The organism is Ignavibacteriales bacterium (assembly GCA_026390795.1).
Classification (GTDB): Bacteria; Bacteroidota; Ignavibacteria; order Ignavibacteriales; family Melioribacteraceae; genus Fen-1258.
Genome location: JAPLFG010000001.1, coordinates 230,685 through 346,027, shown reverse-complemented (window position 1 = coordinate 346,027; position 115,343 = coordinate 230,685). Strand labels below are relative to the sequence as shown.

Genomic DNA, 115,343 nt, shown 5'->3' with positions numbered 1-115,343 from the left:
GATGCCAGAGAGTTGAAATCAAAAGAAACTTTTATTTCGGTAAGCGGTGCCGCTAGTGCCAATGTATATGCGACAAAATACTTAGATGCATCGGTATCGGGAGTTGGGTCGATAGATTATTACGGTAACCCGGAAAAAACAAAAACTAATGTATCCGGAGTTGGATCGATTACAAGAAAGTAATTAAAAATAATCTCATTAAAGAGCGGAATCTAGAGTTTCTAGTTCCGCTCTTTTTATTTAAACATATTTTGCAAATTCATTGGCAGCAATTATCTTTGAATATCGAAATCAGTTAATTCAAGAGAAAAATATGAAAAATATTCAAGTCGCAATTTTAATGGGGAGTGATTCTGATTATAATGTTATTCAGAAAGCAGAAGAAACACTTAATGAATTTGGAGTGGCTTTTGAAACAAGAATTCTTTCCGCACATAGAACTCCGAAACAAACCGTTGAATTTATTACCTCTGCTCAGAAGAATGGAGCAAAAGTATTTATAGCAGGTGCGGGCGGAGCTGCACACCTTCCAGGTGTTATCGCAGCTCATACAATTTTACCTGTAATAGGTATACCGATTCTTGGAAAATCGACCAATGGATTAGACTCGTTACTTTCAATTGTTCAAATGCCTTCTGGAGTTCCGGTAGCAACTGTAGCAATCGACGGTGCTAAAAATGCAGCATTGCTGGCAGTGCAAATTCTTGCGGTATCTAATAAACCCCTTGCAAAAAAAATGACTTTATATAAAATGCAGATGGAAAAAGAGGTTCTTAGAAAAGATAAGCTGTTACATCAAAAAAAATAGAAAGAATTATATTTGAATTTTAGTGCGATACTTTTCATTAGAAGTTGATCACGATTTATTTTTTCGACATAAATCATTGCAGTTCCACCATTAAATATATAGTCCCTTCACTCAACCGCGAACTTTCACTATTTACCCCTAGAACTATGATGTTTTAGGAAATTATAGAATATTATTCTCACACTTAGGAAATTCAGTCAATTCTAGCCGAATTTTATTTTGTTTAACGGTGAAATAAGAGGTTCATAAACCACATCTATTGGCATCTTATATGCAAATTAAAACAAAAATCTTCGAACAAATTGAGATCGTGATGAAAAAAGGAATCCTAGAAAAGTATTCACCCAATGATAGAAGCAACTTAATAGCACTTCTTCAAGAAGTTCAGGAAGCATACGGGTATCTTCCTGAAGACGATTTACGTGCAATTGCAGAATATATTAATCTTCCTTTTAGCTCAGTTTACGGCGTTGCAACTTTCTATAATCAATTCAGATTAAAACCATTAGGTAAGAATGTTATACGTGTTTGTAGAGGAACTGCGTGTCATGTTAAAAATTCGGCAAATCTTTTAACAGCATTAGAGAACGAACTTGGAATAAAAGCCGGACAGACAACCCGTAATAAAAACTTTACGCTTGAAACAGTTGCATGTATTGGCGCTTGCAGCATAGCTCCCGTAATAAATATAAACAAAGATTATTATGGTCGGGCAACAATAAAAGAGATTTCAAAAATTTTGGCAAAATATAAGAAAGAAGAAACACCTAAAAATAAGATTGAACAATTGGCAAATGCGGAATGAAAAATTTTCTTGAAAAATGTTGTGATCAATGCTGGCATTCGCCAGAAAATCCATGTGATATATTTATTGCGTGCTGTCTTGAAGGACCGTTATGCCATCAAGATAATGGCTGTAAAAAGAAATATGAAGATTTAAATAAATCTCTTAGATATATCAATCACGATATTCCCCTAATATTTATTGGTATGGGAACTTGCGGCTTGGCTTCCGGTGCCGATAAAGTAAAGATTGCAATTGAGGCTGAACTTGCTTCACTAAAATTAGAAGCTGTAGTCATACCAACAGGATGTATTGGATATTGTGCTAAAGAACCGATTGTTGATATCAAACTTCCCGGCAAAAACAGAATTTCTTATTGCGAAATTACACCTAAAGATGTTTCGCAACTTATTAATACTACGATTGTTAATGGATCAATATTTGAGAAAAAACTTTTAGGTTCTTTCGGTAAGAATGATGAAAATATTTGTTCAATTTCTGAAGTGCCATTTTTCAAACATCAGCAAAAAGTTGTACTGGAAAATTGCGGGGTAATTAATCCAAATTCGATAGACGAATATATATCGGCTAGCGGATTCAAAGCTGTGGATAAAGTTTTACGGTTAATGAGTCCTGAAGAAGTTATTCATGAAGTTAAAGAAAGTGGATTACGGGGAAGAGGTGGCGGCGGATTTTCTACCGGAACAAAATGGGAATTAGCCGGCAAAAAAAATGCTGAGCAAAAATATATTATTTGTAATGCTGACGAAGGTGATCCTGGTGCTTTTATGGATCGGTCCGTTCTAGAAAGTGATCCGTTTAGAGTTATTGAAGGAATGATTGTAGGTGCCTACGCAATTGGTGCTTCAAAGGGATTTATTTACTGCCGTGCCGAATATCCTTTAGCAATTCAGAGACTTAATGATGCAATTATAAAATGCAGAGAGTATGGATTACTAGGTGAAAACATTTTAAATAGCGACTTTGACTTCGACTTAAAAGTAAAAAAAGGAGCAGGCGCTTTTGTTTGCGGAGAAGAAACTGCTCTAATCGCCTCGATAGAAGGAAAACGCGGTATGCCTTCACCACGCCCACCTTATCCATCCGACGAAGGATTATGGAAAAACCCAACTATCATCAATAATGTAGAAACTTTTGCAAATGTACCAACAGTAATTAACCGGGGATCCTCCTGGTTCTCATCTATTGGTACCGCAACCAGTAAAGGGACTAAAGTTTTTGCTCTGAGCGGAAATATTACTTATAGCGGACTAGTTGAAGTTCCGATGGGAATAAGTTTACGCAAAGTAGTCTTTGATATTGGCGGCGGAATTGCAAATGGAAAAAAATTTAAAGCTGTACAAATAGGAGGACCTTCGGGCGGATGCTTGCCAGATTCCGTCCTTGACACTAAAGTTGATTATGAATCTTTGAAAAGTGTTGGAGCAATGATGGGATCGGGAGGATTCGTTGTTATGGATGAAGATTCATGTATGGTTGATATTGCTAAATTCTTTTTAAATTTTATTCAAGAAGAGTCATGTGGTAAATGTGTTCCATGCCGTGAAGGAACAAAAAGGATGCTGGAAATAATAGAGCGAATCCCTGTAAGTTATGCTCATAACGGTAGTAAGACAGATCAGCTGCAAAGATTTAAGGGTATAATACATCTTCAAAGATTGGCAGATGTAATTAAAGATACTTCTCTTTGTGGCCTTGGTCAAAGCGCACCCAATCCGGTTTTATCGGGCTTAAGATACTTCAGAGAAGAATATGAAGAACATCTTTTCGAGAGGAGATGCAAAGCTAAAGTTTGTAAAGATCTATTAACATATGAGATTGACCCCGAACTTTGCAGCGGTTGCGGTTTATGTATTAAAAAATGTGCGGCAGAAGCTATTATAGGAGAGAAAAAACAGCCGCATCAAATTATTGAAGTGAAATGTATTAAGTGCGGAATTTGCTTTGAGACTTGCCGGTTTGATGCAATAAGTATTAAATAAATTTTGGTAGGAGAATGAAGTGGTTGATTTGACCATAAATAATATAAAAATTAAAGCCGAAGAAGGTATGACAATTCTTGATGCGGCAAAGTCTGTTGGTATTCACATCCCAACACTTTGTCATATGAAAGGGTATTTCCCCACCGGGGCTTGTAGACTTTGTGTTGTTGAAGTTGATGGTATGAGAGGCTTAACACCATCATGTGCTTACCCGGTTATGCAAGGAATGAAAGTCGAGACAAATTCTTCACGAGTTAGAATTGCTAGAAAAACAATTATTGAACTTCTGATAGAAAATCATCCTCAAGATTGTTTGGTTTGTGTTAGAAATAAAAATTGCGAGCTGCAAGATTTAGCAGAACAGTACAGCATTAGGGAACACCGCTATGTTGGCGAAACGAAAGATCATGCTATTGATATCTCAAGTCCTTCTATGGAACGTGACCCGGCTAAATGTATCTTATGCGGAAGATGTGTTCGTGTATGCGGACAGCTTCAAAAAATAAGCGCCATAGATTTTACACATCGCGGTTTCACAAGCAATGTAACGACACCATTTAATAAAGGACTTAATGTTAGCGATTGTATTCTATGCGGTCAATGTATTCTTGTCTGTCCTACTGCTGCTCTTAGAGAAAAGAGTCATTCAAAAGAAGTTATGAGCGCAATAAATAATAAGAAGAAATTTACCGTTGCTCAAATTGCACCCGCTGTTAGAGCATCTCTTGGAGAAGAATATAATTTACCTCTCGGTACAAATGTAACGGGTCAAATTATAACCGGTTTAAAACGGCTTGGATTCAAAAAAGTCTTTGATACTAATTTTGCTGCCGATCTAACAATCATAGAAGAAGCATCGGAATTAATTAATAGAATTCAATCTGGAAAGACCTTGCCGATGTTCACAAGTTGTTGCCCGGGCTGGGTAAAATATATTGAACAAAACCGCCCCCAATTATTAGATCATGTTTCTTCGTGTAAATCTCCACACGAGATGGAAGGAGCCCTCCTCAAGACTTATTATGCTAAAAAAATGGGCATTGACCCGAAAGATATTTTTATAGTTTCTATTATGCCTTGCACAGTTAAGAAATATGAATCAACAAGAGCAGAATTAACAGAAGAACATATACCGGATGTTGATGCAGTATTAACGACTCGTGAATTAGTTAGACTATTCAAAATGTCCGGGATTGATTTTAATGATCTGGCAGAAGAAGAATTTGATAGCCCTCTCGGAGAATCGACCGGAGCTGCGGCAATATTTGGTACAAGCGGTGGAGTGATGGAAGCCGCTCTAAGGACGGCATACTTCAAATTATCTGGTGAAGAACTTGACAATATTGAGCTGATTGATGTACGAGGCAATTCAGGAATTAAAGAGAGTACAGTTTTAGTTGATGGTCTAGAATTAAATGTTGCAGTTGTCAACGGAATCGGGAATGTTGGAAAAGTTTTAGACGACATCGAAAATGGAAATTCAAAATATCATTTTATAGAAGTGATGGCATGCCCCGGTGGTTGTATCAATGGCGGCGGACAGCCAATACATCAAAAAAATAAAAAAGTAGAGAAACGCATTCAAGCTTTATACGAAATCGATTCTAAAATGAAACATAGACGATCTCACGAAAATGAATCGGTTAAAAAATTGTACAAGGAATTTCTTGGAGAACCCAATGGTCATATCTCACATGAAATTCTTCATACTGAATATGTTGATCGGAAAAAGATTTTACTCGGTAAATAAATGTCACATGGAATAGTTAGTACCATAGGTCAGCGGTGTAAAAGATGTTACTCTTGCATTAGAGAATGTCCAGCACGAGCTATCCGTGTTGTAGATGGTCAAGCCGTAGTGATCGAAGAAAGATGCATTGTTTGCGGTCATTGTGTGAAAGTTTGTTCACAAAACGCAAAAAAAATCTTAAATGATATTGACAAAGTGTTGACTGAGATAATTCCTAACGGTAAAGCCGTTGCTATACTGGCTCCATCGTTTCCGTCATCTTTTCCTCTAAATTATTCCAAAGTTGCATCCGGGCTGAAAAGGATTGGATTCCATTCAGTGATGGAAGCTGCTTTTGGTGCAGATTTGGTAAGCGACTTATACACAAAATATTTTGATCACACCGACGATAGAACAATTATTAGTTCGCCATGTCCTGCAGTTTATAATTTGATCGAAAAATATTATCCGGAAATTGTTCCTAATCTGGCAAAAGTTGTTTCACCAATGATCGCAATGGGACGGTACATCAAGAAAAATTTTGGCAATGAAACAAAAATCGTCTTCATAGGTCCTTGTGTTGCAAAGAAAAGTGAATATATAGATGATGAAGTGATTGGGGTGATTGACGCAGTTCTCACATTCAAAGAATTAAAAGAAATTTTTGAAACGCTTCATATCGACATATCTGAATTGATGGAAACAGAACTTGACGCTCCGCATGCTTACATGGGTAAATCATTCCCGTTGACGGGCGGATTGTTGAAAACGGCAAATATCTCCAGTGATATACTTCATAAAGAAATTATAGTAGTTGAAGGAAAAAACAGAGTAGTTGAGATTATGGATGAAATTCAAAATGGGAATTTAAAATCGAAATTCATCGATATTCTTTTTTGTGAAGGCTGCATCAACGGTCCCGCAATTGATTCTGATCTAAATTACTATTCTCGCAGAGAAAAAGTAATTGGTTTTATAAACGATAATATAAATGCGTTTGATAAAAATGTTTGGAAAAGTAATTTATACAATAGCCGCGAGATTGATTTAACTCGTGAGTTCCACTCAAAGAGCCAACGGCGCCCAATGCCAAGCGAAGAAGATATAAAGGCAATTCTCACGAGTACAAATAAATTCTCTAAAACAGACGAACTTAATTGCGGTTCGTGTGGATATCCAACATGCCGCGAGTATGCAATAGCAATTGCAAAAGACCTAGCGGAAGAAGATATGTGTTTACCCTTTTTAATAGATAAGTTGGAACTTGCATATCAAGAGTTGAAGGAAACACAAGTTCAACTTCATAGCGCTGAGAAACTTGCATCAATTGGACAGTTGGCAGCTGGCGTTGCACATGAAATTAACAATCCGCTCGGTTCAATAATGTTATACGCTTCAATGTTGAGGAGAAAAATTGATAAAAATGCCGGTGATCAACAGAGCAGCGATGATTTAAGACTTATTATGGATGAAGCAACAAGATGTAAAAATATTGTCTCAAATCTCCTCAATTTTGCCCGTCAAGGAAAGATAAAAATATCGACAGTGGATCTTGCAGAAATGATCTCGACAATTATCAAGACTTTAAAAGCAAATCCAGATTACTTTAAGATTTCTTTCTCATTAAATGAACTATCGGATGAATTGAAAATTGAAGGTGATGCTGATCAGTTAAAGCAAGTCTTTCTGAACCTCATTGTAAATGCGTGTGAAGCAATTGAATCTAGTCCGATTAAACTAGTGACCGTAAATGTTCTTAATAGTAATGAAAATGTAATTGTTGACATCATTGATACAGGATGTGGAATTCCGGAAGAAAATTTAAATAAAATATTTACTCCATTTTTTACTACAAAAAAAATAGGAAAAGGCACAGGTCTTGGATTAGCAATAACATACGGAATTATTAAAATGCATAATGGTGATATAAAAGTTAAAAGTGTTGATGGAAAGGGAACAACTTTCACTATAAGACTTCCCAAGAAATTGCAGTCACAAACTGCAAATATGAATTAGCGAGGACATTATGATAGCAGGAAAATATAAGAAAATACTTTTGGTTGATGATGATATTGATCTTTTGGAACAAAATAAACTCCTTCTTGAAGCAAAAGGATTTGAAGTAGTAACTGCCGAAAGCGGTGAAGATGGATATAAAATATTTCAGAGAGAGAAACCGGATGCAGCAATAGTTGATCTTATTATGGAACAGATGGATTCGGGATTTATTCTCTGTTACAAAATAAAAAAAACAGAAGTTGGCAAAAAAATCCCGGTATTTATTTTAACATCGGCAACTTATGAAACGGGATTCAAATTCAGTTCGTCATCGCCTGAAGAAAAAGAATGGATTAAGAGCGATGGGATCTTGAATAAACCTGTTGTTATTGAAGAACTGATTGCAAAGCTAGAAAATTATAACGCAGTCGAAAACATTTAAATTCTTGTTGATAAATTGAATACGAAAAAAGAAAATATTTTGATTATTGATGACGAAAAAGGATTACGCCTTGGTGCCCAGCGTTTACTTGAAGATGAAGGTTATATTGTTGAAACAGCTGAAAATGGAAAATCTGGAATTCATCTCGGAATCTCAAATAATTATGACGTTGCCGTGATTGATTTAAAGATGCCTGATATAGACGGACTTGAAGTTTTGAAACAAATAAAATTAACCAGACCGAACACTGTCTGTTTTATTGCAACCGCGTTCGCTAGTTATGATACGGCAATCCAATCCACACGTTTGGGTGCTTTCGGGTATATTCCCAAACCTTTTACTCCTGAAGAGTTAATATATCAAGTTGAACTTGGAGTTAAACAAAGAAAATTAATTATTGAATCCGAAAGACTTAAAAAAGAGAGTGAGGAAAATCTTTTAGTAATTGCTTATGAAAAATCACGTCTCAATGCAATTATTAAATCCATAAGCGATGGAGTACTTGTAATTAACAGAGTTGGAGAAGTAGTTTATTTCAATTACGCTGCCCTAAAATTCCTAAATATTTCTGAACTTAAAATCGGCGATACGGCAATTCAAAAACTTCCGGAAAAAATAATTGAAATAATAAAAAATATTCTTTCCGCAGATAAAGTCCTTCTCAAAACTTATTCTATCCAGATTGAACTGCTGCCGAATAATGAATTAGTGATAGAAGCGGCATGCACACCGGTTCCTCATCCGGACGGCAGCATTGCTGGTGTAGTAATTGTTTTAAGCAATATTACACAATTCAAGAAAATAGAGCAGATCAAATCGCAGTTCGTATCAATGGTAGCGCATGAATTAAAAACTCCTCTTTCTGCTGTTCAAGGATTTTTAAATATTCTGTTGGATGATACGATAGTAATTGATAAAGAAAAAGAAAAAGATTATTTGAAGCGTTCTGTTGTTCGCTTAAATAATCTTAAAGAATTAGTTAATGATCTACTCGATATCTCTCGTATGGAATTAAAGACTAAACAACGTGAAATAGAAGAGATTCATCTTCATGAAATTCTTCATAATACGGTTCAACTTTTAGAACTAGAACTTAAAAAGAAGAACATTTCATTAGTCTCTACAATCGAAAAAGATTTACCGTTAATAAAAGCTGATCAAAACGAAATTACGAGGATATTGACCAACCTTTTAAGTAATGCAATTAAGTATAACAAGATCGGCGGTAAAATATTAATAGACATCTTCACGAAGAAAAATTACATTTCTATAAGAATTAAAGATACCGGAATTGGAATGAGAGAGGAAGAACAGAAAAAACTATTCAATGAATTTTACCGCATAAAAAATGATTTAACACGCGGCATAAGCGGCACGGGGCTTGGTCTTACAATTGTAAAAAGAATTGTAGATTCATATCATGGTAAAATTGAAGTAGAATCGACTTATGGTGAAGGAACATCAATCACAGTTATTTTACCCATAAATATTAATTAACAAATGGAGAGCATAATGGCACTTATAGCAATTATCGACGACGACCCGGATATTCTTGACGCGAGCAGTTTGGTATTGAAATCGAAAGGATACAATGTAATAACCGCCACTAACCCGAGTGACGGTTATAAAATTGTAAAAGAGAAAAATCCAAATTTAATTATTCTTGATGTTATGATGGATGAGCCGGATGATGGATTTTTTCTTGCACAAAGATTCCGTAAAGAAAAAATTATGACACCGATTCTAATGTACACATCGGTATCAAAAGCAATCGGATTTGAATTCGGAAAGAACGAAATGGTTCCTGTAGATGATTTTGTAGAAAAACCAATTTCACCGGATGAACTTGTAAAAAAAGTAGAAAGTTTGTTACAAAAAGTTGAGGAGAAACGATAATGCTAGTACTAGAAAAAAATGCTATGACCGAAGAGATCGAGATTCTTGTCGATAGATACGGCAAAGATCGTTCATCGCTTTTGCCGATTCTTCAAGATATCCAAAGAAGTCATAAATACATTCCGGATTTTGCTCAACAGGAAATTGCCCGCTTACTCGGTATTCATCCGGTTGAAGTTTACAGCGTTGTTTCATTTTATTCATTCCTCAACACACAACCGAAAGGAAGAAATATTGTGCGACTATGCCAAACTATCACTTGCGATATGGCTGGTAAAACTGCAATTGCTAAAGCTCTCGAAAGAGAACTTGGAATAAAATTCGGCGAAACAACGAAAGACAATAAATTCACTCTTGAATATGTGAATTGTTTAGGAATGTGCGATCAAGGACCCGCTCTATTAGTAAATGAAAGAGTCTATTCAAAAATTTCTCCCGAATCTGCTGTTTCAATTCTTAGCGAGGTGAAATAATTATGGAAAAGAATAAACGAAAAGGAGCTGTTTTATTCTCTGACTACAAACGCGGAGATGGAATTAAAAAAGCAATTGCAAAGTCACGAGAAGATATACTATTTGAAATTCGCGAATCGAAATTAAAAGGGAGAGGCGGAGCTGGTTTTCCAACTGCTACAAAATGGATGATGGTAGCCGCCGCAAATTCTGATGAAAAATATATTATTTGCAATGCAGATGAGGGTGAACCGGGAACATTCAAAGACCGTGTTCTGCTTCTCGAATACCCCGAATTAGTTTTTGATGGAATGGTAATTGCCGGATATGTTATTGGAGCCAAGAAAGGAATTATATACCTGCGCGGTGAGTACGAATACATGAAAAAATCTTTGGAAGATTATCTTGAAGCAATGAAAAAAGATAAACTGCTTGGCAGTGATATTCTCGGAAAGAAAGGATTCGACTTTGAAATCGGTATCAGAATGGGAAGCGGCGCTTATGTTTGCGGAGAAGAGACAGCTTTAATTGAGTCGCTTGAAGGAAACCGAGGTGAAGCAAGAAACCGACCTCCATTTCCAGTAACCACCGGCTACCTGGGAAAACCAACAACAGTTAATAATGTTGAAACATTAGCTTCTATTCCGCACATCGTAAACAAAGGCGGAGAGTGGTTTAGAAAACACGGGACTGATAAATCCTCTGGTTCTAAATTGTTTTCTGTTTCCGGCGATTGTGAAAAACCAGGTGTCTATGAATTACCTTGGGGTACAAAAATATCCGAACTTTTAGAATTAGTCGGCGCAAAAAATACAAAAGCTGTCCAAGTTGGCGGAGCTTCCGGCAATTGTCTTCCTAAATCTCAATTTGAACGGACGCTTGCATATGAAGATGCCGCAACCGGCGGTTCAATAATGATATTCAATGAAAGTAGAAATATGCTCCATGTTTTGAAAAATTTTATGGAGTTCTTTGTTGAAGAATCATGCGGGCAATGCACACCATGCAGAATAGGAAATGTTAAATTGCTCGAAGGTGTAAGGATGATCGAAAAAAACGAATTCACATTTGCTTATATCAATCAGTTAAAAGATCTTGGACGTACGATGCAGGTTGCATCTAAATGTGGATTAGGGCAATCGAGCCCCAACTCATTCATCTCAATATTAGAAAATTTTAAAGAAGAAATATTCAACGGTAACGGAGGACACAATGGAAAGTAAAGATAATTTGAGAGCGCCGGTTAGTCAAAAACCGTTGACGATTGAAAAACCTACTGATTTAACTACAATCGGCGGAACCATTACGGTTGAAATAAACGAAAAGAAAATTACTGTCCCGCTTGGAACCACAATTCTTGAAGCGTGCAAGATGAGCGGCATAAGTATTCCAACTTTGTGTAACCATGAGGATTTGTGTGTAGCCGGAGTTTGCAGAATATGTGTTGTAGAAGTTGAAGGGATGAGAACACTTCAAGCATCTTGTGCATACCCAATCACTGCACCAATGAAAATAAAGACCTCAACGCCAATGGTTCGAAAGGCACGAAGAAATATTATAGATTTAATGTTGAGTGAACATTACGGCGAATGTTATTCATGTTTTAGAAATGGTAAATGTGAATTGCAAGCTCTTGCTAAAGAGTATGGTGTTGATAGTTACACTTACGGTCATGTTACAGAACCAAAGTATGAAATTGATAAATCTTCATATTCCGTTATTAGAGATATGAGTAAATGCATTCTCTGTAAACGTTGTGTTAGAACTTGTATTGATCTTCAGGAAGTAGGTGTTCTTGAAGCTGTAGACAGAGGAGACAAAACTCATATCAGTACATTTTTAGATAAACCATTGAGCGATGTAATTTGCATCAATTGCGGGCAATGTATTAACCGGTGCCCAACTGCTGCTTTACGAGCTAACGATCCATCTGATGAAATTTGGGCGGCTATTGACGATCCTAAAAAACATGTTATTATTCAGACGGCTCCGTCACCAAGAGCTGCAATTGGAGAAGAATTTGGATTAGGTGCAGGTCATTCAATGACAAGAGAATTAAATACAGCGCTTAAGAGAATTGGTTTCGATAAAGTATTTGATACCAATTTTACAGCCGATTTAACAATCATCGAAGAGGGGACAGAATTAATTCTTCGTTTATATAAAGCACTCGTTCAAAAAGAAGAAGTCGCACTTCCGCAATTCACATCGTGTTCACCTGGCTGGGTCAAATTCCTTGAACATTATTATCCGGAATATATTGACAATTTAAGTTCAGCCAAATCTCCTCAACAGATGTTCGGCGCACTCATTAAAACCTTTTATGCACAGAAGGTTGGTATTGATCCTGCTGATGTTGTATCCGTTGCATTGATGCCGTGTTCTGCTAAAAAATTCGAATGCAACAGACCGGAAATGAATGATAGCGGTTTTAGAGATGTTGATTACGGCTTAACAACACGCGAAATGGCTAAAATGATTAGAGAAGCAGGAATCAATTTGCCGGAAATGCCTAAGAGTGATTTCGATAATCCATTCGGTGAAGCATCCGGCGCTGGATTAATATTCGGTGCTACTGGGGGTGTTATGGAAGCAGCGATCCGGTCGGTTGTCGAATTCGTTTTAGGTAAAAAAGCTGAGGACATTTTTGCAAACGCAAATATTATTCCATTACGCGGATTTGATGGTGTTAAGTATATGGAAATTCCAATTGGTGATAAAGTCGGTCCGGTTCCGGAGATACTAAAACATTTAGTACCTAATTGGGATTGGCTTAAAGGAGCAACTTTGAAAATAGCAGTGGCTCATGGTACTGCAAATGCTAAAAAAATTATGGATGATATAAAAGCAGGCGGTAAATTTTCAGAATGTCATTTCATAGAATTTATGGCCTGTCCCGGTGGCTGTATAGGTGGCGGTGGACAACCAATTCCAACAACTCCTGAAATTCGGAAGTTAAGAGCCAAGGCAATTTATGCTGAAGATGAATCTCTTGAGCTTCGTAAGTCGCACGAAAATCCACACGTAGTTCAGATTTATGAAGAGTTCTTGACCGATGGTCCGTGCGGACATAAATCTCATGAATTACTTCATACTCATTATACACCTCGCGGTAGATACATAGTTTAATTGGTAAGGAAGGGCTCAAAATATTGAGCCCTTCCTTATTTTGGAAAAGAAGATGAATGATGATTCAGACGATAGATCAAATTGGAAATTTGGAATATTTTATTTCGATTCTGAGAACCAGAAAGTTTTTGTCCCTAAACGAGTTGGTATTGGGTGGACATTGAATTTTGCCAGATGGCAGACTTCAATAATTATTGGAGCCCTACTAATTATTTTAGGAATCTCTTTTTTCACTACACTGATATGAGATTCGTTTACTTTAAATTACAATCTGCCTATATTAATTGTGATTCTCAACGCAAGATTATTAATTCTTTAGAATATATATGCTAAATCTTGTACCAGAGTGGACTTATCATTATGGCGAATTTTGGAAGGCAATAAAGACTCGTAATCTCTGGTTTATACGGCTAAGATACCTCGCCTCTGTTGTACTATTCGGTTTTTTTATTACTGGACAATTTCTTTTTCACTTAGAATTTTCAATTGACCAAATAATTGCCATTAACGGCATTAATATTTCAATTCTCCTCTACAATGTACTTGTTCATTCAATTCGGAAATATGTTTCTACCGATCCCGGTAAATTTAATGGACTTCATCTTTCACTTATCCAGATGATTTTGGATTTAACCGCTTTAATGCTTTTGGTTTATTACACAGGTCTAATTGAATCTCCGCTTTACATGTTTTTTATCTTTCATATGATAATTGGCAGTTTAATTTTACCCGGTTATATAATATATCTCACTGCAGGATTAATTAGTTGTGTGTTCGCTACTCTGACTTTATTTCAAAAACTAAATTGGATACAGCACCATTTTATTCCCGGACTCTATGTTGGCTCCCAGCCGCATACCTTAACTTATGATATTCTCTTTGTAATAATTTTCGCAATAATGTTATTTATTTCAGTGTACATTGCTAATAAAATTGCGCACCAACTATACCAGCGGGAACAACAGCTGCGTTCATCATTAGAAAAGCTTAATGAGGCTGAGATTGCAAAGCAAAAATATACTATCGGAATCGTTCATGAAATTAAAACACCCATTGCGGCTGTTCATTCTATTTTAGAATTAATAAAGAATGGTTATGTAGGAACCGTGAGTGAGTTAGTTGAACAAAAAATTCAGCGTGCTGAACTTAGAACTGAGGAAGCACTGCAACTTATCAAAAACATTCTTAACATTTCTAAACTTAGATTACTGGAAATTAATCTTACCGATGAGATTAATTTAAGTGTCTTCATTAAGAATCTACTTGATACTTTCAGTGAATTGGCAAAAGATAAATCAATCAATATGATTTTTATCGATAATACAAACGAACAGCTAATCATAAAATCCGATAAAATACTTTTAGAGCTGGTTGTTTCAAATGTGATCTCGAATGCGCTAAAATATATTGAAGATGAGGGAACGATAGAAGTTAGATTAGACTCTAATGCTGATAGATTTACTTTAGAAGTTTGTGATAACGGGATTGGAATTCCACAAAAAGACATTGATAAAATATTTGAACAATTTTACAGAGCTTCCAATATCAATAAAACCATACACGAGGGAAGCGGAATGGGATTAGCTATTGTCAAAGAGATTGTGGAAAAACTAGGCGGGGTAATAAAAGTTACAAGTCCCTCACGTTTGACTCAAGAAAATAGACCCGGAACAAATTTTGAAATTATTATTCCTATTAGCTATAAACAAAACGAGTATGATATTTTTGAAGTCACGAAAGAGGATTACTTAGAAAACTAAAATATTCTTTAGACATTTTAGCTTTTGCCTTCTCTGCTAATTTAAGGTTCGGAAATATCCCATATACTGTTGAACCGGAGCCAGAAAGAAGAGCAAAAAATGCCCCGTATTCATACAACTTATTTTTAATTTCTTCAATCACTGGAAATTTCTCAAACACATACTTTTCGAAATCGTTTTTGATCACTTCTTTGATAATGTTATAATTTATTTTCCCTTCTTTCACAATTGAATTAAAATCGAACTGAAAATTGATGGGAGAGATATTCTGGAATGCTTCTTTTGTTGAAATATTAATTCCGGGATTTATAATTAATATTGGTTCGGTTATTTCAAAGTCTACGTAATTAAGAATTTCACCCCGAGAGGTACCAATTGCCGGTTTTGATTTTATGAAAAACGGAACATCAGAACCAAGCTCCAAAGCCAGAGCAATTAATTTTTCATGATTAAGTTTCAGCCTAAACATTTCATTAAGCGAAATTAAAGTAGCAGCCGCATCTGAACTTCCTCCGCCAAGACCCGCTTGCGACGGAATAAATTTTTTAAGTTCAATTTTTACCCTTATTATTTTTCCAGAAACTTCTTCCAGAAGATTTTTTGCCTTCACTACAATATTAGAGTGGTCTTTTGGAATCAAATCTGAATTGCAGTAGAATTCAAAATGATTTGCCTGCTCGAAAATCAAAATATCAAAAAGATCCGAGATAGGGTAGAAGAGTGTTGAAAGATTATGAAAACTATCTTCTCTTTTAGAGAGAATTGATAATCCAATATTTATTTTCGCCGGAGCTTTAATTTCGATATAATTCATCAAACATAACCTTGATTGCACGGGTGTGATCTGGATTTGAGCCGCAGCAAGATCCTGCATACATCGGATTCAACTCTAATAATTGTTTAATTTCAATCGAATAACTTAGTGGATCGAGTACACATTTTATAATTGCATCAGAATGTTCACTTCCACCGCAATTAAAATAAAATCCCCATTTTTTAGGAGGAATATTTTTTTCAAAATATTTATTTAACAATTGCGGAGTAACGCAATTGAATCCAATACAAGTTGGTGAAAATTCAGAAATAAATTCGACTGCTTCATTCAACGGTTCGCCGCTCAAAAGTTTTAGCTCATCATTGAAGTATAGATTTACGGTAAATGGATAGGAGTTTTCAGAACAGAAATCGCAAATGATCTTAATCTCATCCCAATGACTTTGCGTTTCATTCCAGATTAGATCACAACCGCTTTCCCAGAGTTGCTCAATATGTAACTTATGATTGTAATCTAATTTATTTTGGGTAATTGATCTTTCTATTTGATAACAATCTTCAGCGGGTGCGTTCGAACCAGCAACTAAAATTTGTTTCTCTTCAATAGCGTCAAATGCCAATTGCACTCCGCAGCGGATAAACTCTTCATTTGTGATATGAAGATTGGATTGATTGAAAGCATTTGGATTTGAACGGAATGTATTCGTCGTTATAATTTCTGCTCCCGCATCAATGTAATCCTTGTGAATTTGTACAACTGCATCAGGATGAGTTATGTTAGCTATAGAAGACCAAAGATATTTATGAAGAGGTATATTCTTCTGTTGTAAAAGACTCCCCATCGCGCCATCTAGTAATAACGGTCGTTTTAATGATTCATACTCTGCGATGAGGTCAATTCTACTTCGATTCATTTTTTTGCTTATCAAAAAATGTCAAGGATTCATTTACTATCCTTTCGAGGTCAATCATCTGAATGCACTCCAGATTATAAGGACAAACTTTTTTCCAGCAAGGCGCGCAGAAAAGATTTTCTGGAAACAACTTAACGCCTCTATCATATAAGTCAATTTCAGTCCAGCAACTTAACCCGAACCATGCGATCACATATTTTTTTAATGCTATTGCCAGATGCATTCCGAATGAATCGCCTGTAATAATTAATTGTGGAATACTCTCATAACAAGCTCCTTTTCGGACACCGTCATGTGTTGGAGTATTTATTATCCGTCCTTTAAAATTCTCGGCGATTACTTTATTTCTCTCTTCGTCTTCCGGACCGCCAAGGAGCATAATCTTAAAACGATTATAACTTAAGAACTTTTCTATCAATACAACGTGCTGCTCTATTGTCATTTTTTTGTTTGGGAATAGAAGAGAACAGCCGGTATTAAAACCAACTATTTCATCATTCTCCCTTACACCAATTTCATTTTTGTATTTCTCTATGAAATCATTCTCGGCAGTTGTAAAATTAAAAACATAGTCGTCCCGGTTATAATCGAGCTCAAATGTCTCAGCAAGATAGTCCTGCCCGTATCTTTTGTTTACTTTGAATTTCAGGTGGTCATCCATACCAAGACGGTAATTGTATTCAGCGCCATTGTTCAGCGGTATTATCTGTCCATTAGAGTTTATTCCAAAACCAAGACGTTCTTTTGCCTTTACTTGCATTGCCAAAGCACCGGAGCGAATTGATTTATCAACATTCATGACGATATCAAAATCTAAAGACTGAAGAATCAATAATGATTCAAAGTCAAAAACTAGTACTCTATCGATGTAGGTGTTGTTCTCAAGTAATCCTGATGCAACCTTTAGCGTAATCCAATAGATTGTAGATACAGGATATTTCCGTTTGATTGATTGAAGCTGGGCAGTCGTCATTAAGACATCTCCCATCGCATCAAGGTTTATAATTAAAATTTTTGTTCCAATCGGGTTCATTTCTTTACATCCGTCTTCCCAACAATTATGATCCGGAAAACAAGGCTTATATCCATTAAAGTTTTTACAGTTTGGAGCTTGTTTATTCATTTCTTTCCTTCTCTATATAGATTTTCTCAAAAAATGGAATGAATTTATTTTTTACTTCCTCAAAAGTAATGTTTTGTAATGTTGGTTCTTCGGTTATTATGGCTTCATATTCAGATTTATAAGGCGACCAGATCTTATCAGTTGTGTTATATTTAACATAAAGCCCGAACAATGGTTTTTGAAATACAGAAGCAACATGAACAATAGAAGTATCCGGAGTAAACAAAAAGTCGATTAACGGAATCATTGCACAGAATTCATCAAATGTTGGGCGGTAAAATATTGGAATATTATTATTCGAAATCTGTGAAGCATTATTCAAATCTTTTGGGGAACAGAGCAAAAGCACATTAACATCATAAGTTGACAATTCTGCAATGAGAAGTCTATAATTTGCCACTCCCCAAAACCTTGCCTCGTTGCCGGCTGAAATGTTTATACCAACTAAGAAATTCTTTGCAGAGTAATTATTTTTTACAAATTCTTCTGCAGATTTAGAAGAAGTTAACTTCGGCTCAAAGAATATATTTATTTTATCCGGGTTTATTTTTAATCCAAAAAGTTTTCCAAATTCCAACATTCTATTTACAACATGGTATTTCGACGGGTCCAATTTGAGAACGGTATGAGTATAAAGCTTAGCATTCTTTTTTTTGAGACCAAATTTGTATTTGCTTTTAGCAAATGCAATTAAATAGCTTACTGTTGATGATACATCGTCATGCAAATCAACGATAGCATCAAATTCGAACCTATTTACCATTTTAATTAAAGTTCGAATACCATGAATACTTTTACGGTAGATTATTAGCTCGTCTGCTAAGTTTGGATTTTCAAAGATAAAGTAGTTCTGACTACCTGCCAATACATAAACTTTGCAGCCAATCTGTTCCTTGATCTCTTTTAGCAGTGGGGTTGTAACAAGTGCGTCACCAATTCTATTCAATCTAATGAATAGAACTTTGCTTTCTCTAGAAATTATGGGTAACTCATTTTGATTTGCATTCTTCCTTATCAAAAGAAGTAATGAAAGCATAAATCTTCTAAATAGTATCTCGATTTTTTTCAACTCTTAATCAGTATGTTGTTTTTTGAAATTAGATAATCAACTTTATCTAATACCTTTTCAAGAGGAAGATCGCGGAAACATTCATGCTGTTTAGGACAGACAAGCAGGTTGCATTCTATACAATCCAGTTCATCCAACCTTACCCACTCATGCATTTCACCGAATGGACCCTGCATATGCGGACTTGTGGGACCAAACAATCCTAGTACCGGTGTACCAACTGATGTAGCAATATGCATTGGTCCGCTATCGTTAGCAATTAAAATTTTACATCGTGCTATCAATGCTGCTAGTTCTTGAATTGTAGTTTCCGGAGCAATGATTGATTTATCACCGATTAGAGATTGAATTTTGAATGCATCTTCCTGATCAGATTTTCCCCAAAGAATAAATATCTTTGCGTTATATTTTTTGATCACAGCTTTAGCAATCTCTGCAAACTTACTGGGATCGCATTTCTTTGATTCCCATCCGCCGGTGGGGCATATACCGACGACAAAATTATTTTCTATAAAACTGTCTCTAAGATATTTCTCCGCAACCCGTAATGCTGCTGGACTTATATAATAATACAACTGTTTATAAGAAGAATTCAACCCAATCATTTTTAATGTTTCGAGATGAAGTAATGCAGAATGATATTTTCCTCGTTCAGCGGGACCATATAAATTATAAGCGTATCTTCTTCCTCGATAGGGAAATCCAACACGATATTTTGCTCCGCTGAAAAAAGTTACCAAAGCGGTTGAGGGATTCGAAAACAAATCAAGGATTAAATCGTATTTATTCTTTCTGATTTGTAGTACCATCGAAACTTTATTCCAAAAGTTGTTACGATCGAAAATCAGAACTTGTTTAATTTCTTTTAGACCGGATAATCCGGGTTGTGAAGGTGATTCAACTAAGTAATCAATCTGAGCTTTCGGAAAATCTTTTCTAAGATTATCGATAACGATCGTTGAGAGAACAACATCACCGATACCACGAAGCTTGATAATAAGTATTTTTTTTACTTTTTCTTTTCTGATTGGTTTCACTCAATAACCGAATTTATTTTAATAACCCATCCTTATTGGAAGAAATCTCTTCTCAATTCATAATTCAATTTACGAAGAATCTCTTACTCCATCAATGAGGTAGTTGTTAAGAATCTTTATTCAATCACCACTTCACAATCCTTTGGAATTTCGGGTTTTACCAGTAAAACATTTTCTTTTGTAACAGTTACTTGACCCGGTTCATGTCTCTGGTTTTTGTTCACATATTTTTTCAAAGTATAAGTAACTGGAACAACTTTAGAAGTCTTAGCTTTGCTGTAAAATGCTGCAACTGATGCGGCTTTCTGCAATATATTCTTTGGTACTACTTCTTTTGTGTTTTCAACTCTCAAAACAACATGCGAACCAGATACTGAGCGTGCGTGGAACCAAAAATCATTCTGTTTGGCAAATTTAGTGGTTAGAATATCGTTATTCTTACTATCCTTACCAACGTAAATATGGTACTTACTTTCTAATAAAAAATGACGGAACGAATATTTATCCTTTTTCTCATCATCTTGCATCACTTGAGATTTCATTTTTAATTCTTTTTTTATTTTTAAGAGTTGATCTTGTTCTTCGGTTAATTCAAACCTTGTTCTAATTTTTACTATCCGCTCGAATTCCTTTTGATTATAACTCAGCAATTCTTTTGATTTCTGATATTCTATTTTTTCGGATCTGGATTTATCGTAGTAACGGTCTACATTCTGATGCGGTGAAAGTTTTTCGTCAAGGATTATTTTCAGTTCTTCACCGGAGATATAATCACTCACTATTATTTCTTTTAGTCCCTTATGCAATAATTTAATATTTGCAAGTAATAAATCACCGTAATGATGATAAATAGTTTCTTTCGAACCCGAATCTACTCGAATTTTCAGATTGTTCAACTTGTGAGAAAGAGATTCAATTTGCTTTGTTAGGAAATTTTCGATTTCTCTTCTCACATCTTTTACTCTAGATTGAGAATAGGAGAGGGCGAAATATTTATTTAATGCATCAAAGTAATTGACAAATTCAGAATGATCTTCCAGGATATTTGCGCTTTTAAATCTCTTCGGATGAAACTTTGGCTTATTTGCATTCTCATCGAAATAAACAACAATTATCTCATGGTTGATATCGTCAAGAACATCAAAAAGATTTTTTTTGAAACTGCCGGGTCGTGATTCAGTTTCTGTTATAATATCTTTCCCGATAAAGGGCATTTTTTTTATGCCACTGTCATCGGTCATATTTCCTATGGCTTCATAAAGTGTTACAAGAGAACTAGTAAAATTTAATTTCGCGATTTCATCTTCATGTTTCTTCTTTTCTTGAGGGGAATTCTTTTTGAAGGAGTGCGTAATATTTTTATTCTCAGCATAGAATATGTTGCTTTGCCCACCTTTGAAAACAATAGTTATTATTCCGTTATTCAGACAAATCTGAACCACACGGTCTCCAATTGCAATATGAAGATATTCAATAGTGGAAGGAAATAATTCACTGAAAAAATTTATAGTATTCTTTTTTGCTTTATGATGTTCATCTTTAGTGGAAATATACGGCTGCTGAAGATTTGTTGAGACTACCACATGAAAATCTGGTTTACCATCAAGAGGGATGTGAAAGAATAGTTTGTCTCTTTCCTGCGTATAAGCCTCAACAATTTGTTTACCGCAGATTATCGGTTCCAATTGCTGCATGCATCTGAAAAGATAGAAGTAATTTTTATACATATCTGGCTGGATTGGATGATCAATTATTGACGGAAATTATGACTTCAACTTTAACAATCTTTCTTCAGTTGTTAGGTCAAATACTTTTCTTAAAAGGTCTTCACCATTAAGTGTTAGATTTAATTTTCTTCTCTGCAAAACAATCTTTGCAGTTTCCACGGTTTTATTCAGATCGTTTGTTTTTAGAAAATCGGATCCGCCCCAGCTAAAAGATGGGATGTAACGCGGAGGAAAACCCGAACCAAAAATATTGCAAGCTACACCAACTATTGTCCCGGTGTTGAACATTGTATTAATTGCGGTTTTAGAATGGTCGCCCATCATCAATCCAATAAATTTAGATCCGGTATCGACAGGTTTACCGTTCAGTAAAACAGAAATATTATCATAATTATTTTTAAGATCACTGTTGTTTGTACTTGCCCCAATATTTATCCAGCTTCCTAGATATGAATGACCGAGAAATCCTTCGTGCTGTTTATTGGAATATGATTGAATGATTGACGATTCTACTTCGCCACCGACTCTGCAAACTTCTCCAATACTTGTGTTGTGATATATTGACGCACCGCTTTTTATAATTGAATTATCGCCAATGTATACCGGTCCTTGAATATACGTATGCGACATAATATGAACATGTTTGCCGATATATACCTGACCATCTGATGCATCGATAAATACAAAGGGATCAATAGCAGAATCCTTATTGATAAATATTTTTTTCTTGTTCTTAAATTCAACGGATGGAAACTTTCTTGCCTCAATTTTTTGAATTTTCTTCACCAGCAGATCATAGTCATTATTTATCTCTACACCGTTTATATTAACCAGTTCCCAAGTGTATTTGATCAAATCCAAGTCAGTTTCGATTTTATTAATATTCTCGAGAATGTGAAAAGGGAGGAATTCCTTTTTATTCTCAATTAGTTTTTTCAGATAATTGCCCGAAAGTTTTGCAGTAATAACTGACCCGTCTTTTGCTAACAGAATTGAATTATCCTTCATTTTCTTAATTTGAGTTACTGAAGTTATTCCAGCCAGTAGGCGACCATTGACAAACAAAATATTTGGAGCAGTAAATTCATTAACTGCTATTTTTTGATTCTGTTCTTTAACTATATTTTTCAAATAATCTCGTGTGTGAAGAACTAATTCATACATCGAAAAACGAGCAGCTATTTTTTCGCGAATAGTTAATATTCCGCATCGCAAATCATAAACCGGGCGTGTATAAGTAAGTGGAAGAAAATTCCGGAACCCTTCATCTTCAAAAATGCACAATGCTGTTTTCATTCTTTCTCTATCAGATATTAATATTGATTTTGATTACTGCAATAAATTAATCAAAAATATTGGCTAGAAGCAAAAATCATTAATTAAAGAGAAGCATCCGGAAATATTTTGTGATAAGGTTTCTGTTTGATATATTTCAGATATGAAAATGCCAAACAAAAAATTCTGGTATAAGCTACTCATCATATTCGCTATATTTTTCGCCGCTTTCATTCTTATTGATGACGTATTTTTACCTTATTACGTAAGCGGAACGGAAAGTAAAGTTCCGAATGTTATCGGCAAAAATAAAGATGAAGCTATTAAAATCCTTCAAGATGCAAATTTTAATCCAATCGTTCAGACATCCCGTTTCGATGAAAAATTTCAGAAGAATGAAGTAATATTTCAAAAACCGGAAGCCGGTGTAATTGTTAAAGAAAACCGCAGAATATACTTGACTGTTAGCGGTGGCGATCCGATGATTAGAGTGCCGTCTTTAATTAGCAAAACATTACGGGATGCAACTCTATCTTTGGAAAGATTGGGTTTGATTGTCGGTAAAATTGATTCCGTCGAATCAGAATTTCCTTCGGATATAATTGTTGAACAGCAATATATGGAAGGAAGAGAAATTGCAAAAGGATCAACAATTAATATTAAAATTAGTGTCGGACCCAAAATCGGAATGGTCCGTGTTCCAAATCTTTTATCCAAATCTTTATCAGAAGCTGAAAATATTTTAAAGTCTAATTCTCTTAGGTTGGGAAATAGAATTTACATTTATTCATCTTCATTTTTACCAAACACAATTGCAGATCAAGAGCCAAGTGAAGATACGCTTGTCAAAATCGGCGATAGTGTCAATGTAGTTTTGTATCGAAGTAAATAAGCGAGATTAAATGAGCAATCAAAAAATTATAGCGCCTTCAATTCTAACAGCCGATTTTTCAAACCTTTCTCAACAGATTAGAGCAGTTGAAATCGGAGGGGCAAATTGGATTCACTGCGATATTATGGATGGGAAATTTGTACCGAGTTTAACTTTCGGTCCGGTAATTATACAAGCGGTTCGCAAATCAACTAGACTCCCGATTGATGTACATTTGATGGTCAAGGATCCGGATTCTTTGATAGAAAAATTTATAGAATCGGGTGCCAACTTGGTAACCGTTCATCAGGAAGAAGTAGTTCATCTGAATAGAACAATAACCATGATACATGAGCTTGGAGCTAAAGCTGGTGTTGCTATTAACCCATCCACACCAATTGCAACCTTAACAGAAATAATAAGTATTGTTGACATGATTTTGGTTATGTCGGTTAATCCCGGTTTCGGCGGACAAAAATTCATAGATAACTCTTTTAAAAAAATTAAAGAACTGGTCTCACTTCGTAATAGCACCCATGCTGATTTTTTGATTGAAGTTGACGGCGGTATTGGCACTGAAAATATTAAGGCTTTGTCAAGTGCTGGATGCGATGTATTCGTGATCGGTAATTCAATTTACGGCAAAGATAACATTACTGCAGCTACTGTAGAATTGAAGAACCTTATCGCTTAATCGTAGCGATTTCTAATACTTTTCTTTAATCCATTCAAATTATTTTTTTATCTTAAGAAAGTGATTCTGCTTATTCATGTAATCAAGCTTTGTATTGTAATATTTATTAATTGAGGGTACGATTGACTATTCAACTTGTAGACATATTCTATCCGAACGTATTTAAACGGTATAGCATTAAGTATAATATCTTCCGTGAACTTTACGAAAAAGATCTCGTTGGAATTGAAATACGCGGGATTGATTTTAAACTTGCGCAGAACATTAAAAAAATAATTTTGACTAACAAAGAAATCTGTTACAATACCGGTAAAAAGGGTGATACTTCATGCGACTTACTCGTACTTGGCTACTACGGTATATTTGAAGAATTGTCAAAAGAAATTATTGCCATCGGAAATGAAGAACTCGGTTTAAAAGTTGCAAGAACTGTCAGAAATATTACTGAATATGAAAATCATATTTTGAATATTGCGCATAAAAGTTTTTTGATGGACCATTCGTATGTAATGGGGATATTAAATGTTACACCGGATTCTTTTTCTGATGGCGGAAAATATTTAGACAAGAAAGCTGCCGTAGATCACGCCATAACATTACTGGAAGAAGGGGCTGATATTTTGGATATCGGCGGTGAATCGAGCAGACCCGGATCGGACTCCATAAGTGAAGAAGAAGAATTAAATCGGGTAATACCTGTAATTCAAGAAATCTTGAAAGAGAAAAAAGATGCAATCCTATCGATCGATACTATCAAATCAAAAGTGGCTTACGAAGCATTGAAATGCGGTGTAAAAATAGTTAATGATATAAGTTCATTCACTGCCGATGATCAAATGCTAAATGTTGTAAAGCAGTTTAACGCTATAATGGTTCTGATGCACATGAAAGGGAACCCAAAATCAATGCAGCAAGATCCTTCTTACGAAGATGTTGTTTCTGAGATTTATGATTATCTTGATTTAAAAGTTGATCAAGCAAAAAAAGCCGGGATTAAAAATATAATTATAGATCCCGGAATTGGTTTTGGAAAAAGGATTTCAGACAACTTCGAAATTATCAAACGATTGAATGAATTTAAGGGAATCGGTCATCCAATTCTTATTGGTGTCTCAAGAAAATCATTTTTAGGAAAGTCGATGAACTTGAAAATTGATGAAAGGGGAAATTCAACTGTTGTCGCCGAAACAATCGCGATAAAAAATGGAGCCCGTTTCATTCGAACGCACGATGTTAAATATACACTACAAGCATCAAGAATTAACAGCTTAATTGATAATCCGGAATTGGTTTAAGATGATTGAGCTTTTCAAAATAGGATTTCTCTCGGTTACCCTACTTGATTTGATAGATATATTATTTGTAACACTGGTTTTTTACAAAGTCTATAACGTTATTCGCGGTACTATTGCTTCTCAAATATTTTACGGATTGATACTTGTATTAATTCTTTCTTTCTTAACTCAAGCGGCAAACTTTAAGGCACTCGGCTGGTTATTAAAATTACTTTCCGATATTTGGGTAATCGCATTTGTTATTTTATTTCAACCCGAAATCAGAAGGCTTTTAGTACATCTAGGCAGAAATCCTTTTGTGAGAATATTTATTAACAAGGATGAAGCAAATATTGCCGATATAATTTCGGAAGCAGCTTTCGAACTTGCACAGCATCAACACGGCGCATTAATGGTTGTTGTGAGATCAGTCGGAATACGGGGTGTAGTTGAATCCGGAGAAATCATAAATGCAAAATTGTCCAAAAATTTATTGTTATCAATTTTCTTTCCACGTTCTGCATTGCATGACGGAGCCGTAATTATTAATAACGACATTGTGGAAGCAGTCCGGTGTACATTGCCTCTTACAATAGAGACTACTAAGGATGGATTACCGCTGGGAATGCGTCACCGAGCAGGAATCGGAATTTCAGAACAAGCCGATGTCATTAGTGTAATTGTTTCTGAAGAAACCGGGGGAATCTCCGTTGCAGAAAATGGAAAATTAAAATCCGGCTTATCAAAAGAAGGTTTAAGATATTATCTTTCTAATGCCATGCACACTTCTAAACGAAATTCTTTTAGTACAATTGCACGGGGAATCAAAAACATCTTTAAACAAAAAAAAACTAAATCTAATTTTGAATCTTGATCTTGTGTAATAATAAAATCCATTATGCATAAATAACAGATGGGAAATTGTAATAGTTAAATAGGGAAAAAAAGGTTACAAGATTTATTAAAATGGAAATGACTAAATTTATCTTCAATAATGCATTAAATATTTTTTTATACTTAATCAGGAGTGAAAAATGAAATTAAAATATTTTTCTCACTCTGCATTCCAGATAACGACAAATTCCGGAAAGAGTATATTAATTGATCCGTTTCTCGACGGCAATCCGACATCAGTGATTAAATCGAAAGATGTTAATGCAGATTATATCATTTTGACTCATGCTCACGGAGACCATATTGGTGATGCATTTTCTATCGCACAAAGGTGTAATTCACTTTTTATCTGTGTTAATGAACTTGCAAACTACTGTGCAGGTAAAGGATTTAAAGCTCATAATATGCATATTGGCGGCGGCCACAATTTCGATTTCGGTCGTGTAAAATTTACGATCGCCCACCACGGTTCTATGACTCCAGATAACCAATATGCTGGTGAACCATCCGGAGTTGTCCTTTCGATTGACGGAAAAAATATTTATCACACCGGAGATACCGGTTTATTTTATGATATGAAACTTATAGGCGAAATGAATTCACTTGATTATATGCTTTTACCGATTGGAGATAATTTTACAATGGGAATTACAGATGCTGTAAAAGCTGTTGAACTAGCAAACCCAAAAATTGCTATACCAATGCACTACAATACTTTTGATGTTATTAAAGCAGATCCGAATGAATTTAAAACAAAAGTTGAATCAATTGGTAAAAAATGTATTGTCATGAATTTTGGGCAGGAAATTGATTTATAATTCTTTATTATCGTTTTGGAGATAAAATTCTATTTATGGCGAAAATTATTGTTATAGCAAATCAAAAAGGCGGCGTAGGTAAGACAACAACTGCGATTAATTTATCTGCATCAATTGCTGCTGCTGAATTTAAAACTTTACTTATTGATATCGACCCCCAAGCAAATTCAACATCTGGTCTTGGTGTTGAGAACTATAAATTTTCTGTTTATCAAACATTGATTGGTATAGAAAACGCATCGGATTGTATTGTGAATACATATATGCCGTATCTCGATATACTTCCATCCACCATTGATCTTGTTGGGGCGGAAGTCGAATTGGTTTCAATGGATGAACGGGAATACCTTCTTAAAAAAGCAATCAAATCAATTCAAGATCAATATGATTTTATTTTTATTGATTGTCCACCTTCGCTTGGATTACTTACACTTAACGCATTAACCGCTGCCGATTCCGTTCTAATCCCGGTTCAGTGCGAATACTTTGCTTTGGAAGGATTAGGACAATTATTAAACACAATAAATATTGTTAAGAAAAATCTTAACCAAGATCTTGCAATTGAAGGTGTATTGCTTACGATGTACGATACTCGTCTTCGCCTATCCAATCAAGTTGTGGAAGAAGTAAAAAAATATTTCGGAGCTAAAGTGTTTCAAACTATAGTTCATAGAAATGTTAGACTCTCGGAAGCTCCAAGTCATTCCAAACCGGTAATTCTATATGATGCAAGTTCGGTCGGAGCGCAAAATTATATCTCATTAGCATCGGAATTAATTCAAAGAAATAATCTCGAACAAAAGAAGAATATCAATTGAGCAATTTAAAACCAGGACTCGGTAGGGGATTGGATGCTTTAATAAATCCTCAAGCAAGAAACACACTCGATAAACCGGTTGCATTATCAAACAAAGATTTGCAGAAGGATGATGGAATTTCCAACGATGTTCTTGCAAAGATCTCTGTAAATCTTATATCGCCAAATCCATATCAGCCTAGAACTGAATTTGATCCGGTAGCACTCGATGAATTGAAAAAATCAATTCTTGAAAACGGTTTGATTCAACCGATTACAGTCCGGCGTGTATCTAAAGATCATTACGAACTTATCTCCGGTGAAAGAAGACTTCGCGCATCAAAAGAGGTCGGAATAAAAGAAATTCCCGCTTATATTATTCATGTTGAGACTAAAGAAATGATGCTTGCTTTATCTCTTATTGAAAATATTCAGAGAGAAAAATTAAACTCAATAGAAATTGCAAATGCATATAAAAGATTGATGGATGAATGTAACTTATCTCAAGAAGAAATTGCACTCAAAGTTGGAAAAGACAGAACTACAGTGACGAACACAATTCGTTTATTGAAGTTGCCGGGAAAAATTCAACAAAGTCTTATTAAAAATGAAATTACTTCAGGTCACGCAAGATCTCTGATCAATCTTCCCGATGAAATACTTCAGCTGGAAATACTTGAGAAAATTATAAAACATAATTTGTCCGTAAGAAAAGTTGAAGAGATTGTAAGAAAATATCTTAATTCAAAAAATGTTAAGAAGAAAAAAATTACTGTCCCGTATAACGATCTAAGCAGTTTATCTCAGAAAGACCTAGAAAGTAAACTTCAGGGGATACTGGGGACAAAAGTAATGTGTAAGCAGAAAAAAGATGGTGCCGGAGAACTAATTATTGAATTTTATTCATTGGACGAGCTTGAAAGATTATTTGAACTTTTCGAAATCATCGGTAAAAATTATAATTAAAAACCTCTTGGTTGTTTTATTTATAGTTTTGTTTCCAAAAAATATTAATGCACAGGTACAACCTTTCGATTCTAACGCCGTCAAAATAGACACGAGTAAGTTTGTAATGAAGAAATCGCCATGGGGTGCTGTTCTTAGAAGTGCGGTGTTACCGGGATTTGGGCAATTTTACAACGAATCTTACTGGAAAATTCCCGTTGTGTGGGGAGTTCTTGGTGCACTTGGATACCAATGGAGTGTTAATAATAACTCTTATGTTCTGAATAAAGATAAATATGCAGAAAGTTTTAATACTAAGGCTGGCGGTAATATTACATATTATAGAATGAGCCAGTTTTACAGAGATCAAAGAGATTTGGTAGCCGTATTTATTGGACTAACATATTTTCTTAATCTTGTTGATGCATATATAGACGCACATTTATTCGACTTTGATGTTTCAAAAATTAACTCGGTGGAAAATCTCCGGCTTTCATTAAAGATTAAGTTCTAATTTGGTTCTATATGAAAAATGTTTTGATTTGCGAACAATGCGGTAATGAAAATCCTTATTATCAGCTTAACTGCACTAAATGCAAATCATTTTTGCGGGCAAGAATAGTTAATATAGATTTTTGGGATACACTTTGGAAATTACTTTATTCCCCAATTAAAACTGCGGAAAATATAATCCAGGCAGAAAATAAAAATTTTGTTCTTACCTGCGCATTGCTTGCTTCACTGAAAATTTCTTTACTCTCGCTCATATTAATGAACGCGGTGCGCTCTTTTGAAAATGAAAATTATTCCTTTATTCATGGATTTATTTTTGGCGGTGTTCCGTTTCTGATTATTATCCCGGTCTTCTCAATCATTATAACTCTTATAAATAAAAAAAATAATGTACGGGGTAGAGTAAAGGATGGAATTGCTGTTTATTTTTATTCTTTCGCGCCAATGGTGTTATCACTACTAGTCTTAACTCCAATTCAGTTCGCTTTGTTTGGCAGTTACTGGTTTACTTTCAATCCATCTCCATTTTTGATGAAACCAAGAGCTGCAACTGTAATGTACATTCTTGAATTAATAATGTTTATCTGGAGCGCATTCCTCTTTATTACATCTACCTACGCTCAAACTAAAAGCCGTATATATTCAATATTCTTAGGACTGTTAGGATTTTTTGTAACGACGATTATAATAGCTTATCTGTCAATTTCTATAAGTTTATTTTTAATCAGATAATCCACAATTGCACCGTAACGCAATCCTTTAGTGCTCACTCTGAATCTGCTGAAATTTAACTTTTTCATTACCCTTAATAATATTAGAGATCCGGCGAGCAATATATCCTCACGTCCTTCAACAACTTTCCCATATTTGTTTAACACTTCTTCTTTACTCATTTTTTTCAATTCGAAGATCATTTTTTTTAATTCTGAAAAGGTGATACTCGAATTATCAACTAAACTTTCATCAAATATTTTAATTCCTTGTTTGATGCATGATAAAGTAGTTGGTGTTCCGGCAACTGCAATTGCTTCAGAATGTTGTGGTATTAATTCAGAAAGCGTCTCGAACATTTTGTCAATATATACTTCAGACGCAAGTATCCCGGCATCTGTAGAGGGAAGTGAACGTAAGAATTTTTCCGTTAATGAAACTACGCCAATATCATAACTATTCTGATAAATAATTTTTTGTTTGTCACCCAAAATAATTTCTGTACTTCCTCCTCCGATATCAAATACTATTTTGGATTCATTATCACTAAAAGGGAAAGTTGAACCGAGGAAAGTCAACCGCCCTTCTTCAATTCCGGTTATAGTTTTGATTTCCAAGGAATATTTTTCTTTTACAAGATCGATTATTTCAGATGAATTTGAAGCAATTCTAAAAGCATTTGTCGCGTTGATCAGAATATTTGAACAATTATATTTGGTGCAAATATTTTTGTAATCAGCAAGAATATCCAATAAGATATCGATTTTCTCTTTAGTTATTTCTCCATTAGCTGTTAATCCTTGACTTAAACGGGGAATCTTTTGATAATTTGCTATGGAGGTGAAGGTTTGTTGTTCAGGATTAAATTCGACCAATAGTAGCAAAACTGTATTTGAGCCGATATCGATTGAGGCAATAGTCATAGTTTTTATTTATTTTTGGTAAAACAATTTAGACCAATGGAAAAAATAAACCTAGTCTCTAAAACATTTTTATTCATTACGATCCTTTTCTTCTCACTCTTTCTTGGTGGTTATGTGGCTCGTCAAATAGTTGTTTATCAATTATTCGAACCGACCGGGACTAATTTCAAATCGATTTATAACGAACAAAATTTGTACACGGTATATTTTACTATTTTCCCCATTATTGTCCTTAATATGGTAACGTATGCTGTATTTTTATTTTCATTTTTGATCTTTATCATCACCTCGAAAATAAAAATTAAATATGAAGGATGGCTCTTCGCAATAACAATAATACTTCTTGTAACAGCACCATTCGAAATATATTTACTAACTACGGATTATAAAATAACAAAACTAATAATGGCCGAGACGATGCAGATTAATGCTATTTCAGAGTTAATCAAGGCTAGAATGACGGAGCTTAGTAGTTTCTCTTTGATAGAAATATTTTCACTCATAGCTATTATTTTCATTGGTTTATTCAAACCATTAAGAAAAATAAATGAAAATTAAAGAGAAAGAATATGAGACCATTCTCCAGGACCTCAAACAATTAGCACAAGAGATGGGTGCTAAAGTAAGATTTGAAAGAGGTGATTTCAAAGGCGGTTATTGCATTGTGAGAGAGGACAAAACGATCGTTATCAATAAACTTTCCACACTTCAAAAAAAAATTATGATTCTTACAGCGGCTTTAAAAGATTTGGGAATAAATGAACATTTTATTCAACCAAAGATCAGAGAAATAATTGATGAGATCTCAGATAAATCATGAAGATATTAATACTAAACGGACCTAACCTTAATTTATTGGAAAAACGTGACAGCGGTAATTATGGTTTTCTTTCATTAGAAAAAATCGCTGAAAAGATAATTGACGAATTTCCTAAAATTGAATTTACATTTATACACTCCAATTCTGAGAGTGAATTGATAGACCATCTCCAGAAAAGCGAGATATTTGATGGTCTAGTCCTTAATCCGGGAGGATATTGTCATTCATCAGTTGGTATAAGAGATACGTTGGAAATTTTAAAAATTCCAAAAATTGAAGTCCATCTGTCGAACCTTGCATCGAGAGAGAAATTTAGAAAGATTATGCTTACCACATCTATGGTAAATGGTTATATATCCGGATTAAAAGAGATAAGTTATTTTGCAGCAATATATTCTTTGATCAAAATGATTGAACGCGAATAAAATTATATTTTTTCATTCTTCGGATTAAATCCGAAATCCTTGCGGATTCAAATAACAAAACCTATTTTCCATTTGTAAAAAAGGGTTAATAAAGTGAAAGACTTTGGATTAAAAAAATTGTATTACTCTATCAGTGAAGTAAGTAAACTCACAAGTTTGGAACAATATATACTTCGATACTGGGAGACAGAGTTTGAACAATTAAAACCCGGTAAGAATAGAGCAGGCAATCGGATTTACACCAACAAGGATATAAAACTTATTCTGCAGATAAAACGTTTATTGCGGGAAGAGAAATATACCATTGAAGGCGCGAAGAAAATTATGGCAGATTTGCATTTAGATAATCCTTTAATGACTTCTTCAGAATTGAATACAAACACAACAAAAGTGGCAGCACCGAGGACAATAAAAAAAGATTTGGAAGAAATAAAAAGTTTTTTGCTTTATATAAATTCTACATTAGAAACGGAACGTGGCGCAGTCCGGTAGCGTACTTGAATGGGGTTCAAGGGGTCGCGGGTTCAAATCCCGCCGTTCCGACAAAAAAGAAGCTACAAAATATTTTTTGATTAATCCTCCTTTGCGTATTTGATAAGTAGCGAAGTGGATATGATAATAATTTATTTATTGTACTTACCTTGGTTCAATATCTACTTTATTTTAAAAGGAAGTAAAACTTCTTGCCGTAGTTGATCTCGATCAATTCTCACATAATATTTTCTAGTAAACCGGTAATGTCTTTGATACTAATACTCCGCATGTTACTCATATTTCACTCTTGCTATAGAAAGGAAAGTTGCTTTTGTTTTATAGAAAGTCTTCCTTATAATAGTATTGAGTCTAAAATCTATACTTATTTAGATTGAGTAAAATTAAAAAATAAAAATCTTGCATAAAACTGATCTATTTATTAATTTCTAACCGCAACAAGAAAGAGGGTTTTTGTTGTAATTTAATTCTAAGCACATACTCGTATTATTCCATAGTTAGCCAATTGATTTTTTATACTACAGCTGAGTGGTTGTAGTATTAACATATCAAACAAATTACTAATTGGAGGTATTATGAGACGCTTCAAATACTACACAATTATGCTTCCTTATGTTGCCATTTATCTTATAATCATGATTCTTGCAAGCTGCAAAGACACTCATCAACAAACGACGGTAAACGAACCGTCAGCGTCTGCTTCATTGAACAAATCTGTACCAAAAGAAAGGTTTGAAAACCCTTGTAAACAGATCGGGGAAATGCACAATGAGGCAATGGTTGCTGTATATTCCGCTATAAAAAAGAATTCATCAAAAATTAGATGTATTGATGATCTTATTAACACTGCACAGCAAGGTATGAACGAATATTGGTGGAATAAGAAAATTTCTTTTGACGATCAATCAATGAAGAAATTATTTAAAAAGCACGATTATAAACGTTACATAATATCAAAAGAGAAGTTTTTGAAAAATCTATCAGATGAAGGATTGAATAATAAACAACTTGCGTTTATTGACGGTTTTTATAGTCTGATAGACAAAAGAATGTCTCCTAACGATCTTAAAGACACTATTGCGGAGATGAATGAGAGGGCAGTTAAAGAACTTGGAGAAACTGATGCTAAACATGTTCTTGCAGTATCTTCTATAGTTGAAAGTTCTTATGAATACCATAGTAAGAATAGTAGAGAGTGGATTGAATTAGTTAAGAATTTGCCCATTGAAGGCAAAAAGGATAATAAACTTTCTAAAACTTCTTTAGCGGAAATAGATTTGATGGCTGTTATATATGCTGATGCTGCTGCTTTTGCTGGTGCAGTTATTAATTGTGCCGAATCATTACTTTTTACTACATATCCAGCATGTGTTGCCGTATACACTTCAGTTGTATCTGCCACGGTTCTTCTTGTGCAATGCATAGCGCTAATAGTTGAATTGCTTTCTTAGTATTGGAAAGAGGTTATCGTGGAAAAGAAAAATAAAAATATTGTAATAAAAATAGTACATCGAATTAATTCAAACATGGCACTCTCAATACCTGTCTATTCACTCTATTATTTTATTGTGTTTTACTTCCTTGTCAATGACTCGAAGTGGTCCTGGATATATGTAACAAGATCACTTGCGCTTGGAATAGTTTCTGGGTTGTTTTTCCGTTTTGTAATATATGAGGGAAGGTACGACCGGAAAAAGAATGTTAAAATCGCTCTATTGATTATGATCGGGGTGGTAATAATTGCTGCGGTGGTGGAGGTAATAATTAAAAGAATTACCCAAAATTAAATCATTAAGTATTGGAAACATCTTAATACCTGTAATTGTCTTTGATATTCCGAAGTGAACGGAAAAGCAGTCTGAGGTGGCATCATAATCTAAATTAGGATTTCTTCCGTACAAAATTAATGCGGAGCGGGCTATTATTTCATTACTCGCAATGGCCATCATGGAGGAGTTTTTCAGAAATCTCTATTAGAAAGTGCGCCTTAAAATTAAGGCGCATTATTTTTACCTGCTTTTGCCAGTGGAGATTATGAATGTGGGGAGTTGCAGAATAAAATCATAATGATTAATTTGACGCCAGAAAAAAATAATGACAGAAAGTCAACAAACCAAAAGGCCAAATGATGATTAGAGTGAATCAAAATCCTCAATTCCCAACATTTTGCTAGAATGGTGTTCAAGGGGTCGCGGGTTCAAATCCCACCGTTCCGACACACGCATACAGGCACAGCATTATGTGCCTTTTTTATAAATCTTGATAACTAATAAAATATGAATGATAAACCAAAATGTAATTGTGGAGTATTCGGAATATTTGGAGCTAAAGATGCCGCTTTAACTACTTACTATGGATTATTATCTTTACAACATAGAGGTCAAGAAGCAGCTGGAATTGTTTCGTTATCTTATAATTTGAAAAACAAGCCGATATTTAACGTGCATCGGAATCTTGGATTGGTTTCCGAAATATTTAATGATGATAATATATTCGAAAATGTTCTTATCGGACCTAACGCAATTGGGCATAATCGCTATTCAACTACCGGCTCGTCGGATTCTTCAAAAAACATCCAGCCATTTACTGTTAATTACCGGATGGGAAACTTAGCTATTGCACATAATGGCAATTTAACTAATGCAAAGCAGCTGCGCGAAGAACTTGTAAATGATGGAGCGATTTTTCAGACTACGAGCGATACTGAGGTTATATTACATTTAATAGCGCGTAGTAAACTTGATAATCAAGTAGACCAAATAAAGGAAGCGCTTCAAAAAGTTGAAGGCGCATACAGCATCGTAATTTTAACAAATGACAAATTGATTGGCGCAAGAGATCCACATGGTTTCCGTCCTTTATGTATCGGAAAAATTAATGGTTCTCTAATAATCACTTCTGAAACGTGCGCACTTGATATTAACTCAGCCGAATATATACGAGATGTTGAACCTGGGGAGATGGTAATTATTGACAGCGAAGCAAACAGTTCCGGAATTGCTAAGTCAATTAAAATTATTCTGCAAAATTTTCCAAAAAAACATTGTGTCTTTGAGTATATCTATTTCTCCAGACCCGATAGCAGAGTCTTTGGCGCCAATGTTGATAAGATGAGAAGAAAATTAGGAAAAGTGTTGGCAGAGAAACACCCGGCATTTGATAAGGATGGCGATAAAATTATTGTCATAAGCGTTCCGGACAGTTCGAACACAGCCGCAATTGGATATCAAAGACAATTAGCAAAACAAGGCGTTTTATCAAAACTGGAAATTGGATTAATTCGAAGCCATTACGTTGGTAGAACTTTTATATTACCCGGTCAGCGTGCTAGGGAAATAGGAGTTAAAATTAAATTCAATACTGTAAAAGGTGTACTGGAAAACAAAACCGTAGTCTTGATAGACGATTCAATTGTAAGAGGGACAACTTCTAAGCAGTTGGTAAAATTATTAAGAGAGGCAAATCCCAAATCAATTCATTTGAGAATTTCATCTCCTCCGATTATTAGTCCGTGTTATTATGGAATGGATTTTCCTTCTAAGGAAGAATTAATAGCTAATAAATTTAGTGTGGATATTGAAGCAATTCGAAAATACCTAGAGGTAGATACTTTAGAATATCTTACAATTGATGAAATGTTAGAGGCAATGGTTGATCATAAACCGGATAATTTTTGCACAGCTTGTTTTTCGGGCAATTATCCTGTTGCAATCGACAAACTAATTACAAAAGATGTTTACGAAGATTAGTTAATAATCTCATATCAAATGAATAAAACATTAAGAGAAATATACTTGCTGCCTAATCTAATCAGTTTATTCAGATTGCTCTTGTTCATTCCTTTTATACTGTTTTTTAATTTAATGAGAGATGAAGATTATTACAGATACTACATTCTCGTACTTATTTTAATTGCATTTGTATCCGACCTTCTAGATGGATATACAGCCCGCAAGACTAATCAAATATCAGAACTAGGTAAAATAATTGACCCTTTGGCAGATAAGGTTCTGGTTGCATTAATAGTTATAAATCTATTCATGCTGAATATGATCCCGGCTTTTTATTTTTGGCTGATTATTCTCCGAGATATTTTGATTTTTCTTGGAGGACTATATGTTAAGAAAAAGATTGGTAAGGTTCTTCCATCGAACATGCTGGGAAAGGCAACTGTCTTTTCAATAGGCATTTTTATTATTATCACATTATTACGATTAGATCAATTAAGTATTGTTTATCAAGGAGTTATGATTATTTCTATAACATTATGTTTTGCATCACTTATCGGTTATTTATTACGGGCGAAAGAAATTATAAATTGGAAAAAGAATGAAACTATTTCCTGATTTTAAAAAATTAAAAGAAGGATTAACAAGAACAAGGGAAAATCTTACAGCCAAGATTTCAGAAGTTATTACAAGAAAAGTAAAAATAGATGAAAGTACACTTGATGATCTGGAAGAAATTTTAATTAATAGTGATTTAGGAAGTAAGCTAACCGACCAATTAATTAACAATGCTAAATCCGCTTTATTAAAAGAACAAGATAGAACACTTGATAAAATAAAAGATATATTAAAAGCTGAGCTTGTTAAATTGATTAAACCGCAAGATCAGAAAATCTTGGTTGATTCAATTTCAGATCAAAATAAATTGAAATTAATTCTAATTATTGGAATAAATGGTTCCGGAAAGTCTACGACAATTGGCAAATTGGCGCATAAATATAAAACCGAGGGGAAAAAAGTAATTATAGGTTCTGCCGATACTTTTAGAGCTGCTGCTAATGAACAATTGAAAAGTTGGGCTACAAAAGCCGGTGTTGACTTGGTTGAAGATATTTCAAAAGATCCCTCCGCTGTTGTTTATGAAACTATTAAATCTGCTTTGACGAACAATTATGAGATTGTTTTAATTGATACTGCTGGAAGACTTCACAACAACAAAAATTTAATGTTGGAACTGAACAAAATTAACGGAGTTATATCTAATCTTATTCCGGGAGCACCACATGAATGTCTCTTGGTAGTTGATGGTAATTCAGGTCAAAATGCCATAATGCAGTTTGAAGAATTTAATAAATATTCCAATCTAACCGGTGTTATCATTACAAAACTTGACGGCACCGCCAAAGGTGGGTCGGTTCTTCAAATCGCCTCTGAAAAAAATATACCGATCCGGTACATCGGTTTGGGGGAGGGAATTGAAGATCTTCAAGAATTTGACGCGGAAGAATTTGTAGATGCCATGTTCTAAATCAGTTCAGCCTTTCATAAACAGAATTATCCTCAATTTTCAATAAGGATGCAGATAGACGCTGAATTCAAAGAAATACTTCGCACTACTCTACAAAGAGAGTAGAAGAATATTTCCCTAATTTCGAATCTAAGACCATAGAAAAGAGGTTTAGTTATACCTTCAAGCCTATGAATACTTAGTTATCACGCCAACTCTTAAAATTTTCATGTAAACTTTTTAACTCTGAATCAAATTATTAGATATACGAGTCTTTATTTTCTCCTTACGAATCTCTATTATTACACTTGCTTTTTCACAGATTTCTTAGAAATAAGATTTGTTAGCCGATAAATTCCAAAAACCGACAAAGATTATTTTTAGTCTACTTTAAAAGTCGGAATAATGCAGACTTATCTAAGAAAATTCTTGTCCGCACCTGGCAAGGTAATTGCGAAAGAAAGTTGTTTTAAATGTAAAAATTGTACTAATATAAATCTGAGGAACATATGGAAAGGAAAAAAATAACTATTGACGGAAACGAGGCGGCTGCTCATGTTGCTTATAGGGTAAGTGAAGTAATTGCCATCTATCCAATCACACCATCGTCTACAATGGGAGAATTGTCGGATGCTTGGTCTGCAAAGAAACTGAAAAACATTTGGGGGACAGTGCCGAGTGTAACAGAAATGCAGAGTGAAGGCGGGGCTGCCGGTGCAGTTCATGGCGCACTTCAGACGGGAGCTTTAACCACAACTTTTACGGCATCTCAAGGTTTGTTCTTAATGATTCCGAATATGTATAAAATTGCCGGTGAATTAACACCAGCAGTATTTCATGTAAGTGCCCGTTCAATTGCTGCAGCTGCTCTCTCAATTTTTGGAGATCACAGTGATGTAATGGCAACAAGACAAACCGGCTTCGGAATGATTGCTTCAAACTCTGTTCAAGAAGCTACAGATACCGCTGCAATTGCGCATAGAGCAACACTCGAATCAAGAATCCCATTTGTTCATTTCTTTGACGGCTTTAGAACGTCTGCCGAAGTAATGAAAATGGAAGAGCTGACTGATGACGACATCCGTGCAATGATAGATGACACAAAGGTAAAAGAGTTTAAAGATAGAGCATTGAGCCCGGAACATCCGTTCATACGCGGTACGGCACAGAATCCGGATGTCTATTTCCAAGGAAGAGAAACTGTAAATAAATTTTATGATGCTTGTCCGGATATTGTTCAGAATGCAATGGATAAATTTGCACAAATCACCGGTCGACAATATCACTTGTTTGATTATTATGGCGCTCCGGATGCAAAACGTGTTGTGATCTTAATGGGTTCCGGTGCCGAAGCCGCAGAAGAAACTGTTGAGTATCTATCTCAAAAAATGGAAGAGAAAGTTGGTATAATAAAAGTCAGATTGTACCGACCATTCTCAGCTAAACATTTACTCGCAGCTTTTCCTAAAACAGTTGAGAATATTTCTGTTCTCGATAGAACAAAGGAACCGGGTTCAATCGGAGAACCTTTGTATCTGGATATTGTAACTGCAATTTCTGAAGCTATGAGTTCAAACAATCCACCATTTGCAAAGATGCCTAAAATAGTTGGCGGACGTTATGGTTTATCATCTAAAGAATTTACACCGGCAATGGTTAAAGCAGTTTTTGATAATATGAAAAAAGCCGAACCGAAAAATCACTTTACAGTTGGAATAAATGACGACGTTACATTTACAAGTCTTGATTACGATGTAAATTTTATGACTGAAGGACCAGATGTTGTACGTTGTTTGTTCTACGGTCTCGGTGCGGATGGAACTGTTGGTGCAAATAAAAACTCTATCAAAATTATTGGTGAAGAAACTGAAAACTATGCTCAAGGTTATTTTGTTTACGATTCTAAAAAATCCGGATCTACCACTGTTTCGCATTTAAGATTTGGGAAAAAACCGATTCGTTCTACATATTTAATTCAAACAGCAAAATTTGTTGGCTGCCATACATTCGGACTTCTAGAAAAATTTGATGTTCTTGGAAATATTGAGGAGGGCGGAACATTTTTATTGAACAGTCCTTTTGGAACAAACGAAACTTGGGATAAAATGCCGATTCGTATTCAGCAGCAAATCATCGACAAGAAATTAAATTTCTACGTTATTGACGGTTATGCTGTTGCTAACAAAACCGGAATGGGAAGCAGAGTTAATACTATTATGCAAACTTGTTTCTTTGCGATATCCGGAATTTTACCAAAAGATGAAGCAATTGAACAGATTAAAAAATCAATTAAAAAAACATACGGCGCCAAGGGAGAAGAGATAGTTAAGAAAAATTTCGAAGCTGTTGATCAGACTCTTGAGAACCTTTTCAAAATTGAAGTGCCTGCCAAAGTTTCCAGTATAATTGAAATTCCGGAAATTGTTTCAAATAAAGCGCCCGAATTTGTCCGCGCAACATTGAGTAAAATGCTTGAAGGTAAAGGCGACGATGTAAAAGTAAGCGAAATGCCAATTGACGGTACTTTCCCTTCTGCAACAACAAAATGGGAAAAGAGAAATATTGCGCTCGAAGTCCCGGCTTGGGATTCCGAATGGTGTATTCAATGCGGTAAATGTGCAATGGTTTGTCCTCATGCTGCAATACGTATTAAAGTATATGATAAAAAATTCGTTGAGACAAAACCAGAAACATTTAAGTGGATGGAAGCAAAAGGAAAAGAATTTCCTGAAGGCTATGTCTACACAATTCAAACTGCTGTTGAAGACTGTACGGGCTGCGAAATGTGCGTTGAAGTTTGTCCGGCAAAAAATAAAAAAGAAACTAAGTTCAAAGCAATTAACATGGTCTCACAAATTCCAATTAGAGAACAAGAACGGACTAATTTTGAGTATTTCTTAGGACTACCTGAACTTGATAGACGTTTGATCAATACAGCCGTCATCAAGGCACAGCAGTTACAAGAGCCATTGTTTGAGTTCAGCGGTGCTTGCTCAGGCTGCGGTGAAACTCCTTACGTTAAACTAGTCTCCCAATTATTCGGCGACAGATCTGTAATTGCGAATGCTACGGGTTGTTCATCAATCTACGGTGGTAATTTACCAACTACACCATGGGCAATTAATAAAGAAGGACGCGGTCCAGCTTGGTCAAATTCATTATTTGAAGATAATGCCGAATTCGGTATGGGTATGAGACTTTCGATTGATAAACAAAATGAATTTGTAAAAGAATTACTAGCAAATCTTTCTCAAGAAATTGGTAAAGAATTAGCTGATTCAATTCTAAATGCCGATCAAAAAGATGAAGTTGGAATTTATGAACAAAGAGAACGCGTTGATGAACTCAAGAAAAAACTTGCTAATATAAAGTCGAATAATGCATTGAAGTTAATAGAAGTTGCAGATTATCTAGTCAAAAAATCTGTATGGATTATCGGCGGAGACGGCTGGGCATATGATATCGGTTATGGCGGACTTGATCACGTAATAGCATCTGGAAAGAATGTAAACATTCTGGTTCTTGATACGGAAGTATATTCTAATACCGGCGGACAGATGTCAAAGTCAACAAGTTACGGCGCAGTTGCTAAGTTTGCTGCGGCAGGAAAAACTACAGCTAAGAAAGATCTTGCGATGATGGCAATGACATACGGCAATGTTTACGTTGCAAAAGTTGCTATGGGTGCAAACGATGCTCAAACACTGCGCGCATTCTTAGAAGCAGAAGCATATAATGGTCCTTCAATAATCATTGCATACAGCCATTGCATTGCTCATGGAATCAATATGGCGAAAGGAATGGAAAGCCAGAAGCTTGCAGTAGATAGCGGTCACTGGCCGTTATTCAGATATAATCCGTTAAACGTTCTTGATGGAAAAAATCCTCTGAAGCTTGATTCTAAAGCTCCAAAAATTAAACTGGAAGAATACATCTATCATGAAACCAGATATAAAATGTTAACAAAATCTCATCCGGAAGAAGCAAAACATTTGTTGGAACTAGGTCAAGCCGAAGTTCTGAAAAAATGGAAATTCTACGAACAAATGTCAGAGATGAAATTATCAAACGATGACGAGAATAAAGAAAATTAATTTTATTCATTAGATGAGAAAAGAATCTCATTCAATTGATGGGATTCTTTATTTCACTTTGTGAGTTTAGGAATTATAAAATAGAGGAGTTATTATGGATCTTTCAACAACGTATATGGGATTAAAACTGAAGAACCCGTTAGTTCCTTCTGCATCACCGCTTTCTCAAAGTGTTGATACGGTAAAAGCGATGGAAGACGCAGGCGCTGCTGCGATTGTTGTTTATTCATTGTTTGAAGAACAGATAACACATGAATCCGGAGAACTTAATCATTATTTAACTTATCACGACAACAGTAACGCAGAAGCAGCAAGTTATTTCCCGGAACAGGATAAATTTCATCTTTCTCCCGCAAAATATCTTGATCATATTGCTAATCTTAAGAGAGCAGTAGACATTCCAATAATTGGAAGTTTGAACGGAGTTAGTTCTGGCGGTTGGATTAATTATGCAAAAAAAATAGAACAAGCCGGAGCCGATGCAATTGAATTAAATATTTATTACATACCGACGAATCCTCTTACCTCTGGATCTGAAATTGAAACGATGTATGTTGATGTTTTGAAGGAAGTAAAAAAGAATGTAAAAATTCCGGTTGCTATTAAATTGAGTCCTTTCTTTTCTTCGATGTCTAACATGGCACAAAAATTAGATAATGCTGGAGCTGACGCATTAGTACTTTTCAATCGTTTCTATCAACCGGATTTTGATTTGGATAATCTTAATGTTGTACCGAATCTTGTGTTGAGTACAAATTGGGAAATGCGTCTGCCATTACGATGGATTGCAATTCTCCATGGAAACATCAATGCTAATCTTGCGTTGACAAGCGGTGTTCATTCACATACAGATGTTATAAAATCAATGATGGCCGGAGCAGATGTTGCAATGATTTGTTCTGAACTATTAATTAATGGAGTTGGTAGAATTGCAGACATTCTTTCTAAAATGAATAACTGGATGGAAGAAAAAGAATACGCATCCGTATCATTGATGAAAGGAAGCATGAGCCAAAAATCGATAGCAGAGCCGGCGGCATTCGAACGCGCTAACTATATGAGAATGCTGCAAAGCTATAAGACATTAGTCTAAATAAATTCTTATTATTTGAAAAGCCATCGTTTTCATTAGAAACCGGTGGCTTTATTATATCATACAAACTTATTCCATTACAAAAATTTTACATAACAAATCGGTCATAAAATGGAATTTTCTGTGATATCACCTCAATTAAGTCTATATTTGCACTAGTATTTCATAAATACTACGGTAATAACCCGAAATAGGTTTTGTATTTCTCAATTTAACCCATCAAATAAGCCTCAGAGAGTCGCAAAGTCTATTGTCATAGAAAAGCTCAGTCCGTTAATATTTTCAGAAAGAAAGGTGAGAGATGGATATCATCCTACCATTTGAAGATAAAAAAGCGCTGGAAACATTTGGCAAAATAGAAGTTCTTAATCATCTTGAAACAAAGGTAAAGGAGTGGATCGAATCGCACGTTGCAAAAAGAAAATTGTGGTTCTCTAGTGATTTTCTACCTGCTGACGAAAAGATGAGTGATGATCAAGAAAAAAATTTAAGTTCACTCAAAGAACGAGTTAGAGGGGTAAAGGATTCAGTTCGCGTAGCCGTAGCAATAAATCTATTAACGGAAGAAGGACTTCCACATTTTCACCGTTTAATAGCAAAACATCTTGGTGATGAAAGTTTCTGGTCCAAATGGAATAACATGTGGACTGGAGAAGAAGATCGTCACGGATGTATTCTACGGGATTATGCGCGTGACGGCAGACTGTTTCGTTTCCGAGATGTCGAAATGATGCAGTATCACTATCTGGAAGCCGGGTTTAATCCGGATTGGGATCGAGATCCTTACAAAGTGTTTGTTTATACAACGCTTCAAGAAAGAGCAACACAAATATCACACAAAAATACGGGAACACATGTCGGAACTGATGAGCCCTTATTGGATGGAATTCTGAGTAGTATTGCTGCCGATGAAGCAAAGCATTACACGTTTTACCGAAACGTGTTCAAAGCGATTCTGGAAATTGATCCGAACCGTGCATTGATTGCAGCGGCTGATATTATGCCCGCAATCGATATGCCGGGTATTTCAATGCCGAACTTCAGAGAGATGGCAGATGTAGTTAGACGTGTTGGAATTTATGGTCCGTGGGATTATAAAAAAATTGTAGAGGAAGCTATCAAATTTTGGGATATTGAAGTTATCACGGGTTTGAATGAGCTGGCTTCCAAAGCACAAGAAAAGATTCTGGCTATTCCAAAAAGATTGGAAAAAGTGGCAGAGTATATCGAGCAGAGAACTGCTAAAAAAACTTTCTCGTTCGATTTCATTTATCAACGGATTCTTGTTTTCGAATGAGAATTTAAATTATTGTGAGAAATAAAAATTATGATTAACAACGGCTTTAAAGAATTAGGTCTATCGGAAGAATCACTTCACGCTATTCATTTGAAAGGGTTTGAAGAACCAACAGAAATTCAAAAAAAAATAATTCCTCTAATATTAGAGAATAAAATTGATCTTATAGGTCAAGCTCAAACTGGAACTGGAAAAACTGCTGCGTTCGCACTACCAATTATCGAGCAGCTTAAAACTAAAGCAGGACATTTGCAAGCACTTGTTCTTGTTCCTACCCGCGAACTTGCAATTCAGGTTGCAGAAGAGTTTAATTCATTGCGTGGTAATAAAAATATTCACGCAGCACCAATTTACGGCGGACAGTCTTATGATACTCAGCTTAGAAGATTAAAAAAGGGTGTAGATGTTGTAGTTGGAACTCCAGGACGAATGATAGATTTATTAAATAAAAAAAGTATGTCGCTTTCAGAAGTTTCTTTTGTTGTATTAGATGAAGCTGATGAAATGCTTAATATGGGATTCATTGACGATATAGAAGATATTCTTGGCAGAACAAATCCAAACAGAAGGACTCTATTATTTTCTGCGACTATGCCTGAAAGAATTGCTACTCTCGCAAAAAAATATATGGGCAAACGTGAAATTATTAGAACAAAACACTCCGGAGAAACCACTCAGCTCACAGAACAAATTTATTATGAAGTAAAAGAATCCGATAAACTTGATGCACTGTGTAGAATTATTGATACCACGGTTGGTTTCTATGGATTGGTATTTTGCAGAACCAAGCATGATGTTGATCATGTAACTTCAAAATTATCCGATAGAGGTTATGACACGGAAGGTCTTCACGGAGATATTTCGCAGAATGTACGTGAAAGAATTTTGACTAAGTTTAGAAATAAAAAAATAAATGTTCTTATTGCGACAGATGTAGCCGCAAGAGGATTAGATATTGATGAATTAACACATGTAATTAATTACGCCCTTCCGCAGGATCCTGAAGCTTATCTGCATCGAATCGGAAGAACCGGACGAGCAGGCAAAGAAGGAACCGCAATTACTTTCATTTCTCCGGAGGAACACCGCAAACTGATGTTCATTAAAAACTTCACACAAACTGAAATACGAAAAGAAAGAATTCCTCTTATAAAAGATGTAATTAATTTTAAGAAAGAGAAAATTGCATCAGAATTAAGATCAATGATGGAAGTAGGTGTTGCACATAATTACATTGAACTTGCGAAAGAGATGATCAAGAGCCATAATCCAGAAGATGTAGTTGCTGCTTTGATCAAATATACTTATCAAAATGAATTGGAAGAAGGGAATTACGCAAAGATTCACGATCTGTTTGAAGGAAGAAGATCTTTTGATAAAAGAGACGACAGACCGATGGGAAGAAAAGAATATTCCCGCGATGGAGAGAGATCAAGAGGTAAAAGAGAGTTTTCATCACGCGGTGAAAGATCCGAACGCCCGAGCAGATTTGATAAGAGCGATAGATCGGAACGAGGCGAGAGATCTGAAGCAAGAGGAAGATTTGACAGCGACAAAGGAAAAGCGCGTATGTTTTTTGCTCGCGGAAAAAAAGATGATCTGAATGCTAAAGAATTATTGACAATGCTCAAAAAGAAAGCAAATATTGATCCTTCTAAAGTTACCGGAATTCAGATCTCCGATGCATTTTCTTTCTTTAATGTACCGCCAAAAGAAGCCGATATTATTTTGGAAAAACTTAACCGAGACGGCGATAAGAGACCAATAGTTGAACGGGCAAAAGGAAAGTAGAAAAATTAATGTTTATTCAAATGCTATTAGATAAACAAAAATCCATCTTCTAAAGGAAGTTGAGTTTTTATTTTTTATGGAAGCATTGATTCACTTTTATAAAAAAACTTACTAATGACATGACACTAGTAAAGGACTAATTACAATCTTCGAACAGAAGATAAAAAACAAAATAGCCACAATGTGGGAATAATAGGATGGAAGTAATGAAAACATTTTCAGAAATATACTTACCTGCAGAAGAACAATTGATTAACCAGATTTTCAGAATGATTCATGATATTATACAACAAGATAAGAAAATTCCATATCTCAGTTCAGATAAGGATCAGAAGGAAGAATATCTCGAGTATTTTATTGTTACCGATGCATTGATTTCTTTTAACAGAAGAGGCGGTAACAAGAAAAATAATAAAGTTACCGGCGCACAATTAAGGGATGCTATTCGATATGCTCTAAGAACAAATGATGAATTGACAAGACAAGGATTCAATAAAATGTACGGTACGGCGATCGGTGTATCACTTTATTCCTTTGTTAACCTGTTAATAGACGAGATTACAAAGCGCAAAATAGTTGGACATGAAATATCTCACAATTCTTTTGGCAGAGGATTAATATCAAAAATAGAACAGCAAAAAGAATTTGTGTGGTTCAAGTATAATGATGATCATAAAATGCTCTCGATGGATCACTTCACCCTCGATTCTGCTGATCAGCAGAAATTGAAAAGTATTTTGGCTGGTGCGTAATTTTTAACAAAAATATTTATTGAATACAAACAGCAAGAATCAATTTATTAATCATGGAAGATGTGCAACATCAAGTTGTATCAAAACATGATTGTTAAAAGAATATCATTAATGATTTTTCGAATTTTATTTATGCTTTCGAAATTTGATTCCATCAATCATTTTTATAAATTTGCGCTCACAAAAATTGAACTAGAAACGCTAAGCGATTTCAAGTTGGAATAAAAAATACCAACTATTGCTTGTCGTTGATGTGTAAAATAAGCTGAAAACAAATGCCGAAGTGGCGGAATTGGTAGACGCGCTGGACTCAAAATCCAGTGAGGCTTAAACCTCGTGCCGGTTCGAGTCCGGCCTCCGGTACATAAAAGGTTGATTCTAAAACGGAATCAGCCTTTTTTTGTGTCATCACACCGAGAACATTTAGTCTGCTTTCCATTGAATTGTAATCACATCTATGTATCCAGAGTATACCAGAATTGTTAGATCAATAAAGTATACGCATTAAGATTTCTAATCCCTTTTTCATCCTTTGGATCTATATACTTATAGTCCATCCAGATTTATATTCAATACGAAGTTTTATTAAAGGAGTATATATGAATAAAAAAATAAATAGACCATTGTTATTTGAATCTAAGTGGTCAACAAAGTTCTGGTTACTTCCCGACACGTTAGAAACCGGATATTTCATATTTCAGAGATCTGAAAGTTCTTATAAAGATTTGGGCAAGTTTGCCCAGGATGTTTCAGAGCTGATAAATGAACATGTTTGCAGTATTATTAATTTCAGCAACCTTGAATTCATTGAGATAGCGAATGGATACATGTCCCTTGAAGAATTAAGACGGACGAATGAACTTTGGAATTTGATGAATAAACGTAGACTTGAAGCTGGAAATGAAAAAATCAATCAGCCAATTGAAAATAAAGGTAGTAAAAGAGAGAGAACTTTTGAACCAATGTATGCCGACTAAAGATACAGATACATCAGAAATATTCTTAAAAATAATTAGAGCATCGCGCGGGTACCGGAGCGTCAGTATGTATAAATAAGTTAGATGTATTAAAAGTCAGATCTAATAAAAACAATAAAAATACCGCCTTCAACCGGCGATGCTCAAAATATCTTCCACAATAAATCCCTCCTAATCCATCCCTTATAGCCGGGGGATGGATTTTTTTTAATGGCTGAAATGAGATACTGAATTTATACTACTGTGCGACAATATTTACCAATTGCTGGTTATTTTTTACAAACCATGCTCAATTCATTTATTTTTTCAATTAGATTTAATTATTTGAGCACTAATTTCTAATTATGTAATTTTACACTGAAATTACTTTAAAGAAAATATGGACAATTCTGATAACATGAGTGACAATAAAATTGAACCCGTAAAATCCAAAAATTTTATTTACGAGATTATTGATGAAGATTTGAAATCTAATAAGTGGGGCGGGAATGTACACACTCGTTTTCCACCGGAACCGAACGGTTATCTTCATATCGGTCATGCTAAATCGATCTGCTTGAATTACGGAATTGCACGTGATTACAACGGTAAATTCAATCTTAGATTTGATGACACAAACCCGGAAAAAGAAGAACAGGAATATGTTGACTCAATTATAGAAGATGTAAAATGGCTTGGCGGTAATTTTGAAGATAGAATTCTTTTCGCATCCGATTATTTTGAGCAGATGTATAAATGGGCAGTTGAATTAATCAAGAAAGGGAAGGCGTATGTTGATGATCTTAATGCGGATGAAATTCGCTCTTCAAGAGGAAATTTGACAGAACCTGGTAAAGAGTCTCCTTACCGGAATAGAAGCATTGAAGAGAATCTTGATCTCTTTGAAAAGATGCGTAAAGGGGAATTTCCTAACGGTTCTAAAACGTTACGTGCAAAAATTGATATGTCTTCACCAAACTTCAATATGCGCGATCCAATCATGTACCGCATTGTTCATGATGAACATCATCGCCAGGGGAACAAATGGTGTATTTATCCGACATATGATTGGGCGCATGGTCTCGAAGATTCGATCGAAGGAATAACCCACTCTATATGTACACTGGAATTTGAAAACCATAGACCGCTTTACGATTGGTTTCTGAATGAACTTGGAATTCATCATCCTCAACAGATTGAGTTCGCACGGCTCAATCTAAGCTATACAGTTATGAGTAAAAGAAAACTTTTACAGTTGGTCAAAGAAAAATATGTTGACGACTGGGACGATCCGCGAATGCCTACAGTAAGCGGTTTCAGACGAAGAGGTTATACTCCCGAATCAATCAGAAATTTTGCAGAGATAGTAGGAGTCGCCAAGCGGGATGCGCTTACAGACATTGCTCTTCTTGAATACGCGATAAGGGATGATTTGAATAAACACGCTCAACGCGCAATGGCTGTTCTACGACCACTAAAAGTGGTTATCACAAATTACGTTGGGGATGAAGATCTTGAAGGGATTAATAATCCGGAAGATCAGTCAATGGGAACGCGAAAGATTCCTTTCACTAATGAAATTTATATTGAGCAGACAGACTTTATGGAAAATCCGCCTAAAGGTTTTCATCGTTTAATACCGGGCGGTGAAGTTCGTTTACGTTACGCTTACATTATTAAATGCGAAGAGGTTATTAAGAATGATAAAGGTGAAATTGTTGAACTTCGCTGTACTTATGATGTAGAAACGAGAAGCGGAACCGGAACCAGTAAAAAGAAAGTGAAGGGAACAATTCATTGGATTTCCGCAAAGCACGCAGTTAAAGCAGAAATTCGTTTATATGATCGCCTTTTTACTGTTGAAGCCCCGGACGCTGATAAAGAAAAAGGGTTTCTAGAATTTCTTAATCCAAACTCATTGGAAATTTTGCAGGATGCGTTTATTGAACCGTTTTTAAAAGAATCAAAACCCGGAAGCAGAATTCAATTTGAACGTCATGGATATTTTTGCGTTGATACAAAATTCACTACAAATGAAAAACTGGTATTTAACAGAACAGTTACATTGAAAGATAGCTGGACTAAATCGAATTAATAAAAGATACGAACATTGTTTCGTATCATATTTTATAATAGGATTAAAATATTATGCTTAATAAATCATTAGGGAATATAACTTCTGCTAATGTCAAAGAAATTATTAATTCGGATATTGAACTGAATCCTGAAACTATTGAAGAACTTGACACAATAGCTCAACTTATATCTGACTTACAATTAACACGAGATGCTTTACGCGAAAGTGAAGAGAAATACAGATTATTATTTTCAAATGTTCCGCTTGGTATCTTACATTTTGATTCATTCGGAAAGATCACAACATGCAATGATAATTTCATTTCAATTGTTGATTTAGCTAAGGATAAGATAATTGGTGAGCAATTAATTGATGTAATTGATAGCCATCTTGTTACCGCAATTGAAAATGCTCTTGCAGGAACTGTTGGACATTATGAGGGCGATATTGTCTCAAAAATTTCCGGAAAAATAACTCCTGTACGCGTAAATTTTGCACCGATTATTTTAGAAGGCGGAGTTATAAACGGTGGAGTGGGCTTATTTGAAGATATTACGGAACGTAAGCAGATTGAAAGAATATTTTTTCACGATATTATAAACACCGCCGGTAATCTTAACAATTTTATTGAACTGATTGACCCGGAAAGCATTAAGAATCCGGAGACAAAACAATATTTAGAGATAGTAGCCAGTATTTCAAACCGGATTGTTGATGAGATACGGACTCATAAACACTTACTTACATCTGATAAAAGCCAAACCAAACTAAGAATCACTGAGATCGGATCTTTAGATTTTTTCGAATCCATCTGCAATTATTTTAACCGTGCTGATTTATTAAGTTCAAAAACAATAAGCATTTTTCCGGAAAGTGAAAATGTTTATTTTGAAAGCGATGAAACGGTTCTCGGAAGAGTTCTAAATAATATGTTAAAGAATGCTATCGAAGCCTCGAATGAAAATGATACGATTAATCTTTACTGCGGTTTGAAGAATGGTATGGTAACATTCAGTATTCATAACTCCACACATATCCCGCAAAATATTCAATTGCATCTATTTAACCGTTCAGTATCAACAAAAGGAGCCGGACGTGGGTTGGGGCTATACAGCATGAAATATTTAACCGAAACGTATTTGAAAGGTACAATCGCTTTTAACTCTTCAGAAGCAGAAGGCACTACATTTACTGCAAGTTATCCATTAAAAATTAAGAATGATTCTTAGTCTATTTTAATTCTCTCCAATGCTTTGTGAATCCTCATGATTGTTTCATCTTTTCCAAGAATAACAACAATATCAAATACACCGGGACCGGTACTCATTCCAGACACAGCCAGACGCAGAGGATGAATTAATTTTCCTTTACCAACATTTAACTCTTCAGAAACTTTCTGAAGCGCGTTTTCAAAATCTTCTTTAACTGGATTGACAAGCGTACTGAACTCATCTAATAGCCTTTTAAGTTGAGCAGGCGTTTCTTGCTTCCAGTTTTTTTGAACGGCAGTTTCTTCGAATTCTTTTGGCGGTTCAAAGAAGTAGGGCGATTTGGCAAGATATTCCTTAACAAATGAAACCCGTTCTTTCATTGCAACAATGACCGAAACCAAGAAAGAATCTGTGTAATTGAAAGTTGAGAATTGAGAATTGTTAATTTCTTGCTTTAGTAAAATAAGAAGTTCTTCATTAGATTTTTTACGAAGATGTTCAGCATTTAGCCAATTTAATTTTTCGAGATCGAAGACTGCGCCAGCTTTGTTGACTCTTTCGAGCGTAAATTTTTCTATTAAATCTGCCATATAATAAAATTCTTGGTCATCGCCGGCATTCCATCCGAGTAATGCTACAAAATTAACGAGCGCTTCATTTAGAAATCCTTTTTTACGGTAATCTTCAACTGCTACATCGCCTTGTCTCTTACTCAGTTTTGAACGGTCCGGATTTAACAATAGCGGAAGATGTGCGAATATAGGTCGTTCCCACTTAAATGCATCATAAAGCAAAACATGTTTAGGTGTGGAGGAAAGCCATTCTTCGCCTCTTATAACATGACTAATCTGCATTAAGTGATCATCAATTACATTGGCAAGATGGTATGTTGGATATCCATCGCTCTTAATTAAAACCTGGTCGTCAACATGATTGCTTTCAAATTCGACCTTCCCGCGGACTATATCATCAAAAATTATTTTATGATTCGGTTCTACATTTAGTCTAATTACAAAGGGCTCTTTATTTGCGAGTCTATCTTCAATATCCTTTTTACTTAGAGTAAGACAGTGTTTATCATATTTTGCCTGGGGCAGTTTTTGTTTCTGTTGTTCTTCTTTTAGAATCTCGAGTCTTTGGGGAGAACAAAAACAATAATAAGCATTCCCACTCGATATCAGTTCTTGAACATATGTTTGGTACATATCAAGTCTCTGCGATTGCATGTAAGGACCGTAAGACCCGCCGACAACCGGACCTTCATCATATTCAAGCCCACACCATTTAAGAGCATCAATCAAATTTTCAACTGCTCCTTCAACAAAACGGTTTCGATCTGTATCTTCGATTCTTAGAATAAACTTACCATTATTTTTACGGGCAAAAAGATAGTTGTATAAAGCTGTACGTAATCCGCCGACATGAAGATAACCTGTAGGACTTGGAGCGAAGCGAACACGAATATTTTCCAAAAATATCTCCGAATGAATTTAGAACTGTGGCAAATATAAGAAAACTTGTTTTTGGATTCTGCAACATTAAAAAGTCCCGCCGAAACGGGACTTTTTTTAATTAAATAATTAGGTATGAATGATTCAATTTATGCTAAAGTCTGGGTATAATATTTAACTTTTTCAATAAATTCTTTGGAATCAATTGGTTTAGGAATATAATCCGTAGCACCAACCTCCAGGCATTTTTCTCGGTCACCTTTCATAGCAAAAGCAGTTAACGCAATTATTGGAACATCGCGATACTCTAATAACTCTCTAATCTTTTCAGTTGCTTCAAATCCATTCATTACGGGCATCTGCATATCCATCAGAATAAGATCAAATTTTTCTTCTCTTGCCATTCTTACAGCGTCCTCGCCGTTCTCAACAACTACAATGTTTTCAAAACTATTTTTCTTTAAGAGTCTTGTAACAATTATCTGCGAGTGCTTGTAATCTTCGGCAAGTAAAATTTTAATTACATTATCTTTCGCCATTACTTCTTCTTGAGGCGGGGGAGTTTCGTAACGGTTAATCATTGCGCTGATTGTGTCTGCAAGGTCCTCAATGTTGGTTGATCTTTTATCCAAAAGTTCTTCGAACAATCCTTCTATTTTGAAAAGATCTTCCTTGTAATTCTCTTTACCCGTATATATAATTATCGGCAGGTTGGCAAACTTTTTCTCCGACTTAATCATCTTAATCAATTCAAAACCGTTAGGGTAAGGCATATCAAGGTCAACAATTGCAAGATCAATGTCTTGATCTTTTATTGAATCCATAACATTAGCAGAAATATTTTCTGCAACCGCGATGAAACCAACGGATTCAATTGCCTGCTTTACTAAATTTAGTGTCGGAAGGTCATCATCCACACATAATATTTTTGAATTTTTTCTGAGTCTGTAATTTGTGAGTACTTCAACTAGATAATTGTAATTTATCGGTTTGATAAAATATTCAACGGCTCCCATCATAAATGCTTTTTGCTGTTCCGGTTCAACAGAACAAACAATCACAGGAGTATTCTTTACATTATGATGCTCATGAATTTTCTTAAGCAGTTCGAGACCATTAAGATTCGGCAATTCAATATCTAAAATAATTGCGAGCAACTGTTCGTTATTTATCAAATTGAAAGCTTGCTCTTCCGTGCTCACGATTATGGGATCGTATCCCCATTTAGTCAAATAATTATTGAGCAACTTAGAAGTTGCGTAGTCATCCTCTATTACAAGCACACGATTTTTAGAAGTTGGTTTTGGTAATTGTGCGATACTATTTTCTAAATTCGACATCATTTCTCCACTTATAGTGAATGTAAAAGAATTACCTTTTCCAGCAGTACTCGAAGCAGAAATTTCTCCGCCTAAGTATTCAATATATTTTTTGACTAAAGTAAAACTTAGTCCGGTGATGGAAGAGTTCTTAAAATCTTCTACTTTTGATAGAACAAAAGGTTCAAAAATATTTTCAATTACTTCGCTGCTAAAAGCTTTACCAGAATCATAAATCAGAAACTGTATCTTTCCATCACTTGTAACAGAAACATTTATAACAATTTCACCGTGCAATGTTAATGTCGTCGAGACAAACAAAAGAGTACTAATAACATACCGCAGCTTTTGATCATCTAAACTAATCGGATTGCCAAGTTTATTATCGAGAGAAACGACAAATTTTATATCCCTATCACCGATCCGACTCTGGAATATATTTATTATTTCATTTATATAAGACCTTAATTCAACTTTTTTTAGATTTTTTGTAATGCTTTTCAACTCGATCTTCGAGAGTTCGCTCAAATCATTAATATTAAGCAATACATTTTGTGCATTCTTTTTAATACTTGAGATATACTCTATTTGTGAAGAAGTTAAATTTTGGTTCGCGAGGATCGAAGTAAATCCTATAATGGAATTGGAGCCGGATTTGAGTTCATTTGATGTCTCAGCTACAATTTTTGAAAGAGAATCATGATGATTCCGGGATCCATTTTGTCTTTCTTTCCAGATTATTAAGACGGAAGAAATTAAACGTAATATTTTTTCAATCGTGTCGATTTCGTTTTGCGAAGTTGCCGATTTCCATGCAATTTTTACCATCATTTTTGAATTTGCCGATAGATCAAGCAAAAGGCAGGCTTCAAAAAGCATGTTTTCAGAAATTTGAATTGTGCATTTTGTATCAAAATTCAGTGAGGGTTTGCTTTGCGGGATTATAAGACTACAAGTTTCACATTTGAAGAGGGAACCCTTAAGGTGTGCACCTTTTACATTATGAGACTTTCCAATTACCTCAAATGAACTTACTTCATTAAGATTAAAGAGAACTACCGCATTCAAATCAAATTGCTTTGTTAGGAAATTACAAATCTCATCGGGTAAAAATTCATCTCCGCGCCTAGCGTATTCATACAATTCATTTATTCTATCTAAAAGTTCAAGAGTACTTTCAATCAATCGGATTCTCTGTTTGTCAATTTTATTTTATTGGTCATGAAAATAACCATTTTAATCAAGAGTTGAAACTAGCAGAGAGTATTTTAGACTCTCTGCCGGTAAATTAGGGATACAGATCACAAATTATCTAAGAAATAGTTAGTGATCTTTGTATGAAGCTGTAAAGCATCTTTTCCGCCAACCCCGTGCGGCTGTCCTACGTAAGGGTAATAATCGAGCGGTTTATTTAATTCAGAACATTTTTTAGCGAAGGAAAGTGTATTCTGCCATACAACAGTAGGATCGCTTGTGCCATGTACTAATAATAATTTTCCTTTCAGGTTATCAACATAATTCAATAAACTTGCTTCTTTATATCCCTCCGGATTTGATTGAGGAGTATCCATGTATCGTTCACCGTACATAACTTCATAAAATTTCCAATCTATTACCGCGCCACCGCATGCACCAACTTTAAATGTATTATTTGTTCTCAACATTAATGATGTTGTCATGAATCCGCCGTAACTCCAGCCGTAAACTCCAAAGCGGTTAGGGTCAACGTAGGGGAGTGATTTTAAATAATTTGCACCAGCCATTTGGTCTTTAACTTCCACTGTTCCAAGATGACGGAATGTCGCCTGTTCAAACTCGAGTCCTCTATTTGCAGAGCCGCGATTATCTAAAGTAAATACAATGTAACCTTTTTGTGCCATCATATAGAACCAGAGGAAGTATCTTCCAGTCCCGAAACTATTTGTAATTTCTTGATCATGGGGTCCACCGTAAACGTAAACTATTACAGGATATTTTTTTGTTTGATCGAAATTCGGTGGCGTAATCGTTCTGCAGAATAATTCTATCCCTTCTTCATTTTTTATGCTGAATATTTTTGTCTCACCAAGTTTATAATCTTTGAGTGGGTTATCCGCTGTCAATAGATTCTTTATAACTATTCCTTTTTTATCAATTAGATTAATCACGCGTGGGGTAGTAGCATTTGTGTATGAATCAATAAAATATTCAGAACTTATACTTGGTAATATATTATGCATTCCGCTTTCTTTTGTGAGGCGATCCATTTTGCCGTTTTCGAGATTAACGCGGTAGTAATTGCGCTCCAGTGGAGATTCTTTTGTTGAAGAGATGAAAATATTTTTACCGGATTTATCAAAACCGTTTAATGAAAGAACTACCCACTTGCCGTCTGTTACTTGCCGGATTAAATTTCCTTCAATATCATAAAGGTAAAGATGGTTATAACCATTTCTCTGTGATTGAAACAAAAATTTATCGTTTGAGTTTGGTAAAAAAGTTAAAGGCGTTAACGGTTCAACGTATTTATCATTCTTTTCTTCGAATAAAACTTTTATTTGGTTCCCGGTTGAGACATCATATTTCACTAACCGCATATTATTCTGATCTCTATTAAGATGAGCAATGAAAAAATATTTTTCATCTGGCGACCAGGTCAACGATGTTAAATATTGATCAAGCGGCTCTCCGGTGTTCAGCCAGACTGTTTTGCCTGTCTTAATTTCGTATATCCCAACTTTAACTTGATGACTCGTTTGACCGGTCATTGGATATTTGATATTCCTTAAATGTGCCGGGGTAGTGGTAAGATCAACCAAAGGGTAATCCGTTACCATTGTCTGATCCATGTGGTAGAATGCAATAAAATTACTATTTGGCGACCAGAATATTCCTCCATTGATGCCGAACTCATCACGATGAACAGATTGTCCATTGACAATGTTGGAATCCTTATCGAATGTAATTTGAATCTTCTTTTCTTCGTCAAGACTTAGAAATAAATTGTTTTGATAGGTATATGCTACAAATTTTTTGTTAGGGGAAACATTAAGATTTTCAGCTTCGTCTTTTATGCTATTAATTTTAGAAAGCTTTTTATATTTCGTATTAAACGAATAATAAGTTTTCCCATTCCAGAAATTAAATTCATCTGATGAGGTCCAGTTCAACGCCGGGAATGTATTGATAGATTTTTCATTCTGAGATGCAAACAATGAATTCAAATCACTCAGCTTCATTAAAGTATCAATCTTTGCATTCTTTGGGGATGTTAATAAAATTGCTGCTTTAGTACCGGATCCATCAGTCCATGTAATGTTATCTGTATTTGGAACCCAGTTCAATTGACGCAAATTAGCAGGTGCTAATTTAAAACCATTTAGTACAACATCTTCAACCGTAAAAAGTTTTTCTTGCGGAATAATTTGCGATATAAAAACAAATAATAATAACAGCATCAATCTAAATCGTTTCATTTGTCATTCTCCATAAGTGATTTGATTCGTTCCTATTTAAAATAAAAAAGGGCAGCTAACTGCCCCTTAATTTTTAAGCAACAATTTATTTTTTAGGAGTATTTTCGTTTGGTGATGCTCTATGCACTAAAATGGTATCAATGAGTTTGTATTCTTTTGCTTCTTCTGCCGAAAGATAATAATCACGGTCGCAATCGGATGCAATTTGTTCGTAAGTCTTCCCGGTATTTTCGACAAGAATGTTATAAAGAGTTGTTCTTGTTTTTACCATCTCTTTGGCATGAATCTCAATATCGGTTGTTTGTCCTTGTAAACCTCCAACCCAAGGTTGATGGATCATTATCTTAGCATTTGGAAGAGCAGATCGTTTGCCGGCTTCTCCGCCAGCAAGAAGTACTGCACCCATACTTGCTGCAAGACCAACACAAATTGTTGAAACTTTAGAACGGACGTATTTCATTGTATCATATATAGCAAGTCCGGCGGAAACACTTCCTCCCGGTGAATTCAGATAAAGATTAATATCTTTTTCTGAATCTTCTGCCTCAAGAAAAAGTAATTGTGCAATTGTTAAACTGGCAACATGGTCGTCTATTGCTGTACCAAGAAAAATGATTCTCTCTCTAAGCAATCGCGAAAAAATATCCATACCGCGTTCACCGCGACCGGTTTGTTCAATAACATAGGGAACAAGCTGATTGTAAATTTCGAACTTTTTAATCAATTGAGATTCAGTGAGAATATCATGCTTCATTTGATTTTTCCTTTTTCTCTTTTATTTTTTCTTCAGCGTCAATCTCTTTAATCTTTGCAGATTCTTTTAAGAATTTGATAACTTTTTCTTCCAATAACATTTCGGTACGGTTGGTGTCTTTGTAGTACTTAACCAGTTTAGCTACCGAAATTCCAGTTGATTCAGCTTCTGTTTTTGCAAGTTCCTCTAATTCGGAATCTTCTACTTTGATTTTTTCAATTTCAGCGAGGTTTTCAAGAATGATTTGCCATTTAGCATTCCATTCGGCTCTCGGTTTATAATATTCTGAAACTGCTTTTTCGTCAAAATTTGGATTCTTATATCGCTTTGCATTTTCTTTCTCTAGTTCTACCATACGTTTGTGAACAGAACTTACATAACCGGATGGGGGAGTGAACTCATTATTTTTCACTACTTCGCCGAGTAAATTATTTGTTAACATCTCTTCAGATTGCTTCGTGTAATAATCTTCAATATTCTTTTTCAAGAATGAATGAAGTTCTTCTGAAGTCGCAGCTTTATCTTTAGTTATCTTCTTAATAACTTCTTCGGTTAGTTCAGGCAGTACAAATTTTTCAATTTTTGAAAGTTCTGCTACATAATTGAATTCTTCTTTGTGAAGATCTTCGCCGTGATAATGTTCATCAACAAAAGTAAAATTGAAAGACTGGCCAACTTTTTTACCTTGTGCATTTTCCTTTATCTGAAGATTTACTTTTTCATCACTCAAATCAATTAAAATATTTTCACTTCTGGAACCAACCATTGGCAAACCTTCCGTATCGATCCGCTGCAGATTGGCAGTAATTCTATAATTTTTATTTTCAACTATTTCAGCCGGTTCAAACTTTATTAATGGTTTTAATAGGAAATCGATTTCTCGTTCAACTTCCTCATCTTTAACTACAAAAATTGGTTTTTCAACTTCCAATCCCTTGTAATTTTTCAGTTCGAGCTTCGGTTTAATTTCATACTTAACTTTAAAAAAGAGTTTTGTGCCGGGTACAAAATCGATGTCCATCATTTGAGGAGTACTAATCGGTTTTAATTCTTTTTGATCAACCACGTCCCAAAACTTTTTATTAGCAATTTTTTCACTTGCTTTAAATTCAATCGCTTCGCCGTAGAATTTTTTAATCATTCCCATCGGGGCTTTTCCTTTTCTAAAGCCATCAATGGTGATTGTTTTCCTCTCTTCTTTGTATGCGTCTTCAATTTCATGAAGAATTTCATCATAATTCAGATTCACTTCAACTTCTTGTTGAGAATCTGTAAGCTGATTTACTTTTATTTCCAAAAATGCCTCTATAATAATTTGTTAAATAAAGTTAGTGCGAGACGGGGGACTCGAACCCCCACATCTCTCGATACTAGATCCTAAGTCTAGCGCGTCTGCCAATTCCGCCAGTCTCGCATGTGTTTTGCAAATGGCTTGCAAAATTAGTCAAATGATTAGAGAAAACAAAAAAATAGGAAATCAAATTGAATAATTGATAAAACAATAAAAGGAAAAGGAGAATTTCTTATATTCTATTTCAAAAAACAGCATCTTATATGGAAAACCTAATAGGCAAGTCAATTGACAATTACAAAGTAGTTTCTGTGCTCGGTAAAGGTGGCATGGGAATTATTTATAAAGCGTACGATACCAAGTTAGATCGCTATGTAGCTATTAAGATGCTAAACTCACAAGTGAATGATAAAGAACGTTTCATTGAGCGTTTCAAACGAGAAGCTAAGAATCAAGCAAAATTATCGCATCCTAACATAGTTACGGTTTACGGATTTATTGAATACTCTGACCTACTTGGTATTGTTATGGAGTATGTTGAAGGAGAAAGTTTAGAAAAAGTAATTGAACGTCAGGGCAGATTTAATCTTTACGATGTAATTTATATAATAAAACAACTTCTTCTTGGAATCGGATACGCGCATTCAAAAGGTTTTGTCCATAGGGATATCAAACCATCTAATATTATCTTAAACAAAGAAGGCATTACCAAAATAATGGATTTTGGAATTTCGAAATCTTTGTTTGATAATAGTATGACGAAAACCGGATCTAAAATTGGTACTGTATATTATATGAGTCCGGAGCAAATCCGGAGTGAAGAAGTGACGAACCGCAGCGATATTTATTCAATAGGATGTACTGCGTATGAGATGATTGTAGGAGAACCTCCTTTTGATTTTCAAAGTGAGTATGAAGTTATGGATGCTCATTTGAAAAAAAACCCGCCACGTATTACAGATAAGATGGCAGGCATACCGGAAAGTGTCAATAAAATACTCTTGAAAGCATTAGAAAAAAATCCACTAAACCGGTACAATACTTGCGAAGAAATGTTTGCGGATGTTCAAGAACTTGATAATCAAGTTGCAAAATTAACGAGTTATTTTAAGCGAAATGAACCCAGATCTAAGAAGTATAAGATCTTTGCAGTTTCAGCTTTTGTAGGCTTTACTATTGTATTAATTGGATTATCTTATTTTGTATATCACCAAGTAAATAGTTTAATTACTTCAAATGAACTTGATAAGTTCAGAAAATACAGTATACAGCAATTGTTTGCCTCTGATGAATCAAAACACAAATTAAGCGAAATAACAAAAGTAGAATCCGGCATCCTCCGAAATTTAAACTCTATCTATGTTGTTGGAGATAAGTTTGCAGCTGCTGTCGGTGACTCGGGGCTAGTCCTTTCATCTGTTGATGGCGGAAACACTTGGACTAGAAATAATCTCGACAGCACAAAGACACTCAGTGATATTTACATCTTCCCAAGCGGCAAAACTTTGATTGTTGGTGATTCTTCCTCACTTTATTACAGTACCCACTTTATCGATTCACTTCGCTCGATTCCTTTAATTAAAGGTTTTACATTATTCAAAATAAAATTTATTGATGATTATACCGGGTTTATAACTGGGAATAAAGGTTTGATACTTAAAACAGTTAATGGTGGCAGTAGTTGGTTTAAAGTAAACACAAATACTGATGAAGTAATTTTCGATTTGTCATTTTTTAATTCCCGGAAGGGTATTGCGGTTGGTTGGAATGGAGTAATATTAAATACAAATAACGGCGGTGAAAGCTGGACTAAATCCACTGAACCAATTACTGATAACTATTTAAAATCTATTGATTTGATTAAAGATGGTTATGGTTTAATTGTAGGTGGCGATGGAACAGTTTTAAGAACTGTCAATTTTGGCAAAGATTGGGAAAAGAATAAATTAAATTCTGCCGGCGGATTCCAAAAAGTTAAATTTATTACTGATAACAATTCAATAATTATTGGAAGCCGCGGAACAATATTGATCTCAAAGAATAAAGGTGAAAGTTGGGATCTGGTAGATTCTCACTTCTACTCAAACATGAACGGTTTAGCTATTAGTTCGTACGGACAGGTATTTATAGTTGGTGTGAACGGTACGATTATGAAAATTCAATAAGGAATGCCTTGGATAAATTTGTAATACACGGCGGTAAAAAATTAAGCGGAAAGGTATCTGTTAGCGGTGCAAAAAATTCTGCCTTAGTCTTAATGCCTGCAACGCTTCTAAATTGTGGACTGAACGAAATTGATAATACACCGGAAGTGAATGATATTTACACTATGATTAAACTCCTAAATCAACTTGGCGTTGAGTCTTCGTTCGAAAATCATAAATTAATTCTGGATACCTCGAATATTACAAGTCAAATAGCTCCTTATGAACATGTAAAAAAAATGCGTGCTTCCGTATATGTTTTAGGACCATTGATTGCCCGGTTCGGATTTGCTAAAGTTTCTATGCCTGGTGGATGTGCATGGGGACCGAGACCCATAAATTTACATCTCGAGGCGATGAAAAAATTGGGAACTGAAATAAAATTAGAAGAAGGTTACATTATTGCGAATGCAATAAAACTCCATGGTGCTAAAATCCATTTTGATGTTTCATCTGTAGGTGCAACCGGAAATGCAATGATGGCGGCTACCTTGGCAAAAGGATCCACATTAATTACTAATGCTTCCATGGAGCCAGAAATTACACTTTTAGCAGACAGCTTAAAATTAATGGGAGCAAAGATTAACGGTATTGGTACAACAACAATTGAGATTGAAGGAGTTGATAATTTAGAACATTCGGTAATTCACAATATATCTGATCGAATTGAAGCCGGGACTTTGATAACTGCAGCCGCTATAACCAAGAGCAAAATTGAGTTGGAATATCGAGAACAATCTAATATTCAATCAGAACTATTCAAATTTGAGGAAAGTGGTGTTAAAATTAATTATAAGAATGATATACTGGAAGTAGATGCCATTAATCTTATCCCTAAGAGCAGAGATATAACAACATCTGTTTTTCCAGGTTTCCCCACAGATATGCAGGCTCAATGGATCGCATATATGTCCCTTGCGGATGGTACTTCAACCGTCACTGATTCGATCTATCATGATCGGTTTAGTCATGTTCCGGAATTGAACCGTCTCGGTGCCAATATTGAAGTCATTAATAACAGCGCAGTAGTAAAAGGGGTTACACAATTGAAGGGAGCAAAAGTAATGTCAACTGATCTTCGTGCAAGTGCATCTCTTGTATTAGGAGGATTAGCAGCTACCGGAACTACTGAAGTACTCCGCATTTATCATATTGATAGAGGCTACCAGCGCATCGAAGAGAAATTACGTTCATTAGGTGCGGATATTGAACGAACTACTACATCGGAATACTAAATTGAAGGTATTTCAAAAAGAAATTTATTTAGATATTGCCAGTGTTTATCTCCTTGTATTAATAATCATAAACATTTTACTTACAAAATTACCGCTAACAGGTACCATTGGATTTGAATTTGCTGCTATAAATGGAATATTACTTTTTTTATTCGGCGGATTAACTGCCCAATCAAAATTTAAAAAGAACAGTTATAAGAGCTTCTTAGAGTTGTTAAATAATAATAAAATTTTATTCTTGAGCTTTTTATTATTACCATTTCTAATCAGCCTGATACCAAGTTTATTTATTTCAAAATGCCCAATTATAGACGGTGTCTTATTCTTTTTTGTGATTACTATTCCATCATTTATTTTTGGATTAGTGACAGGATATTTCTCCTTTTCTGTAACGCCTAAATATGCTTTATTCTTTTTTTTAGTTCTTTTTTTTGTGATTCTCTTATCATCTCTGGTTGAATTTTTTCTTAATCCTCAAATTTATTTTTATAATCCAATATTCGGGTTTTATCCGGGTACAATCTATGACGAAGATTTATCAGTAGATAAATTGCTGATCGGTTATCGAATTTGTAATATTATCTTTTTCGTTGCAATGGTTTTAATTGCGAAGAGAATCTCTTCAAAAGTATTTTTCAAAAGAATTCTCATTTCTTCATCATTATTGATAATTGTCATCGCATTTATTTTTTTAAAACCAATTTTACATTTTGCCACGGATAAAAACCGTTTAGACAGAAATCTGAGTAAATCAATAACTACAGAACATTTCCATGTACATTTACCGGATTCTCTTAAAAACAAGGAAGCAATATTTGCTGCTCTTCTTAACGAGTATTACTTTGATCAACTGACAATCGAACTTAAATTTCATACTGACAAACAAAAAATCGATTCCTATATTTTTAGTAATAGAGATCAAAAGAGGGAACTTCTCGGGTCGGGAAATGCCGATATTGCCAAACCCTGGTTAAATCAAATTTACCTTAACTTTTCCAACTATGAAGGGAGCTTGAAGCATGAATTAGCGCATGTTATAGCTGCTAGAAGTGGAAAGAACATATTAAAAGTTGCAGAAAATTTTAATCCTTCAATGATTGAAGGATTCGCCATGGCTTTCGAGGACAACTACAATGGTAATCCAGTTCATTACATGGCAAAACTGGCAAATCAAGCCGGTTACAAAATCTCGATTGAAAAACTTTTTGAGGGACTCAACTTTTTTTCTAAGAATTCATCAATTTCGTATATCTATTGCGGATCATTTATTAAATATCTGGTAGATAAGTATGGTGTTGAAAAAATAAAAACACTTTACAGCAACACTGATTTTACCATGATCTATGGTAAAAACTTATCTGCTCTTGTTGTAGAGTATAACGATTTTCTGAAAATATATCAGATTAATGTTAACAATTCCAAAGCTCAACTTTACTTTGGCGGTACAACAATATTTAAAAAATTCTGTCCCCGCGTTGCTGGTGCGGAAGTAAAAAAAGCATGGAATTTATTCAATACAAAACGGATTAGTGACGCACTCAACCTATTTCAGAAAGTCTATAGCTACTCCAATTCCTATCAATCTTTAATTGGTATTATTGCATGTTATTCCAAAGAAAAAAAATATTCTGAAGCGGAAAAGGTTTTGAACGAACAATTAGTTAATTTTAAGAAGAGTCAGTATTTCTTTTATCTCGAACTTGCACTCGGTGATCTATTCATTGAAACAAATAGAAAATCCGACGCTGTTGCGGTTTACGACTCTTTGTTAAAGCAGAATCCCCACGTTGATTACACGAACGAAGTCTTGATTAGAAAGTCGATCCTTGAAGATGGAACCGATTCCTTGAAATCATTTTTCGATAAAAATGAAATCATGAAGTATGAAACTTTGTTGAGGCACAATGAGAAGGGAATTAAATATTATTCAATACCATCGTTATTGAGATTAGCCGAACGGTCAAATCAAGATATTATAAAATTAATCTCAGATTTGCGGAATAAATTACAGGTTACAGATTACGTCTCCAGTTATGCCGCACTTAAAATATCAATGAGTGCATTGAAGAATTTGGATTATGGACAAGCTCAATATTTTGCAGTACATTCATTCGATTTTAAGAAAGATGAGAATTCAAATCATCAGTTTGTGGAAAATTTGAGAATGGTAAACTGGTTTAAGAACAATGCCGATGGGATAAAAAAATTTAGTAATGAGTAAAATGAATTTTGAAGATCAGTTAAAAGAATATACATTTTTAAGAGAAGCATCAGTATTAGCTAGATCTCGTTCTGAAGAATTGTTTCTTATAGGTGGATTTGTTAGAGACATTGTCTTGCAACGATCTCGAAGCGAGATGGATTTTCTTGTCGTAGGAAGCGGACCTCAATTTGCTCAACAATTTGCAAACTCACTTGGTGTAAAAAACATTTCGATCTATAAAAATTTTGGTACTGCACATTTCATTTACGAAAATATATCACTTGAATTTGTAGGAGCACGTAAAGAATCATATTTAAGGGAGAGCAGAAACCCCATTGTTGAAATTGGAACTCTTGATGATGATATTAACCGGCGTGATTTTACAATAAATACTCTTGCGGTTTCATTAAATGAAGAAGACTTTGGAAAATTAATAGATAAGTTTAACGGCCTAATTGATATTGAAAATAAGTTAATCCGTACACCATTAGATCCTTTTCAAACATTTGATGACGATCCGCTTAGAATCATGCGTGCATTTAGGTTTGCTTCGCAACTAAATTTTATTATAGATAAATCGGTAATTGAAGCTGCCGGGTCAATGGCTGATCGTCTTACTATTGTATCTCAAGAAAGAATTACAGATGAGTTTATGAAAATTCTCGCCTCGCCAAAACCTTCGATCGGGTTGATAAATTTGTTCGAGAGCGGAGTGATGAAAGTAGTTTTTCCTGAAATACATAAATTGGCAGGAGTTGAACAAAGAAAAGATTTTCATCACAAGGATGTTTTTTACCATACTTGTATAGTAGTTGATAATATTGCCTCAGTGACCGAAAATATTTGGCTACGGTTTGCAGCTCTAGTTCATGATATTGCAAAACCTCAAACAAAAAGGTTTGTTGAGGGAACAGGCTGGACTTTTCACGGGCATGAAGAACTCGGTGCCCGTATGATGAAAACTATTTTCAACCGTATGAAACTTCCTTTGACAAAATTAGATTACATTGAAAAGCTAGTACGGCTTCACCTTCGTCCAATAGCATTAGTTGATGAAGTAGTTACCGATTCAGCAATACGCCGGTTAATTGTCTCTGCAGACGAAGATCTGGATGATTTGATAACGCTTTGTAGGGCAGATATAACAAGTAAAAATCCTTCAAAAGTTTCTCGCTATCTAGAGAACTACGAAATTGTAATGCAGAAGGTTAAGGATGTCAGAGAGAGAGATCAACTAAGAGCTTTTCAATCTCCGGTAAGAGGCGAGGAGATTATGAGAGTTTGCAATATACCTCCATCAAAATTAGTTGGCGAAATAAAGACCGCAATTGAAGAAGCCATTCTCGATGGTAAAATTGCAAACAACTATGAAGAATCATTTGAATATTTTTTAAGAATAAAAGATGACTTTCTTCATAAGAATCAATAAACAAGTTTGTATTTTTAATTTGTAACTTTTTTACAGTAGACTACGTCTTAATAAACAATAAACCACAATTGTTCTCAAAAGGAGAAACGGATGAAACGAATTTCAATATTGCTCATTGTCTTGATGATTGCCTTACCGACTTTCGCTCAGAAGAAATTAACACTTCAAGAAGCAATATCAATTGCGCTTCAAAAAAATACTACTCTTATTAAGTCTAAGAACAATCTTACGAACAGTGAATCACAACTTAAAAATGCCTACGGTGAATTGGCCCCAAGTCTTGGTGCTGGCGCTCAATTCAACTGGCAAAGAATAACTGATAAGGGTGGCATTCAAAGAGATTTTTTCGGCAATGCTACCGAAATTCCAGCGTCCACTACCGAGAATAGATATTATAATGTAGGTCTAAGTGGAAATGTTATGCTATTCAATGGATTAGCAAATTATGCTGCTATTTCTCAAAGTAAAGATAATTTACATGCAAGTGAATATAACATATCGAAAATAAAACAGAATATTGTGTACACAACAACAGATTATTTTTACATCGTTTTGAATGCTGAGGAATTGCTTTCGGTAAGGGAAGAAAATGTGAAATATTTTCAGAAACTTTACGAGACTGTTCAAGAAAGAAACCGTTTAGGATCTGTTACACTTGCCGATGTTTACACCGCTCAGGTTCAATTGGGTAATGCAGAACTTCTTCAAATTCAGACACAAAATATTTATGAATCGTCGAAAGCTTCTCTTCTAAACTACCTTGCTTTGAATGTCTTAGAAGAATATGTGCTGGTTGATCCGTTTGAGGGGAAAAAAGTAGTTGATTCTGATACCTATTTGAAAGATTTCGATGATATTCAAACTATGGTAAATACTGCTTTAGATAAACGTTTTGATTATAAGAGCCAGCAATTGACTCTTAGTGCTGCTGAAAGTGGTTTAACGATTGCAAGGAGTGGTCTGTATCCATCATTAAGTGGAAATTATTCTTATGGAACAAGTGCTGTTACAACTGGCGACCTTTTTAATAGAAAAAGTTTTTCAATTGGACTCTCTTTAAATATTCCAATATTCTCTAACTTTAGCACTGAATCTCAAATTCAATTTGCAAGAGTTACCGAGTTGAATGCAAGAGAAGATCTTTCTGCGTTAGAAAGACAAATCAAAATTGAGATCAAGCAAACTTATTTAGATTTAGTTGCCGCTAAAAAAAGTCTAGATGTTGCAACAAAAAATGTTGCTGCTGCCGAAGAAACCCGGAAGATCAATCAAGAAAGATATAATCTTGGTTCTGCTACTTTACTCGATGTTCTTCAAGCAAGCAGAGATTATCAAGATGCTCTAAGTAACAAGATTAATGCTGGATATGATTTCTATCGCCAGCACGATAAATTGAATAATGCTATCGGAAGATTAGATTTTTCAAAATTTGAATAAAATTACATTAAGGAGTTAAATACAATGGCTAATGGGAAAAAATCGAAAAAGAAACTTTTTATTTTCGGCGGATTAGGACTTCTTCTGCTTGTAGTTCTTCTGCTGGTGATTTTCAGCGGCAGTAAGGAAGAAGTCGTTGTAGTTCAGACAGAAAAAGTTGAGAAGAGAAATATTACTCAAGTGGTTTCTGCTACGGGAAAAATTAATCCTGTTTATCAAGTTAAAATTAGTGCAGAAGCAACCGGAGAAGTCGTTGATCTGCCGGTTCGGGAAGGAGATGTAGTTAGAAAAGGGCAACTTCTTCTTAGAATAAAACCGGATAATTATGAAGCTCAAAAAAATAGCGCAGATGCACGGTTGGCACAATCAAAATCTTCCTTATCATCAACAAAAGCTCAGCTTGATAAGGTTGAATCTGATTATAAACGAGTCCAGGAACTAGCACAGAAGAAATTAGCAAGTGACTCTGAACTTGAAACAGCAAAATCTACTTATCTTCAGACTCTTGGAAATTACGAAGCAATGAAATCCGGAGTTGTACAGGCTGAAGCTTCTTTAAAAGACGCTATTACAAATCTAAATAAAACAATTGTCTACTCGCCATTAAATGGTACTATAAGCAAACGCAATATAGATCTCAGTGAAAGAGTTTTGGGCAGCGGATTCAGTCCCGGTACCGAAATGTTAACTGTTGCGGATCTAAGCAAAATGGAAGCTACCGTAAGTGTTGATGAAAATGATGTTGTACTAATTTCCGTTGGAGATACCGCAAAAATCCATGTTGATGCGTTCACAGACAGAACTTTCACAGGTGTAGTAACTCAAATAGGTAATAGTGCAATAACACAGGGTCTGGGAACTCAAGACGAAGTGGTAAACTTTGAGGTAAAGATTTTAATTATAAATCCGGAGAATAAAATTAGACCGGGAATGTCTTGCGATGCTGATATTCAAACAGAAAAGAAAGAAAATGTATTGTCTGTTCCAATCCAAAGCGTTACAGCTCGTGTTGCTAAAGAAGCAGTGATGGATCCGTCTCAGGCTAATGATCAAGCAGCAATTGACGCTAAAGCAAAAAAAGATAGAAACAACAAACCAAAAGAAGTTGTTTTTATTAACCAAGATAATAAAGCTAAAATGCTGGAAGTAAAAACCGGAATTAGTGACGATACGTATATTGAAATTGTTAGCGGCTTAAAAGGAAATGAAAATGTTGTTAGCGGTCCGTACAGAGCTATCTCAAAAGAATTGGAAGATGGTTCAAAAATATCGATGCAGCCAAAACGTGCAGGAACAGAGAAAAAGTAAATCACAAAGAACGGAACTAAAATGAACATCATTAATATTGAACATATAGCAAAAATATATCAGGTAGGCAGTGAAGAAGTGCACGCTCTTAGAGATGTTTCTCTGAAGATAAACAAGAATGAATACGTCGCAATCATGGGCCCATCCGGTTCCGGTAAATCAACTTTGATGAATATATTAGGTTGTTTGGATACGCCAACAAAAGGTCTCTATGATTTTAAAGGTACTAATGTCAGTCAAATGAATGATAATGAGCTTGCAGCGATTAGAAATAAAGAGATTGGTTTTGTATTTCAAACTTTTAATTTACTTCCAAGATCGGATGCACTACATAATGTTGAACTGCCGATGATTTATGCAGGCGTATCATCTTCTGATAGAAAAGAAAGAGCAAGACTTGCTTTAGAACACGTTGGATTATCAGATCGTATTCATCACAAACCAAATGAACTTTCCGGCGGACAGCGGCAACGTGTAGCAATTGCCCGCGCTCTTGTAACAGCTCCTGCAATAATCCTTGCGGATGAACCTACCGGTAACCTGGATACAAAAACCGGAGAAGATATCATGGCACTATTCAATGAAATTTATGAACAGGGCAACACGATAATACTTGTAACGCACGAAGAATACATTGCCGAACATGCAGCAAGAATTATAAGGTTACGAGATGGATTGATAGAGAGAGATGAAGAAGTGACTAAAAGATATGTGCCAAAGAAAAACGGCGCATCCAAATCATAAAGGTTGCAAAATGAAAAATTATTTATTTGAATTGAAAGAGGGGTTACTGATTTCTCTAAGAGCAATCCGGGCTAATAAAGTCCGGGCGGTCTTAACAACTCTGGGGATTGTAATAGGCATTGCTTCTGTTGTTCTAATGTCTACGGCAATTAAAGGAATTGATAACGCATTTCAAAAAGGTGTAGCTTCTCTCGGTTCAGATAACCTTTACATTGACAAATGGCAATGGTTTAATAATGATATACCGTTTTGGCAAATGCGCAACCGCAGAAATATTACGTTAGCTGATTATAAAAGGTATAAAGAACTTGCCAAACTTCCTGCTGCTTCTGCACCAACTGTTTGGTCAAATCAAACAATAAAACAGAAAGAACATTCTGTTGAATTCATACTAGTTCAGGGAACAACAGATGAGTATATCAATACAACCAACTTAAATTTTAGTGAAGGAAGGTTCTTCAATGAAATAGAAAGTAATGGTGGTAGAGAAGTCTGCGTACTTGGAAGTGAAGTAGCAAAGAAATTATTTCCACTTGGCAGCGCTTTAGATAATGATGTAAAAATAAAGGGGCACAAATTTAAAGTTATCGGCGTCCTTGCAGAGCAGGGATCATGGGTAATGGGAAATTTTAATCCGGATAACCAGGCATTTATACCAATACAAAATATTTTTAAGTATTTCCAAAGTGAAAATTTTAGAAGCGTCACTTTTAATGTCCGCGCTCCAAATAGTCAGATGGTTGATGCAGTAAAAGAAGAAGCTGTTGGCATTATGAGAAGAGTACGCGGTTTAAAATACAATGAAGAAAACGACTTCTCAATTAACCAGCAGGAAGCTTTACTAAAAACAATTAATCAAACTGTAGGTGTAATTCAAATAGCGGGATTGTTTATCACAGGATTGTCCTTATTCGTTGGTGCAATTGGAATTATGAACATCATGTTTGTTTCGGTAAAAGAAAGAACCAGAGAAATCGGTATCCGCAAAGCGATTGGAGCCAAAAAAAGATCAATACTTGGACAGTTTATTTTCGAATCTGCGATAATTTGTTTGATCGGTGGAATGATTGGGTTAGTAATAGCAATAATATTGAGTCTTATCATTAATCAATTCCTCCCTACCTCTGTTCAGGCAGATGCATTCATCCTGGCAATTGTAATATCAATTTTAACCGGAGTACTTTCCGGATTTGCGCCGGCTTACACAGCGGCTAAATTAGATCCTGTTGAAGCATTGAGGTATGAGTAATGAAATTTATTGAAGTAATAAAAGTTGCACTTTCATCATTACGTACAAATAGATTGCGTTCTTTATTAACCATTCTTGGTATTATAGTCGGAATTTTTTCAATTATTACAATAAGTACAGTAATTGAAATGCTGCAGAAAAGTATCGAAGATGGTATTTCCCAACTTGGTCAGAATACTTTTCAGATCCAAAAATTTCCAGCTATTAATACAGGCGGACCGGCTGAACGGGCAAAATTCAGAAACCGCCCGGATATTACTCTAGATGAATACTACCGATTGAAAGCTAAACTTGTTGAAGCAAAATCGGTCGGTGCCGAACAATGGAATTTCGGAAAACAGATTAAGGTTGGTAATAAAGAAACAAATCCAAATGTTCAAGTCTCGGGTTGCACCTTAGAAGCATTTCCAAATAATAAATGGGTTGTTGATGATGGTCGTGGTTTCAGTGAAAGAGATGTTCAACGGTATGAAAATTATATAATACTTGGTGCCGATGTAGCAAAAAAACTTTTTCCAAATATGAGTGCGGTTGATGAAGTGGTCACTATGGATGGTCATAAATTGCGGGTGATTGGTGTCCTCGAAGCGCAAGGTGCAGTATTCGGTCAAAGCCAGGATAATTTTGCGATTCTTCCGATTACGACATATCAGAATTTTTATGGTAAAAGGAATAACAGTATCAATATTACCGTAATGACGAAGGATAAAGAATCTTACAATGATGTAATGGAAATTTCAGAAGGTTATTTCAGGACTATCAGAGGTTTGAAAGCGGGTGAAGAAAATAATTTTGATTTCAGATCAAATGAACAGATGCTAACACAAATAAATCAGATTACTTCTGGGGTACGTATTGGTTCCATTGTTATTGGAGCAATCGCTCTGCTTGCGGCCGGCGTTGGAATAATGAATATTATGCTGGTATCAGTTACAGAAAGAACCCGTGAAATAGGAATACGAAAAGCGATCGGTGCAAAAAAAATAAATATACTCTTTCAATTCCTAACCGAATCTGTTACCCTTAGCCTCCTTGGCGGTATTGCTGGAATAATACTTGGCGTTATTGTGGGAAATTTAGCAGGTTCATTCTTAAAAGCATCTGCCGTAATTCCAATAGACTGGGTAATGATTGGAGTTATGTTGTGCGTCGTTATTGGTGTAAGCTTTGGAACTTATCCTGCTTACAAAGCTTCTAGCCTTGATCCTATAGAAGCTCTGCGGTACGAATAAATTCTGTTTTTAAAACATGCTATGATTACGGCTCTGGTTTAGAGCTGAAATATAATTTCATTTTGCAATTTGAATAAGCATGGAGATGATTGTATGAGAATTTTAGAAATTATTAAAATTGCCATTGCTTCTCTCCGGACAAACAAACTAAGGTCTTCGCTAACTATATTAGGTATTATAGTCGGTATCTTTTCTATTATTGCAATCAGCACCATAATTGAAATGCTTCAGAAAAGCATTCAAGAAGGTGTCTCGATGCTGGGGCAGAATACATTTCAAATTCAGAAATTTCCAGTCTTCAATAATGGTCCGAATGATCGAGCGCGTTTTAGAAACCGTCCAGATATAACTCTTGAAGAATATTATGAATTGAAAGCAAAACTTGTGGAAGCCAAATATGTTGGAGCCGAACAATGGAATTTTGGTAAACTAATAAAAGTTGGCAACAGAGAGACAAATCCAAATATTCAAATTGCCGGAACTACACCTGAAGCATTTCCAAATAATAAATGGACTGTGGAAGACGGGCGGGCCTTCAACGATCGTGATGTTCAACGCTACGAAGATATTGTGGTTATTGGAGCGGATATCGCTAAAAAATTGTTCCCCAACTTTAGTGCGGTTGATCAAGTTGTTACCATGGATGGGCATAAGTTAAAAATAATCGGTGTTCTCGAATCTCAAGGCGGAGCTTTTGGTCAGAGTCAGGATAACTTTGCAGTGATCCCGATAACTACATTTCAAAATTATTACGGCAGACATACTAGAAGTATTAATATAACTGTAATGGGAAAAGATGATGAAACTTATAAAGAGCTTATTGATGTAGCATCAGGATACTTACGAATTATTAGAAAAGTACCGGCTGGGGAACCGGATAATTTTGAAATCTTTTCAAATGAATCTATGCTGACACAAATAAATACAATTACTTCCGGAGTTCGTATTGGCTCAATTGTAATTGCCGCTATTGCTCTTCTTGCAGCCGGAGTTGGAATAATGAATATCATGCTGGTCTCTGTTACGGAAAGAACTCGTGAAATCGGAATTAGAAAAGCTATCGGCGCAAAAAAACTAAATATATTAATACAATTTCTAACAGAAGCCGTTACTCTGAGTTTGTTGGGAGGACTAATTGGAATAATCTTAGGTGTACTTGTTGGAAATCTAGCAGGTTCATTCCTAAAAGCCACAGCCGTTCTTCCGTTAGACTGGATAATTATAGGCGTATTACTTTGCGTTATTATTGGGGTAACTTTCGGTACATATCCGGCATATAAAGCATCCAACTTAGACCCGATTGATGCATTGCGATACGAATGATTTTTTTCCATAAAATAATTTTTTTCATTTTGCGTGACCAATTATTTTATTTTAAAATTGCATTTCAATCTTCATAATGAATATTTTAGAGTATGAAAATATTCATCGTTGAATTTCGCGAAATCCTTCTAATTGCTTTTACAGCAATACGATCGAACAAACTTCGTTCCATATTAACTACACTTGGAATTATTATCGGTATAGTGGCGGTTACAACAATGTCTACAGCAATGGTCGGTCTCCGTGAAGCATTTATTTCAAGCATCTCCTCGTTTGGAAGCGATGTTCTTTATGTTGATAAATATCCTTGGTTCGCAATGGGAGATTGGGCTCAATTTCGTAATAGAAAAGATATTACTTATGAACAGTATGAAAAATTGCGAGGCATACTTAAAAACTACGAAGCCATGGCTCCAAGTAAAAGTTCTTTTGGAGCTACGATCAAACGTAAAGAAAAATCCGTTCAATCTACTTTGGTTTATGGTACGACTGAAGATTATCAAAAAACTGGAAATGTAAATCCTGAACAAGGTAGATTTTTGACTGATCTTGACGTACGAGCCGGAAGAAGAGTATGTGTTATTGGAAAAGATATTGCGAATGAGCTTTTTCCTGTAGAAAGTCCTATTAATAATGAAATAAAAGTTAATAATATTCCGATGCAGGTTATTGGTGTTCTGGAAAAACAAGGCAGCGGTATGATGGGTTCATTCAGTATGGATGGTCAAATAATAATGCCGTTAAAGACTTTTGAAACTGTGATCAGCAATAGACATCAAAGATTAAGGATAGATATCAAGATCGGTGATGTTGATAAAATTCCGGATGCAAGAGAAGAGATAATCGCTGCGATGCGTATTATCAGAAAAGTCCCATTTAATAAACCGGATGACTTTGCAATCAATCAGCAGGAAGCGCTGAAAGATATGTATGATAAAACTATTGGGGTTGTTGGAATAGCGGGTATTGTTATTACGGCACTTTCATTATTTGTAGGTGCAATTGGAATAATGAATATAATGTTCGTTTCAGTAACTGAAAGGACGAAAGAGATTGGAGTAAGAAAAGCGATTGGCGCTAAAACGTGGTCAATTCTTCTTCAATTTTTGACAGAATCCGCCTTACTGTGTCTCATGGGTGGAATTATAGGATTAATGATTTCATTTCCGCTTAGCCTTATCATCAACCAATTTTTACCAACCGCGATGCCTTTCGATGTTGTTCTAATTGCTCTACTTATTTCTGCTATGGTCGGAATTATTTCCGGTTTTTTACCTGCATGGAAAGCATCGAGGCTCAACCCGGTTGATTCATTACGGTACGAGTAAATAGTATGCAAATTTTTGAAAGTATAAAACTCGCTCTTAGTTCTATCATTGCTAATAAACTAAGATCATCTCTTACGTTGTTAGGAATAACGGTCGGACTCTTCTCGATTATTATCGTAATGACAGCCATTGGCGCAATCCAACAAAGTTTTGAAGATATTTTTAATTCGATTGGATCAAATAATTTTATTGTAAGTAAATGGCCGGCAATTCAACTTGGCCCGCATGATCGTAGCCGTAATCATAATCGTAAAAATATAACTGTTAAGGAAGCAGAGAAGTTGAAAGAGATTACAACTCTTCCTGTAGCTGTTGGGGTTTCCGTTAGCCGAGGTGGTACAACATTAAAATATAACAACATTAAAACCAATCCTAATGTCGGTATTGCAGGAGTAAATCAAGATCTTTTTATTGCGAGAGATTTAAAAATCGGTGAGGGGAGGAACTTATCTAAAGCTGATTATGATTATTCACGTCCCACTGTTGTTATAGGAACGGATATCTCAGAAAAATTCTTCAAAAGCATTTCACCTATCGGACAGCAAATTAAAATAGATAATTTCAATTTTGAAATTGCAGGTGTATTTGAAAAACGTGGATCAATATTTGGTCAGTCCCAGGACAACTTTGTTGCAATACCGCTTGGCACTTTTGAAAAAATTTTTGGCACCGAGCGAAGCGCTTCTATAATTATTATGTGCAAGAATAAAGAGCTAATAGAAAAAACTACGGATGAAGTTATAGGTGCTTTAAGAAAAATTAGAAAAGTCCCGAGCGGAGCAGAGAATGATTTTGAGATTGTTACGAATGAACAGCTAATACAGCAGTTTAACGATCTCACTAAATATTTCAAACTTGGCGCCGCAGTAATAGCATTTATCGCTCTTCTAGCCGCTGGAATTGGTATTATGAATATTATGCTTGTAAGCGTAACTGAGCGTACACGCGAAATTGGAATTCGTAAAGCCATAGGAGCCAAAAGAAAATCAATTCTAACTCAATTTGTTGTTGAAGCAGTTTCACTCAGCTGGTTCGGTGGATTGATTGGAATTTTCCTTGGTGTGATGGGCGGGAATTTAGTTGCATTACAGCTAGGTGTCGCTATTGTTCTTCCAATCGATTGGATTATCATTGGATTAATACTCACTACTTTTGTCGGAGTTGTTTTTGGAGTTTATCCGGCAATTAAGGCATCTAACCTAGACCCGATAGAAGCTTTAAGATACGAGTAAATTATTAGTGTGTTGAATTAAATGGAGTATCGGTTTAGATTATTTCTACAAAATTTACTAAAGCTAATTTTTTGAAGAAGATATTTCTAAACCACATATATATTTTATTTATTCTATTCACTCCGGCATTTCTATTTCCACAGATAAAAAATTCTGTTGTAATTCGAGATACAATTCAAATTCGTTCCGATAATTTTTACAAAATTTCTTCTTTAATTATAATTCCTCATACCGAGAATATTGTTTTAAGAGGCAAGACTTTGCTCAATAGCGAATATGAATTTAATTATTCTACCGGATCTTTCTCTCTTTCACCCCATTTAACATATTCTTTACTCGATACACTTTTCGTTAGGTACGAATCAGTCAAATTGAGTTTACAAAAAGAATACAAAAGAAGAAGTCTTGTAATAGAGTACAATGAAAAATCTTTAGATATCATTCGATCTTCCAAAAAGATAGGAGAACCACTAACATCCGAATCTATTTTTGGAAAGGATTTACATAAGAGCGGTGCGATTATTCGCGGATTCACGATTGGAACTAATCGCGATTTTACTTTGAATAGCGGTTTACGGTTACAGCTTTCCGGAAAACTTTCCGATGATATAGAACTTGTTGCAGCACTCACGGATGAAAATACGCCAATTCAACCAGAAGGAAACACAGAAACGCTTGATGAACTTGATAAAGTATTTATCGAACTTCGGCATAAAAATGCAATTGGAACATTTGGTGATTATGAGTTGAATTTAAGAGAGAATGAATTCTCCCAGGTGACCAGGAAATTGCAAGGGTTGAAAGGTGAAGTCCTTTACGAATCATCAAACGGAACAATAGCTATTGCCGGCTCTAGAGGGAAATTTACTACCAATCAATTTTCTGGAATGGACGGAAATCAAGGTCCTTACCGCTTGAACGGAATTAATAATGAACGAGAGATAATAGTTATTGCCGGAAGCGAGCGCGTCTATATTGACGGCGAACAGATGAAACGCGGAGAAAACAACGATTACATAATTGATTATTCAAATTCTGAGATAACTTTTACCGCTAAAAGATTGATTACCTCAGCAAGCCGGATTTCTATCGATTTTGAATACTCGGATCAGAAATTTAAAAGAAATTTTTTGGGAACGGACTTTTCTACAAAAATTTTAGATGAGAGAGTAAAAATTGGCGTTAGCTATTTTAGAGAAGGGGATGATGAAAACAATCCAATTGAATATACATTCAATGAAAATGATCTAAATATTCTAAAACTTGCCGGTAATGATAGAAACGCAGCTACCAGATCGGGAGTCGTTCTAGCACTTCCCGATTCAACCGGTAAAGTTCATGGTATCTATTCAAAAATTGATACTCTCATTAACTCTCAGCAATATACTTACTATAAATATTTACCCGGCGCACTCTCTGCAATTTATAATGTTTCGTTCAGTTATGTAGGAGAGAGTTTTGGCGATTATACAAAAGAGAGTTTGGGAAACTACCGTTTTGTTGGAATTAAAAATGGCTCATACTTACCATTAATTTATTTGCCTATGCCGGAATTAAAACAATTAGGAAATTTTTCTGCAGCCGCAATCCTAATGGAAGGTGTCACTCTTTCTGCAGAATTAACCGGAAGCAATTGGGACCAGAATCGGTTTTCTTCAATTGGAGATGACTCTAATTCTGGTTATGCCCGTAAAATATTTTTTGAAGTAAATCAACGGGAAATAAAAGTTGGGAATAGTTCACTTGGTAAAATCGGATTTAGTTTTAAAGATAGATTCATCCAGGGAAGATTTTCATCTTTAGATAGAATAAATGATGTTGAATTCAACCGTAATTATAATTTGCCGGTCCTGGTCGCAGAAGATCAAACACTTCGGGAAATATCTTTAATTTATTCTCCAATCCAACTCTTATCACTTATCACTAAGTACGGTTACTTGAAACAAGGAGACGATTTTAGTTCCGACCGATTATATTCTCAATTAAACTTTGGCAACAAAAAAGATTATCAACTTGACTACGATCTTGATTATGTGAATTCTACAAATAATATGATTCATTCAAACTGGTTACGCCAAAATGGAAATGTATTTTATACTTTCGGATCCTTCAAACCCGGTATGAATTTTATTTATGAAGATAAGGAAGAAAGATTAGCATCAAAGGATAGTTTGTTATCATCAAGCCTGAAGTATTCCGAAGCCTCACCTTATATTGATTTTACAATCTCATCTGTTTTGGATTCAAAATTTAGTTTTTCATTGAGGGACGAATCATTTCCTTTGAACGGACAACTTAGAAAACAGTCTACTTCAACAACAGAGCAAATGCAATTTAATTATCACGGACTCAAAGAATTTTCAACATCTCTAAATATGACATTCCGCAATAAAATATATACCGACGATTTCAAAATTCAAGGTTACGGAGATAATGAAACAGTATTATTGCTCTCACAAAGCAGATTTAATCTATGGAATGGATTTATATCGGGCGATATTTATTACCAGGCAGCAACGGAACAAATAGCGAAATTTGAAAGGGTATTTGTGAAAGTTCCGAAAGGAACCGGCAATTATATTTATCTAGGCGATCTAAACAATAACGGCATTCAAGAAGAAAATGAATTTCAAATAACAGCTTATGATGGAGAATATTCACTTATCACAATCCCCACTGAAAAATTATTCCCGGTGATGGCGTTAAAGACAAACACAAGATTAAAAATTGATTTCAACAAAGCATTTAAAAATCAAAACATCTGGTCAGATATTCTTAAATCAATTTCCACAGAAACCTCTTTCCGGATTGAGGAGAACAGCAAAGACCCGGAAACCAAAAATATTTATTTGCTTCATTTCTCAAAATTTTTGAATGATTCTACAACAATACAAGGTTCTCAGCTATTCCAACACGATTTCAATATTTTCCAAAATAGTAATGAGCTCTCTTTTAGGTTAAGATTTACTCAGAGAAAATCTCTCAATCAGTTCAACGGCGGAATTGAGAATGGATTTTTCCGCGAACGCGGATTCCGTATTAAATTCAAAATGGTTGAAGAAATTAGTAATCAAACCGAATTCATAAATCAAATTGACAATCTATTATCTCCGGCAACAACTAATAGAGCCCGTCTCGTCACCAGAAATAATTTATCGTCTGATTTTTCGTACCGTCCTCAGCATGATATTGAAGTTGGATTCAAGATTGAGAGCGGTAAAAGTGAGGACACTTATCCAATCTTTCCGTCTTCAATTGATATGAATTCCGTTTTATTACATGCAAATTTTTCTTTTGAAAATTTAGGGCGCTTACGCATTGAAGTGGAAAGAACCGAATTAATTTCTTCATCAAATTCTTTTAATCTGCCCTTTGAGATGACGAGAGGAAATGTAATTGGAAAAAATTATTTTTGGCGTGTATTTTTCGATTACCGTATCTCAAGTTTGGTCCAGTTATCATTTAGCTACGATGCGCGTAAACAAGGGGAGAGTAGAGTAATTCAGACGATGAGAGCTGAAGCAAAAGCATATTTTTAATTTGATGAAATGATTCATCCCATATAATTGAATAATCATTTTCATAATTCAGAGGCTATATGAATATTACATCATCTCTAATAGAAGCGCATATCTTTAGAAAAGTTGAAAACGAAATTGAATTTCTTCTTCTTAGACGCTCGTCAAATGAAATTTATGGTGGATTGTGGCAAATGGTTTCCGGTTCTACCAATGAAAACGAGAAAGCATTTCAAGCAGCTTTAAGAGAGATTATGGAAGAAACAGGATTGACGCCGTTAAAATTTTGGACTGTACCCAATGTTAATTCTTTTTACTCATCCACTCAAAACGAAATTTGCATGATTCCGGTATTTGCAGCTTTGGTAAGTAACGAAGCTGAAGTTAGAATTTCCGATGAGCATTCGGAATGTAGATGGGTAAATTTAGCTGAGACATTGAAATTGTTAGCATGGCCCGGGCAACGAAAGTCAGTTGAAATCATATATGAGTATTTTATAAATCAAATTAATTTTCTGAATTTTGTTGAAATTTCTCTTTAGTCAATCGTGAAATTCGCTTCTATTTCTTTATATTTCTTTAGAATATTTCATAATAATTCTTTGAGGAAACATTGGGACTTTTAATAGTTGGTTCAATCGGACTCGATGATATCGAGACGCCATTTGATAAAGTTAAAAATGCATTAGGAGGTTCAACCACATACATTGCTCTTGCTGCGAGTTATTTTACCGGACCAATTGAAATTGTTGGAATAGTAGGCGATGACTTTCCGAAAGAACATATTGAGATGTTGGAGAATCACAATATTGATTTAGAAGGATTAGAAATTGTAGCCGGTGCTACAACATTCCGTTACGGCTGTAAATATCATTACGATCTTAATGTGAGAGATTCTTTGTTCACTAACCTAAATGTTTTTGAAAAATTCAATCCTGTGATCCCGGCAAAAAGTAAAAAGAGCAGTTTTGTAGTTCTTGGAAATATTGCACCTCAGCTGCAATCAATCGTTCTCGATCAACTTGAAAACCCGAAGTTTATTGTCTGCGATACAATGAATTTTTGGATTGAAGGGGCCAAACATGATTTATTAAACGTGCTGCCAAAAGTTAATGTTCTAATTATAAATGATTCAGAAGCCAGACTGCTTGCCAACGAACCTAATTTAATAAAAGCTGCTCATATAATTTCTAAAATGGGACCGGAATATTTGATAATCAAGAAAGGTGAACACGGTGCGTTGCTTTTCGGTAATAACATGATTTTTTCCGCACCGGCTTATCCAATGGAAAATATTTTTGATCCAACCGGTGCCGGTGATGCTTTTGCAGGCGGCTTTACCGGGTATTTACAGAAGAACCGAGACTTCTCATTTGATAATCTGAAAAGAGCCGTTGTGTATGGCAGCGTTATGGCTTCATTCTGTGTCGAAAAGTTTTCAACCAGAGGATTGGAAAATTTGAGCTTTCTTGAAATTCGAAACCGGTTCATCGAATTTAGAGAGTTGTCAACTTTTAGTTAAAATGAAAAAGATCCGTGCAGTTGAATTTATCGAAGAACAACTCCACTTCATAAATCAAACGAAGCTTCCTCTAGAAGAAGAAATTCTGGTTTCAGATGATTACGAGAGGATTGCTATTGCTATTGAGAGGTTGGAAATTAGAGGAGCTCCGGCAATCGGAGTAGCCGCTGCATATGCATTGGCGCTTTCCTTAAAAAATATTCCTAAAAAAAAATGGACTAGGATTTTTGAAGATGCTTTTGATAGATTAGCATCCACACGTCCGACTGCGGTAAATCTCTTTTTTGCCTTAAATGAAATGAAAAGCGTTTATAGTCATTATCAAGTTTCAGATGATCTTTATGATAGACTTGTAAAAAAAGCAGTATCAATTCATAATGAAGATATTTTGATCTGTGAACAGATTGCATTAAACGGATTAAATATTTTTACACAGAGAGTTAGAGTTCTAACTCATTGCAATGCCGGCGCTTTAGCTACAGGTGGAGATGGAACAGCGCTCAATGTCATTCGAAAAGCATTTGAAAGTGGATTTGTAGAACATGTCTATGCTGATGAAACCCGTCCGCTTCTTCAGGGCTCCCGTTTAACAGCATGGGAACTGCATAAGTATGGAATTCCATTTTCGATTAATACAGATTCAACAGCTGCTTTTTTAATGCAGCAAAATAAAATTGATCTTGTATTAACCGGTGCTGATAGAATAGCAATAAACGGAGATACCGCCAATAAGATCGGTACTTATAATCTTGCAGTGCTTTGTCATTATCACAAAATTCCGTTCTACATAGCTGCACCGACCACAACGATAGACAAAAAATGTTTGAACGGAGATGGGATTAAGATCGAACTGCGTGATAAAAAAGAACTAACACATATTGGTTCCACTCAAATTACTCTAAATGATTTTCCGGCATACTGCCCGGCTTTTGATGTTACACCAAATGCACTTATCTCCGCTATTATTACAGAAAAAGGAATACACAAACCACCATTTGATTTTTTACATGTCTGAAATTATCAAAACAGAAGCAATTGTTTTACGCAAAATTGATTTTGGCAACACAAGCAGAATTGCACAATTTTATACAAAAGATTTTGGTAAAATTTCTGCGATAATTAAGGGTGCTCGCTCTCCGAAATCGAAAATTGGATCGCTTATAGACACGATGAATCTTCTGCAACTGGTACTTTATAAAAAAGATACACGCGAAGTTCAATTGGTTAGTCAGGTCGATCTAACAAAACATTATCTGTCAATCCGCGATGACTATGAAAAATATGTTTCTGCTTCGGCTGTAATAGAGCTCTTATCAAACATGACTCTTGAAAATGAGCATAGTAAAAAAATATTTAAAGGCACGGTAAGAATCTTTGAGCTTTTGAATTCATCCAATGTCAATCCTAAAATCCTTTTTGCCAAATATTTTTTATTTTTTTTGAAAGAAATTGGTTACGAATTTCAAACGAAACTTTGTAATGTGTGCGGTAATGAAATCGATCATAAGAGACCTGTCTCTTTTAATTATGAAGCCGGCTTGATGTGCAGTGAGTGCAGGAATGATCGTTTGACAAATTATGATTTTAACGAGGAACTTTTTAATCTGCTACTTTGTCTAAACTCCAAACAAAATAATATTCTTTGCAAAGAAGAAGATTTGAAAGGGATAATTAAAATGCTGGAATCTTTTTTATCATATCACATTCATGAATTCAAAGGTCTTAAATCTCTAAAATTAAATTAGCATGATAACAAGGGGAATTAGCCATGGGAAAATATGATTTTATTAAAATCGTTAGTCTTATCGGGTTAGTTGGAATATTTATTCTTTATTCGAATTCCGCTCTTGGACAAGACAAAGAAAAAGATGAATTGACTGCAAAGTTTTTAAAACGTATCGAGACGCTGGAAACACTTGTAAAAGAACAAGGAAAGCTAATTGAAATGATGCAAAAAGAAATAGATAAAATAAAAAAGGAAAGCCCGCTTGTTACATTACCACCTTTCCCAAATAATTTGAAAGACTTCTCGAATAAGTTACCAAATGGTGCAACACCATTTCATTTCAATGGTCAAACATATTATATGGTACCTTTAAATAAATTGACCAAAGATCAAGAAAGCTTAAATAAGGATAATTAAAAATCATAATTGTTAATAATAGTAGGAGATAAATATATGCGAAAGAAAAACTTAATAGGCACTGCCACACTAATCTTCATCGGAGTTGTATTCGGAGCCGTACTCGTTTCCGGCTTCGGGTGGGTTCGTCCAAGTTATGGAGATGTAAAAATCGGGGCAGATAAACCACCTGTAGCTCAATTGAATGCCGATGCCAGTGCATTCAACAATGCTTTTGTTGAAGTAGCCGAAAAGGTTACTCCATCAATTGTACAAATAACTGTAGTCTCGTCAGTTAAAGCCGACCAGGATAATAATCCATACCATTTCTTTTTCAAATTACCTTTCGGAAATGAGATGCCCCAAGAACAGGAAGGCGGGGGAAGCGGTATTATAATTTCTGATGATGGTTACATTCTTACAAACAATCACGTTGTCCAGGATGCAAAACAAGTTACTGTTACTCTTCATGATAAAAGAGTTTTTGATGCAAAAGTAATTGGAACAGATCCTCTTACAGATCTTGGAGTGATTAAAATTGATGCTAAGGATTTACCATTGGCTTATTTTGGAGACTCCGATAACATTAAAGTTGGACAATGGGTAATGGCAATTGGTAATCCACTTTCACTTGCATCAACAGTTACAGCCGGAATAATTAGCGCAACAAGCCGAAGCATCAACATGAATAAAGATAGATATGCCGTTGAAGATTTTATTCAAACAGATGCCGCTATTAATCCCGGAAACAGCGGCGGTGCTCTTGTAGATTTAAATGGTGCTGTAATTGGTATCAATTCTGCAATTGCAACAAACGGTATGACACAAAGTTACATCGGTTACGGTTTTGCAATTCCGGTTAATCTTGCTAAATCTGTTGCACACGATTTAATTGCAAACGGGAAAGTAAGCAGAGGTTATATTGGAGTCAGTATTACTGAAGTAGATCCCGCAACCGCAAAAGCAATGGGTCTTGGTGATCCGCGTGGTGTTCTTGTTCAGGACTTGGTAGAAGGCGGAGCGGCATCGCAAGCTGATATAAAAGAAGGTGATGTAATTCTTAAAGTTGATGATAAAGTTACAAATCAACCGAACGAATTGCAGTCATATGTAGCTTCCAAACGAGCTGGAACTGTTGTTAAGCTTACTGTATTCCGTGATGGTAAAACTATTGAACGAAATGTGACTTTGAAAGCACGTGATGAAAAAGATTCAAAAACACTTGTCTCTTTAGATAAACTTAAAAAGGGAAAAGACCTTGACTCAAAAGAAATGAATTACGATGCCTTGGGATTGACAGTCCGTAATATGACTGAAGAAGAACGAGATTCGTACAAAGTAAAGAATGGTGTTGTTGTAACCGAAGTTAAAAATTACGGAAAAGCTTTTAATCAAAGATTAGCAACTGGATTAGTAATTGTTTCTGCCGATAAAAAAGAAATTAATTCGGTCACGGATTTAACTTCCATCATTGATAAAAAGAAAGGTCAAGCTGTTTTACTCAAAGTTGTTGATGATCAAGGTAATTCTAGACTGGTCGGATTGGAAATCCCGAAATAAATAAATCTTAGTCCAAGTAAAAAAAAGCGTCCAAACATTTGGGCGCTTTTTTTATATTTACTGAAACTAAGTAAAGAATAAATTTATGATCAACTATGTCACCTCCGGCGAATCTCATGGTAAAGGATTGATTTCAGTAGTTTCCGGTTTTCCATCAAATCTTACTATATCTGAAAAGTATATTAACGACCAATTGCGAAGACGGCAAGGAGGATATGGACGGGGTCTCCGCATGAAGATTGAGACAGACACTGCCGAAATTATTTCCGGAGTGCGGTTCAATAAAACACTTGGCTCACCAATCTCAATTTTTATAAAGAATAAAGATTGGGATAATTGGGGTACAATAATGAGTGTTGATATGCCAATTGAGCCAGTTGAGAAAATTACAATTCCAAGACCGGGTCACGCAGATTTAAATGGTACATTAAAATACAATTACAACGATATAAGAAATTCAATTGAACGTTCGAGTGCTCGGGAAACTGCCGCACGGGTTGCAGCATGTTCAGTTGCTAGAATATTTTTACAAGAATTTGGAATTGAGGTCGGTAGTTTTGTCGAAAGCATAGGCGGTATTTATCCTCAAATAAATTTCTCGACAAAATTGTTTGAGTGCCTGTTACCCAAATCTTTTTCGGCTGATAAATTGAATAAACTCTCAGACAAAAGTAGTGTTAGAGTTCTGGAAGAATCTCAAGAAAAGAGGATTATAAAAAAAATTAAACTTGCCAAGAAACGCGGCGATACACTTGGCGGAACATTTTATGTTGTGGCTACCGGTGTTCCGGTTGGACTAGGAAGTTTTGTTGATTATGATTCACGCCTAGATGCCGAGTTATCGAAATCAATTATCTCTATTCAAGCGGTTAAAGGAGTAGAAATAGGATTGGGATTCGGGTCTGCCAATCTTTTCGGCTCAAATGTTCATGATGAAATTAAACTTAAGGGAAAAGAATTCTCGCGTAAAACAAATCGTGCCGGTGGAATTGAGGGCAGCATTTCTACCGGATTACCGATAATTATACGCGGTGCAATGAAACCGATTTCAACATTGATGACACCATTGGAAACCATTGATTTAGAAACAATGAGGAAAGTTGAAGCTAGAAGAGAGCGAAGTGATTTTGTTGCGGTACCGGCATGTGCAGTTATTGCTGAATCTATGATTGCTTGGACTCTTGCAAAGTTTGTTTTACAAAAATTTGGCGGCGACTCAATTGAAGAAACAAAAGAGAATTATTCTAACTACACTCATAAATTATTTACCCGAACCAAAAATAATTTTTCAAAGGAATAGATGTTACAAATCCAACGTTTCGTTTTCAGTCCTTTTTACGAAAACACATACATAATTTGGGATGAAATAACTAAAGAAGGCGCTATCATAGATCCAGGCTGCTATGATACGAAAGAAAGAAAGGTTGTAGATGATTTTATTCTTTCGAATAACATAAAGTTAACCTACCTAATTAATACACATTGCCATATCGATCATATTTTTGGAAATGCTCATATCAGATTAAAATATAACCCGGTCTACTTAGCTCCTGAAAAAGATGCTTTCATGTTGGATTTGATGATAGACACTGCTAAAAATTATGGTGTCGAGTTCACACCTTCTCCTAAGCCGGATCAATTCATCACTGAAGATATTGAATTTTCAATGGGTGACCTTAAAGGAAAATTTCTTTTTACACCCGGGCATACGCCGGGAGAATTTTGTCTTTACTTTAAGGATGAAAATGTTTGTTTTACCGGTGATGTCTTGTTTAAAGAGAATATTGGCAGAACTGATTTGTGGGGCGGAGACTATGATACATTAATTGATTCAATTAAGAATAAGTTGCTTACCTTACCAGATGAAACAGTGATTTATCCCGGGCATGATTCGGATTCTACTATACGGTATGAACGAATGTTTAATCTTTTTTTGAAATCGACTTAATTTGATTTAGCCGAAAGCAATGGATATATTGATACAAGAAATCATTTAATAAATTCTCAACTGTTATGATAAAAGAAAATAATACGATTAAAAATAATCTGATAGTCTCTGCATGGCTAATGTTTATCTACATTGTTTTGTTTGAATTTATTCTACCAATCAATAAGATTATCCCAAAACCGACTTTGCTGTTCGAATCATTCGTCCATATCTGGCGCGATTATAATCTGGTATTTGCATTTACAACCACAACGACAATTATCTATCTTGCATTGATTAGCTGCTGGGTTCATCTTTATATGGGTTATACCCGATATCTAAAATCTTATATCAAGATTAAGAATTCATTCAGCTCATTAAGTTTTTTTAGGTATTTAACGATTTTCTTTATTGCTCTGCTTTTTAATTTCTGGTTTCCAAGCAATCTTTTTGGAGAGTTCTTCTTTACTTTTATTATTGCAGCATTCTTGATTTCGAAGAAATTATTTGAAGAATCAAAAAATGTAAATGAAGAATATATTCTTGTAGCCCGTAATCTCGGTTTAACTTCATATGATATTTACGAGGATGTATATTGGAAAGCTACTCTTCCAACTCTCTCAAAATATATGCAGCGAATTCATTATTACCTTTGGGGAGTAGTATTGACCTATGAATTTATAGGCAACTCCTACGGCTTAGGCACAATTTACCGTACAGTTTCTGCCTACAATGATTTTACGGGTCTGTTCGTTTTAGGAATTATGATTTCTTTATTGATCTGGTTTGGTGACTATCTAATTGGCTTAATTACCAAAAGACTCATTCACTGGACATTATAAAATGATTGAGATAAAAAATATTTCCAAAGAATTTATAACGGATGCTGGTTTTAATACACCCGTTTTAAGTAAAATCACTTTTAATATGCCCGATAAAAAAATCACTTCTCTTATTGCACCACACGGATCTGGAAAATCTGTCCTATTAAAAATAATTTCCGGATTAGAAGAACAAACATCTGGCGATATCGTAAATCCTTCATCTCAAAAAATAATTTTAATACCAACGGCTCCTTCTTCTTTTCCATGGTTAAATGTATATGAAAACGTAAAATTTGGATTGAATAAATGCGATGAGAAACAAATTCAATCTCTCATCAATATAGTCGGATTAGAAGGATACAACTCATTTCAGTGTCACAACCGTAGTCTTGGTTTTCGGTTTAGAATTTCTTTAGCACGCTCTCTTGCCCATAATCCTAGTGCGATTCTTTTAGATGACCCTTTTAGTGAAATGGACAATAAGACTAAAAATGAATTACTTATGCTAATAAGAAAAATAAACAAAACTCTGGGCGTTACTTTTTTGCTAGCAACTTCAAATGTTACAGAAGCATTATTTTTAACGGATAAAGTTTATTTAATGAAAAACGATCCGGGTGAGATCATTTCTGAAAGTGATATTGATCTTTCCTCAGAACGCGATGAATCAACATTTACTTCAGATCCTTTCGAAATGATCCGGACAAAAATCTTGACTACTTTTAAGCAAGTAGAATCTCAAAAAATGGCCACTCTTTCTATCTAAATCGGATTTACATTCATGAAAGATAAAATAAGCAAACTGGAAAAGTTAAGAGAAGAAGCGCAACTTGGCGGCGGAATAGATAGAATAAAATCTCAGCACGATAAAGGAAAACTAACAGCTCGCGAACGAATCCAGTTGTTAGTTGATGAGGGTACATTTCAAGAATTAGATATGTTCGTAAAACATCGTTCATATGATTTTGGATTGGATAATCAAAAATATCTTGGTGACGGAGTAGTAACCGGGTTTGCTAAAATCAATGGAAGACAAGTTGCAATCTTTAGCCAGGATTTTACAGTGTTTGGCGGCTCACTTTCGGAAACCCATGCAGAAAAAATTTGCAAAGTTATGGATATGGCAGTTAAGATTGGTATTCCAGTAATTGGATTAAATGATTCCGGGGGAGCGAGAATTCAAGAGGGTGTTGTTAGTCTCGGCGGCTACGCAGATATATTTCTTCGCAATACATTAGCATCCGGAGTAATTCCGCAGATCTCTGCAATACTAGGACCTTGTGCGGGCGGCGCAGTTTATTCTCCGGCAATTACTGATTTTGTTTTCATGGTAAAACACACAAGCCATATGTTCGTTACAGGTCCAAATGTTGTTAAGACAGTTACGCATGAAGAAGTAAGTTTTGAAGATCTCGGTGGTGCAGAGACCCATGCGTCTAAGAGCGGTGTTGCACATTTTGTTTATGATAGTGAAGTAGAAGTAATTGAAAACCTCCGAAAATTGTTTGGCTTTCTACCTTTAAATTGGAAAGACATTCCTCCGATAAAAGAATTTGATTTTACAAAGGATTTAACTGACACCAGATTAGATTCAATCATTCCGGATCTTCCTAATAAACCTTATGACATGAAAGAAATAATCTCTCTTCTAATAGATGATGGTGATTTTCTTGAAATTCATGCAAATTATGCACAAAACATTATAGTTGGATTCGGCAGAATAGGGGGTATCTCAGTAGGTGTAGTCGCAAATCAACCGCAAATTTTAGCGGGTGTGCTTGATATAAATTCATCTGTAAAGGGTGCGCGTTTCATTCGCTTCTGCGATGCATTCAGTATACCTCTCTTAATTCTTGAAGATGTTCCCGGATTTTTACCAGGTACAGAGCAAGAATGGAATGGAATTATTAGACATGGTTCAAAATTACTATTTGCTTTCTGTGAAGCTACGGTTCCTAAGGTTACAGTTATCACTCGTAAAGCATATGGCGGCGCTTATGATGTAATGAATTCGAAACATATAAGAGGTGATTTTAATTTTGCATGGCCAAGTGCGGAAATTGCTGTGATGGGACCGAAGGGTGCGGTCGAAATAATTTTCAAGAAGGAAATCGCAGCATCAAAAAATCATGAGGAGAAATTGAACGAGAAACTTGCAGAATATGTAGAAAAATTTACTAATCCATACATTGCAGCGGAACGTGGTTATATTGACGAAGTTATTATTCCAAGAGAGACTAGAATTAAAATTATACAAGCATTCCAACTACTAAAAACAAAAGTTGATATAAACCCCAAAAAGAAGCATTGTAATATCCCATTGTAATATTTTTAAAACCTAACTCTTTTAATTACAAGCACTAAAGTATATTGATATCATAAAGTAACTTGACAATCCGTTTATTAGAGATTAAATTGCGTCCAAAATTAAAGCAATCGGAGTCAGCGTGAAAAAACTGCTAATCTTACCAATATTAATTTCTATTACTATTTTTACTTCTTCATGCAGCAGTTCAAAGTCATATGTTAAAAACACTACCCCGGCAATACAAGATACACTCAAGGTTGTTGAAACTCCCTCAAGAATAAATGAAATGCTAGAAAGTGCGCGTAGAGATTATGTCAACGCACTATATCAACAAAAATTAGGTTTTAAAATTGAGACTCTGAATTACTATGAATCAGCTTTATCAACAATTAATAAACTTAGCTACTATAATGCAATTGAAGAAAACTCAACTTATGTTCAACTAGAAAATTCGATTGTGGAAGATTATCAGAAGTATATTGAAAGTTTAGATGAGTTACCCGAGAACGCTTCCATTGGCGCATTAGAAGAATGGATGAATAAGAAAATACCGGACGTTATCCCGGAAAACGATAGTGTTAATGTAAAAGTTGATAAAGGACCAACCACAATTGTAGTAGTTGGAGACTTTCCTTTGGAAGTCAATCGTTATGTTGAAAAATATATCGAATATTTCACTGGTAAAGGAAGACATTACATAGAAAGCTGGCTTTCAAGATCAGGCAAATATTTTCCATTAATGGCTAAAATATTTTCTGAAGAAAAGGTTCCGCAGCAGTTAATTTATTTGAGCATGCCTGAAAGCGGGCTCAATCCAAATGCACGATCATGGGCCAAAGCAGTAGGAATGTGGCAGTTTGTTCGCGGTACTGCAAGATTGTATGATCTTAATATTAATTTTGCCATTGATGAAAGACGCGATCCTGAAAAAGCGACTTATGCTGCTGCTAGACACTTACGTGATCTTTATTATTCTTTAGGCGATTGGTATTTGGCAGTTGCTTCTTATAACAGCGGAGAGGGAAGAGTTCGTAAAGCAATGAGAAGAGCTGGCTCAAGCGATTTCTGGGAAATTCGCCCTTATCTGCCAAAGGAAACCAGGAATTATATTCCTCAATATATTGCAGTTACTTTGATAGCAAGCAGACCAGAACAGTACGGTTTTACAAATATTCAATTTGAGAAACCACATGAATATACTATTCATAAAATTAATGAAGCTATAGATCTTAACATCTTAGCAAAGTGTGCAGGTATTAGCGTTGATTTATTACGTGATATGAATCCAGAATTAACTCAAAATTGCACTCCCCAAAATTATGATGGAGGATACCCATTAAGAGTTCCTACAAAATCATACGATGCATTTGTACAAAATTTGAAAGATATACCAGATGAAGCTAAAATTCAGTTCGTTACTCATACAGTTAAACATGGCGAAAAATTATCCGATATTGCTTCTAAATATGATATAAGTATTTCAAATTTAGCAGACGCAAATAATCTTTCTGTACGAGGACGGCTTAAAGTAGGGACAGAAATCAAAATTCCGGTTTCTAATTTTAACGCCGATGATTTTGCAGTCAACACAGACGTACTTCCTGCTCTTGAAGAAGAAATTAAAACTTTAGATCTGAATCCTTCGTATCAACTGCAATTAACTAATAACACAGATAATGGTAAATTCTCAAAGATCTACCAAGAAATGTTAGGTGATTCTGTAAAATATCTTGTACCTGAAGGAATGGAAGTACTTAAGTACACAGTAAAGAGCAAAGATAATCTGATGGATATTGCGGACTTGTATAAAGTCCGTGTTACTGACATTAGAAACTGGAATAATTTACCATATACTTCAACAGTTCGTGTTGGACAGCAACTGGCAATTTTTGTATCTAAAAATAAAGTTGATTATTTCTCTTCGATTGACAAAATGAGTGAAAGTGAAAAAAGAAGTATTCTATTTGTAAATTCAGATGATTCAAGATCCGGACAAAGAGTTGCAAATACCGGCGGAAAAACTTCAAAGTATAAAATCAGAAAAGGTGAATCCTTAGGTAAGATCGCAATGAAATTTGGCGTTTCTGTTGCACAATTGAGAAAATGGAATAAACTTTCGTCAAATAAATTAATCGCCGGGAATGTTTTGCTTGTTCATGGTAGAGATGCAAGTTCTATTGGAGACAATACAACTCGTAAAGAAGCAAATGTTCTTCATTATACTGTCAAGCAAGGTGATGTGATTGGATCAATCGCGGAAATGTTTAAGGTTTCCGTAGACGATATTAAAAACTGGAACAATCTCAGAAACAACAATATCGTACTTGGTAAAACAATCGAAATATATTCTGATGTGGATCCTTCTTCAAAAACAGCAAGATCTAAAAATACCTCGAATGTAACTTTGACTAAATCTACTAAATCAAAAGAGAATACGAGCAGTTATAAAGTTAAATCTGGTGAAACTCTTTCGGCAATTGCTGATAAATTCAATGTCACCACTAAGGAAATTCTGCAATGGAATAACCTCGATAATAGTAAGATTATAAAAGGTCAATCATTGATCATAAGTAAACCGGCATCTGTTCAAAACGGAAAAGCAGTTTCGAAACAAAATCAGAAAAATTCTGGTAAGTCAATTCACGTAGTTAAAGAAGGTGAATCCCTCTGGACTATTGCGAAAAATTATAATGTGAATGTTTCTAATTTAATAGCATGGAATAATTTGAAAAACGACCGTGTCAAAACTGGTCAAAAGATAAAAATTCAAAATTAGTTTGTTCTTAAAATAATAAAAGCTGTTAGGGGTGCGTCCCGGAAAACTTACCGCGGAATTGCTGAGAGTAAACCCTTAAACCTGATCTGGATAATGCCAGCGTAGGAAAACGGTACAGATTTATCAAGTACTGCCGTTTCCCAAACGGCTTTTTTGTTTCTATCAGTAAAAGGAGAAATAAAATGAAATACTTGATAATTGTTCTTTTGATCTCTGCAATCCAGTTAAATGCACAGGTAGAGATCATCAATGGGAATGTTTTCAGCCAATCGGATAAATCACCTTTAAATTTTGCAAGCGTAGTGATTGAAGGGAAGAACACTGGTGTAACTACAGATGAAAATGGATTTTTCGAAATCAAAGAAAAATTAAACACAGAAGATTTTATAATATTTAGCCACATCGGTTTTGAATCACAGAAAATTAAAGTAAAAGAATTCCTTCGCTCAAATCGACAAATCTTCCTTCAAAGTAAAATAATTACCAGCCAGACAATTCTTGTGAAGGGAAGTATTGGTGAAACCGGATTTACACCAATAACTTTTTCAAAAATTGATCGAAAGTCTATCAAACAAACCTACGTTAATCAAGATATTCCGGAACTATTAAGTTATCAGCCATCAATTACCTTTTATTCTGAAAACGGAAACGGAATTGGTTACAACTATCTTAGCATACGTGGCTTTGATCAAAGAAGAATTTCCGTTTCAATTAATGGAATTCCACAAAATGATCCTGAAGATCATAACGTGTACTGGCTGGACTTTCCGGATCTTCTTGAGAGCACTGAGTTGATACAAATTCAACGAGGTGCCGGTTCAGGAATTGTTGGTTATCCTGCAGTCGGCGGTTCAATAAATATTATTACTTCTGCATTTTCGGATAAACCAAGAATTGATTTCTCAACTTCCATTGGCGACTATAATACTAGAAAATATTCGGCTCAATTTTCAAGCGGACTTATTTCAAACAAATATTCTATATACGCTAAACTTTCTCAAACATTAAGCAGCGGATACCGTAATGCCAGCTGGATCGACTTCAAATCCTATCATTTAAGCGCAGTTCGCTATGATGATAATTTAACAACACAATTAAATCTCTTCGGTGGACCGGTTGCTGATGGATTAGCATATACCGGGTTGCCAAAATTTGCAATTAAGGATAAAGATCTTCGCAGAGCAAATTATTCTTATTGGGAAGCCGGAAACAATAATTATACCTACACAATTGAACGGCGCACCGACGAAATTGAAAATTTTTCCCAACCGCATTTTGAACTTTTGAATGAATTGAAGATTAATGATAAAGTAACTTTGAACAATGCGCTCTTTTTAGTTTTAGGGAATGGCTTTTTCGATTATGATGGCTCGTGGGCTGATACAAGTTATTTTAGAATTACAAGCAATAATGGTTTTCAGCCGACTCAAAACCCCGGGAATGCGTTAATACGAGCAATGGTTGAGAACAAACAGTGGGGCTGGATTCCGCGCATTAGCATTAAGCATACAAATGGAGAATTGATTCTTGGCGGAGAACTTCGTATTCACCGTTCTCTCCATTGGGGAAGTATTAGTTTTGCGGATAACCTTCCCGTCGGATTAACAAAAGATTATCGCTATTATCAATTTCATGGCGGGAAAAATATTCTTAATTTCTACGCGAACGAGAATTATGTTCTAAATAATCATATTAACTTTTTAATTGAAGGACAGTTGGCTTACCATAAGTATAAATTGTTTTCAGAAAAATATCTTAACAATGATATTGAAGTAAGCAATTTATTTTTCAATCCCCGTATTGGAGTTAATTACAAATTTACACCGGAGTGGAATTTTTATTTTTCATTTGCCCAGGTTACAAGGGAACCTAGATTGAACAATTATTACGATGCCGCGGAATCAAGCGGAGGTTCAATTCCGCAATTTGAAATTACATCGACCGGAGCGTATGATTTTTCTAAACCGCTGGTTAAACCGGAAACTATGAACAATTTAGAGCTTGGTACATCGTTTACAAGAGAAAACTTGAATCTTTCTTTCGATTTTTTCTATATGGCTTTTAATGATGAAATAGTAAAGCAAGGGCAAGTTGATCGCTTCGGTCAACCAATAACCGGAAATATGGATCAGACCATTCATTACGGTTTTGAAGCAGCTAGTAATATGAGATTGAACAATAATTTTGAATTTATTATTAATGGATCTTTATCAAGAAATTACATTAGTAAAGGGTATTATTTTCTGGAAACAAGTGATATAGCTACTCCGGTCAAAATTGACTTGACTGGAAATCGAATAAGCGGATTCCCAAACGTTATGATGAGTGCTGTAATAAAATATCATAACGATAATTTCCTTCTGCAAGCGAATCTAAAATATGTTGGAGACTTTTTTACCGATAATTATGATACAAAATTGAGTGAACTGCTCACTTCATTCCCCGCTTTAGCAGACTACTCTGATAATAGAGTTGATTCATATTTTGTAACTAATCTATTTATTTCATATAATTTTGCATTGGAACCAATTGCGAAAAAACTTCAATTATTTCTTCAAGTAAACAATTTGTTTGATAACTTATATGCAGCTTATGGAATTGGAAAGGAATTTTTCCCGGCTGCTGAAAGAAATCTTGTTTTTGGAATAAAATTAGGTATGTGATGAAGAAGTGTATTATTCTTGCGAATGGACAACCTCCTCGAAAAAAATATTTCGATTACTTGATTAAGAATGATTATCAAACGCTTATTTGCGCCGATGGCGGGGCGAACTCCGCAGAAAAGCTGAATATTATACCGGACTATATAATAGGTGATCTGGACTCGATTAATCCTGGTGTATACGATTATTATTATGAAAAATGTGAGATTATAAAAATTACTCGGCAGAACGATACAGATGTTGAAAAGTGTTTAAAATTTGCCATAAAGAAAAAATATGATGAGGTTATCCTGCTGGGTGCAACCGGCGACCGGTTGGATCATTCATTCTGTAATATAGGTATAGTCCTAAAATTTTTTGATAAAATTATCATAAAGATAATCCATCATAAATCAATTCTCACAGCATTTACCGGTAAAGTAAGATTAAAAACATTCCCTAAAGAAACAATTTCTATCTACGGGATTGATTCTAAAACAAAGATCTATTCACATGGATTAAAATATGAACTTAAGAATATTTCGCTTCCATTCGGTATAAAAGAGAGTACTAGCAATGTTGCACTGCAAAATGAAGTGGAGTTGGATATAAGAGGCGGAATTGTTTTCGTAATTCGAGATTTTGAAACGATGAGAAAATATGGTCTCTTTTAGTCAACTAGATTTATTTATTATAGTTTCTTTCTTTATTATACTTCTATTAATAGGATTTTTACCGCGAAAAGAAACGAGTGGCGATACTTCCGACTATTTACTTTCTGGTAGAAAAGTGGGATTGTTCCTTTTCATTATGACAAACGTTGCTACCTGGTATGGAGGGATTCTGGGAGTAGGTGAATTTACTTATCGTTATGGATTATTGAGCTGGTTTACTCAAGGATTACCTTACTACATTTTCGCAATTATCTTTGCTCTATTTTTTGCTAAAAAGATTCGTATTGCTTCTCTTTTTACAATACCGGACAAACTTGAACAGGTCTACGGAAGGAAAGTAGGACTTGTTTCTGCGATACTAATTTTCATACTTGTATCTCCTGCCCCATATCTATTGATGACCGCAAACCTACTAAGTCTTATTTTCAATATTAAGCTGCTTCCGGCATTAATTATTAGCCTATTTGTATCGGGGATCTATCTGTTGAAAGGAGGTTACAAATCGGATTTATATACGGATGTATTTCAGTTCTTTGTAATGTTTATCGGTTTCTTTCTTATCGTATTCATTTCTTATTCAGATGTAGGTAATTATCATTACCTGAAAGAGACACTTCCACACTCGTATCTTCAGCTAACATCCAATGTCTCTCCAATATATGTCATAGTTTGGTTTCTTATTGCATTGTGGACTTTTGCCGATCCGGGTTTTCATCAGCGTTGTTATGCTGCAAAGAACGGTAATACTGCAAAGTGGGGAATTATTATTTCTGTTTTTTTTATGATCTTATTTGATTTTCTTACAACTACGACCGGACTATATGCGAGGGCGACTCTTCCAAATCTGTCAAATCCAGTCTTATCATTTCCTCTATATGCAGAGAGGATTCTTGGAAGCGGTACTAAAGGAATTTTTTATGCAGCAATGTTCGCGACGATCATCTCTACTCTTAACAGTTTTATATTTCTAAGTGCAACAACCTTCGGTCATGACTTTGTTTTTAAATTAAGGAAGAATTCAAATGAAAAACAGATACCGAATTATACAAGAGTAGGGTTATTATTTTCATCAATTGTTGCTGTTACATTAGCTTATTTCGTACAATCTGTAATATCACTCTGGTATATTATTGGAAGTATCTGTATTCCCGGAATTATTTTAGTTGTCTTTGGGGCATATTATGAAAGAATGAGAATCTCTAATGGTTATGCACTAGTTGAAATTATCGGCGGGGCAATTGCAAGTTTGTTCTGGTTTTTTATCCGAGAGCAGATAAACATTGAATATTTAGATCAGATTGAACCTATGATTGCCGGATTATTTTTCGTTATCATCGTTCATTCTATAGGGATGATCAAACAGCGATGTGTTTTTTCTTCATCAAGGATAGTACAATAGAAACAACAAGGCAGAGAATTATGACTCCCAGTGAATGCAAAGTTGATATTTCATAAATATCTGTTACCAACATCTTCAATCCAACAAAGGCTAAAATCACCGCAACCCCATACTTTAGATAAACAAACAGATCAACAATATTGGCTAAAGCAAAATAGAGAGCACGCAGCCCAAGTATAGCAAATATATTCGATGTTATTATAATGAAAGGATCATGAGTAATTGCAATTACTGCTGGAATTGAATCTACAGCAAAGACTATATCTGCAGATTCAATTAAAAGTAAGGCAAGGAAAAGGGGAGTAACATACCGAATAGAATTACGCTTTGTAAAAAACTTGGAACCGTGGTATTCAGTCAGAATATTAAAGTGTTTTGAAACAAACTTTATAACAAAATTAGTTTTTAGATCAATTTTAAGTTCACTCCCAAAGGCCATTTTATAAGCTGCCAATAGAAGAATCAATCCAAAAACATAAATGATTGGATGAAATAATTTTATTAAAGTAACGCCAGCAAGAATGAATAAAATCCTTAGCACAATTGCACTTAAAATTCCCCATTTCAAAACATGTGGTTGATTTTCATCATTTATTCCCAAGACATTAAAAACCATAAGAAATACAAAAAGATTATCTACAGAAAGAGATTTTTCAACAAGATAACCGGCTAGAAATTCAATCGCCTTCTGTTTTCCGTCTTCAAGGAACAATAAAATAATAAGATTGAAAAGGAGAGCTGCCGTGATCCATATAGCGCTCCACATCAAGCTTGATTTTATCCCTATCTTACCTTTGCGATGATCCGTTGCATATAGATCTATATAGAACATCACCAGAATAATAACGGAAAATATAATCCAGAATATAAAGTGATTATGCATAGTAATTACTTATGGTAACAAAATGCCTACAGAGATTACGGTTGTCCAAAGTCCTTTTTTATCACCTTGAGCTGACTGAGTTATGTTAAATGAATTAACAATCTTACCAGACATCTTATAAGACTGTTCGCGCTCATTCCACGCTTTTTCCGGGTCGAAATCTACACCTAATGTTGTAGCTAACATTGTTGCAGCAAGATCTTCAGCGTACTCTCCGGCAACTTTTTCTGTCTCACCATAAGGATGATGTTCAGAGAGATAACCGTACATATTTTTGTCAGCTGGAATTGCCACTCCTATTGATGATGCAATTAGCCGATTAGGTTCGTTTGTAGAGTTCCGAGCCATAACGCAATGGGTTATTAAACCGGGTTTAAGAAGTTTAAGCCCTTGCTCCTTGCTAAGTCTTTTACATCCGTTTGGATAAATGCTGCTAACAGAAACTAAATTACAAATTTCGATACCCGCACTGCGAAGTGCCAATTCAAAGGAAGCAAGGTATTCTTTATGTCTTCCTACTCCCTTTGTAAAAAAGATTTTTGATGGTACGTACAATTTGGTGCCTCCTTTAATTACAAATCAATTTAATAAACTTTCTTTTACCAACTTTTAAAATCTTTGATTTATCAAGTTTTATTAACTCCTTAATATCATCCACTTTTTCACCGTCAACTGTAACACCACCTTGAGTTACTAATCTTCGTGCTTCACCTTTTGAGGGAGCAAATCCAACGGCCACTATCAAATCCAGAATCTCTAATTCCTTAATAGAAGTATCGAATTTGAATTCTTCAACTTCATCCGGAAGCCCTTTTTTTACAAATATATTGTCAAACTCTGTTTCGGCATCAAACGCATCCTTAGAAGAATGATACATCTCAACTAATTTTCTAGCCAAAGAACGTTTTATATTTCTTGGGTTAATCTTTTCATCTGCAAGTTCTTGCTGGATTAAGTTAAGTTCTTGATTAGTAGCATCGGTGGTCAGAACATAATAAAGGTAGATTAGGTCATCTGGAATTGATAAAGTTTTACCATAAATTTCTTTCGGGGTTTCATTGATCCCGATGTAATTATCAAGGGATTTGCTCATTTTTTCGGTTCCATCTGTCCCAACAAGTAATGGCATAGTAAGGATCACCTGGGGAGCCATCCCAAATTCTCTTTGAATATCACGTCCAACCAATAGATTGAACTTCTGATCCGTTCCGCCAAGCTCAACATCACTTTTAATTGCAACGGAATCCATCGCCTGTGCAAGTGGATATAAGACTTCGTGCATGCTGATCGGAATTCCACCTTTATACCGATTCGTAAAATCATCACGCTCTAACATTCTCGCAATTGTGTATTTTGACGCCAGTTTGATGACTTCTTCAAATGTCATTTTACCAAGCCACTCGGAATTGTGTACTATTTTTGTTTTTCCTCGATCTAATATTTTTGATGCTTGTTCAAAATAAGATTTTCCATTCTCGCGAGCTTCATCAAATGAAAGCGGGGGACGAGAACTATTACGACCGGATGGATCCCCGATCATTCCTGTAAAATCACCAATAATTAAAATAGCTTGATGACCGAGCTGCTGAAATTGCGCAAGTTTTCTTAGAACTACAGAGTGACCGAGGTGAAGATCCGGTCTAGTGGGATCACAGCCAAGTTTTATATTAAGCGGTTTATTTTCTTTTAATGATTTTTCCAGCTTTTGAACTAATTCTTCTTCGGGAATGATTTCAGATGTACCCCTTTTAATCAAATCCATTTGTTCTTTGAGAGGGGGGAAGATCATTTTTTTATTCAATAGTTTCTCCGAATAAGCTACTTAAATTTTCTTTGCATTTCTCTATTTAAATCTCGTTTGGCAATATCTTCGCGTTTATCGTACTGCTTCTTGCCAGTTGCAATTGCTAATTCAACTTTAGCCAAGCCGTCTTTAAAGTACATTCTCAATGGAATTAGGGTATTTCCTTTTTCAGATACCGCCTTATTTAATTTTCTGATTTCACTCTTCTTAAGCAGTAATTTCCTTTTTCTTATCGGATCATGATTGTTCATACTAGCTTGATCATAAACCGAAATATTAGCGTTCATTAACCAAACTTCGTTATCCGTTAACATTGCATAGGCATCAACAAGATTAGCTTTATTTTGCCTAAGAGCTTTAACTTCCGAACCAACTAGAACTATACCCGCCTCGTAAGTCTGTAGAATAAAATACTCGTGTCGAGCTTTCCGATTGACGGTTATGTTTTTCTCGGTTGCGTTCTCTATCATAATCTTAAAATTGATGGCAAAATTTATTTTTATTGTGAGTTAATAGCAAGAGTTTATATCTTTTCAGAAAAAAAGATTGAAACGAGTTCAATTCTATCATATTACTTGGCTTGCTGGAAATGATTGATTAAATTTTAGTACAATTTCTAAAGAATTATTATGCCTGAAAAACATTTTTATGAACAGCAACAATATACGAAAGAATATCTTCTTCCTTATTTTCAAAAACTAATTAATGAATTTCATAAAAAGAAAATTCTGGAAGTCGGTTGTGCCGAAGGAGGACTGCTAAAAACCCTTCAGTCAATTGGAATGGACGTTTATGGCGTAGAAATAAACCATGAAAGAGCGAATCTTACAAAACAAAAAGACGGCTCTCTTAAAATAATGGTTGGAGATATAACTGACAAAAATCTACCAGATTTATTGAAAGAGAAATTTGATGTTATCATAATGCGTGAAGTAATTGAACATGTTGCATCTAAAAATGCAGCATTCAATAACCTTGATAAATTGCTAAATGAAAACGGGTATTTATTTGTCAGTTTCCCGCCAAAACTTTCACCTTTTGCCGGACATCAACAGATTGGCAGGAGTTTTTTAAAGGCAATCCCATATTTGCATATTCTACCAACTTTCATTCTTAAGTCAATTGCGAAATCCCTTGGTGAAAGCCACGGTTATATTGATGAAATTAAATTACATTACAGTACAGGCTGCACAATCAAAGAATTTGAGACTCAGTACAAATTAAAAAGGTTTACCCCGATCAAAAAAGATTTTTATTTATTCCGTCCAATCTATGCGCAAAGATTTGGATTACCGACAATAAAACTCCCTAACATTCCTATATTACGAGAGTACATTTCATTTGGTTGCGAAACTCTTCTTCAGAAAAAGATTTTTTAATTAAAGATGCGAGCAATATTTTCAAACAATAATTGAAATGAGTCGAGGCTATAATGCTTGAAATGCAAAAGAAACTGTCAAATACTTTTTATTCTATTCTAAGTTTACCTTCAACAGCTATGGGTTTTGCGCTTTCAATTCAAATCGCAGCGCTCAGTTGGTTAATGCGTACAAAATATAATCTAGATTTGCATGAGATAGGTTTTGTTTGGGCTGCCGGACCTCTAGCTGGTATTATTGGTCAGCCAATTGTTGGATTAATTAGTGATAAAATTTGGTTCTGGGGCGGACGAAGAAGAGGATTTATTTTAGTCGGCGGGACTTTAGCAGCATTAATGTTATTTGCTCTTCCAAATATAGACGGAATAAGTAAATTTTTTGGAGTCAGCAGTATAATTATTGTTGCTGTTTGTGTTGCACTTACGTTAGACCTTGCAATTAATATATCATTCAATCCAACTCGATCCATAATTGCCGACGTAACACCCGAAGGAGTTCCTAGGACAAAAGGGTACACTTGGATGCAGACGATATCAGGCTCATTTGGTGTACTTGCATATGCTCTTGGTGCAATCTTTGGAAATTATTTTTTGATTTACTCCGGAGTCCTTCTTGTTTTAGCATTTTCAATTATCCCAATGTTTTTCATTAAAGAACCAAGAGAATTAAAATCCTCTGAAGAAAAAACAAATTTGGAAGAATCAAAAACCGATTGGAATCAGTATCTCAAACTTTTATTTGCGCATTCATTCTCTTGGATTGGAGTTCAAACAATGTTTGTTTACTCGATCGGTTATGTAGAACAAAAATTAAACCCGGCTGATTCCGACCAAACCGGACAAATTCTTTCAATCTCATTTCTAATATTAAATGCTGTTGGTGCTTTATTACCTGCATTTGTTTTAGAGCCGATAACTGAAAAAATTGGAAGAGTTAAGACACATATTGCATGTTTGTTTGTAATGTCTTTAGGATACTTTGGAATAGTTTTATTCGGAGCTAGTTCTATTTTGGTTTGGTCACTTATGGCAGTTGCTGGAGTTGGATGGGCTGCAATTGTGAGCTTACCATTTGCAATTATGTCTGAAAAAGTAAATAAAAATAGAATGGGATTTTTTATGGGAATATTCAATTTATCAGTTGTTCTACCACAGTTGTTTGTTAGTTTAGTCCTCGGAACATTTGTTCAAAACGCAGCTGATAAAAATATTATCTTCATAATTAGCGGAGTATCCTTGGCCATCTCAGGCGTATTATGGTTTATGGTAAAAGATTCTAAAGCAATTACTGTTTCAGAAAAAACCTTTGTTGCAAGTCACTGAGGGTTATAGAATTTCAATTCCTACTATTACTTGATAGAACGAAATGGAGGTATAATGAAGATTAATAGAATGATTTTTGTATTGATAATATTTTTCTTTCTAAACTCTTATGCGCAAGAAAATCAACATAAATTCCAAGTTGATTTCAACGAGATCAAAGGGGAGTTAAATTCAAAAGATCTTTATAAAAAAGATTTTGGCAAATATGACGGATACAAAATTGAATTATTTAAAGGAGAGGCGGTTAACTTTGTAGCATATTCGAAAAATTTTCAACCTAGTATTGCCCTTGTTGATTCAAAAGGTGAAATATTTAAACAAAGCACTAAGAATGATAAAGGTTTGGCTAATATCGTTTCAGAAATACCATCAGACGGGAATTGGGTTTTATATGTAATCGGAGATGAAAAAGCATTAGGAACATATACACTTCAGACAGCTATAGCTGAACCGAACGCACTCTATTTAGATAGCACTTCAGATTTTTGCACAACCTTGGATTTTCTGCTTTCACATGCAAAAGCATATTTCTTTCTTTTAGAAAATCCCAACATTTCCAGACAAGAATTGGTCAGACTAAATGAAGCAAAAGACGCGTATATAGATGAAGAAAGTGGATCTTATAAGGCAACGTTTGAAAACGATAACGAAATCACAAGAGCAGATGCTGTGTTCAATAATACTTTCGATAAAATTAAATTGTGCCTTGGAGATAATTGGCAATTAAACTCAACAAATTGGCAGAAGGCGGAAGATTATAAAGAAAAATCAAAAACATTTATAGAAAAAAACAGTACTAAACCGCGTTATGTCAAAGTAACCCTTTACGATTATGCTGACTCCAAGCAAAAGTTTGAATATAGATTTACTGTTGATGTTGAAATCAATAGGAAATAATTTAGCGAGTACTTTTCATTTCCCCAGATATTAATGAACAATTAAATGTCCAATAGTTATTCAACATATTACAATTCACCTATCGGTAAAATTGAAATAACAGGTACCAATAACTCTATTAAAACTTTATCATTTATTAGTGATGACTCACATTCAAATCAAGAAACGAACCAGTACTTAGAACAATTTCTAATTCAAATAAATGAATATTTCACCGGCACCAGAAAAGAATTTGAACTCAATCTTGATCCGGAAGGAACTGACTTCCAAAAAAAAGTTTGGAAAGAGTTATTAAAAATTCCATACGGGAAAACAAAATCTTACTTATGGCAATCAAAAATGATAGGGGACCAACTGGCAATTCGTTCAGTTGCGAGTGCTAATGGACAGAATAAAATACCGATCATTATCCCATGTCATAGGGTTATTGGCAATGATGGCAGATTAACGGGATATGCAGGCGGGCTTTGGAGGAAAAAAATAGCTTCTCGACCATGAAAAAAAATATTTTAATGGTGAAAAACAATTAGATTTATTTTAAAAACATGACAATACAAAAAGAAATAATATTAAGATCTAGACCGCGCGGGTTTCATTTGATAACAGAAGAAATCGTCTCCCAATTGGATGGTCTTGACAAATTTTGCTCCGGCATAATGCATATTTTCATTAAACATACTTCAGCCTCACTGACGATAAATGAAAATGCCGATCCCACTGTACGTAAAGATATGGAGGCGTTTTTTAATAAAATTGTACCGGAAAATGAAACCTATTTTGAACATACCCTTGAAGGAACTGATGATATGACCTCACATCTCAAAAGCTCAATTTTGGGAAGCTCCATAACTTTACCAATCACTCAGGGTAAGCTAAACCTTGGTACCTGGCAAGGAATTTATCTATGTGAACACCGAAATTTAGGGCATTCTCGGAAAATTGTAGTAACTATTATTGGAGATTAAATTTGAAATGTGAGAAATTTTCTATCTCATAAAATTAGAATGCTGCACTCGAATTTAGAAAAGGGAGAAGCGCATTAGTAAAAGTGATGAATTTAGAAAGACAATAAAACTTTATAAATTATATAGTTTACATAATATACATTATGGGCGGTATCATTCGTACTTGAAAAATCCTTCTCTCGATTTTCTTCCAAACTTTCCCGCTGCAACCATCTTTTTTAGTAATGGGCATGGTCTGTACTTTGAATCATTGAAGCCCTCGTAAAGTACTTCCATAATAGCTAAGCATACATCCAAACCTATAAAATCTGCTAGTGTGAGCGGCCCCATTGGATGATTCATACCGAGTTTCATAACAGTATCAATATCTTGTGCAGAAGCAACTCCTTCAAATAGTGCAAAAATTGCTTCATTGATCATCGGCATTAGAATTCTATTAGCAATAAATCCAGGATAATCGAATACCTCAACCGGTGTTTTGCCTAGATCAATAGCTAATTGTTTAACAATTCCGAACGTAGAATCACTCGTAGCATATCCACGTATAATTTCGACTAACTGCATCATTGGTACCGGATTCATAAAATGCATTCCGATGAATCTATCTGGTCGATTAGAAACTCCTAATTCAGTAATTGATATTGATGAAGTATTCGATGCGAAAATACAATCTTGATTAACTATACTATTTAAAGTATTATAAATAGATAGTTTAGCCGATTTTTTCTCAATGATAGCTTCGATAATTAACATTGTATCTTTAGGAATCGCTTCTATTTGTGTTCCTGGTTGGATTTTAGATAGTGTTGATTCTTTCTGATCAATTGTAATAATATTTTTTTTAATCTGGCGGTCTAAACTTGAGCTTATAGTTTTGATCCCTTTATCTAAATAAATCTGCTCCGTATCAATTAATGATACATTAAAATCTTTCGAAGCAAATACTTGCGCAATGCCACTGCCCATCGTTCCGGCACCAATTACTGCTACATTTTTAATTTCCATAATAAGATCCAACCAGTTTTTCGTGTGATCACTAACTTCGACCTACCACTTCCCTATTTAGTCAATTGATGCAGAAAGGTAAAATTTTATTCAACTTCGAAAGATAAACAACATTTTAATTTGCCGCATGGACCGCTAAGTTTGCCCATACTTGAAAGGAGATTTTGTTCATTTGCCAAATGAGTGGTAATCCTTCTGAAACCTGCAAGAAATGAAATACAACAAAACTCTCTACCGCATGTTCCCATTCCGCCTAATTTTTTAGCTTCATCACGAACACCTATTTGACGCAATTCAATCCTGGTTTTAAATTCGGCTGCTAATCCTTTTGCTAATTCTCTAAAATCAACCCTACTTTCTGATGTATAGAAAAAAAATAACTTCTTGCGGTCAAATTGATAATGAATACTCACCAATTTCATACTTAAGTTTAATTTGTTAATTGCATCTCTAAATATTTTGACTGCCTTTTCCTCATCATGTAGATTTTTCCTGACACGATCTAAATCTTCCACACTTGCTTTTCTTATAACAAGAGGAAGATTTTCCCCGTAGAACCCAATGGATTGTCTCTTTAACCTAACAATCTCGCCTATTAATTTTACTTGTGCTACTTCCAACGATTCATCCAACTGAACTATTATAAAGTCGTCTGGGAATAATTCTGTTTCACATTTATCATTAATTTCGCAGTAGTCACAATTTAATAAGCCGTTACAATTTATTTCGATAATTTTCCGTTTATCAACCGGGTTTGTGTGAGAAACACAGGATGAACAAGCAAAACAACCACTGATGTTATTATGCTTATCCTGAATATTTCTTATTATTATTGACTCGAAAAGATTATTAGCATTATGGTTTTCATTCGAATGCTCTGCGCATCCATTTTCTTGGACACACTTAGTAAGGGAGAGATCTATATGGTACAAAGCTTATTTCCTTATTGAGAGAGAAGCTATTTCAAATATAAGATTCAGACTAACGACATTCAAGTTTACATTTTTAGTTTGTAGTCTTTCCAAATTATCAATAGAATAAAATATTTTATTAATATCAGCATTAGTATATCTAGAATTAAATTTGGATAGAGTCTCCGAATATTCACTGAAATAATAATCGAATATCGAATGCCGATTTTTTATAACGTCATTTAACCATGTTTTTATCATTCTTGCAAGAATGTTGATGGATTGATCTGAATTATTCTTGAAAAATTCTGTTAATTCCTTATAAGCGGAATGATATTTTTTAGCTAATGAATATCGAAGGATTGAAATGGTTCTTTCCAAAATATTTTCAAATTGATTATTTATTAAGTCAAGAGCGGTAAGCGGAGAACCTTCTGAAAACTTAGAAACTTTCTCGGCTAATTCATTATCAATCGAAAAGTTATTTTTCAGAATTGTAGAAACAGAACTAAATGAGAGTGGTTCAAAGCTCACATGCCAACATCTTGATTGTATCGTAGGCAACAATTTTTCTTTATCGGATGTAATAAAAACGAAAATGATTCCTTCTGGTGGTTCTTCCAAACTTTTTAATAATGCATTTTGGGCAGTTTCGTTCATTTTATGAGCGTCGAGAATCACAATAAACCTATATTTAATATCATCTGTTGTTGTAGTGATATATTTTCTAATTTCTCTAACGCTATTTATTTTAATCGTATTTGCATTTTCAACAGAAATCCGGTGATAAGGGTTTTCAATTTTCAATTTTATTTCTTCATTTATCTCATCAATAATCTCTTTCGAAAGTTTTTCAGTAGCCGAATCTTCAGCCCCCTCTCCTTTTCCACGCGGTAATGGTATAATTAACTTAATGTATGGTTCTTGCAAGGACGATATTTTTTTTTGGATAAGATGTTGCTTTGAGCTGTCATTTGATGAGTTGATTAACTTTGCAAATTGCAGTGTAGTAAAAAATTTACCAACTCCTTCGGGACCAAAAAAAAGGAAGGCGTGTGGAACACGCCTTCCTTCATAAATATTATTTAGAATTTCTTTGGCTTTTACCTGTTCAAATACAATATCCCATATTTCATTCATTCTTTAACCAATTATTACGACTTAAACTCATCATCATCATTATAAAAGAAATCTTCGTCACTTGGATAATCTGGCCAAATATCTTCAATTGTCTCATAAGGTTCGTCGGAATCCTCTAATTCTAAAAGATTTTCCACAACTTCGAGTGGTGCACCGATACGTTCGGCATAATCTATTAATTCTTCTTTAGTGGCTGGCCACGGAGCGTCATCAAGATAAGATGCTAATTCGACGGTCCAAATCATTGTCAAGTCTCCTGAAATGTTTTCTATTTTTTGACAACTTCAAAAATGCTTACATCATCATAGATAAAATTTCTTGGATCCAAAGGTATTCCGTCATGTCTGACTTCGTAGTGTAAATGTGGACCTGTTGAAAGTTCTCCTGAATTTCCGCTCAGTGCTATAAAATCACCTCTTTGAAGATGCTGTCCTTCTTTAACTTTAATACTTTGTAAATGTGCAAATATTGTTCTGTAGCCAAATCCGTGATCTATCTCTACTGTAATTCCATAACCGCTGCGACGTCCTATGAACGCAACAGTGCCGGCACCCGGAGCGTATACTTTTGTACCGGTATCAGTAATAATATCAACACCATTGTGCATTCTCATAATTTTAAGAATCGGATGAAATCTCATGCCAAAATCGTCTGCAATTCTTCCTTCACACGGTCGAATTGCCGGAATCACTTCAAAGAGCTTTTCGTTATTCTGAAAGGCTTTATTAATCTCATCGTAATTATTTTTTTCAAGTTTAACTTTAAGTGAAATATTATGTACATAGGAATCAAGTTGATCAATATAATTTTCATAACCGCCAAGACTGGAAGTTCTAATAGGTTCAAATACGTTACCGCCCGTTCCGAGTGTTTCATCAGGATTAGCAGGTTCTAGATTAGCTTTAAGTCTTAAATCGTGGCTCTGCGTGGTCAAGGAAGTGAGTCTATTATCAAGCTGATCAAATAAATTTTTGTAGTGGTCAAGTTTTTCTTTAAGAAGTGTGTTAGTAGTTTTTAATGATTTTACTTCTGAGTCTGGATTAATAAATTCATTGAAAACAAGGAAAGTGCCAAACACAAAGAACGATACAAGTACCGCAAAGAATAAAATGAGGAATACGAATTTCTTATAGAAATTGCGTATCTCCACAAATTTCAATTTAGATTTTGAAAAGTAGTAAAATTTTTTCATAGTATTTTCGGTTGCGAAGATAGCAAATCATCCCTCTGTAGTCAAGCAATAAAGAGAGCAAATATTACTCAAAATCATGTTCAAAATAATCAACGGCACGGTTCATTTCTTCATTTTTTTGACGAATTTTGGATGTTATTCGATCTTGCAGCACTTTTGCTGCATCATAACCGTAATGTTTAAGAAGATAGTTTAAAGCAATTATCTCCGAAACCACCGTAATATTTTTTCCAGGTAGGATCGGTAACTTAACAAATGGTATTTCGACGTCCATAATGGGAGTGGTAGAATTATCGAGACCTGTACGGGTATACTCATTTTGTTCATTCCAAACTTCGAGTTCTATAACTACTTCAAGACGCTTCTGAAATCTTATGGCTCTAATGCCGAACATGCTTCTTATGTCAATGATGCCGATTCCACGGAGTTCCATAAAATGTTTTACAATATCGGTTCCGGCACCCATAAGGATTCCTTCACCTTTCTTGGTTATAATTACAACATCATCGGCTACTAATCGATGTCCCCTCTCAACTAAGTCTAGTGCAACCTCACTTTTACCAATTCCGGATTTGCCAACAAACAACATTCCTACTCCGTACACATCAACAAGAGAACCATGAAGGGAAAGGCGCGGTGCAAACTGATCATCAAGAAAATCTGAAATTAAAAAAATTGCTTTGGTTGTAGAGAAGGCCGATCCGAAAATCGGAATTTTATATTTATTACCAAGTTCAAGCATTTCCGGTGTGGGTTCGTGTTCGTTGGAAATTATTAAACAAGGAATAGCATATTTAAAAATATTTTCGAGGGATCGGGTCCTTTCTTCAATTGATAGATTTAGTAAATAACGCATCTCCGTATTGCCAAATACTTGAACTCGGCTGTAAGAAAATAATTCCAAAAAGCCGGCTAATGGTAAACCCGGTCTATGCAAGTTTGGATCTTTTATTAGACGATCAAATCCAACTCTGTCATTTAGGAGACGTATTTTGAATCTGTCTACTATGCTGTTATAAAAAGATTCTACAGTAATACTTTCTCTTTGTGAAATTGCACCTTCATTGATTTTCATTTTTTAGGCCTGACCAACCGTTTTGTTTTAAGTTTTGTAAGCTGTTTTTTAATTTTTTCTATAGAAAGAGTAACCGATTTTTCAAATTCTTCACTTGAAGTCTCAACAGTAATAATTTTTTTAGGAACTGTGAGATTAATTTCAGCAGTTTTAATACTGTCTTTCAGATGAGTAAAACTCAAAATTACACCAGCCGAAATAATTTCATCGTTATATTTTTCTAGAACGCTTACTTCCCCACGAATGAATTCTTTTAGCGATTCTTTCGCTCTAAATTTGCGAGAAGTGATATTAATGTTCATAGTTACTCCTTCATGATTTTGGATGAGCCTTTTTATATGATTTTTTTAATCGTTCTATGCTAACATGCGTATAAATTTGAGTTGTGGAAAGATTTTCATGACCAAGAATTTCTTTGACTGCCATTAGGTCAGCTTCTCTATCTAACATATGGGTTGCTGCACTGTGACGCAATATATGAGGACTTTTTTTATCAATTTTTTGATATTTCAAATAATGATTCACAATTCTATAAATAGTGTGCCGTGATAGTCTTTTATTATCACCGTCTACAAAAAGCGCTTGTGAATGCTGATACGGCATTAGTGAACTAATATATATTTTTAATACCTCTCTCGATTTTGATCCCATTGGCACAATTCTAAACTTAGAACCTTTCCCTAGAACTTTGATGCTATTAGTATCAAAATCAATATCACCAACATTTAGCGAACATAATTCCGAAACACGCAGAGCTGAGCCATATAATAACTCAAAAATCGATTTAATCCTGACTGCATTAGCAAGGTCATTTTCTTTATCAACCAAACTAAAAATTTCTGAATAAGAATCAACATTAATTGTTTCCGGCAAACCGCGTTTAACTTTTGGATTTGGAATTCTTGATATTGGATTTTTTTCTATTAAGTCATTTCGAATAGCAAAATTAAGAAGTCTTCTAATTGCTGAAAGCTTTCTGGAAATCGTGCTTTTTGAAACACCACTTTCACTAAGATGAATAATAAAATGACGGATCGTTTTGTCTGTAATCTTTTGTATTAAATTAATTTCTTTATCGCAACAGAAAGAAATGAATTCATTGAGGTCGCGTGTATAAGCATCAATTGTGTTTTGAGATGCGCGGCTTATACCAGAAAGTTCGGCAAGCATTCGATTTAAGACGTTCTCTAGATCGAACTGCGTCATTTAATTGCCATTAAAATTGAGAAATTATTTTTTAGATCTCATCGTCCGAAGCAAGAGCGACTTCTTCTTCCTCTTCTTTCGGCTTTGGCATTGTCCAGCTTGCAAAATCGCAATCCGGGTAACGGTTACAACCGTAGAATATCTTTCCTCGTTTGGTTCTTCTTGTAATTACTTCTCCATCGCTGCATTTCGGGCACTTCAATCCTAGAGTAACAATTTTAGTAAAATCGCAATCAGGATATTTTTCGCAACCGATAAATCTTCCAAATTTTCCTTCTCTATAAACTGTTTTAGATCCGCACTTTGGACAAATATCACCTGTCGGCTCCGGTGCGCCTCCGTTCGGCGCAAAGTCTTTGAGAGATTTAATGTTTTTGCATTCGGGGTAATTTGTACACGCTAAATATTTTCCAAATCGTCCCATCTTAATATCCATATCCGAACCACATTTTTCACATTTTATCTTCTCAAGATTCGCTTCAACTTCTTTTAATGTTTTGGAGAATGGTTCATAAAAATCATTTAGTACTTTTAAATAACCAATTTCTCCTTCGGCAATCGAATCGAGTTCTTCTTCCATCTGTGCTGTGAAGTTTACATTAAAGATATTGGAAAAGTTTTTAACCAGTATTGTGTTTACCTTTCTGCCAAGTTCAGTCGGAATCATTTTACGATCTACCTGCTCAACATATTTTCTGTCTATGATCGTTCCCATTATCATTGCATATGTACTTGGTCGACCGATACCATTACTTTCCAATTCTTTGATTAAAGAACTTTCAGTAAAACGTGGAGGTGGTTTTGTGAAATGTTGATTGGGATTTAGTTCTTTTAATCCCATCTTTTGATTTATTTCCAATCCAGCCGGAATTAATAAGCCATTTCCATTTTGATCATCTTTATCCTCAAGGTCCTCATCATATAAAGTCATATATCCGTCAAATAAAATTGTTGTACCGGAACTCCTGAACACAAATTCATCGGATGAAATGCTAACCGTAGTTGTTTCAAGCCGCGCAGAATCCATTTGGCAAGCAATAAATCGTTTCCAAATTAATTCATAAAGTTTGAACTGTGGTTCATCTAAAAATTCTTTGACAAATTCCGGCGTGTATTTTAATGATGTTGGGCGGACGGCTTCATGAGCATCCTGAACATTTTTTTTATTCTTCTGATCGTATATCTTTGCTTTTTCAGGCAGATATTTTTCGCCGTATTTCTCATTAATAAAATTTCTGGCTTCTGAAACAACATCTTCACTCAAGCGGGTTGAGTCGGTTCGCATATAAGTAATCAAACCTGTAGTTCCTTCCGTGCCAAGATCAATTCCTTCATACAATTGCTGTGCAAGCATCATAGTTCTACGCGGACGGAATCTGAGTTTACGAGAAGCTTCCACCTGAAGACTGCTTGTAATAAATGGGGGATAAGGATTCTTTCTGCTTTCCTTTTTGGTAAGATCCGAGATAAAATAATCATTCTTCGATCGAAGAGTTTCAGCAATCTGATTTGCCAACTCAGTTTTTGTAATAGCAAAATTTGTTTTTAGAAATTCTTCCCAATCTTCATCAGTCATGTTAGGTTTTGGAGGAACTTTGATCTGTTTTCCATTTACCTCGTATAACTTAGCCCGTATCTCATCGCCTTTCTCAGTTGTGAAAACGGCAACAATAGACCAATATTCTGTTGGGATAAATTTTTCAATATCATCTTCGCGCTCGCATATGAGTCTTAAAGCAACCGACTGCACTCGTCCAGCTGAAAGAGAACTTCCATATGCTTCTATGACGGCACGCCAAAGGAAAGGACTTACTTGATAGCCAATAATCCTATCCATCACACGTCTTGCTCGCTGTGAAGTAACAAGATGGTCATCAATCTTGATTGTATTTTTCAACGCTTCGTTAACGGCTTTCTTAGTTATCTCGTTGAAAAGTACACGTTCTATTTTTTCTTTTTGAGCATCAGTTAAGATATCCAATACATCCTGAGCAATTGCTTCACCTTCGCGGTCCGGATCGGTCGCGATGAATATTCTGTTAGATTTGCCGGCAAGCGATTTGATTTTTTTTATTACATCACCTTTACCGCGTATATTCATAAATTTTGGCTCAAAACCATTTTCTATATCGATACCGAGTTTGGTCTTTGGTAAATTTCTGATATGACCGACTGTGGCTTCTACAATATAATTTTTACCAACATATTTATTAATAGTCTTTGCTTTGGAGGGTGACTCCACAAGAATAAGATCTTTACCCATTGTAATTACCTTTTAATTGACAGTATCTGAAGAGTATAACAACATTCTGCTCCCCGGCAGAATTTCGGCATCAAACTCTACTAGCGAGAGAAGAATGATCCAATTGATTTCCCGTCTTGTTACTCTGCTTTCCGGAAAGATTGTTATCTGGTCCAAAATAATTTCCAAATTTTCAACTTCCAATAAACCCACATTTATTAGATGAAGAAGATAGTTATAATTATCGGTTCCAAGAGATTCTTTTTCTTGATCAGACAAAAATCTAATCCCGATTTTCTTTTTGTGTTCTATAGGTTCCGAACGATTTTTTTTTGTAAGCACTTTATCATAAATCAGGCTGAACGCGATGCCTAAAGTTTGTGTATCAAAAAGTTTAGTCTTCATTAAAGAACGATTTACTTCCTCAATTGAAAAATTGTTCCCCAATCCTTCTAATATTTTTGCCAATACTTCTACTATTTTTGAAGTCATTTCTTAATTAATAAACCTTTAGAGAATTTCAGAAATTTTAGTACCATCTCATCTTCAACTTTTTTCATCTTCTTTTTCTTTGCAATAGTTGTATCATCCAATCCAATTAAATGCAAAATACCATGTATAATTAATCTTAGTAATTCATTATCGGCTGAAACGCGATATATTTTACTGTTTTCAACCGCATCCTCCAAAGAAATAAAAATTTCGCCGTCTAAAATATTTTTTTCAACCGAATAATCAAAGGTTATAATATCCGTAGCGTAATTGTGTCCCAAATAAGAATTATTTATTTCGATCATTGTCTTTGAGGAGATGAAATTATATTCTAACGAATTAATATCTAATTCCAGTTCCTTGGTAACCATATTTACAATATTCTGAACTGTTTTTTTATCAACTCTAATTCCTTTTTCACATGAGACAAAAACATTCTTCATTTTATAGCCAATCAATTGAATAATTATTTTTCACAAAAGATTCAATTGTATTTTTGGTGTATTGAAGATATCGTCCGGCAGAAATTTCAAATTCAGCAATTTCTTCTTCAGTTAAATCTCGTACGATTTTTGCCGGTACACCTGCTGCTAACTTGCCCGAAGGAACAACAAATCCTGGGGTTACCACTGCGCCGGCTGCGACCATTGCGTTTTCTTCAACAACAGCACCATCTAATACAGTCGCATTCATCCCTACCAAACATAAATCCTTTAGGATTGATCCGTGCAGAGTTACACTGTGTCCGATAGTAACTTTGTT

102 protein-coding genes, 3 tRNA genes, 1 pseudogene and 1 riboswitch (2 of these 107 cut by a window edge) are annotated in these 115,343 nt (G+C 35.0%); of the genes and pseudogenes, 76 read left to right on the top strand and 30 right to left on the bottom strand.

Annotated elements, in window-relative coordinates:
- The 15 genes and pseudogenes from NTX65_01440 to NTX65_01370 all read left to right on the top strand — a co-directional run.
- On the top strand, positions 1 to 183 hold the 3' portion of the coding sequence (locus tag NTX65_01440) for a DUF2807 domain-containing protein (GenBank protein MCX6167974.1). It extends 465 nt beyond the left edge of the window; the window shows 183 of its 648 coding nt (coding positions 466–648); its start codon lies off the left edge, out of view; its stop codon occupies positions 181 to 183.
- 79 nt (positions 184 to 262) lie between these two features.
- Positions 263 to 808: a 5-(carboxyamino)imidazole ribonucleotide mutase gene (purE, locus tag NTX65_01435; protein ID MCX6167973.1), complete on the top strand. Its 546-nt coding sequence runs from the start codon at positions 263 to 265 to the stop codon at positions 806 to 808.
- 313 nt (positions 809 to 1,121) lie between these two features.
- Entirely contained in the window at positions 1,122 to 1,613 is a 492-nt protein-coding gene (gene nuoE / locus NTX65_01430; protein MCX6167972.1) for an NADH-quinone oxidoreductase subunit NuoE, read from the top strand.
- A pseudogene (locus tag NTX65_01425) lies at positions 1,610 to 1,690 on the top strand (hypothetical protein). The gene nuoE (NTX65_01430) and the pseudogene NTX65_01425 overlap by 4 nt, the downstream one beginning before the upstream one ends.
- 108 nt (positions 1,691 to 1,798) lie before the next feature.
- Complete coding sequence (locus NTX65_01420) at positions 1,799 to 3,595, top strand: 4Fe-4S binding protein (protein MCX6167971.1); 1,797 nt, start codon at positions 1,799 to 1,801, stop codon at positions 3,593 to 3,595.
- A 19-nt stretch (positions 3,596 to 3,614) separates the two neighbouring features.
- Positions 3,615 to 5,345 (top strand): NADH-dependent [FeFe] hydrogenase, group A6, encoded by a 1,731-nt coding sequence (locus NTX65_01415; protein ID MCX6167970.1) that lies wholly within the window; start codon positions 3,615 to 3,617, stop codon positions 5,343 to 5,345.
- Positions 5,346 to 7,340, top strand: coding sequence for an ATP-binding protein (locus NTX65_01410; protein ID MCX6167969.1), 1,995 nt, complete (start codon positions 5,346 to 5,348; stop codon positions 7,338 to 7,340).
- 10 nt (positions 7,341 to 7,350) lie between these two features.
- Positions 7,351 to 7,764 carry a response regulator gene (locus NTX65_01405; GenBank protein ID MCX6167968.1) on the top strand — a complete coding sequence of 138 codons (414 nt, stop codon included), beginning with the start codon at positions 7,351 to 7,353 and terminating at the stop codon, positions 7,762 to 7,764.
- 15 nt (positions 7,765 to 7,779) lie between these two features.
- On the top strand, positions 7,780 to 9,261 hold the full coding sequence (locus tag NTX65_01400) for an ATP-binding protein (GenBank protein MCX6167967.1): 1,482 nt from the start codon (positions 7,780 to 7,782) through the stop codon (positions 9,259 to 9,261).
- A gap of 15 nt (positions 9,262 to 9,276) precedes the next feature.
- Positions 9,277 to 9,660 carry a response regulator gene (locus NTX65_01395; GenBank protein MCX6167966.1) on the top strand — a complete coding sequence of 128 codons (384 nt, stop codon included), beginning with the start codon at positions 9,277 to 9,279 and terminating at the stop codon, positions 9,658 to 9,660.
- Entirely contained in the window at positions 9,660 to 10,133 is a 474-nt protein-coding gene (nuoE, locus tag NTX65_01390) for an NADH-quinone oxidoreductase subunit NuoE (GenBank protein MCX6167965.1), read from the top strand. Before NTX65_01395 ends, nuoE (NTX65_01390) begins: the two co-directional genes overlap by 1 nt.
- A 2-nt stretch (positions 10,134 to 10,135) precedes the next feature.
- Positions 10,136 to 11,335 carry an iron hydrogenase gene (locus NTX65_01385; GenBank protein ID MCX6167964.1) on the top strand — a complete coding sequence of 400 codons (1,200 nt, stop codon included), beginning with the start codon at positions 10,136 to 10,138 and terminating at the stop codon, positions 11,333 to 11,335.
- Positions 11,325 to 13,241 carry an NADH-dependent [FeFe] hydrogenase, group A6 gene (locus NTX65_01380; protein MCX6167963.1) on the top strand — a complete coding sequence of 639 codons (1,917 nt, stop codon included), beginning with the start codon at positions 11,325 to 11,327 and terminating at the stop codon, positions 13,239 to 13,241. The genes NTX65_01385 and NTX65_01380 overlap by 11 nt, the downstream gene beginning before the upstream one ends.
- A 52-nt stretch (positions 13,242 to 13,293) precedes the next feature.
- Positions 13,294 to 13,488 carry a DUF5808 domain-containing protein gene (locus NTX65_01375; protein ID MCX6167962.1) on the top strand — a complete coding sequence of 65 codons (195 nt, stop codon included), beginning with the start codon at positions 13,294 to 13,296 and terminating at the stop codon, positions 13,486 to 13,488.
- Between the two features lie 79 nt (positions 13,489 to 13,567).
- Entirely contained in the window at positions 13,568 to 15,001 is a 1,434-nt protein-coding gene (locus NTX65_01370) for a HAMP domain-containing sensor histidine kinase (GenBank protein ID MCX6167961.1), read from the top strand.
- Here NTX65_01370 and ispE read toward each other — a convergent pair.
- From ispE to NTX65_01335, 7 genes are all read right to left on the bottom strand, one after another.
- The gene (gene ispE, locus NTX65_01365) at positions 14,973 to 15,815 is read right to left on the bottom strand and encodes a 4-(cytidine 5'-diphospho)-2-C-methyl-D-erythritol kinase (protein ID MCX6167960.1); all 843 of its coding nucleotides are present in this window, start codon (positions 15,813 to 15,815) and stop codon (positions 14,973 to 14,975) included. The two genes, NTX65_01370 and ispE, sit on opposite strands and share 29 nt — an antisense overlap.
- Positions 15,796 to 16,689, bottom strand: coding sequence for a homocysteine S-methyltransferase family protein (locus tag NTX65_01360; protein MCX6167959.1), 894 nt, complete (start codon positions 16,687 to 16,689; stop codon positions 15,796 to 15,798). The genes ispE and NTX65_01360 overlap by 20 nt, the downstream gene beginning before the upstream one ends.
- Positions 16,676 to 17,812 (bottom strand): lipopolysaccharide heptosyltransferase family protein, encoded by a 1,137-nt coding sequence (locus tag NTX65_01355; protein MCX6167958.1) that lies wholly within the window; start codon positions 17,810 to 17,812, stop codon positions 16,676 to 16,678. The genes NTX65_01360 and NTX65_01355 overlap by 14 nt, the downstream gene beginning before the upstream one ends.
- On the bottom strand, positions 17,805 to 18,848 hold the full coding sequence (locus tag NTX65_01350) for a hypothetical protein (protein ID MCX6167957.1): 1,044 nt from the start codon (positions 18,846 to 18,848) through the stop codon (positions 17,805 to 17,807). Before NTX65_01350 ends, NTX65_01355 begins: the two co-directional genes overlap by 8 nt.
- Positions 18,849 to 18,877: 29 nt before the next feature.
- Complete coding sequence (locus tag NTX65_01345) at positions 18,878 to 19,918, bottom strand: glycosyltransferase family 9 protein (GenBank protein ID MCX6167956.1); 1,041 nt, start codon at positions 19,916 to 19,918, stop codon at positions 18,878 to 18,880.
- A gap of 116 nt (positions 19,919 to 20,034) precedes the next feature.
- A complete protein-coding gene (locus NTX65_01340) occupies positions 20,035 to 21,645 on the bottom strand; it encodes an NFACT RNA binding domain-containing protein (GenBank protein MCX6167955.1) in 1,611 nt (536 codons plus the stop codon).
- A 36-nt stretch (positions 21,646 to 21,681) separates the two neighbouring features.
- Entirely contained in the window at positions 21,682 to 22,941 is a 1,260-nt protein-coding gene (locus NTX65_01335; GenBank protein MCX6167954.1) for a putative sugar nucleotidyl transferase, read from the bottom strand.
- Positions 22,942 to 23,089: 148 nt separating this feature from the next.
- On the opposite strand from NTX65_01335, the gene NTX65_01330 reads away from it, so the two are divergent.
- The 9 genes from NTX65_01330 to NTX65_01290 all read left to right on the top strand — a co-directional run bounded on the left by NTX65_01330 (position 23,090) and on the right by NTX65_01290 (position 30,457).
- Positions 23,090 to 23,812: a PASTA domain-containing protein gene (locus NTX65_01330; protein MCX6167953.1), complete on the top strand. Its 723-nt coding sequence runs from the start codon at positions 23,090 to 23,092 to the stop codon at positions 23,810 to 23,812.
- A gap of 10 nt (positions 23,813 to 23,822) precedes the next feature.
- Positions 23,823 to 24,485 (top strand): ribulose-phosphate 3-epimerase, encoded by a 663-nt coding sequence (gene rpe, locus NTX65_01325; GenBank protein ID MCX6167952.1) that lies wholly within the window; start codon positions 23,823 to 23,825, stop codon positions 24,483 to 24,485.
- A gap of 122 nt (positions 24,486 to 24,607) precedes the next feature.
- On the top strand, positions 24,608 to 25,780 hold the full coding sequence (gene folP, locus NTX65_01320; GenBank protein ID MCX6167951.1) for a dihydropteroate synthase: 1,173 nt from the start codon (positions 24,608 to 24,610) through the stop codon (positions 25,778 to 25,780).
- 1 nt (position 25,781) lies between these two features.
- On the top strand, positions 25,782 to 26,633 hold the full coding sequence (gene cdaA / locus NTX65_01315; protein ID MCX6167950.1) for a diadenylate cyclase CdaA: 852 nt from the start codon (positions 25,782 to 25,784) through the stop codon (positions 26,631 to 26,633).
- Positions 26,634 to 26,793: 160 nt separating this feature from the next.
- Positions 26,794 to 27,471, top strand: a complete 678-nt coding sequence (locus tag NTX65_01310) for a metal-dependent hydrolase (GenBank protein ID MCX6167949.1) — start codon at positions 26,794 to 26,796, stop codon at positions 27,469 to 27,471.
- A gap of 35 nt (positions 27,472 to 27,506) precedes the next feature.
- Complete coding sequence (locus NTX65_01305) at positions 27,507 to 28,289, top strand: AAA family ATPase (protein MCX6167948.1); 783 nt, start codon at positions 27,507 to 27,509, stop codon at positions 28,287 to 28,289.
- Entirely contained in the window at positions 28,286 to 29,233 is a 948-nt protein-coding gene (locus NTX65_01300) for a ParB/RepB/Spo0J family partition protein (GenBank protein ID MCX6167947.1), read from the top strand. The genes NTX65_01305 and NTX65_01300 overlap by 4 nt, the downstream gene beginning before the upstream one ends.
- Before the next feature lie 106 nt (positions 29,234 to 29,339).
- Entirely contained in the window at positions 29,340 to 29,726 is a 387-nt protein-coding gene (locus NTX65_01295; protein ID MCX6167946.1) for a DUF5683 domain-containing protein, read from the top strand.
- Between the two features lie 11 nt (positions 29,727 to 29,737).
- Complete coding sequence (locus tag NTX65_01290; GenBank protein MCX6167945.1) at positions 29,738 to 30,457, top strand: hypothetical protein; 720 nt, start codon at positions 29,738 to 29,740, stop codon at positions 30,455 to 30,457.
- On the opposite strand, the gene NTX65_01285 is transcribed toward NTX65_01290, so the two are convergent.
- Entirely contained in the window at positions 30,418 to 31,359 is a 942-nt protein-coding gene (locus tag NTX65_01285) for a hypothetical protein (protein ID MCX6167944.1), read from the bottom strand. The genes NTX65_01290 and NTX65_01285 overlap by 40 nt on opposite strands.
- Positions 31,360 to 31,395: 36 nt before the next feature.
- Between NTX65_01285 and NTX65_01280 the strand changes: the two genes are divergently transcribed.
- The 19 genes from NTX65_01280 (at position 31,396) to NTX65_01190 (ending at position 51,620) form a co-directional block, all read left to right on the top strand.
- On the top strand, positions 31,396 to 31,917 hold the full coding sequence (locus NTX65_01280; GenBank protein ID MCX6167943.1) for a hypothetical protein: 522 nt from the start codon (positions 31,396 to 31,398) through the stop codon (positions 31,915 to 31,917).
- Positions 31,907 to 32,179, top strand: coding sequence for a hypothetical protein (locus NTX65_01275; protein MCX6167942.1), 273 nt, complete (start codon positions 31,907 to 31,909; stop codon positions 32,177 to 32,179). Before NTX65_01280 ends, NTX65_01275 begins: the two co-directional genes overlap by 11 nt.
- A complete protein-coding gene (locus tag NTX65_01270; protein ID MCX6167941.1) occupies positions 32,176 to 32,604 on the top strand; it encodes a 3-dehydroquinate dehydratase in 429 nt (142 codons plus the stop codon). Before NTX65_01275 ends, NTX65_01270 begins: the two co-directional genes overlap by 4 nt.
- Before the next feature lie 93 nt (positions 32,605 to 32,697).
- On the top strand, positions 32,698 to 33,096 hold the full coding sequence (locus tag NTX65_01265; GenBank protein ID MCX6167940.1) for a MerR family transcriptional regulator: 399 nt from the start codon (positions 32,698 to 32,700) through the stop codon (positions 33,094 to 33,096).
- A tRNA-Pro gene (locus NTX65_01260) sits at positions 33,074 to 33,147 on the top strand. Before NTX65_01265 ends, NTX65_01260 begins: the two co-directional genes overlap by 23 nt.
- Positions 33,148 to 33,671: 524 nt before the next feature.
- A complete protein-coding gene (locus tag NTX65_01255; GenBank protein MCX6167939.1) occupies positions 33,672 to 34,547 on the top strand; it encodes a hypothetical protein in 876 nt (291 codons plus the stop codon).
- An 18-nt stretch (positions 34,548 to 34,565) separates the two neighbouring features.
- A complete protein-coding gene (locus tag NTX65_01250; protein MCX6167938.1) occupies positions 34,566 to 34,883 on the top strand; it encodes a hypothetical protein in 318 nt (105 codons plus the stop codon).
- Between the two features lie 489 nt (positions 34,884 to 35,372).
- Entirely contained in the window at positions 35,373 to 36,845 is a 1,473-nt protein-coding gene (gene purF / locus NTX65_01245; protein ID MCX6167937.1) for an amidophosphoribosyltransferase, read from the top strand.
- 18 nt (positions 36,846 to 36,863) lie between these two features.
- Positions 36,864 to 37,442, top strand: coding sequence for a CDP-alcohol phosphatidyltransferase family protein (locus NTX65_01240; GenBank protein ID MCX6167936.1), 579 nt, complete (start codon positions 36,864 to 36,866; stop codon positions 37,440 to 37,442).
- On the top strand, positions 37,426 to 38,352 hold the full coding sequence (ftsY, locus tag NTX65_01235; GenBank protein ID MCX6167935.1) for a signal recognition particle-docking protein FtsY: 927 nt from the start codon (positions 37,426 to 37,428) through the stop codon (positions 38,350 to 38,352). Before NTX65_01240 ends, ftsY begins: the two co-directional genes overlap by 17 nt.
- Before the next feature lie 488 nt (positions 38,353 to 38,840).
- Positions 38,841 to 42,425, top strand: a complete 3,585-nt coding sequence (gene nifJ / locus NTX65_01230) for a pyruvate:ferredoxin (flavodoxin) oxidoreductase (protein MCX6167934.1) — start codon at positions 38,841 to 38,843, stop codon at positions 42,423 to 42,425.
- 94 nt (positions 42,426 to 42,519) lie between these two features.
- Entirely contained in the window at positions 42,520 to 43,518 is a 999-nt protein-coding gene (locus NTX65_01225; protein MCX6167933.1) for a dihydroorotate dehydrogenase-like protein, read from the top strand.
- Positions 43,519 to 43,819: 301 nt separating this feature from the next.
- Positions 43,820 to 44,815 (top strand): acyl-ACP desaturase, encoded by a 996-nt coding sequence (locus NTX65_01220; GenBank protein ID MCX6167932.1) that lies wholly within the window; start codon positions 43,820 to 43,822, stop codon positions 44,813 to 44,815.
- Between the two features lie 30 nt (positions 44,816 to 44,845).
- Entirely contained in the window at positions 44,846 to 46,606 is a 1,761-nt protein-coding gene (locus NTX65_01215) for a DEAD/DEAH box helicase (GenBank protein ID MCX6167931.1), read from the top strand.
- A gap of 206 nt (positions 46,607 to 46,812) precedes the next feature.
- Positions 46,813 to 47,358 carry a hypothetical protein gene (locus tag NTX65_01210; GenBank protein MCX6167930.1) on the top strand — a complete coding sequence of 182 codons (546 nt, stop codon included), beginning with the start codon at positions 46,813 to 46,815 and terminating at the stop codon, positions 47,356 to 47,358.
- Between the two features lie 277 nt (positions 47,359 to 47,635).
- Positions 47,636 to 47,721 (top strand) — tRNA-Leu (locus NTX65_01205).
- 236 nt (positions 47,722 to 47,957) lie between these two features.
- Complete coding sequence (locus NTX65_01200; GenBank protein MCX6167929.1) at positions 47,958 to 48,335, top strand: hypothetical protein; 378 nt, start codon at positions 47,958 to 47,960, stop codon at positions 48,333 to 48,335.
- Positions 48,336 to 48,714: 379 nt separating this feature from the next.
- On the top strand, positions 48,715 to 50,409 hold the full coding sequence (locus NTX65_01195) for a glutamine--tRNA ligase/YqeY domain fusion protein (protein ID MCX6167928.1): 1,695 nt from the start codon (positions 48,715 to 48,717) through the stop codon (positions 50,407 to 50,409).
- A gap of 53 nt (positions 50,410 to 50,462) precedes the next feature.
- On the top strand, positions 50,463 to 51,620 hold the full coding sequence (locus NTX65_01190) for a PAS domain S-box protein (GenBank protein ID MCX6167927.1): 1,158 nt from the start codon (positions 50,463 to 50,465) through the stop codon (positions 51,618 to 51,620).
- Here NTX65_01190 and gltX read toward each other — a convergent pair.
- From gltX to NTX65_01160, 6 genes are all read right to left on the bottom strand, one after another.
- Complete coding sequence (gene gltX / locus NTX65_01185; protein MCX6167926.1) at positions 51,617 to 53,074, bottom strand: glutamate--tRNA ligase; 1,458 nt, start codon at positions 53,072 to 53,074, stop codon at positions 51,617 to 51,619. The two genes, NTX65_01190 and gltX, sit on opposite strands and share 4 nt — an antisense overlap.
- 128 nt (positions 53,075 to 53,202) lie before the next feature.
- Positions 53,203 to 55,557, bottom strand: coding sequence for a response regulator (locus NTX65_01180; GenBank protein MCX6167925.1), 2,355 nt, complete (start codon positions 55,555 to 55,557; stop codon positions 53,203 to 53,205).
- A gap of 116 nt (positions 55,558 to 55,673) precedes the next feature.
- Positions 55,674 to 57,827 (bottom strand): S9 family peptidase, encoded by a 2,154-nt coding sequence (locus NTX65_01175; GenBank protein ID MCX6167924.1) that lies wholly within the window; start codon positions 57,825 to 57,827, stop codon positions 55,674 to 55,676.
- Between the two features lie 85 nt (positions 57,828 to 57,912).
- Positions 57,913 to 58,581, bottom strand: coding sequence for an ATP-dependent Clp protease proteolytic subunit (locus tag NTX65_01170; GenBank protein ID MCX6167923.1), 669 nt, complete (start codon positions 58,579 to 58,581; stop codon positions 57,913 to 57,915).
- Complete coding sequence (tig, locus tag NTX65_01165; protein ID MCX6167922.1) at positions 58,571 to 59,878, bottom strand: trigger factor; 1,308 nt, start codon at positions 59,876 to 59,878, stop codon at positions 58,571 to 58,573. Before tig ends, NTX65_01170 begins: the two co-directional genes overlap by 11 nt.
- Positions 59,879 to 59,913: 35 nt before the next feature.
- Positions 59,914 to 59,995 (bottom strand) — tRNA-Leu (locus NTX65_01160).
- Positions 59,996 to 60,135: 140 nt separating this feature from the next.
- On the opposite strand from NTX65_01160, the gene NTX65_01155 reads away from it, so the two are divergent.
- The 28 genes from NTX65_01155 (at position 60,136) to NTX65_01020 (ending at position 98,068) form a co-directional block, all read left to right on the top strand.
- The gene (locus NTX65_01155) at positions 60,136 to 62,037 is read left to right on the top strand and encodes a protein kinase (protein ID MCX6167921.1); all 1,902 of its coding nucleotides are present in this window, start codon (positions 60,136 to 60,138) and stop codon (positions 62,035 to 62,037) included.
- 8 nt (positions 62,038 to 62,045) lie between these two features.
- Positions 62,046 to 63,311, top strand: a complete 1,266-nt coding sequence (gene murA / locus NTX65_01150) for a UDP-N-acetylglucosamine 1-carboxyvinyltransferase (GenBank protein ID MCX6167920.1) — start codon at positions 62,046 to 62,048, stop codon at positions 63,309 to 63,311.
- Between the two features lies 1 nt (position 63,312).
- Positions 63,313 to 65,532: a hypothetical protein gene (locus NTX65_01145; GenBank protein ID MCX6167919.1), complete on the top strand. Its 2,220-nt coding sequence runs from the start codon at positions 63,313 to 63,315 to the stop codon at positions 65,530 to 65,532.
- Between the two features lies 1 nt (position 65,533).
- Positions 65,534 to 66,943: a CCA tRNA nucleotidyltransferase gene (locus tag NTX65_01140; protein ID MCX6167918.1), complete on the top strand. Its 1,410-nt coding sequence runs from the start codon at positions 65,534 to 65,536 to the stop codon at positions 66,941 to 66,943.
- Positions 66,944 to 67,033: 90 nt separating this feature from the next.
- On the top strand, positions 67,034 to 68,380 hold the full coding sequence (locus NTX65_01135; protein ID MCX6167917.1) for a TolC family protein: 1,347 nt from the start codon (positions 67,034 to 67,036) through the stop codon (positions 68,378 to 68,380).
- Positions 68,381 to 68,404: 24 nt separating this feature from the next.
- Positions 68,405 to 69,688, top strand: a complete 1,284-nt coding sequence (locus NTX65_01130) for an efflux RND transporter periplasmic adaptor subunit (GenBank protein MCX6167916.1) — start codon at positions 68,405 to 68,407, stop codon at positions 69,686 to 69,688.
- A gap of 27 nt (positions 69,689 to 69,715) precedes the next feature.
- The gene (locus NTX65_01125; GenBank protein MCX6167915.1) at positions 69,716 to 70,432 is read left to right on the top strand and encodes an ABC transporter ATP-binding protein; all 717 of its coding nucleotides are present in this window, start codon (positions 69,716 to 69,718) and stop codon (positions 70,430 to 70,432) included.
- 10 nt (positions 70,433 to 70,442) lie between these two features.
- Complete coding sequence (locus tag NTX65_01120) at positions 70,443 to 71,681, top strand: ABC transporter permease (protein MCX6167914.1); 1,239 nt, start codon at positions 70,443 to 70,445, stop codon at positions 71,679 to 71,681.
- Positions 71,681 to 72,913, top strand: coding sequence for an ABC transporter permease (locus tag NTX65_01115; GenBank protein MCX6167913.1), 1,233 nt, complete (start codon positions 71,681 to 71,683; stop codon positions 72,911 to 72,913). The genes NTX65_01120 and NTX65_01115 overlap by 1 nt, the downstream gene beginning before the upstream one ends.
- Before the next feature lie 93 nt (positions 72,914 to 73,006).
- On the top strand, positions 73,007 to 74,236 hold the full coding sequence (locus NTX65_01110; protein ID MCX6167912.1) for an ABC transporter permease: 1,230 nt from the start codon (positions 73,007 to 73,009) through the stop codon (positions 74,234 to 74,236).
- Between the two features lie 92 nt (positions 74,237 to 74,328).
- Positions 74,329 to 75,564: an ABC transporter permease gene (locus NTX65_01105; protein MCX6167911.1), complete on the top strand. Its 1,236-nt coding sequence runs from the start codon at positions 74,329 to 74,331 to the stop codon at positions 75,562 to 75,564.
- A 5-nt stretch (positions 75,565 to 75,569) separates the two neighbouring features.
- Entirely contained in the window at positions 75,570 to 76,796 is a 1,227-nt protein-coding gene (locus NTX65_01100) for an ABC transporter permease (GenBank protein MCX6167910.1), read from the top strand.
- Positions 76,797 to 76,867: 71 nt separating this feature from the next.
- A complete protein-coding gene (locus NTX65_01095; GenBank protein ID MCX6167909.1) occupies positions 76,868 to 80,335 on the top strand; it encodes a hypothetical protein in 3,468 nt (1,155 codons plus the stop codon).
- Between the two features lie 59 nt (positions 80,336 to 80,394).
- Entirely contained in the window at positions 80,395 to 80,856 is a 462-nt protein-coding gene (locus NTX65_01090; GenBank protein MCX6167908.1) for an NUDIX domain-containing protein, read from the top strand.
- Between the two features lie 71 nt (positions 80,857 to 80,927).
- Complete coding sequence (locus NTX65_01085; GenBank protein MCX6167907.1) at positions 80,928 to 81,836, top strand: PfkB family carbohydrate kinase; 909 nt, start codon at positions 80,928 to 80,930, stop codon at positions 81,834 to 81,836.
- Between the two features lies 1 nt (position 81,837).
- Positions 81,838 to 82,851 (top strand): S-methyl-5-thioribose-1-phosphate isomerase, encoded by a 1,014-nt coding sequence (gene mtnA / locus NTX65_01080; GenBank protein ID MCX6167906.1) that lies wholly within the window; start codon positions 81,838 to 81,840, stop codon positions 82,849 to 82,851.
- A complete protein-coding gene (gene recO / locus NTX65_01075; GenBank protein ID MCX6167905.1) occupies positions 82,844 to 83,581 on the top strand; it encodes a DNA repair protein RecO in 738 nt (245 codons plus the stop codon). The genes mtnA and recO overlap by 8 nt, the downstream gene beginning before the upstream one ends.
- A gap of 23 nt (positions 83,582 to 83,604) precedes the next feature.
- Positions 83,605 to 83,979, top strand: coding sequence for a hypothetical protein (locus NTX65_01070; GenBank protein MCX6167904.1), 375 nt, complete (start codon positions 83,605 to 83,607; stop codon positions 83,977 to 83,979).
- 36 nt (positions 83,980 to 84,015) lie between these two features.
- Positions 84,016 to 85,518, top strand: coding sequence for a Do family serine endopeptidase (locus tag NTX65_01065; GenBank protein ID MCX6167903.1), 1,503 nt, complete (start codon positions 84,016 to 84,018; stop codon positions 85,516 to 85,518).
- An 85-nt stretch (positions 85,519 to 85,603) separates the two neighbouring features.
- The gene (gene aroC / locus NTX65_01060; GenBank protein MCX6167902.1) at positions 85,604 to 86,818 is read left to right on the top strand and encodes a chorismate synthase; all 1,215 of its coding nucleotides are present in this window, start codon (positions 85,604 to 85,606) and stop codon (positions 86,816 to 86,818) included.
- Positions 86,819 to 87,466, top strand: coding sequence for an MBL fold metallo-hydrolase (locus NTX65_01055; protein ID MCX6167901.1), 648 nt, complete (start codon positions 86,819 to 86,821; stop codon positions 87,464 to 87,466).
- 65 nt (positions 87,467 to 87,531) lie between these two features.
- Positions 87,532 to 88,287 carry a hypothetical protein gene (locus NTX65_01050; protein MCX6167900.1) on the top strand — a complete coding sequence of 252 codons (756 nt, stop codon included), beginning with the start codon at positions 87,532 to 87,534 and terminating at the stop codon, positions 88,285 to 88,287.
- 1 nt (position 88,288) lies between these two features.
- Positions 88,289 to 89,035 (top strand): ATP-binding cassette domain-containing protein, encoded by a 747-nt coding sequence (locus tag NTX65_01045; GenBank protein MCX6167899.1) that lies wholly within the window; start codon positions 88,289 to 88,291, stop codon positions 89,033 to 89,035.
- 15 nt (positions 89,036 to 89,050) lie between these two features.
- Complete coding sequence (locus NTX65_01040) at positions 89,051 to 90,595, top strand: acyl-CoA carboxylase subunit beta (protein MCX6167898.1); 1,545 nt, start codon at positions 89,051 to 89,053, stop codon at positions 90,593 to 90,595.
- Positions 90,596 to 90,716: 121 nt separating this feature from the next.
- On the top strand, positions 90,717 to 93,353 hold the full coding sequence (locus NTX65_01035) for a LysM peptidoglycan-binding domain-containing protein (protein MCX6167897.1): 2,637 nt from the start codon (positions 90,717 to 90,719) through the stop codon (positions 93,351 to 93,353).
- Between the two features lie 17 nt (positions 93,354 to 93,370).
- A riboswitch (TPP riboswitch) is annotated at positions 93,371 to 93,478 on the top strand.
- Between the two features lie 57 nt (positions 93,479 to 93,535).
- Positions 93,536 to 96,016 (top strand): TonB-dependent receptor, encoded by a 2,481-nt coding sequence (locus NTX65_01030; protein ID MCX6167896.1) that lies wholly within the window; start codon positions 93,536 to 93,538, stop codon positions 96,014 to 96,016.
- Positions 96,016 to 96,669: a thiamine diphosphokinase gene (locus NTX65_01025; GenBank protein MCX6167895.1), complete on the top strand. Its 654-nt coding sequence runs from the start codon at positions 96,016 to 96,018 to the stop codon at positions 96,667 to 96,669. The genes NTX65_01030 and NTX65_01025 overlap by 1 nt, the downstream gene beginning before the upstream one ends.
- Positions 96,656 to 98,068: a sodium:solute symporter family protein gene (locus tag NTX65_01020; GenBank protein MCX6167894.1), complete on the top strand. Its 1,413-nt coding sequence runs from the start codon at positions 96,656 to 96,658 to the stop codon at positions 98,066 to 98,068. Before NTX65_01025 ends, NTX65_01020 begins: the two co-directional genes overlap by 14 nt.
- Here the strand turns inward: NTX65_01020 and NTX65_01015 are convergent.
- Genes NTX65_01015 through smpB form a run of 4 tightly spaced genes read right to left on the bottom strand, consistent with a single transcriptional unit; the run spans position 98,025 to position 101,225 of the window.
- Positions 98,025 to 98,951, bottom strand: a complete 927-nt coding sequence (locus NTX65_01015) for a TerC/Alx family metal homeostasis membrane protein (GenBank protein ID MCX6167893.1) — start codon at positions 98,949 to 98,951, stop codon at positions 98,025 to 98,027. The genes NTX65_01020 and NTX65_01015 overlap by 44 nt on opposite strands.
- 9 nt (positions 98,952 to 98,960) lie before the next feature.
- Complete coding sequence (locus NTX65_01010) at positions 98,961 to 99,506, bottom strand: arginine decarboxylase, pyruvoyl-dependent (GenBank protein ID MCX6167892.1); 546 nt, start codon at positions 99,504 to 99,506, stop codon at positions 98,961 to 98,963.
- Positions 99,507 to 99,519: 13 nt separating this feature from the next.
- Positions 99,520 to 100,752, bottom strand: coding sequence for a tyrosine--tRNA ligase (gene tyrS / locus NTX65_01005; GenBank protein MCX6167891.1), 1,233 nt, complete (start codon positions 100,750 to 100,752; stop codon positions 99,520 to 99,522).
- Positions 100,753 to 100,769: 17 nt separating this feature from the next.
- Positions 100,770 to 101,225, bottom strand: coding sequence for an SsrA-binding protein SmpB (smpB, locus tag NTX65_01000; GenBank protein MCX6167890.1), 456 nt, complete (start codon positions 101,223 to 101,225; stop codon positions 100,770 to 100,772).
- A 159-nt stretch (positions 101,226 to 101,384) separates the two neighbouring features.
- Here smpB and NTX65_00995 point away from each other — a divergent pair, with 159 nt between their 5' ends.
- Genes NTX65_00995 through NTX65_00975 form a run of 5 tightly spaced genes read left to right on the top strand, consistent with a single transcriptional unit; the run spans position 101,385 to position 105,318 of the window.
- A complete protein-coding gene (locus NTX65_00995; GenBank protein MCX6167889.1) occupies positions 101,385 to 102,134 on the top strand; it encodes a methyltransferase domain-containing protein in 750 nt (249 codons plus the stop codon).
- A 53-nt stretch (positions 102,135 to 102,187) separates the two neighbouring features.
- A complete protein-coding gene (locus NTX65_00990) occupies positions 102,188 to 103,456 on the top strand; it encodes an MFS transporter (protein ID MCX6167888.1) in 1,269 nt (422 codons plus the stop codon).
- 54 nt (positions 103,457 to 103,510) lie between these two features.
- Complete coding sequence (locus tag NTX65_00985) at positions 103,511 to 104,353, top strand: hypothetical protein (protein ID MCX6167887.1); 843 nt, start codon at positions 103,511 to 103,513, stop codon at positions 104,351 to 104,353.
- A gap of 45 nt (positions 104,354 to 104,398) precedes the next feature.
- Positions 104,399 to 104,851 (top strand): methylated-DNA--[protein]-cysteine S-methyltransferase, encoded by a 453-nt coding sequence (locus NTX65_00980; GenBank protein MCX6167886.1) that lies wholly within the window; start codon positions 104,399 to 104,401, stop codon positions 104,849 to 104,851.
- A gap of 47 nt (positions 104,852 to 104,898) precedes the next feature.
- Positions 104,899 to 105,318, top strand: a complete 420-nt coding sequence (locus tag NTX65_00975) for a secondary thiamine-phosphate synthase enzyme YjbQ (GenBank protein ID MCX6167885.1) — start codon at positions 104,899 to 104,901, stop codon at positions 105,316 to 105,318.
- 153 nt (positions 105,319 to 105,471) lie between these two features.
- On the opposite strand, the gene NTX65_00970 is transcribed toward NTX65_00975, so the two are convergent.
- The 12 genes from NTX65_00970 to NTX65_00915 all read right to left on the bottom strand — a co-directional run.
- The gene (locus NTX65_00970) at positions 105,472 to 106,323 is read right to left on the bottom strand and encodes a 3-hydroxybutyryl-CoA dehydrogenase (protein ID MCX6167884.1); all 852 of its coding nucleotides are present in this window, start codon (positions 106,321 to 106,323) and stop codon (positions 105,472 to 105,474) included.
- An 86-nt stretch (positions 106,324 to 106,409) separates the two neighbouring features.
- Positions 106,410 to 107,255 carry a regulatory iron-sulfur-containing complex subunit RicT gene (ricT, locus tag NTX65_00965; GenBank protein MCX6167883.1) on the bottom strand — a complete coding sequence of 282 codons (846 nt, stop codon included), beginning with the start codon at positions 107,253 to 107,255 and terminating at the stop codon, positions 106,410 to 106,412.
- A 3-nt stretch (positions 107,256 to 107,258) separates the two neighbouring features.
- The gene (locus NTX65_00960) at positions 107,259 to 108,374 is read right to left on the bottom strand and encodes a hypothetical protein (GenBank protein MCX6167882.1); all 1,116 of its coding nucleotides are present in this window, start codon (positions 108,372 to 108,374) and stop codon (positions 107,259 to 107,261) included.
- Between the two features lie 14 nt (positions 108,375 to 108,388).
- Positions 108,389 to 108,619 (bottom strand): DUF2795 domain-containing protein, encoded by a 231-nt coding sequence (locus NTX65_00955; GenBank protein MCX6167881.1) that lies wholly within the window; start codon positions 108,617 to 108,619, stop codon positions 108,389 to 108,391.
- 23 nt (positions 108,620 to 108,642) lie between these two features.
- Entirely contained in the window at positions 108,643 to 109,566 is a 924-nt protein-coding gene (locus NTX65_00950; GenBank protein ID MCX6167880.1) for a M23 family metallopeptidase, read from the bottom strand.
- Between the two features lie 64 nt (positions 109,567 to 109,630).
- Positions 109,631 to 110,641: an HPr(Ser) kinase/phosphatase gene (gene hprK / locus NTX65_00945; protein MCX6167879.1), complete on the bottom strand. Its 1,011-nt coding sequence runs from the start codon at positions 110,639 to 110,641 to the stop codon at positions 109,631 to 109,633.
- Positions 110,638 to 110,943, bottom strand: coding sequence for a ribosome-associated translation inhibitor RaiA (raiA, locus tag NTX65_00940; protein ID MCX6167878.1), 306 nt, complete (start codon positions 110,941 to 110,943; stop codon positions 110,638 to 110,640). Before raiA ends, hprK begins: the two co-directional genes overlap by 4 nt.
- Before the next feature lie 10 nt (positions 110,944 to 110,953).
- On the bottom strand, positions 110,954 to 111,847 hold the full coding sequence (locus tag NTX65_00935) for a tyrosine-type recombinase/integrase (protein MCX6167877.1): 894 nt from the start codon (positions 111,845 to 111,847) through the stop codon (positions 110,954 to 110,956).
- Positions 111,848 to 111,878: 31 nt separating this feature from the next.
- On the bottom strand, positions 111,879 to 114,110 hold the full coding sequence (gene topA, locus NTX65_00930; GenBank protein MCX6167876.1) for a type I DNA topoisomerase: 2,232 nt from the start codon (positions 114,108 to 114,110) through the stop codon (positions 111,879 to 111,881).
- A gap of 12 nt (positions 114,111 to 114,122) precedes the next feature.
- Positions 114,123 to 114,581 (bottom strand): DUF494 family protein, encoded by a 459-nt coding sequence (locus NTX65_00925; GenBank protein MCX6167875.1) that lies wholly within the window; start codon positions 114,579 to 114,581, stop codon positions 114,123 to 114,125.
- Complete coding sequence (ybeY, locus tag NTX65_00920; protein MCX6167874.1) at positions 114,578 to 115,024, bottom strand: rRNA maturation RNase YbeY; 447 nt, start codon at positions 115,022 to 115,024, stop codon at positions 114,578 to 114,580. The genes NTX65_00925 and ybeY overlap by 4 nt, the downstream gene beginning before the upstream one ends.
- 1 nt (position 115,025) lies before the next feature.
- Positions 115,026 to 115,343: the 3' portion of a gamma carbonic anhydrase family protein gene (locus NTX65_00915; protein ID MCX6167873.1), read on the bottom strand. 240 nt of this gene lie beyond the right edge of the window; the window shows 318 of its 558 coding nt (coding positions 241–558); its start codon lies off the right edge, out of view; its stop codon occupies positions 115,026 to 115,028.

Bases quoted from the DNA above. Each gene is read 5' to 3' on its own strand.
- nuoE (MCX6167972.1), top strand. From the start codon at position 1,122: ATGAAAAAAGGAATCCTAGAAAAGTATTCACCCAATGATAGAAGCAAC.
- NTX65_01420 (MCX6167971.1), top strand. From the start codon at position 1,799: ATGGGAACTTGCGGCTTGGCTTCCGGTGCCGATAAAGTAAAGATTGCA.
- NTX65_01410 (MCX6167969.1), top strand. From the start codon at position 5,346: ATGTCACATGGAATAGTTAGTACCATAGGTCAGCGGTGTAAAAGATGT.
- NTX65_01405 (MCX6167968.1), top strand. From the start codon at position 7,351: ATGATAGCAGGAAAATATAAGAAAATACTTTTGGTTGATGATGATATT.
- NTX65_01395 (MCX6167966.1), top strand. From the start codon at position 9,277: ATGGCACTTATAGCAATTATCGACGACGACCCGGATATTCTTGACGCG.
- nuoE (MCX6167965.1), top strand. From the start codon at position 9,660: ATGCTAGTACTAGAAAAAAATGCTATGACCGAAGAGATCGAGATTCTT.
- NTX65_01385 (MCX6167964.1), top strand. From the start codon at position 10,136: ATGGAAAAGAATAAACGAAAAGGAGCTGTTTTATTCTCTGACTACAAA.
- NTX65_01380 (MCX6167963.1), top strand. From the start codon at position 11,325: ATGGAAAGTAAAGATAATTTGAGAGCGCCGGTTAGTCAAAAACCGTTG.
- NTX65_01375 (MCX6167962.1), top strand. From the start codon at position 13,294: ATGAATGATGATTCAGACGATAGATCAAATTGGAAATTTGGAATATTT.
- NTX65_01370 (MCX6167961.1), top strand. From the start codon at position 13,568: ATGCTAAATCTTGTACCAGAGTGGACTTATCATTATGGCGAATTTTGG.
- ispE (MCX6167960.1), bottom strand. From the start codon at position 15,815: ATGAATTATATCGAAATTAAAGCTCCGGCGAAAATAAATATTGGATTA.
- NTX65_01360 (MCX6167959.1), bottom strand. From the start codon at position 16,689: ATGAATCGAAGTAGAATTGACCTCATCGCAGAGTATGAATCATTAAAA.
- NTX65_01355 (MCX6167958.1), bottom strand. From the start codon at position 17,812: ATGAATAAACAAGCTCCAAACTGTAAAAACTTTAATGGATATAAGCCT.
- NTX65_01350 (MCX6167957.1), bottom strand. From the start codon at position 18,848: ATGCTTTCATTACTTCTTTTGATAAGGAAGAATGCAAATCAAAATGAG.
- NTX65_01340 (MCX6167955.1), bottom strand. From the start codon at position 21,645: ATGTATAAAAATTACTTCTATCTTTTCAGATGCATGCAGCAATTGGAA.
- NTX65_01335 (MCX6167954.1), bottom strand. From the start codon at position 22,941: ATGAAAACAGCATTGTGCATTTTTGAAGATGAAGGGTTCCGGAATTTT.
- NTX65_01330 (MCX6167953.1), top strand. From the start codon at position 23,090: ATGCCAAACAAAAAATTCTGGTATAAGCTACTCATCATATTCGCTATA.
- rpe (MCX6167952.1), top strand. From the start codon at position 23,823: ATGAGCAATCAAAAAATTATAGCGCCTTCAATTCTAACAGCCGATTTT.
- cdaA (MCX6167950.1), top strand. From the start codon at position 25,782: ATGATTGAGCTTTTCAAAATAGGATTTCTCTCGGTTACCCTACTTGAT.
- NTX65_01310 (MCX6167949.1), top strand. From the start codon at position 26,794: ATGAAATTAAAATATTTTTCTCACTCTGCATTCCAGATAACGACAAAT.
- NTX65_01305 (MCX6167948.1), top strand. From the start codon at position 27,507: ATGGCGAAAATTATTGTTATAGCAAATCAAAAAGGCGGCGTAGGTAAG.
- NTX65_01295 (MCX6167946.1), top strand. From the start codon at position 29,340: ATGAAGAAATCGCCATGGGGTGCTGTTCTTAGAAGTGCGGTGTTACCG.
- NTX65_01290 (MCX6167945.1), top strand. From the start codon at position 29,738: ATGAAAAATGTTTTGATTTGCGAACAATGCGGTAATGAAAATCCTTAT.
- NTX65_01285 (MCX6167944.1), bottom strand. From the start codon at position 31,359: ATGACTATTGCCTCAATCGATATCGGCTCAAATACAGTTTTGCTACTA.
- NTX65_01280 (MCX6167943.1), top strand. From the start codon at position 31,396: ATGGAAAAAATAAACCTAGTCTCTAAAACATTTTTATTCATTACGATC.
- NTX65_01275 (MCX6167942.1), top strand. From the start codon at position 31,907: ATGAAAATTAAAGAGAAAGAATATGAGACCATTCTCCAGGACCTCAAA.
- NTX65_01270 (MCX6167941.1), top strand. From the start codon at position 32,176: ATGAAGATATTAATACTAAACGGACCTAACCTTAATTTATTGGAAAAA.
- NTX65_01255 (MCX6167939.1), top strand. From the start codon at position 33,672: ATGAGACGCTTCAAATACTACACAATTATGCTTCCTTATGTTGCCATT.
- purF (MCX6167937.1), top strand. From the start codon at position 35,373: ATGAATGATAAACCAAAATGTAATTGTGGAGTATTCGGAATATTTGGA.
- NTX65_01240 (MCX6167936.1), top strand. From the start codon at position 36,864: ATGAATAAAACATTAAGAGAAATATACTTGCTGCCTAATCTAATCAGT.
- ftsY (MCX6167935.1), top strand. From the start codon at position 37,426: ATGAAACTATTTCCTGATTTTAAAAAATTAAAAGAAGGATTAACAAGA.
- nifJ (MCX6167934.1), top strand. From the start codon at position 38,841: ATGGAAAGGAAAAAAATAACTATTGACGGAAACGAGGCGGCTGCTCAT.
- NTX65_01225 (MCX6167933.1), top strand. From the start codon at position 42,520: ATGGATCTTTCAACAACGTATATGGGATTAAAACTGAAGAACCCGTTA.
- NTX65_01220 (MCX6167932.1), top strand. From the start codon at position 43,820: ATGGATATCATCCTACCATTTGAAGATAAAAAAGCGCTGGAAACATTT.
- NTX65_01215 (MCX6167931.1), top strand. From the start codon at position 44,846: ATGATTAACAACGGCTTTAAAGAATTAGGTCTATCGGAAGAATCACTT.
- NTX65_01210 (MCX6167930.1), top strand. From the start codon at position 46,813: ATGAAAACATTTTCAGAAATATACTTACCTGCAGAAGAACAATTGATT.
- NTX65_01200 (MCX6167929.1), top strand. From the start codon at position 47,958: ATGAATAAAAAAATAAATAGACCATTGTTATTTGAATCTAAGTGGTCA.
- NTX65_01195 (MCX6167928.1), top strand. From the start codon at position 48,715: ATGGACAATTCTGATAACATGAGTGACAATAAAATTGAACCCGTAAAA.
- NTX65_01190 (MCX6167927.1), top strand. From the start codon at position 50,463: ATGCTTAATAAATCATTAGGGAATATAACTTCTGCTAATGTCAAAGAA.
- NTX65_01175 (MCX6167924.1), bottom strand. From the start codon at position 57,827: ATGAAACGATTTAGATTGATGCTGTTATTATTATTTGTTTTTATATCG.
- NTX65_01170 (MCX6167923.1), bottom strand. From the start codon at position 58,581: ATGAAGCATGATATTCTCACTGAATCTCAATTGATTAAAAAGTTCGAA.
- NTX65_01155 (MCX6167921.1), top strand. From the start codon at position 60,136: ATGGAAAACCTAATAGGCAAGTCAATTGACAATTACAAAGTAGTTTCT.
- NTX65_01140 (MCX6167918.1), top strand. From the start codon at position 65,534: ATGAATTTTGAAGATCAGTTAAAAGAATATACATTTTTAAGAGAAGCA.
- NTX65_01135 (MCX6167917.1), top strand. From the start codon at position 67,034: ATGAAACGAATTTCAATATTGCTCATTGTCTTGATGATTGCCTTACCG.
- NTX65_01130 (MCX6167916.1), top strand. From the start codon at position 68,405: ATGGCTAATGGGAAAAAATCGAAAAAGAAACTTTTTATTTTCGGCGGA.
- NTX65_01120 (MCX6167914.1), top strand. From the start codon at position 70,443: ATGAAAAATTATTTATTTGAATTGAAAGAGGGGTTACTGATTTCTCTA.
- NTX65_01115 (MCX6167913.1), top strand. From the start codon at position 71,681: ATGAAATTTATTGAAGTAATAAAAGTTGCACTTTCATCATTACGTACA.
- NTX65_01110 (MCX6167912.1), top strand. From the start codon at position 73,007: ATGAGAATTTTAGAAATTATTAAAATTGCCATTGCTTCTCTCCGGACA.
- NTX65_01105 (MCX6167911.1), top strand. From the start codon at position 74,329: ATGAAAATATTCATCGTTGAATTTCGCGAAATCCTTCTAATTGCTTTT.
- NTX65_01100 (MCX6167910.1), top strand. From the start codon at position 75,570: ATGCAAATTTTTGAAAGTATAAAACTCGCTCTTAGTTCTATCATTGCT.
- NTX65_01090 (MCX6167908.1), top strand. From the start codon at position 80,395: ATGAATATTACATCATCTCTAATAGAAGCGCATATCTTTAGAAAAGTT.
- mtnA (MCX6167906.1), top strand. From the start codon at position 81,838: ATGAAAAAGATCCGTGCAGTTGAATTTATCGAAGAACAACTCCACTTC.
- recO (MCX6167905.1), top strand. From the start codon at position 82,844: ATGTCTGAAATTATCAAAACAGAAGCAATTGTTTTACGCAAAATTGAT.
- NTX65_01070 (MCX6167904.1), top strand. From the start codon at position 83,605: ATGGGAAAATATGATTTTATTAAAATCGTTAGTCTTATCGGGTTAGTT.
- NTX65_01065 (MCX6167903.1), top strand. From the start codon at position 84,016: ATGCGAAAGAAAAACTTAATAGGCACTGCCACACTAATCTTCATCGGA.
- aroC (MCX6167902.1), top strand. From the start codon at position 85,604: ATGATCAACTATGTCACCTCCGGCGAATCTCATGGTAAAGGATTGATT.
- NTX65_01055 (MCX6167901.1), top strand. From the start codon at position 86,819: ATGTTACAAATCCAACGTTTCGTTTTCAGTCCTTTTTACGAAAACACA.
- NTX65_01050 (MCX6167900.1), top strand. From the start codon at position 87,532: ATGATAAAAGAAAATAATACGATTAAAAATAATCTGATAGTCTCTGCA.
- NTX65_01045 (MCX6167899.1), top strand. From the start codon at position 88,289: ATGATTGAGATAAAAAATATTTCCAAAGAATTTATAACGGATGCTGGT.
- NTX65_01040 (MCX6167898.1), top strand. From the start codon at position 89,051: ATGAAAGATAAAATAAGCAAACTGGAAAAGTTAAGAGAAGAAGCGCAA.
- NTX65_01030 (MCX6167896.1), top strand. From the start codon at position 93,536: ATGAAATACTTGATAATTGTTCTTTTGATCTCTGCAATCCAGTTAAAT.
- NTX65_01025 (MCX6167895.1), top strand. From the start codon at position 96,016: ATGAAGAAGTGTATTATTCTTGCGAATGGACAACCTCCTCGAAAAAAA.
- NTX65_01020 (MCX6167894.1), top strand. From the start codon at position 96,656: ATGGTCTCTTTTAGTCAACTAGATTTATTTATTATAGTTTCTTTCTTT.
- NTX65_01015 (MCX6167893.1), bottom strand. From the start codon at position 98,951: ATGCATAATCACTTTATATTCTGGATTATATTTTCCGTTATTATTCTG.
- smpB (MCX6167890.1), bottom strand. From the start codon at position 101,225: ATGATAGAGAACGCAACCGAGAAAAACATAACCGTCAATCGGAAAGCT.
- NTX65_00995 (MCX6167889.1), top strand. From the start codon at position 101,385: ATGCCTGAAAAACATTTTTATGAACAGCAACAATATACGAAAGAATAT.
- NTX65_00990 (MCX6167888.1), top strand. From the start codon at position 102,188: ATGCTTGAAATGCAAAAGAAACTGTCAAATACTTTTTATTCTATTCTA.
- NTX65_00985 (MCX6167887.1), top strand. From the start codon at position 103,511: ATGAAGATTAATAGAATGATTTTTGTATTGATAATATTTTTCTTTCTA.
- NTX65_00980 (MCX6167886.1), top strand. From the start codon at position 104,399: ATGTCCAATAGTTATTCAACATATTACAATTCACCTATCGGTAAAATT.
- NTX65_00975 (MCX6167885.1), top strand. From the start codon at position 104,899: ATGACAATACAAAAAGAAATAATATTAAGATCTAGACCGCGCGGGTTT.
- NTX65_00970 (MCX6167884.1), bottom strand. From the start codon at position 106,323: ATGGAAATTAAAAATGTAGCAGTAATTGGTGCCGGAACGATGGGCAGT.
- NTX65_00960 (MCX6167882.1), bottom strand. From the start codon at position 108,374: ATGAATGAAATATGGGATATTGTATTTGAACAGGTAAAAGCCAAAGAA.
- NTX65_00955 (MCX6167881.1), bottom strand. From the start codon at position 108,619: ATGATTTGGACCGTCGAATTAGCATCTTATCTTGATGACGCTCCGTGG.
- NTX65_00950 (MCX6167880.1), bottom strand. From the start codon at position 109,566: ATGAAAAAATTTTACTACTTTTCAAAATCTAAATTGAAATTTGTGGAG.
- hprK (MCX6167879.1), bottom strand. From the start codon at position 110,641: ATGAAAATCAATGAAGGTGCAATTTCACAAAGAGAAAGTATTACTGTA.
- raiA (MCX6167878.1), bottom strand. From the start codon at position 110,943: ATGAACATTAATATCACTTCTCGCAAATTTAGAGCGAAAGAATCGCTA.
- NTX65_00935 (MCX6167877.1), bottom strand. From the start codon at position 111,847: ATGACGCAGTTCGATCTAGAGAACGTCTTAAATCGAATGCTTGCCGAA.
- topA (MCX6167876.1), bottom strand. From the start codon at position 114,110: ATGGGTAAAGATCTTATTCTTGTGGAGTCACCCTCCAAAGCAAAGACT.
- NTX65_00925 (MCX6167875.1), bottom strand. From the start codon at position 114,581: ATGACTTCAAAAATAGTAGAAGTATTGGCAAAAATATTAGAAGGATTG.
- ybeY (MCX6167874.1), bottom strand. From the start codon at position 115,024: ATGAAGAATGTTTTTGTCTCATGTGAAAAAGGAATTAGAGTTGATAAA.